The organism is Anabaenopsis sp. NIES-4685, assembly GCF_059725405.1.
Genome location: NZ_AP043602.1, coordinates 4,036,807 through 4,152,149, shown reverse-complemented (window position 1 = coordinate 4,152,149; position 115,343 = coordinate 4,036,807). Strand labels below are relative to the sequence as shown.

Annotated in this window: 89 protein-coding genes, 3 rRNA genes, 15 pseudogenes, 1 CRISPR repeat array and 1 riboswitch (2 of these 109 only partly in view); of the genes and pseudogenes, 66 read left to right on the top strand and 41 right to left on the bottom strand. The window is 42.3% G+C overall.

Annotated features, from left to right (window positions below; all coding sequences use genetic code 11):
• The 3 genes from AC6IZ0_RS17960 to AC6IZ0_RS17950 form a co-directional block, all read right to left on the bottom strand.
• Positions 1–1,073 carry the 5' portion of a hydantoinase B/oxoprolinase family protein gene (locus tag AC6IZ0_RS17960; protein ID WP_497724214.1) on the bottom strand. Its footprint begins 490 nt before the window's first position, so 1,073 of the gene's 1,563 nt are visible here — the first part of the coding sequence; it begins with the start codon at positions 1,071–1,073; its stop codon lies beyond the left edge, outside the window.
• A gap of 62 nt (positions 1,074–1,135) precedes the next feature.
• Positions 1,136–3,235, bottom strand: a complete 2,100-nt coding sequence (locus tag AC6IZ0_RS17955; protein ID WP_497724212.1) for a hydantoinase/oxoprolinase family protein — start codon at positions 3,233–3,235, stop codon at positions 1,136–1,138.
• 163 nt (positions 3,236–3,398) lie between these two features.
• Positions 3,399–4,397 carry an NAD(P)/FAD-dependent oxidoreductase gene (locus AC6IZ0_RS17950; RefSeq protein WP_497724210.1) on the bottom strand — a complete coding sequence of 333 codons (999 nt, stop codon included), beginning with the start codon at positions 4,395–4,397 and terminating at the stop codon, positions 3,399–3,401.
• 97 nt (positions 4,398–4,494) lie between these two features.
• Here AC6IZ0_RS17950 and AC6IZ0_RS17945 point away from each other — a divergent pair, with 97 nt between their 5' ends.
• The 6 genes from AC6IZ0_RS17945 (at position 4,495) to AC6IZ0_RS17920 (ending at position 8,248) form a co-directional block, all read left to right on the top strand.
• Positions 4,495–5,337, top strand: coding sequence for a YaaW family protein (locus AC6IZ0_RS17945; protein WP_497724208.1), 843 nt, complete (start codon positions 4,495–4,497; stop codon positions 5,335–5,337).
• The gene (locus tag AC6IZ0_RS17940) at positions 5,319–6,641 is read left to right on the top strand and encodes an O-antigen ligase family protein (protein ID WP_497724206.1); all 1,323 of its coding nucleotides are present in this window, start codon (positions 5,319–5,321) and stop codon (positions 6,639–6,641) included. Before AC6IZ0_RS17945 ends, AC6IZ0_RS17940 begins: the two co-directional genes overlap by 19 nt.
• Positions 6,642–6,847: 206 nt before the next feature.
• Positions 6,848–7,189 (top strand): nucleotidyltransferase family protein, encoded by a 342-nt coding sequence (locus AC6IZ0_RS17935; RefSeq protein WP_497724205.1) that lies wholly within the window; start codon positions 6,848–6,850, stop codon positions 7,187–7,189.
• Between the two features lie 41 nt (positions 7,190–7,230).
• Positions 7,231–7,581: a nucleotidyltransferase domain-containing protein gene (locus tag AC6IZ0_RS17930; RefSeq protein WP_497724204.1), complete on the top strand. Its 351-nt coding sequence runs from the start codon at positions 7,231–7,233 to the stop codon at positions 7,579–7,581.
• Positions 7,565–7,966, top strand: a complete 402-nt coding sequence (locus tag AC6IZ0_RS17925; RefSeq protein WP_497724203.1) for a HEPN domain-containing protein — start codon at positions 7,565–7,567, stop codon at positions 7,964–7,966. The genes AC6IZ0_RS17930 and AC6IZ0_RS17925 overlap by 17 nt, the downstream gene beginning before the upstream one ends.
• Positions 7,967–8,047: 81 nt before the next feature.
• A complete protein-coding gene (locus AC6IZ0_RS17920) occupies positions 8,048–8,248 on the top strand; it encodes a hypothetical protein (protein WP_280801993.1) in 201 nt (66 codons plus the stop codon).
• A gap of 96 nt (positions 8,249–8,344) precedes the next feature.
• Here AC6IZ0_RS17920 and AC6IZ0_RS17915 read toward each other — a convergent pair whose 3' ends face one another.
• The gene (locus tag AC6IZ0_RS17915) at positions 8,345–8,641 is read right to left on the bottom strand and encodes a hypothetical protein (protein ID WP_497724202.1); all 297 of its coding nucleotides are present in this window, start codon (positions 8,639–8,641) and stop codon (positions 8,345–8,347) included.
• Positions 8,642–8,678: 37 nt separating this feature from the next.
• Positions 8,679–10,763: a hypothetical protein gene (locus AC6IZ0_RS17910; RefSeq protein ID WP_497724201.1), complete on the bottom strand. Its 2,085-nt coding sequence runs from the start codon at positions 10,761–10,763 to the stop codon at positions 8,679–8,681.
• A 574-nt stretch (positions 10,764–11,337) separates the two neighbouring features.
• Between AC6IZ0_RS17910 and AC6IZ0_RS17905 the strand changes: the two genes are divergently transcribed.
• The 6 genes from AC6IZ0_RS17905 (at position 11,338) to arsJ (ending at position 17,533) form a co-directional block, all read left to right on the top strand.
• Positions 11,338–11,859 (top strand): Ycf51 family protein, encoded by a 522-nt coding sequence (locus tag AC6IZ0_RS17905; protein ID WP_271730571.1) that lies wholly within the window; start codon positions 11,338–11,340, stop codon positions 11,857–11,859.
• A 335-nt stretch (positions 11,860–12,194) separates the two neighbouring features.
• Positions 12,195–13,385: an iron-containing alcohol dehydrogenase family protein gene (locus AC6IZ0_RS17900; protein ID WP_497724200.1), complete on the top strand. Its 1,191-nt coding sequence runs from the start codon at positions 12,195–12,197 to the stop codon at positions 13,383–13,385.
• Positions 13,382–14,593, top strand: a complete 1,212-nt coding sequence (locus tag AC6IZ0_RS17895; RefSeq protein WP_497724199.1) for an aspartate aminotransferase — start codon at positions 13,382–13,384, stop codon at positions 14,591–14,593. Before AC6IZ0_RS17900 ends, AC6IZ0_RS17895 begins: the two co-directional genes overlap by 4 nt.
• Positions 14,594–14,605: 12 nt before the next feature.
• Positions 14,606–14,935, top strand: coding sequence for an ArsR/SmtB family transcription factor (locus AC6IZ0_RS17890; protein WP_497724198.1), 330 nt, complete (start codon positions 14,606–14,608; stop codon positions 14,933–14,935).
• A 104-nt stretch (positions 14,936–15,039) separates the two neighbouring features.
• A complete protein-coding gene (locus tag AC6IZ0_RS17885; protein WP_497724196.1) occupies positions 15,040–16,050 on the top strand; it encodes an ArsJ-associated glyceraldehyde-3-phosphate dehydrogenase in 1,011 nt (336 codons plus the stop codon).
• A 220-nt stretch (positions 16,051–16,270) separates the two neighbouring features.
• On the top strand, positions 16,271–17,533 hold the full coding sequence (gene arsJ, locus AC6IZ0_RS17880) for an organoarsenical effux MFS transporter ArsJ (RefSeq protein ID WP_497724194.1): 1,263 nt from the start codon (positions 16,271–16,273) through the stop codon (positions 17,531–17,533).
• Here the strand turns inward: arsJ and AC6IZ0_RS17875 are convergent.
• The gene (locus AC6IZ0_RS17875; protein WP_497724193.1) at positions 17,502–17,885 is read right to left on the bottom strand and encodes an ArsR/SmtB family transcription factor; all 384 of its coding nucleotides are present in this window, start codon (positions 17,883–17,885) and stop codon (positions 17,502–17,504) included. The genes arsJ and AC6IZ0_RS17875 overlap by 32 nt on opposite strands.
• Positions 17,886–18,101: 216 nt before the next feature.
• Here AC6IZ0_RS17875 and AC6IZ0_RS17870 point away from each other — a divergent pair, with 216 nt between their 5' ends.
• Together AC6IZ0_RS17870 and arsB are read left to right on the top strand one after the other, a co-directional pair.
• Positions 18,102–18,518, top strand: a complete 417-nt coding sequence (locus tag AC6IZ0_RS17870) for an ArsI/CadI family heavy metal resistance metalloenzyme (protein ID WP_271730578.1) — start codon at positions 18,102–18,104, stop codon at positions 18,516–18,518.
• Between the two features lie 41 nt (positions 18,519–18,559).
• Complete coding sequence (gene arsB, locus AC6IZ0_RS17865) at positions 18,560–19,717, top strand: ACR3 family arsenite efflux transporter (protein ID WP_497724192.1); 1,158 nt, start codon at positions 18,560–18,562, stop codon at positions 19,715–19,717.
• 21 nt (positions 19,718–19,738) lie between these two features.
• Here the strand turns inward: arsB and urtE are convergent, their stop codons facing one another.
• The 7 genes and pseudogenes from urtE to AC6IZ0_RS17830 form a co-directional block, all read right to left on the bottom strand.
• A complete protein-coding gene (urtE, locus tag AC6IZ0_RS17860; protein WP_497724190.1) occupies positions 19,739–20,437 on the bottom strand; it encodes an urea ABC transporter ATP-binding subunit UrtE in 699 nt (232 codons plus the stop codon).
• Between the two features lie 72 nt (positions 20,438–20,509).
• Complete coding sequence (urtD, locus tag AC6IZ0_RS17855) at positions 20,510–21,256, bottom strand: urea ABC transporter ATP-binding protein UrtD (protein ID WP_271763311.1); 747 nt, start codon at positions 21,254–21,256, stop codon at positions 20,510–20,512.
• Positions 21,231–22,352, bottom strand: coding sequence for an urea ABC transporter permease subunit UrtC (gene urtC / locus AC6IZ0_RS17850; protein ID WP_497724189.1), 1,122 nt, complete (start codon positions 22,350–22,352; stop codon positions 21,231–21,233). The genes urtD and urtC overlap by 26 nt, the downstream gene beginning before the upstream one ends.
• A gap of 19 nt (positions 22,353–22,371) precedes the next feature.
• Positions 22,372–23,525, bottom strand: a pseudogene (urtB, locus tag AC6IZ0_RS17845) (urea ABC transporter permease subunit UrtB).
• A 56-nt stretch (positions 23,526–23,581) separates the two neighbouring features.
• Positions 23,582–24,868 (bottom strand): urea ABC transporter substrate-binding protein, encoded by a 1,287-nt coding sequence (urtA, locus tag AC6IZ0_RS17840; protein ID WP_497724188.1) that lies wholly within the window; start codon positions 24,866–24,868, stop codon positions 23,582–23,584.
• Positions 24,869–25,079: 211 nt separating this feature from the next.
• The gene (psbA, locus tag AC6IZ0_RS17835; RefSeq protein ID WP_497724186.1) at positions 25,080–26,162 is read right to left on the bottom strand and encodes a photosystem II q(b) protein; all 1,083 of its coding nucleotides are present in this window, start codon (positions 26,160–26,162) and stop codon (positions 25,080–25,082) included.
• A gap of 581 nt (positions 26,163–26,743) precedes the next feature.
• A complete protein-coding gene (locus tag AC6IZ0_RS17830; protein ID WP_497724185.1) occupies positions 26,744–27,286 on the bottom strand; it encodes a DUF3862 domain-containing protein in 543 nt (180 codons plus the stop codon).
• Positions 27,287–27,421: 135 nt separating this feature from the next.
• A CRISPR array of direct repeats spans positions 27,422–27,913; the repeat unit is 36 nt; unit sequence GTTTCCATTAATTCCACTTCCCAGAGGGAAGCGGTT.
• A gap of 643 nt (positions 27,914–28,556) precedes the next feature.
• On the opposite strand from AC6IZ0_RS17830, the gene AC6IZ0_RS17825 reads away from it, so the two are divergent.
• The 5 genes and pseudogenes from AC6IZ0_RS17825 to AC6IZ0_RS17805 form a co-directional block, all read left to right on the top strand.
• Complete coding sequence (locus AC6IZ0_RS17825) at positions 28,557–29,309, top strand: tetratricopeptide repeat protein (RefSeq protein ID WP_497724184.1); 753 nt, start codon at positions 28,557–28,559, stop codon at positions 29,307–29,309.
• Positions 29,215–29,832 (top strand): annotated as a pseudogene (locus AC6IZ0_RS17820) (tetratricopeptide repeat protein); the annotation flags it as partial. The gene AC6IZ0_RS17825 and the pseudogene AC6IZ0_RS17820, both read left to right, overlap by 95 nt.
• Before the next feature lie 96 nt (positions 29,833–29,928).
• Positions 29,929–30,782, top strand: a pseudogene (locus tag AC6IZ0_RS17815) (WD40 repeat domain-containing protein); the annotation flags it as partial.
• Positions 30,780–31,478, top strand: coding sequence for a tetratricopeptide repeat protein (locus AC6IZ0_RS17810; RefSeq protein ID WP_497726096.1), 699 nt, complete (start codon positions 30,780–30,782; stop codon positions 31,476–31,478). The pseudogene AC6IZ0_RS17815 and the gene AC6IZ0_RS17810, both read left to right, overlap by 3 nt.
• 332 nt (positions 31,479–31,810) lie before the next feature.
• Positions 31,811–31,894: pseudogene (locus tag AC6IZ0_RS17805) on the top strand (hypothetical protein); the annotation flags it as partial.
• 347 nt (positions 31,895–32,241) lie between these two features.
• On the opposite strand, the pseudogene psbA (AC6IZ0_RS17800) reads toward AC6IZ0_RS17805, so the two are convergent.
• A pseudogene (gene psbA, locus AC6IZ0_RS17800) lies at positions 32,242–33,322 on the bottom strand (photosystem II q(b) protein).
• Between the two features lie 217 nt (positions 33,323–33,539).
• On the opposite strand from psbA (AC6IZ0_RS17800), the pseudogene AC6IZ0_RS17795 reads away from it, so the two are divergent.
• Positions 33,540–34,551: pseudogene (locus AC6IZ0_RS17795) on the top strand (1-acyl-sn-glycerol-3-phosphate acyltransferase).
• Here AC6IZ0_RS17795 and rppA read toward each other — a convergent pair.
• Positions 34,508–35,191 carry a two-component system response regulator RppA gene (rppA, locus tag AC6IZ0_RS17790; protein WP_497724183.1) on the bottom strand — a complete coding sequence of 228 codons (684 nt, stop codon included), beginning with the start codon at positions 35,189–35,191 and terminating at the stop codon, positions 34,508–34,510. The pseudogene AC6IZ0_RS17795 and the gene rppA sit on opposite strands and share 44 nt — an antisense overlap.
• Positions 35,192–35,248: 57 nt before the next feature.
• Between rppA and hisG the strand changes: the two are divergent.
• Positions 35,249–35,895 (top strand): annotated as a pseudogene (gene hisG, locus AC6IZ0_RS17785) (ATP phosphoribosyltransferase).
• A 44-nt stretch (positions 35,896–35,939) separates the two neighbouring features.
• Here the strand turns inward: hisG and AC6IZ0_RS17780 are convergent.
• The gene (locus AC6IZ0_RS17780) at positions 35,940–36,377 is read right to left on the bottom strand and encodes a Fur family transcriptional regulator (protein WP_497726095.1); all 438 of its coding nucleotides are present in this window, start codon (positions 36,375–36,377) and stop codon (positions 35,940–35,942) included.
• 165 nt (positions 36,378–36,542) lie between these two features.
• Here AC6IZ0_RS17780 and AC6IZ0_RS17775 point away from each other — a divergent pair, with 165 nt between their 5' ends.
• From AC6IZ0_RS17775 to AC6IZ0_RS17745, 7 genes and pseudogenes are all read left to right on the top strand, one after another.
• Positions 36,543–37,073 (top strand): peroxiredoxin, encoded by a 531-nt coding sequence (locus tag AC6IZ0_RS17775; RefSeq protein ID WP_497724182.1) that lies wholly within the window; start codon positions 36,543–36,545, stop codon positions 37,071–37,073.
• An 86-nt stretch (positions 37,074–37,159) separates the two neighbouring features.
• Positions 37,160–38,515 carry a glutathione-disulfide reductase gene (gor, locus tag AC6IZ0_RS17770; protein WP_497724181.1) on the top strand — a complete coding sequence of 452 codons (1,356 nt, stop codon included), beginning with the start codon at positions 37,160–37,162 and terminating at the stop codon, positions 38,513–38,515.
• Between the two features lie 240 nt (positions 38,516–38,755).
• The gene (locus tag AC6IZ0_RS17765) at positions 38,756–38,902 is read left to right on the top strand and encodes a hypothetical protein (protein ID WP_497724179.1); all 147 of its coding nucleotides are present in this window, start codon (positions 38,756–38,758) and stop codon (positions 38,900–38,902) included.
• Positions 38,903–39,384: 482 nt separating this feature from the next.
• A complete protein-coding gene (locus AC6IZ0_RS17760; RefSeq protein ID WP_497724177.1) occupies positions 39,385–40,620 on the top strand; it encodes an RNA-guided endonuclease InsQ/TnpB family protein in 1,236 nt (411 codons plus the stop codon).
• A 2-nt stretch (positions 40,621–40,622) separates the two neighbouring features.
• Positions 40,623–40,883, top strand: coding sequence for a toxin-antitoxin system HicB family antitoxin (locus AC6IZ0_RS17755; RefSeq protein ID WP_497724176.1), 261 nt, complete (start codon positions 40,623–40,625; stop codon positions 40,881–40,883).
• An 11-nt stretch (positions 40,884–40,894) separates the two neighbouring features.
• Positions 40,895–41,005, top strand: a pseudogene (locus AC6IZ0_RS17750) (oxidoreductase dimerization domain-containing protein); the annotation flags it as partial.
• 116 nt (positions 41,006–41,121) lie between these two features.
• The gene (locus AC6IZ0_RS17745; protein WP_497724174.1) at positions 41,122–41,637 is read left to right on the top strand and encodes a ferric reductase-like transmembrane domain-containing protein; all 516 of its coding nucleotides are present in this window, start codon (positions 41,122–41,124) and stop codon (positions 41,635–41,637) included.
• Positions 41,638–41,684: 47 nt separating this feature from the next.
• Here the strand turns inward: AC6IZ0_RS17745 and AC6IZ0_RS17740 are convergent, their stop codons facing one another.
• Together AC6IZ0_RS17740 and AC6IZ0_RS17735 are read right to left on the bottom strand one after the other, a co-directional pair.
• The gene (locus AC6IZ0_RS17740) at positions 41,685–43,004 is read right to left on the bottom strand and encodes a tellurite resistance TerB C-terminal domain-containing protein (RefSeq protein ID WP_497724172.1); all 1,320 of its coding nucleotides are present in this window, start codon (positions 43,002–43,004) and stop codon (positions 41,685–41,687) included.
• A gap of 173 nt (positions 43,005–43,177) precedes the next feature.
• Positions 43,178–44,520: pseudogene (locus AC6IZ0_RS17735) on the bottom strand (ATP-binding protein).
• A gap of 630 nt (positions 44,521–45,150) precedes the next feature.
• Here AC6IZ0_RS17735 and AC6IZ0_RS17730 point away from each other — a divergent pair.
• From AC6IZ0_RS17730 to AC6IZ0_RS17720, 3 genes are read left to right on the top strand one after another with little or no spacing between them, the layout of a single operon-like run.
• Entirely contained in the window at positions 45,151–46,389 is a 1,239-nt protein-coding gene (locus AC6IZ0_RS17730; RefSeq protein WP_280801576.1) for a phosphotransferase, read from the top strand.
• A 53-nt stretch (positions 46,390–46,442) separates the two neighbouring features.
• The gene (locus AC6IZ0_RS17725) at positions 46,443–47,531 is read left to right on the top strand and encodes a T3SS effector HopA1 family protein (RefSeq protein ID WP_271733918.1); all 1,089 of its coding nucleotides are present in this window, start codon (positions 46,443–46,445) and stop codon (positions 47,529–47,531) included.
• The gene (locus tag AC6IZ0_RS17720) at positions 47,531–47,989 is read left to right on the top strand and encodes an acyl-CoA thioesterase (RefSeq protein ID WP_497724170.1); all 459 of its coding nucleotides are present in this window, start codon (positions 47,531–47,533) and stop codon (positions 47,987–47,989) included. The genes AC6IZ0_RS17725 and AC6IZ0_RS17720 overlap by 1 nt, the downstream gene beginning before the upstream one ends.
• 259 nt (positions 47,990–48,248) lie before the next feature.
• Here AC6IZ0_RS17720 and AC6IZ0_RS17715 read toward each other — a convergent pair whose 3' ends face one another.
• From AC6IZ0_RS17715 to AC6IZ0_RS17705, 3 genes and pseudogenes are all read right to left on the bottom strand, one after another.
• Positions 48,249–48,503, bottom strand: coding sequence for a hypothetical protein (locus AC6IZ0_RS17715; RefSeq protein WP_497724168.1), 255 nt, complete (start codon positions 48,501–48,503; stop codon positions 48,249–48,251).
• Between the two features lie 3 nt (positions 48,504–48,506).
• Entirely contained in the window at positions 48,507–49,886 is a 1,380-nt protein-coding gene (locus AC6IZ0_RS17710) for a 2-succinylbenzoate--CoA ligase (protein WP_497724166.1), read from the bottom strand.
• 33 nt (positions 49,887–49,919) lie between these two features.
• Positions 49,920–51,471: pseudogene (locus AC6IZ0_RS17705) on the bottom strand (ATP-binding protein).
• Between the two features lie 367 nt (positions 51,472–51,838).
• Here AC6IZ0_RS17705 and AC6IZ0_RS17700 point away from each other — a divergent pair.
• The 7 genes from AC6IZ0_RS17700 to AC6IZ0_RS17670 all read left to right on the top strand — a co-directional run bounded on the left by AC6IZ0_RS17700 (position 51,839) and on the right by AC6IZ0_RS17670 (position 59,334).
• Positions 51,839–51,988, top strand: a complete 150-nt coding sequence (locus tag AC6IZ0_RS17700) for a 4-Cys prefix domain-containing protein (protein WP_497724164.1) — start codon at positions 51,839–51,841, stop codon at positions 51,986–51,988.
• Entirely contained in the window at positions 51,936–53,525 is a 1,590-nt protein-coding gene (locus tag AC6IZ0_RS17695) for a protein kinase domain-containing protein (RefSeq protein WP_497726094.1), read from the top strand. The genes AC6IZ0_RS17700 and AC6IZ0_RS17695 overlap by 53 nt, the downstream gene beginning before the upstream one ends.
• Before the next feature lie 323 nt (positions 53,526–53,848).
• Positions 53,849–54,097 (top strand): hypothetical protein, encoded by a 249-nt coding sequence (locus AC6IZ0_RS17690; RefSeq protein WP_497724162.1) that lies wholly within the window; start codon positions 53,849–53,851, stop codon positions 54,095–54,097.
• A 15-nt stretch (positions 54,098–54,112) separates the two neighbouring features.
• On the top strand, positions 54,113–54,832 hold the full coding sequence (locus tag AC6IZ0_RS17685) for a COP23 domain-containing protein (RefSeq protein ID WP_497724160.1): 720 nt from the start codon (positions 54,113–54,115) through the stop codon (positions 54,830–54,832).
• A 23-nt stretch (positions 54,833–54,855) separates the two neighbouring features.
• Positions 54,856–55,671, top strand: a complete 816-nt coding sequence (locus tag AC6IZ0_RS17680) for a S1 family peptidase (RefSeq protein WP_497724158.1) — start codon at positions 54,856–54,858, stop codon at positions 55,669–55,671.
• A gap of 11 nt (positions 55,672–55,682) precedes the next feature.
• Positions 55,683–58,781 (top strand): WD40 domain-containing protein, encoded by a 3,099-nt coding sequence (locus AC6IZ0_RS17675; protein ID WP_497724156.1) that lies wholly within the window; start codon positions 55,683–55,685, stop codon positions 58,779–58,781.
• A gap of 355 nt (positions 58,782–59,136) precedes the next feature.
• Entirely contained in the window at positions 59,137–59,334 is a 198-nt protein-coding gene (locus AC6IZ0_RS17670) for a hypothetical protein (RefSeq protein ID WP_497724154.1), read from the top strand.
• Between the two features lie 67 nt (positions 59,335–59,401).
• On the opposite strand, the gene AC6IZ0_RS17665 is transcribed toward AC6IZ0_RS17670, so the two are convergent.
• Both AC6IZ0_RS17665 and AC6IZ0_RS17660 read right to left on the bottom strand, forming a co-directional pair.
• Positions 59,402–60,958, bottom strand: a complete 1,557-nt coding sequence (locus tag AC6IZ0_RS17665) for an ATP-binding protein (protein ID WP_497724153.1) — start codon at positions 60,956–60,958, stop codon at positions 59,402–59,404.
• 50 nt (positions 60,959–61,008) lie between these two features.
• Entirely contained in the window at positions 61,009–62,559 is a 1,551-nt protein-coding gene (locus AC6IZ0_RS17660) for an ATP-binding protein (RefSeq protein ID WP_497724151.1), read from the bottom strand.
• 449 nt (positions 62,560–63,008) lie between these two features.
• Between AC6IZ0_RS17660 and AC6IZ0_RS17655 the strand changes: the two genes are divergently transcribed.
• From AC6IZ0_RS17655 to AC6IZ0_RS17625, 7 genes are all read left to right on the top strand, one after another.
• Entirely contained in the window at positions 63,009–63,395 is a 387-nt protein-coding gene (locus AC6IZ0_RS17655; protein WP_497726121.1) for a hypothetical protein, read from the top strand.
• A complete protein-coding gene (locus AC6IZ0_RS17650; RefSeq protein WP_497724150.1) occupies positions 63,278–63,727 on the top strand; it encodes a COP23 domain-containing protein in 450 nt (149 codons plus the stop codon). Before AC6IZ0_RS17655 ends, AC6IZ0_RS17650 begins: the two co-directional genes overlap by 118 nt.
• 23 nt (positions 63,728–63,750) lie before the next feature.
• Positions 63,751–64,566, top strand: a complete 816-nt coding sequence (locus AC6IZ0_RS17645; RefSeq protein ID WP_497724148.1) for a S1 family peptidase — start codon at positions 63,751–63,753, stop codon at positions 64,564–64,566.
• Positions 64,567–64,581: 15 nt separating this feature from the next.
• Positions 64,582–66,387, top strand: a complete 1,806-nt coding sequence (locus AC6IZ0_RS17640; RefSeq protein ID WP_497724146.1) for a trypsin-like peptidase domain-containing protein — start codon at positions 64,582–64,584, stop codon at positions 66,385–66,387.
• A 5-nt stretch (positions 66,388–66,392) separates the two neighbouring features.
• Positions 66,393–67,679 (top strand): WD40 domain-containing protein, encoded by a 1,287-nt coding sequence (locus tag AC6IZ0_RS17635; protein WP_497724145.1) that lies wholly within the window; start codon positions 66,393–66,395, stop codon positions 67,677–67,679.
• Between the two features lie 204 nt (positions 67,680–67,883).
• A complete protein-coding gene (locus AC6IZ0_RS17630) occupies positions 67,884–68,330 on the top strand; it encodes a GIY-YIG nuclease family protein (RefSeq protein ID WP_497724143.1) in 447 nt (148 codons plus the stop codon).
• Between the two features lie 3 nt (positions 68,331–68,333).
• Positions 68,334–68,537: a hypothetical protein gene (locus AC6IZ0_RS17625; protein ID WP_497724142.1), complete on the top strand. Its 204-nt coding sequence runs from the start codon at positions 68,334–68,336 to the stop codon at positions 68,535–68,537.
• 81 nt (positions 68,538–68,618) lie between these two features.
• Here AC6IZ0_RS17625 and AC6IZ0_RS17620 read toward each other — a convergent pair whose 3' ends face one another.
• The 3 genes from AC6IZ0_RS17620 to menA all read right to left on the bottom strand — a co-directional run bounded on the left by AC6IZ0_RS17620 (position 68,619) and on the right by menA (position 72,075).
• Positions 68,619–70,169, bottom strand: coding sequence for a P-loop NTPase family protein (locus AC6IZ0_RS17620; RefSeq protein ID WP_497724140.1), 1,551 nt, complete (start codon positions 70,167–70,169; stop codon positions 68,619–68,621).
• Between the two features lie 93 nt (positions 70,170–70,262).
• Positions 70,263–71,168 (bottom strand): o-succinylbenzoate synthase, encoded by a 906-nt coding sequence (locus AC6IZ0_RS17615; protein ID WP_497726093.1) that lies wholly within the window; start codon positions 71,166–71,168, stop codon positions 70,263–70,265.
• Between the two features lies 1 nt (position 71,169).
• Positions 71,170–72,075, bottom strand: a complete 906-nt coding sequence (menA, locus tag AC6IZ0_RS17610) for a 2-carboxy-1,4-naphthoquinone phytyltransferase (RefSeq protein WP_497724138.1) — start codon at positions 72,073–72,075, stop codon at positions 71,170–71,172.
• A gap of 121 nt (positions 72,076–72,196) precedes the next feature.
• Here menA and AC6IZ0_RS17605 point away from each other — a divergent pair, with 121 nt between their 5' ends.
• Both AC6IZ0_RS17605 and AC6IZ0_RS17600 read left to right on the top strand, forming a co-directional pair.
• Complete coding sequence (locus AC6IZ0_RS17605) at positions 72,197–72,355, top strand: hypothetical protein (RefSeq protein WP_271734057.1); 159 nt, start codon at positions 72,197–72,199, stop codon at positions 72,353–72,355.
• A 37-nt stretch (positions 72,356–72,392) separates the two neighbouring features.
• A complete protein-coding gene (locus AC6IZ0_RS17600) occupies positions 72,393–73,808 on the top strand; it encodes an isochorismate synthase (RefSeq protein ID WP_497724135.1) in 1,416 nt (471 codons plus the stop codon).
• Positions 73,809–73,834: 26 nt separating this feature from the next.
• Here the strand turns inward: AC6IZ0_RS17600 and AC6IZ0_RS17595 are convergent, their stop codons facing one another.
• The 4 genes from AC6IZ0_RS17595 to cbiE form a co-directional block, all read right to left on the bottom strand.
• Positions 73,835–74,011 (bottom strand): hypothetical protein, encoded by a 177-nt coding sequence (locus AC6IZ0_RS17595; protein WP_271763056.1) that lies wholly within the window; start codon positions 74,009–74,011, stop codon positions 73,835–73,837.
• An 80-nt stretch (positions 74,012–74,091) separates the two neighbouring features.
• Positions 74,092–77,001 (bottom strand): beta-phosphoglucomutase, encoded by a 2,910-nt coding sequence (gene pgmB / locus AC6IZ0_RS17590; protein ID WP_497724133.1) that lies wholly within the window; start codon positions 76,999–77,001, stop codon positions 74,092–74,094.
• A gap of 43 nt (positions 77,002–77,044) precedes the next feature.
• Entirely contained in the window at positions 77,045–79,474 is a 2,430-nt protein-coding gene (locus tag AC6IZ0_RS17585) for a sucrose synthase (RefSeq protein WP_497724130.1), read from the bottom strand.
• 268 nt (positions 79,475–79,742) lie between these two features.
• Positions 79,743–80,954, bottom strand: coding sequence for a precorrin-6y C5,15-methyltransferase (decarboxylating) subunit CbiE (gene cbiE / locus AC6IZ0_RS17580; protein ID WP_497726092.1), 1,212 nt, complete (start codon positions 80,952–80,954; stop codon positions 79,743–79,745).
• Between the two features lie 175 nt (positions 80,955–81,129).
• Here cbiE and AC6IZ0_RS17575 point away from each other — a divergent pair, with 175 nt between their 5' ends.
• The 8 genes from AC6IZ0_RS17575 to cobJ all read left to right on the top strand — a co-directional run bounded on the left by AC6IZ0_RS17575 (position 81,130) and on the right by cobJ (position 87,626).
• Positions 81,130–81,345 carry a hypothetical protein gene (locus AC6IZ0_RS17575; protein WP_271734051.1) on the top strand — a complete coding sequence of 72 codons (216 nt, stop codon included), beginning with the start codon at positions 81,130–81,132 and terminating at the stop codon, positions 81,343–81,345.
• A 133-nt stretch (positions 81,346–81,478) separates the two neighbouring features.
• A riboswitch (adenosylcobalamin-variant (AdoCbl-variant) riboswitch) is annotated at positions 81,479–81,597 on the top strand.
• Positions 81,598–81,645: 48 nt separating this feature from the next.
• Positions 81,646–83,136, top strand: coding sequence for a precorrin-3B synthase (cobG, locus tag AC6IZ0_RS17570; protein WP_497724126.1), 1,491 nt, complete (start codon positions 81,646–81,648; stop codon positions 83,134–83,136).
• Positions 83,137–83,188: 52 nt separating this feature from the next.
• Entirely contained in the window at positions 83,189–83,797 is a 609-nt protein-coding gene (locus AC6IZ0_RS17565; protein WP_497724123.1) for a precorrin-8X methylmutase, read from the top strand.
• A 19-nt stretch (positions 83,798–83,816) separates the two neighbouring features.
• Positions 83,817–84,521: a precorrin-2 C(20)-methyltransferase gene (locus tag AC6IZ0_RS17560; RefSeq protein ID WP_497724120.1), complete on the top strand. Its 705-nt coding sequence runs from the start codon at positions 83,817–83,819 to the stop codon at positions 84,519–84,521.
• A 21-nt stretch (positions 84,522–84,542) separates the two neighbouring features.
• Complete coding sequence (locus tag AC6IZ0_RS17555; RefSeq protein ID WP_497724117.1) at positions 84,543–84,746, top strand: hypothetical protein; 204 nt, start codon at positions 84,543–84,545, stop codon at positions 84,744–84,746.
• Between the two features lie 169 nt (positions 84,747–84,915).
• Positions 84,916–85,503 carry a Panacea domain-containing protein gene (locus tag AC6IZ0_RS17550; RefSeq protein ID WP_280791673.1) on the top strand — a complete coding sequence of 196 codons (588 nt, stop codon included), beginning with the start codon at positions 84,916–84,918 and terminating at the stop codon, positions 85,501–85,503.
• On the top strand, positions 85,496–85,852 hold the full coding sequence (locus tag AC6IZ0_RS17545; RefSeq protein ID WP_497724114.1) for a hypothetical protein: 357 nt from the start codon (positions 85,496–85,498) through the stop codon (positions 85,850–85,852). The genes AC6IZ0_RS17550 and AC6IZ0_RS17545 overlap by 8 nt, the downstream gene beginning before the upstream one ends.
• A 58-nt stretch (positions 85,853–85,910) precedes the next feature.
• Positions 85,911–87,626: a precorrin-3B C(17)-methyltransferase gene (gene cobJ, locus AC6IZ0_RS17540; RefSeq protein ID WP_497724111.1), complete on the top strand. Its 1,716-nt coding sequence runs from the start codon at positions 85,911–85,913 to the stop codon at positions 87,624–87,626.
• 118 nt (positions 87,627–87,744) lie between these two features.
• On the opposite strand, the gene AC6IZ0_RS17535 is transcribed toward cobJ, so the two are convergent.
• Positions 87,745–89,112 carry a helix-turn-helix domain-containing protein gene (locus AC6IZ0_RS17535; protein ID WP_497724109.1) on the bottom strand — a complete coding sequence of 456 codons (1,368 nt, stop codon included), beginning with the start codon at positions 89,110–89,112 and terminating at the stop codon, positions 87,745–87,747.
• A gap of 262 nt (positions 89,113–89,374) precedes the next feature.
• Between AC6IZ0_RS17535 and AC6IZ0_RS17530 the strand changes: the two genes are divergently transcribed.
• From AC6IZ0_RS17530 to AC6IZ0_RS17520, 3 genes are all read left to right on the top strand, one after another.
• The gene (locus tag AC6IZ0_RS17530) at positions 89,375–90,022 is read left to right on the top strand and encodes a GTPase family protein (RefSeq protein WP_497724106.1); all 648 of its coding nucleotides are present in this window, start codon (positions 89,375–89,377) and stop codon (positions 90,020–90,022) included.
• 13 nt (positions 90,023–90,035) lie between these two features.
• A complete protein-coding gene (locus AC6IZ0_RS17525) occupies positions 90,036–90,818 on the top strand; it encodes a GTPase family protein (RefSeq protein ID WP_497724103.1) in 783 nt (260 codons plus the stop codon).
• A gap of 127 nt (positions 90,819–90,945) precedes the next feature.
• Positions 90,946–91,098, top strand: a complete 153-nt coding sequence (locus AC6IZ0_RS17520; protein ID WP_497724100.1) for a hypothetical protein — start codon at positions 90,946–90,948, stop codon at positions 91,096–91,098.
• Positions 91,099–91,645: 547 nt separating this feature from the next.
• On the opposite strand, the gene rrf is transcribed toward AC6IZ0_RS17520, so the two are convergent.
• From rrf to AC6IZ0_RS17505, 3 genes are all read right to left on the bottom strand, one after another.
• Positions 91,646–91,763, bottom strand: a 5S ribosomal RNA gene (rrf, locus tag AC6IZ0_RS17515).
• A 57-nt stretch (positions 91,764–91,820) separates the two neighbouring features.
• Positions 91,821–94,645 (bottom strand): 23S ribosomal RNA (locus tag AC6IZ0_RS17510).
• Positions 94,646–94,913: 268 nt separating this feature from the next.
• A 16S ribosomal RNA gene (locus AC6IZ0_RS17505) occupies positions 94,914–96,403 on the bottom strand.
• The 16S, 23S and 5S rRNA genes sit together here, the layout of an rRNA operon.
• Positions 96,404–96,837: 434 nt before the next feature.
• Here AC6IZ0_RS17505 and AC6IZ0_RS17500 point away from each other — a divergent pair.
• Positions 96,838–98,013 carry an NAD(P)/FAD-dependent oxidoreductase gene (locus tag AC6IZ0_RS17500; protein WP_497724098.1) on the top strand — a complete coding sequence of 392 codons (1,176 nt, stop codon included), beginning with the start codon at positions 96,838–96,840 and terminating at the stop codon, positions 98,011–98,013.
• Between the two features lie 22 nt (positions 98,014–98,035).
• On the opposite strand, the gene AC6IZ0_RS17495 is transcribed toward AC6IZ0_RS17500, so the two are convergent.
• From AC6IZ0_RS17495 to AC6IZ0_RS17480, 4 genes and pseudogenes are all read right to left on the bottom strand, one after another.
• Complete coding sequence (locus AC6IZ0_RS17495) at positions 98,036–99,352, bottom strand: cytochrome P450 (RefSeq protein WP_497724096.1); 1,317 nt, start codon at positions 99,350–99,352, stop codon at positions 98,036–98,038.
• A gap of 97 nt (positions 99,353–99,449) precedes the next feature.
• Positions 99,450–101,140: pseudogene (gene ilvD, locus AC6IZ0_RS17490) on the bottom strand (dihydroxy-acid dehydratase).
• A 91-nt stretch (positions 101,141–101,231) separates the two neighbouring features.
• Positions 101,232–101,852, bottom strand: coding sequence for a TenA family protein (locus AC6IZ0_RS17485; RefSeq protein ID WP_497724094.1), 621 nt, complete (start codon positions 101,850–101,852; stop codon positions 101,232–101,234).
• A 26-nt stretch (positions 101,853–101,878) separates the two neighbouring features.
• Positions 101,879–103,501 carry a cation:proton antiporter gene (locus AC6IZ0_RS17480; protein WP_497726091.1) on the bottom strand — a complete coding sequence of 541 codons (1,623 nt, stop codon included), beginning with the start codon at positions 103,499–103,501 and terminating at the stop codon, positions 101,879–101,881.
• A gap of 449 nt (positions 103,502–103,950) precedes the next feature.
• Between AC6IZ0_RS17480 and AC6IZ0_RS17475 the strand changes: the two are divergent.
• From AC6IZ0_RS17475 to AC6IZ0_RS17460, 4 genes and pseudogenes are all read left to right on the top strand, one after another.
• A pseudogene (locus AC6IZ0_RS17475) lies at positions 103,951–104,818 on the top strand (zinc metalloprotease HtpX).
• A 228-nt stretch (positions 104,819–105,046) separates the two neighbouring features.
• Positions 105,047–106,546, top strand: coding sequence for a polysaccharide biosynthesis/export family protein (locus AC6IZ0_RS17470; protein ID WP_271735035.1), 1,500 nt, complete (start codon positions 105,047–105,049; stop codon positions 106,544–106,546).
• Positions 106,547–106,648: 102 nt separating this feature from the next.
• Entirely contained in the window at positions 106,649–108,292 is a 1,644-nt protein-coding gene (locus tag AC6IZ0_RS17465) for an alpha/beta hydrolase (RefSeq protein WP_497724092.1), read from the top strand.
• Between the two features lie 143 nt (positions 108,293–108,435).
• Positions 108,436–109,272 (top strand): SPFH domain-containing protein, encoded by an 837-nt coding sequence (locus tag AC6IZ0_RS17460; protein WP_497724089.1) that lies wholly within the window; start codon positions 108,436–108,438, stop codon positions 109,270–109,272.
• A gap of 51 nt (positions 109,273–109,323) precedes the next feature.
• Here the strand turns inward: AC6IZ0_RS17460 and folP are convergent.
• Positions 109,324–110,321: pseudogene (gene folP, locus AC6IZ0_RS17455) on the bottom strand (dihydropteroate synthase).
• A complete protein-coding gene (gene tpiA / locus AC6IZ0_RS17450) occupies positions 110,254–110,979 on the bottom strand; it encodes a triose-phosphate isomerase (RefSeq protein ID WP_497726090.1) in 726 nt (241 codons plus the stop codon). The pseudogene folP and the gene tpiA overlap by 68 nt, the downstream one beginning before the upstream one ends.
• Before the next feature lie 197 nt (positions 110,980–111,176).
• Here tpiA and AC6IZ0_RS17445 point away from each other — a divergent pair.
• Together AC6IZ0_RS17445 and AC6IZ0_RS17440 are read left to right on the top strand one after the other, a co-directional pair.
• Positions 111,177–112,639 (top strand): annotated as a pseudogene (locus AC6IZ0_RS17445) (GTP-binding protein).
• 58 nt (positions 112,640–112,697) lie between these two features.
• Positions 112,698–113,147 carry an SRPBCC family protein gene (locus tag AC6IZ0_RS17440; RefSeq protein ID WP_497724087.1) on the top strand — a complete coding sequence of 150 codons (450 nt, stop codon included), beginning with the start codon at positions 112,698–112,700 and terminating at the stop codon, positions 113,145–113,147.
• Here the strand turns inward: AC6IZ0_RS17440 and AC6IZ0_RS17435 are convergent.
• Complete coding sequence (locus tag AC6IZ0_RS17435) at positions 113,144–113,965, bottom strand: SirB1 family protein (protein ID WP_271735021.1); 822 nt, start codon at positions 113,963–113,965, stop codon at positions 113,144–113,146. The two genes, AC6IZ0_RS17440 and AC6IZ0_RS17435, sit on opposite strands and share 4 nt — an antisense overlap.
• 217 nt (positions 113,966–114,182) lie before the next feature.
• Between AC6IZ0_RS17435 and AC6IZ0_RS17430 the strand changes: the two are divergent.
• Positions 114,183–115,343: pseudogene (locus AC6IZ0_RS17430) on the top strand (TldD/PmbA family protein) (it continues 313 nt past the right edge of the window).

Genomic DNA, 115,343 nt, shown 5'->3' with positions numbered 1-115,343 from the left:
AACGCACCATATAAAGCATCAACGATGTTTTGTGATGTCTCTACATTGCCTGCTACAATTGCGGCTGGGTAGCTGGGGTTGAGCATACAGCCTTCAGGAATGAGAATTTCTAAAGGTTTCAGACACCCGGCATTCAGGGGGATACTATCATTAACTAGAGTGCGGAAGACGTATAAAACCGCTGCTTGAGTTACAGCCTTGGGGGCATTAAAATTACTGCTTAGTTGCCCAGATGTGCCGGTAAAATCAATTGTTGCACTGCGATTTTTTTTGTTTATTCTCACTTTAACTTCGATTTTGGCACCGCTATCTATTTCATAAATGAATGATCCATCTTTGATGGCTTCAATTGCTCTTCTTACTGATTCCTCGGCATTATTTTGAACAAATTTCATGTATGCTTGGACAGTTTCCAGTCCATATTGAGCAACCATTCTCTGTAATTCTTTGACTCCCCTTTCATTGGCTGCAATTTGTGCTTTAAAATCAGCTATATTTTGTTGGGGATTACGAGCGGGATAAAGATGATTAGAGAGTAAATTTCTTACTTGGGTTTCTTGAAAAATTCCTTGTTCAACTAAAAGAAAATTATCAAATAAAATCCCTTCTTCTTCTACTTTTGTACTGTGGGAAGGCATGGAACCAGGAGTAATACCGCCAATATCGGCTTGGTGTCCGCGAGAAGCAACGTAGAACAGTGCAGTGGTCAGGGTAGAGGGCAAAGTGTCATCTAAAAATACGGGGGTAATAGCTGTGACATCTGGGAGGTGTGTTCCACCGTTATAGGGGTTGTTGGATAGATAGACATTACCTGGTTTGATGGTGTCGCCTTTGTCATTGATTAAACTGCGGACGCTTTCACTCATTGACCCTAAATGTACGGGAATATGAGGAGCATTAGCCACTAATAATCCTGAAGAATCGAAAATAGCACAGGAGAAATCTAATCTTTCTTTAATGTTCACTGATGCCGCAGTATTTTGCAGCACAATCCCCATTTGTTCGGCGATGAATTGATACAGATTTTTGAATATTTCTAAACGGACTGGATCTGGTTGATTTGTGGCGTACATTTTTAATTTATATTCTTTGATGTTAAAGGTAAATTTACAGATAAATTTGAATTTTTAATTAATTAAGATACACGTTGTAAAATTAAATGATTACACTCATTTAATTTTGCTTGCCAGTTAGGTTCAACCACAATTGTACTAATCTTTTCCACAATAATAGCCGGACTATTTATCAAATCTCCCACTTGTAAATCCTCACGGCGGTAGACTGGGGTATCATGCCATTTTTCCCCAGTGAATATCTTAACTATTTCCACCGGTTTAGGGGGTGATTCTATAGGACGAGTACGACTAATTACAGGTTCTTCGGGAGTATCCATTTTCTGAATTACTTCTACGAAAATAGATTCTACAATCAAGGGCTTGTCGGGTTGAATGAAACCATAGCGAGATTTATGTTCATCTATAAATGCTGTGTGCATGACCATGACATCTGAATTGAAATCAATGCTTAAAGTAGAATTAGTCCCCTCATATTTCACATCCAGTTTTTGAATTACTGCTGCTTCAACGCTACTTTCATTTTGACTGAGTTCACTTCTTGCTTGGGTTTCTAATGACTCCATCAACTGCATTAACTGAGGTATTAAGTCTTGATTTAAAGGCTGTTCTACTCCTGCTACTCTGGTGGATCTCACATCAGCTAGTCCCATACCATAGGCGGAAAGAACACCAGCATAAGGATGCAGAAATATCTGTTTCATCCCTAAAGTATCCGCAATTAAACAGGCGACTTGTCCACCAGCACCACCAAAACAGCAAAGTACATATTGGGTGACATCATAACCTCGTTGTAGACTGATTTTTTTAATAGCATTAGCCATATTTTCCACAGCGATCGCCATAAATCCGGCTGCTACTTGTTCGGGTGTAAGGTAATTTCCTGTAACAGTGGTAATCTCTTGTGCTAATTGCTGGAATTTCTGGATGACAATATCTTTATCTAAAGGTAAATTGCCATCAGCACCAAAGACGGAGGGGAAATATTGAGGATGTATCTTACCTAACATGACATTTGCATCTGTCACCGTTAAAGGTCCACTCTGACGATAACAAACCGGGCCGGGATTTGAGCCAGCGGATTTTGGTCCGACACGATAGCTAGAACCATCGAAGATGAGAATGGAACCACCACCAGCTGCAATAGTGTGAATTGATAATACGGGAACTCGCATTCGCACTCCCGCAATTTCAGAATCTAATTGGCGTTCATACTCCCCTTTAAAATGGGCGACATCTGTACTGGTTCCCCCCATATCAAAGGTAATTACTAGATTAAAACCTGCTCTTTTACTAGTTTGAACTGCACCGACAATACCGCCTGCAGGTCCACTTAAAATACTGTCTTTTCCCTGAAATTGTGCTGCTGCTACTAAGCCGCCGTCAGACTTCATAAACATTAATCTAACATTTGGTAATTGGCTGGCTACTTGGTTGACATAGCGGCGCAAAATTGGGGTTAAGTAGGCATCTACGACAGTTGTATCTCCTCGACTGACTAGTTTGATTAATGGGCTAACTTGGTGAGATACAGAAATTTGTGTAAAGCCAATTTCCTCGGCAATGGCTGCTACTTGTTGCTCATGCTGGGGATAGCGATCGCTGTGCATAAATACAATCGCACAACTGCGAATACCTGTATTATAAACTGCTTGTAAATCCTGTTGTAATTGTGTAATATTAACAGGTGTTAATTCGTTGCCATGAGCATCATAGCGTTCTTCTACCTCAATCACTTGTTCATAAAGCATAGTTGGTAAGATGATGTGACGGGCAAAAATATCAGGGCGGTTTTGGTAGCCAATACGCAGGGCATCTTTAAACCCTTTGGTAATCAGTAGGACTACTCGATCTCCTTGCCTTTCTAACAGTGCATTGGTGGCGACAGTTGTCCCCATTTTGACTACTTCTATGACTGTATGGGGAATGGGTTCATGAGTTGAAAGACCCATAATATCCCGAATACCTTGGATAACTGCATCTTGATATTGTGTGGGATTCTCTGAAAGTAATTTGTAGACAATAACCCATTCTTGAGGTGTCAGAGGAACTATCAAAAAACGTTCTGTATGCCCTGAGAGCCGATCTATAATTGTCTGGCTATTAGTGACAGCAATAATATCTGTGAATGTACCACCGCGGTCAGCAAATACTTTTAACATTTATCAATTTACCCTATGGTATATAATCAGAAGATTTATAATAAAGCCTTTTTCAGGCTCATGAAGTAAACACCAATTCCCTATTCCCTGTTCCCTGTTCCCTGTTCCCTGTTCCCTCAAACTAAAAAAATTTGTACCTCACGAGCATGGGAAATGCCATAATCTATGTGAGAATTGATATATCTGGTAACTGGCGCAAGTAATGATTAATTTCTACAGATGCAGCAATTCCAGAAATCATGGCATCTTCAGTAAGATTACCACCACACCAATCACCACAACATACTAAAGGTAGGGGACTTTGGGCAGATAATACAGGATGTGGCCAGGGACGACTGGGAAAAGCGTAACGCCAGCGATGTACTTGCATCCAGTCTGGTGTTGCTAGTCCAGGAAGCCCCAAACTGTGGGCGGCGGTTTGCAACATCTCCTGTGCAACGGGTTGTAAATCTGGGGTTTCTAAATGTAGTTGGGCAAAATTAGCGCTACTTTGCAAGACAAATACAGGTTGTTGAGGATGGGGGCGTTTGCTGCTGTCTAAACCCATCCATCCCAAAACCGGCTCATCTGTAAATTTCCGCTCCTTCCAAGGTGGTAGTGGGGATGTAGGGGGATATCCTGCGATCGCACTAATACAAGGATAAAATTCTACAGAGGTCAAACTATCCAAAAATGCTTTACCCAAAATATGTTCGCCCAATGGGGACAAAAGTGCCAAAGCCTGGGGAGCGGGGATAGCGAGAACTATGGCTGTGGCTGTTAATTCGGCGCTAGATTCAAGAGTCAGACACCAAGTATTTGCGGAATGAGGGTGAATGGCTGTGACCCGCTGATTCAGTTGGATTTCTAAACCTTGGGCGAGAAACTTACCAATGGTACTCATTCCCGCGGGTGCAATATAACGGGGTTGAGGCTGATCTTGCCATAGCTCTAGGATATGGCGATCGCATAAAGATTGTACCAAATTTGCGAATAATTCACCATGAGGCTGTAAATAACAAGCCCCATGGTCTGCCCAAGTTCCATGTAATCGACGGGTAGCGAGTCGTCCCCCGAAACCACGGGACTTTTCGAGGACTACCACCGAGTATCCAGCCTCAGTTAAACGTTGAGCGCATATTAAACCTGCCATTCCGGCACCAATTATGGCAATATCAGTCATAAATTCTTGACTCTGTAGGACTGGGGATGAGCAATGACCAACAATTGCTAATAGTAGAATAAACTACATAAAGGCTGCACAAAGAGAGGAAGAGAAATTGGATGAACTGAGGGCGGCGCTGGAGTTAGCGACACAAGAGGAATTGCAGGATTTAACGGCAATTTTGTTTAGTCGTAAATTTAATCCCCTAGATTATGTTCATACACCTGAACCGATTGAGGTACAAAGCCAAAGCCGCGAAGCTTGGCTAGACACATTAGAGAATCGGTTTCGGTTTTTAGCCGCGGATGGGATCACAGTATTACGGGGGCGTACAAGTCAGGTAACTTACCGTCAAGCATTAATTCAGGTCTGTAAATATTTGAAAATTCCCTATTCTAGAGAATTGACGACCGTTGATTTAGAGGCGGAGTTATTTTTACATCTATTAGGACAGGTGTGGAAAAAACTGCCGGAAAATGAGAAACAAAAATTAAATCAGCAGGTGCAACGTCAACTGTGCCAGTCACAAATCCAACAACCCCTACCACTTTTATTACATGGCGACCAATTGGGATTACTGGTTAAAGGTGGTAGCGCCTTGGCTGTTACTTCTATTCTGCAGCCATTGGTATTGCAACAGATAGCGCGCCAATTTGCCATCCACTTTGCTAAATATCAAGTAGCTAAACAGACTGCGATCGCCGGTTCTCAAGCAGCAACTAGCCAATTTAAAGGCTATGTAGCTCTACAAATGGCGCGGCGGGGTATGACTATGAATGCGGCTCGTTATGGTGCAGTGCGTAGTGTTTTTAGCTTCATTGGCCCAGTGATGTGGACTTGGTTTTTTGCAGATTTAGGATGGAGAGCGATCTCTACTAACTATGGTCGGATCATCCCCACCATATTTGCTCTGGCACAAATTCGTCTCACTCGTGCTGAATGTTGGGAACCAGCTTGAAGTTAGCTTTTTATCATCCCCACCCTAGTTTACAAACCCCTTGGAATCTGACTCAAATTGGACTGCTGATTTTTCCCTTGAGTCCGTTTTTAGGGGGTGTGAGTATACTGTTGGCAGCATTAATTACTTGTCATAAACAATACCATAGAATTATGCACCGTCCCCTAAACTGGGGATTTGCTGTGTTAAGTCTATTACTGATAATTAGTTCCGCCGTTGCCGATGAGAAAACACAGGCTTTTCTAGGCTTGTTTAATTTATTACCATTCTTTGTAGTTTTTGCCGGACTGAGTAGCCTAATTAAAACCACAGCCCAACTGCGGCAAATAGGGGCGATTTTCGTCATTGGTTCCGTACCAGTGGTGATTATGGGCTTTGGGCAGATGTTTTGGGGTTGGAGTTTGCAGTTACAAGTTTTGTGGATTTTATTAGATTTAGGTCTGTCTGCGGGAGGAGTTCCACCGGGGCGTATGTCCTCTATATTCATGCACGCCAATCTTTTGGCTGCTTATTTAGCGATCGCTTTTACTTTGGGATTGGGGTTGTGGCTGGAACGATGGAGTTTACGCGATAGAAATAATACTTACTTTATTTTTTTAACTGTGTCAGTAATTACTAGTTTTATAGCTCTGATTTTCACTGAATCACGTAATGGCTGGGTGATGGGAATCATTGCCTGTTTAGCCTATGCACTTTACCAAGGTTGGCATATTATTGTTGGTACTGTCACCGGGATAATTAGCAGTGTCCTGTTAGCAGCTTTCGCCCCCTCACCAATTGCAGAAACCTTTCGCCGCTTTGTTCCGACTTACTTTTGGGCGCGGTTAAATGATCAAATGTATCCAGATAGACCAGTGGCTTTAATGCGAACTACTCAATGGGAGTTTGCTTGGTCTTTAACTCAGCAAAAGCCTTGGACAGGTTGGGGTTTACGCAGTTTTAGCGACCTCTACAAAGCACAGATGCAAATTGATTTAGGTCATCCTCACAATTTATTTTTGATGCTATCTGCTGAAACTGGTTTACCGATCGCACTGTTATTTTTTGGCTGTCTGGCTTGGATATGGTTTGCAGGTGTGCAATTGTTGCAGAAACCCAACTATTTAGACAAAAAAGATAAATTGATATTTTTCAGTTATATTGTTGTAATTTTACAATGGTTGATATTCAACACCGTAGATGTAACTTTATTTGATTTTAGGCTAAATACAATTTCGTGGTTATTTTTCTCTGCACTTTGGGGAGTTGTATATAGTAGTTCTCGTTTGCATAGGTACGGTGAAGAATTCATTGACCACAGATGAAGATATATCTATACAAGGAATCGGGAAAGTTGCTTTTATAGCCAGATTTTTACAAATTCGATGATATGCTTGATAAAAGCTATGTTGGTAGATGGAAGTTCTGGTGCGTGGGATGGGGGGTCAGTTGTGCGATCGCGCCCAAGAAATAGTCCAAGAATTACGTAAAAGCCAGTAAATAAACTTGACTCACATTGTTTACAAAGATTATGAGCAAAGCAGAAACAGAAACAGTTAAACAATTAGCGATCGCCCTACCAATGAATGCCATTCAATCCTTTTGTCAACGCTGGCAGATCGCTCAATTATCAGTATTTGGCTCAATTTTACGCGATGATTTCAATGCGCAGAGCGATGTAGATTTTTTGTATGCCCTCAAACCTAATACTCGCTGGAGATTATCAGATTTAATTGATGCTGAAGAAGAATTAGAAAAAATGCTCAGTCGAAAAGTTGATTTAGTGGGAAAAACGACTATTGAACAGAGTCATAATTGGCTCCGAAAACAGAATATTCTTTCATCTGCAAAAGTTATTTATGAAGATGAATAGAAGATTTAGAATCCCTATTTATCTAACCCAGGGAGTTAATTATGGTTGAATTGAATCAGGTGAGCGATCGCCAGCAATTACTTTTAGCTGAACTTAACCGCTATGTAGATTTGTTAAGGGATTTTTACAATCCTCAATCAGTTATATTATTTGGTTCAATGGTAAGTGGGACAACCCATGAATGGTCTGACCTTGATTTAGTCATAGTTAAAGAAACGACGCAACGTTTTTTGGATCGCACTAAAGAAGTAATTCAGTTGCTGCAACCACGAGTAGGGATTGATATACTGGTCTATACTCCTGTTGAGTTTGAGAATTTATGCAAAGAACGGGCTTTTTTTCGAGAGGAAATTTTAGGGAAAGGCAAGATTTTGTATGAGCAGGGAGTATGAAACGTGGTTAATTTTTGCTCGTGAGGATTTGCAAATGGCAGAATTAGCGATCGCTAATAACATATACAATCAAGTGTGCTTCCATGCCCAGCAATGCAGCGAAAAAGCGATTAAAGCTCTACTTACGGCTCAAGGAAAAACTCCACCCCGCAGTCATCGGCTTAGTGATTTAGTGAATTTACTTAATCCTAATCCTCTTGTGGCGATCGCTTTAGATATCCAACTTCTTGATCGTTTTTACCTTCCTACCCGCTACCCCGATGCTTTACCCAGTTCAGAAGCTTTCGCAGATCCTAATGATGCCCAAGAAGCCTTAGCTGTATCAACACAAGTATTCAATCAAGTTACTCAAGAATTGGTGAAATTTAAAGAAGATGAGAACTGATGAAAAAATGCAATTGTTTAGAGTCAGTTTGTGGAACCACACCCAAAAAATCACAGAACATCTATGTAACGGAAATCAGACATGACTAATTATTTGTGGCAACCATCAGATGAGCAAAGACGCACAATTTTATTTATGGAAGTAGCAGGGATTATACACGATTTAGGTAAACTATCAAATGGCTTTATCAAGGAGTCTGCACAAGACAAGCCTAGGGAATTGTCTTATAATTATCAATCGATTGCCGAAGACAGTTATATAAAGCCTTTTTCAGTCTCATGAAGTACACACCAATTCCCTGTTCCCTGTTCCCTCAAACTAAAAAAATTTGTACCTCACGAGCATGGGAAATGCTATATTTGGATATTCAAGAAATTATCAAAGCTCATCTACCGCTTTTTCAAAGTTATTTTCAATCTCAGGTTTAGGACTTTCAAAAAGCTTATCTGATTTTTCAGACCTGTTTTTAATCTCAGTTTTATAACTAGAAGAATCTGATTCTTTAAAAAACGACATGACAATTGAAATGCACAATACTACTGGTATTGCTATTATTACTAATGATATTGCTATTCCTGCTATGATGATAGCAATGCATAATACTACTAGTATTGCTATTATTACTAATGGTATTGCTATTACTGCTATTATCAAATTTCCTAGTAACTCTAACACAAATCCCTCCTAAATGTTAATAGATTTATGCTGATTTTTATACAGATAAATCAGCAATTATGGCTTCTGTTTCCTCTCGCATACTGGCCAACAGATCATTAAATGATGCTTCTTCATTTAATTCAAATACGCTTTCTCGAAGAATTATATATTCCCATTGTTGTGGCTGAGAATCTTCTTCATAGCTTTCAGAGTCAAGTGTGACATTGCTTATTTTATTAGTAAATACAGGGGAAGTTTTTAACTTGATAACTTTGTCATTTGCTTGAGAATAAGACAAAAACACATAACTATCTAACTTTGCCCTAAGATAACTTTGTTCAGAATATGTCATTGTTAAACTAGGCTCAAAATTAATCTTATAACGCTTTTTAACAACTTTAGGTGGCTGGAAAGCAGAATCTTTTTTACACGACTCAACCGCCGCCTGAACTTTTAGAATTGCGCTTGGTTCTGCAATAAAATGATCTCCTTTTGTTTCCAACAAGAACATTCTATCTCCAGTATTGACTACAAAATCAGGTTGATACTTATATTTAATTCCTTTTTCATTCTGCCATATAATGAATAATTCATCCTTACGGTCTAACTTAGTAAATGCCAAGACTCCAGGAGAGGAGTTTAGTAGTTTGGGAATAACGTAGCGCTGGAAATCACCATCTGAATCATTTTCAGATTCTTGTGCCATTTCTTCTAAAACGTCTTGTATATCGGGAGTAATTTCAGACTTAATGAAATTATCAATAACTGCATCAGTATTGCTATTATGTAAATATTTCTGGTTTACTTGTTTAATTTCACTTACGAACGTTGATGATTCTAAGTAATTATTGTTTTGTTTTGACTTCTCTTCATATATTGCACAGGCAATCTGTCCTATACTATAAATCATTAAAGCTTTGGCACTAACTGAGATAGCTATAGTAGCAAATTTATTGAAACTTAACCAAGCTACACCGTAGTCAATGACTTGTTCTCCGACAAAAGCAGCACCAAAAGCGATTATAAGGTCAGTTTTTATATCTTGGTCTTGAACGTCAAAACCATAAAGATAGGCAATTTCATATACCATTTTTACTGAAATATCAGTTATTTCCTCAAAACGGCAGCCGCTTATATTTTGAATTATGCCTTTTAAGCCTGAAAACAAATCTAATAATTGATTTCCTAATTCTAATCCTCCCGCCTCTAGTGTTTTGCTAATGATAATAATCTGGGCTTTTTCATGATTTGATTTATCGCTATATTTTTCCTGTAAGAGTTGCACATACTTATTTGATTTATGGAAGTTGATGTCACATAAACTGTTAACAATCCAATCAGATAAATTTTGTGTATTTATATTTTCAAAATCTGAATTATTTTCAATTCCTCCTGCTATGTTTAGCAAAATTTTTCTTCTCGCTAGAGTAATTTCAGATTTAATTAAATGATCAATAGCTGCGTCCGAATTGTTATTATGTAAATATTGCTCGTGTAATTTGTTGATTGTACTGACTAATGTCGATGATTTTAAGTAATCATTGTTTTGTTTCAACTTTTCTTCATATATTGCACAAGCAATCTGTCCTACACTATAAATTACCAGAGCTTTGGTAGGAATTATGATGGAGATAGTAGTAAATTTATCAGACTGCAACCAATTGATGCCATCTTCAATTGCTGGTTTTCCGAAAAAAGCAGCACCAAAAGCAATTATAAGCTCATTTTTTATATCTTCCTGTTCCAGACTAAAATCATAAAGATAGGCAATTTGATATACCATTTTTATCGATATATCAGCGATATTCTCAAAAGGAGAGTCGTTTATGTTTTGAATTACATTCTTTTTTAAGAATATATACAAATCGAATGGTGTTTTAAATGCTGCTTTTAATATTGAAAATAAATCATTAGACTCATTTTCTAAATATAATCCTCCTGCTTGTAGTATCCTGCCGATTATAATAATCTGAGCGTTTTCATGATTGGATTGGTAAACATATTTTTTCTGTAAGCGTTGTACATACTCTTCTGCTCTATCGAAATTAATTTCATCAATTTTTTTATCAATTAAGCTAGATAGGTCTTTGGTATTTACTTTTTCGATATGGGTGTTATCCGAATTAGATGGCTTGCTCATAATTAGTTTATGCTCTGATTATGGTAGAATGAAAAATACGATATTTAAGTATGTAAATTAATCAATAAATCACTAAAATTTGTATAAAAAATTTAATTTAACTCCTTGTTTCACATTCATGAGATAATATGAATTCATAAGTAAAAATTATCCAAAAAGTTGAACTAAATAACTTAAATTAAACGAAATGGCAACACTTAGTTTTCTTTTACAAATTTAGTGGTAAATGTAAAGGTGAAAATTTTTGGTAACTCAATTTCTTCTTCCTTAAATTTACTGATTCTTTTCTTCTTATTTGGCTACTGTAAAAAAATGTATTATGATAAGGGTCAGCTAGCAATAGTAAAAATGCTTATTATTTTATGGGTAAATATGTAACCAATCATACATTTTTTGCCCAAGTTCCAGTAAAATCAACAGTAATTATCATAGCTATTCAATTTCCACAAACCATTACTAAGGGAAAATGCATAGTAGACATGATATGGTGCTAAGTCATAATTACTGAGTGCAACTAATGGGTAAAATGGGTGTGTCCGTCATCAAGTAAAATACGCCTAAGTAGCTGATCTGTATGCTGACAACTTCTGACTTTCTTCAGTACGGCCAATGGTCGGGTATTGCCACCATAGCATTCGCCGCCCTGACATTGCTGGCTTTTATTGTCAAGTGGGGTATCCGCTTTCGACTGGTGGGTACAACCGGCTTTATGTTGGTGCTGACTGCGGGTTTATTTTCTCTGTCTTTGGTGCCTTTGAGTCGCACTGTGATTCCAGGGGCGGTAAAATATACTTTAGTTTATGATAATGCTTCTACAGAAACGGTGATTGCTACATCACCTCAAATTTCAGCCGAACAATTAGAAGCAACTTTGTTGCAAGCGGCTAGTAATCTGTATTCCTATGGTCGTCTGGGGACAAGGGGAGATAATCAACTGACTATTCGCGCTCGTACTGTGATTCATCCTGAACCAGGGGTTTCTGTACCTCTTTACTTAGGTCAGATCAAGCGGACATTAGCTAGTCGCGAAGATGGGAATATGGAGCTACAAATTTACTGGGAAAAATTCGCTCAATTACCCGATGCTGCTTCTTAGTGCTGAATTAGTTCCGACTTTTTCTTGGGTCACGGGGTAGAAAATGGTTGATTCTGGTGAAGTTTCATCTTTACTCGGCGCTCTCCCCGTTGATTTTTTGTTCTCCCGGGAAAAATTCTTTGTCAACAAAATAACATATTTTTTTTGTATTATACTATACAGTATTGATGCTTTTTAGATTAGGATATATAATTGTTAATTCTGGGTCTTCAAAAATTTGGTAGTTCAGAGTTGGAGCCGCATGGGCGTGATTAGAGCCAATGGAAACGAAAATTTCTGGACATAAGTCTAAAATTTGATTAAGAATTATCAACGTTTTGGCACACTAGATTTATATGCCCAGTCAATCTTTTACAAAAAACTTGTCTACTCAAACTTCTAACTCATTATTGACATTGACAGTTGCTCCCGGAAAGGTAATGCGTGGTTGTGGGGTTTTACAATCAACACCAGCAGAAATTTCCCGCCTGGGAACTCGTCCCTTATTAGTGGCGGGTAATTCTACTGTGACTATGGCTCAAAAGAGTCTACAACCAATTTTAGCCCAGGAAAATTTAGTCACAGCCGTAAAGAGTTATGGTGTAGATTGCTGTGAAGCTAGTTTACAAGCTTTAAGGACAGCAGCCCAGGAACACCAAGCTGATGTGATTATTGGTTTTGGGGGCGGTAAAGCTTTGGATACAGCTAAGTTAGTCGCCCATCAGTTGCGGTTACCAGTAGTGACAATTCCTACATCTGCGGCTACCTGCGCCGCTTGGACTGCTCTTTCTAATGTCTATTCGGAAACCGGGGCTTTCCTCTATGATGTGGCTCTGTCTGGCTGTCCTGATTTATTAATACTTGACTATGATTTAATTCAAACAGCACCACAACATACATTAGTGGCAGGAATTGGGGATGCGATCGCTAAATGGTATGAAGCATCAGTCAGCAGTGGTAATTCTCAACAAACTTTAATTATTGCCGCAGTGCAACAAGCGCGAGTTTTACGAGATATACTATTGCAAAAGTCAGCTACCGCCCTCAAAGAACCAGGTGGTGAGGTTTGGCAAGAAGTCGTAGATGCTACAGTTTTACTGGCTGGGGTAATTGGGGGGCTAGGAGGGGCGCAGTGTCGCACGGTGGCGGCTCATGCGGTACATAATGGGTTAACTCACATCCCTGGACACGGTAGTATACATGGTGAAAAAGTTGCCTACGGTATTTTGGTGCAGCTGCGTTTAGAAGAAATGTTACAAAGTAATCAACTAGCAGCATCGGCACGGCAACAGTTGTTAAAGTTCTATGCAGACATTGGACTGCCGCGAAATTTGGATGATTTAGGTTTAGGCAAAATTACATTAAAAGAATTACAAACAGCTGGGGAAATTGCCTTAGCGCCCCAGTCTGACATCCATCGACTACCGTTTAAAGTTGTGACAGAAGAGTTGATGGCTGCAATGGTTTCTACCACCGCACCAACGGATAGTAGAGAGGTGATTAATCGTGTCTCCACCAGGGGAATGAATGAAGAGGTTTTACAATGAGCTTGAATTGGATTACCCCCGCAGAACGCATACAACAGCTACCGCCTTACGTATTTGCTCGTTTAGACGAATTGAAGGCTAAAGCGCGCGAACAAGGACTTGATTTAATTGATTTGGGTATGGGAAACCCAGATGGTGCCACACCACAGCCAGTGGTGGAAGCAGCAATGGCGGCGTTACAAAATCCCGCCAACCACGGTTATCCGCCTTTTGAAGGTACTGCTAGTTTCCGCAGTGCTATCACTAATTGGTACAATCGCCGCTATAATGTGGTTCTAGATCCGGATAGTGAGGCTTTACCTTTACTGGGTTCTAAGGAAGGATTAGCCCATCTAGCGATCGCTTATATTAATCCTGGTGATTTAATTCTGGTTCCTTCTCCAGCCTATCCCGCCCATTTTCGCGGTCCACTAATTGCTGGGGGGAAAATTCATAGTTTAATTCTCAAACCAGAGAATAACTGGTTAATTGATTTAGCTGCTATTCCCGATACAGTTGCACAACAAGCGAAAATCCTCTATTTTAACTATCCTAGTAATCCCACCGCAGCCACCGCTCCCCGGGAATTTTTTGAGGACATCGTGGCTTTTGCGCGGAAATATGAAATTCTGCTGGTGCATGACTTATGCTACGCTGAGTTAGCTTTTGATGGTTATCAACCCACTAGTTTGTTAGAAATTCCCGGCGCAAAAGAAATTGGGGTTGAGTTCCACACTTTATCCAAAACCTACAATATGGCTGGTTGGCGTGTGGGTTTTGTGGTGGGGAATCGTCATGTAATTCAAGGTTTGCGCACCCTCAAAACTAACTTGGATTATGGTATTTTCGCCGCTTTGCAAACCGCAGCCCAAACAGCTTTGGAACTACCAGATGTGTACTTACATCAAGTACAACAACGCTACCGCACCCGCCGAGATTTTCTCATCACCGGTTTAGGAAAATTGGGCTGGGATATCCCCAAAACCAAAGCTACTATGTATCTATGGGTAAAGTGTCCCGTGGGTATGGGTTCTACGGATTTTGCCTTGGATGTGTTGCAACAAACTGGCGTTGTTGTTACTCCTGGTAATGCCTTTGGGACCGCAGGTGAAGGCTATGTTAGGATCAGCTTGATTGCAGAGTGCGATCGCTTGGGTGAAGCTTTGCACAGATTTAAACAAGCTGGTATCCGTTATCAACCCGAAACCGTAGTCTCTGGTTCACAATAGAGAAAATCACTGATGTCTACCCCCTGTGCTACCAATTCTCATTTAATTGTTGCCGGTTTTCATGCTCTTTCTGACCCCATCAGGATTAATGCGGTAGAATTGCTGCGAAAGCGGGAACAGTGTGTATGCGACTTGTGTGATACCTTGGGGGTAAGTCAGTCAAAACTATCTTTTCACCTGAAAACCCTCAAAGAAGCAGGCTTAGTCAACGCCCGTCAAGAAGGACGCTGGATTTATTACAGTTTGAATTTGAGCCAGTTCGCTGTTTTAGAATCATATTTAGGAGAATATAGCCGGTTAGGAGAAATATCTCCTGCTCAGTCTTGCGATAATTTTTCCTGATATATCAAGTTTTATTGATGAATTTTTGTATACAGTAACCTCTCAGTCATTGACATATCAATTTTTTTTGAAATGATATAAAAGTAAAGCTTTCTTCATTAAATATGAGAGTGCGTGTAGGAATCAACGGATTTGGTAGAATTGGCAGGTTGGCTCTACGGGTTGGATGGGGTTGGCCAGAATTAGATTTTGTGCATATCAACGAAATTAAAGGCGGTGCGGTAACAGCAGCACACTTATTAAAGTTTGATTCTGTCCATGGACGTTGGCCACTAGAAGTAGAAGCGGGTTGTGACAGTGTTTTAATTAACAACCAAACTATCAGCTTCAGTGATTATGCTGAACCAGGCGCAGTTCCCTGGGATGACTTGGGTGTTGATTTGGTCTTGGAATGCTCCGGTAAATTTCGCACTCCTCAAACCCTCGACCCTTATTTTAAAAGGGGAGTACAAAAAGTAATTGTCGCTGCTCCGGTAAAGGAAGAAGCCTTAAATATAGTCATGGGGGTAAATGATTATCTCTATGAGCCTCAAAAGCATCATCTTCTCACTGCTGCTTCTTGTACTACTAACTGTTTAGCTCCAGTAGTCAAGGTAATTCATGAAGGTTTAGGTATTAAACATGGAGTAATTACTACCATCCATGACAATACTAATACTCAAACCATAGTTGATGCTCCCCATAAAGATTTACGCCGGGCGCGGGCCACGAGTTTATCTCTAATTCCGACTACAACCGGTTCAGCAACAGCCATTGGGTTAATTTATCCCGAACTGAACGGTAAGCTCAACGGTGTGGCGGTGCGAGTCCCATTACTAAATGCTTCTTTAACAGATTGTGTGTTTGAAGTTGCAAGACCTACCACGGTAGATGAAATTAATAGCTTATTGAAAGCAGCGTCAGAACGAGAACCCCTTCAAGGTATTTTAGGCTACGAAGAGCGTCCTTTAGTATCCATTGATTACAAAGATGATCCTCGTTCTTCTATTATTGATGCTCTTTCTACAATGGTGGTGGATGAAACTCAAGTCAAAATCCTGGCTTGGTATGACAATGAATGGGGTTACGCCAATCGGATGGTTGAACTGGCGCGTAAGGTTGCATTGAGTTATTAGTCATTGGGAAATATAGGATTTTGCAGGTTCATGAAGTACACACCTATTCCCTATTCCCTATTCCCTGTTCCCTGTTCCCTGTTCCCTCAAACTAAAAAAATTTGTACCTCACGAGCATGGGAAATGCTATATAGGATTTTGCAGGTAAGTAGCTACTAGTAGTTTACCTGAGTCAAAGGAAATCTGCTGTAACAATCTTTTCCATACTCCGCAATTGTATATGACATCTTCTACAGCTTCTGGCGCTAATCTCAAGAATTATATTCTTGTTACCCTAGCCTATTGGGGTTTCACTATCACTGATGGTGCTTTGCGAATGCTGGTACTACTCTATTTTGATAGTATTGGCTATACTCCCTTACAAATCGCCTTTTTATTTCTATTCTATGAAATCTTTGGGGTTATTACCAACTTTCTGGGGGGTTGGATTGGTTCCCAATTGGGTTTAAAGGTAACTCTTTATACGGGTATTGGCTTACAGGTTTTTTCTTTAGTCATGCTATCATGGCTGAGTCCCAATTGGGCGCAGTGGATGGCGGTGGGTTATGTGATGGTAGCCCAGGCCTTTTCCGGGATTGCCAAAGATTTAACTAAAATGAGTTCTAAGAGTGCTATTCGCTTGGTGGTACCCCAGGAGGCTCAGTCATCTTTATTTAAGTGGGTGGCGGTATTAACAGGTTCCAAGAATGCACTTAAAGGGGTAGGCTTTTTTGTTGGTAGTGTGCTGTTGTCTTCTTTTGGCTTTACCTCTTCCCTGTTAATTATGGCTGGGGGACTGTTCTTAATTATGTTCACAGGGTTGATGTTGCCTAGGGGTATGGGTAAAATCAAGGCCAAAGTTAAGTTTAGCCAACTGTTTTCTAAGAGCAAAGAAATTAATATTCTCTCAGCTGCGAGATTTTTTCTGTTTGGTTCCCGCGATGTGTGGTTTGTTGTGGGGTTACCAGTGTTTTTACGGGGAAATTTAGGCTGGTCGTTCTATCAAGTGGGTGGATTCTTGGCTTGTTGGGTGATTGGTTATGGTGTGATTCAGTTTTTAGCGCCCACCCTTATCCAGCGCTTTGGTTCTGGTCAACCACCGAAATCTCAGACTATCCAGTTTTGGACATTTACCCTCACAGCAGTTCCGGCGGCGATCGCCTTGGCTTTACAATTGGGCGTACCTGGTAACATAGCAATTATTGGGGGACTGCTTGTATTTGGTGTAGTTTTTGCTTTTAACTCAGCAGTCCACTCCTACCTAGTGTTAGCGTTCACCGATGACGATAAAGTCGCCCTCAACGTTGGCTTCTACTATATGGCTAACTCCGGGGGTCGATTAGCTGGTACAGTGTTATCAGGGTTGGTATTTCAATATTTTAACTTAGTAGGTTGTCTGTGGACATCCATGTTATTAGTCTTAGCAGCCGGACTGGTGACGATGAAGTTACCTGACCCACAACCGAGTCAAGCTATAGCTTGGAAATCCGAAGGCGGAGATTAGGTTCATCAACGCTCGGTAGTGCTAAGACTTTTTGCAACAATTCAATACGTTCAGGCACAAATTGATAGTAAATCCATGTGCCGCGTCGTTCTTTCTTGAGTAAACCAGCTTCATATAAAACCTTGAGATGATGACTCACAGTTGGTTGTGATAGTCCCAAAGGTTCTATTAACTCACAAACACAGGCCTCGGCTTGTGGTCGGTTAGCAATGAAACTGAGAAGTTGTAGTCTCGCTGGTTCTCCCAATACTCGGAAAATAGCTGCTATCTCTGCTACTTCATCAGCCTTAAGGAAGCTGGATAGCACTGGTTTACAACAGTTTTTCAGGTCTATGGGCGAGTTCATATTCATATATTGACACTTATCGATATGCTATGGCAAGATATTGATAAACATCTATATAACAGATGTTTAAGTAGGTGAACAAAAAAAAACCGAAGTATGTAACGAAGAGTAAAGTGTCCCAAAACCTCTTCTCTGTTCCGGTGTTCCCTGTTCCGGTGTTCCCTTGTCATAACGACAAATTTTAATGCCTACTTACTTATCAATCCTGTAACGAGATAAATTATGGCAGTATTGAAAACTCATGTGGCTTTGAACGTGACTAATCTGGTAAAGTCAGTAGAATTTTATCAGGCAATGTTTGGTGTGGAACCCGTCAAATATAAAGCTGACTACGCTAAATTTGATATTTCCCATCCGGCTTTAAACCTAACTCTCAACCTAGCCAATCATATCCAGTCTGGTGGTGCATTGTCTCATTTAGGGGTACAAGTTGAAAGTACACAAGCAGTGCATTCTGCCATCCAAAGGTTTACAGAGGCAGGACTGGCATTGTTTACTGAAGAAGATATAGACTGTTGTTATGCTGTACAAGATAAAGTTTGGGTAACAGACCCAGATGGCAACCGTTGGGAAATTTTTGTAGTCAAAGTTGCTGATACAACACCAAGTGAGAACTGGAAACACTCCTGTTGTGGTTAAATAACCTCCTCTTCCATAATTCCTCATTTTAGGTGATATCAATGAATACCAACACAAACACAACCCCGCTAAAAGCTGGGAGTAACCTCAGTTTTTTTGAGAAATACTTGACTGTTTGGGTATTTTTGTGCATCTTAGCCGGAATTGCACTAGGGAGGTTATTTCCTGGGGTGGCGATCGCACTGGATGCAATGAGTATTTATCAAGTTTCCCTACCCATTGCAGTGTGTCTATTCTTCATGATGTACCCCATCATGGTAAAAATTGACTTTACCCAAGCTGTGAATGCAGTCCGCGCCCCTAAACCTGTAATTCTCACCTTAATAGTCAACTGGTTAATTAAACCATTCACAATGGTGGTATTTGCGCAGTTTTTCTTGGGTTGGTTATTTCGTCCATTAATAACAGGTACAGAATTACTGCGTGGGAGGGAAGCAGAAATAGTTAATTCCTATATCGCCGGGACAATTTTATTAGGAATCGCTCCCTGTACCGCCATGGTGTTGATGTGGGGATATCTATCATACGGCAACCAGGGACATACCTTAGTCATGGTGGCGGTAAATTCACTATTAATGCTATTTTTGTATGCACCCTTGGGCAGGTGGTTACTAGCAGCCAATGATTTAATAGTACCTTGGCAAACCATAGTTTTATCAGTAATCATTTATGTTGGTTTACCTTTAGTGGTAGGAATGTACAGCCGTTATTGGATTTTTAAACACAAAGGTAGACAGTGGTTTGAAAGGCGGTTTTTAAAGTATCTCACTCCAGTTGCTATTACTGCTTTGTTAATTACTTTAGTCTTGCTATTTGCCTTTAAGGGTGAAGTGATTGTTGAGAATCCCTTGCACATTTTGTTAATTGCTGTACCCCTATTTATTCAAACTAATTTCATTTTCTTGATTAGTTATGTGGCAGCATTAAAACTGAATATATCTTATGAAGATGCCGCACCAGCTGCATTAATTGGAGCTAGTAATCACTTTGAAGTTGCTATTGCTACAGCTGTGATGTTGTTTGGCTTAAATTCCGGTGCTGCATTGGCCACTGTGGTAGGTGTGTTAATCGAAGTCCCAGTGATGTTGATGTTGGTTAAAATTTGTCAGCGCACAGCGGTTTGGTTCCCCAGGGAGCCAGAAAAAGCTACATTACCAGATCCACGCTGTATTAGTAGTGAGGATTTGACTTTACGGTAAAATACCCAATCAAAATTAAACTTAAACAGCCAAAAACTTTTGGATCACATCCTGACTCAGTTCTGTGGTGGAACCAGAGGCCACAATCCCACCTTTTTGCATGGCGTAATAGTAATCAGCCTGACGGACAAAGTGTAAGTGTTGTTCTACTAATAACACAGAAATCCCTTTGGTTTCTACGATGCGACGTACTGCAGCTTCAATTTCCAGGATGATTGAGGGTTGTATACCTTCGGTGGGTTCATCTAAGACCAGTAACTGTGGTTCTCCCATTAAAGCACGGGCGATCGCTAACTGTTGTTGTTGTCCACCGCTTAAGTCACCACCCATGCGGGATAACATAGTTTTTAACACCGGAAATAAGCTAAAAACTTCTTCGGAAATTTCTGCTTTTTTACGGTTTTTTGGTCTAGCTTCTAACCCTAGAAGCAAATTTTCTCTGACTGTCAACCGGGGAATAATCTCTCGTCCTTGAGGAACATAACCAATTCCCAGTTTTGCCCTTTGGTCTGGAGATTTGGAGTTGATTAATTCTGCATTTAAGTTAATTGTGCCACTGCGGGGTGAGAGTAACCCCATAATTGTTTTAAGTAGAGTGGTTTTACCTACGCCATTACGTCCAATTAAGCAGATCATTTGCCCTGGTGGTACGCTTAAATCTACGTTGCGTAAAATATGGCTTTCACCGTAGTAAACGTTAAGTTGAGAAATTTTTAGCATCAGTTTTTTGATTCTCAATGGCAGTTATGATTTATCTAAGCTCCAGACCCTAGGGGTTAAAAAACAGCAGTTTTATTCTGGCTGTTCTCCTAGATATACTTCGATTACACGGGGGTCATTTTGGACTTGTGCAAAACTCCCCTGACATAGTACGGAACCTTCATGTAATACTGTTACCGTCTTGGCAATTTGGCGGACAAATTCCATATCGTGTTCAATGACTAGAATTGAATGGCTTTGGGCGAGTGTTAATAGTAGTTGTCCGATGTTGTAGGTTTCTTCATCTGTTAACCCTGCAACTGGTTCATCAACTAGTAATAAGTCGGGGGACTGTGCTACTAACATCCCAATTTCTAAACGTTGCTTTTCTCCGTGGGAGAGTAACCCGGCGGGAATGTCTGCTTTAGGGGTTAAACCAACTGTTTCTAATAAGCCTTTAATACTATTATTTTCCGTAGGATGAGAGGGATGAAATAGGGTGGAAAATACATTTTTGTGGCGGTTAATAGTAATTTCTAGGTTGTCACGGGGGGTTAAGTTTAAGTAAATTCGCGGTGTTTGGAATTTCCGCCCAATTCCTAAGCGGGCGATTTCATGTTCAGGTAAAGAACGCAGATTTTTACCTTTGAATAAAACTCTCCCAATGGTTGGTTGTACTTTCCCGGTAATTACATCCAGAAAGGTGGTTTTTCCTGCACCGTTGGGACCAATTACTACCCGCAACTCTCCCGCATCCATACTAAAGTTGAGTTGATTGATAGCTTTAAAACCGTCAAAACTGACGGTGACGTTTTCAGTTTCCAAGATTTTCGCGTTCATGTTGCACTTCTGGGTCTGCTTCTAAGGTAGGATATGTGGGGATGGGGCCAGGGCGGTGGAAAAAAGGAATCTGTTGCTTTTTTAACCATCCCATGAGACCGTCAGGTAAGACTGTGACGACTATTAAAAATAGTGCGCCTTGAAAAAATAGCCAAATTTCGGCAAATTGTTCACTTAAAAAAGTGCGCGCATAATTGACTAATAAAGTACCGACTATCGCCCCGGTTAAGGTAGCGCGTCCCCCCACCGCCACCCAAATCACCATTTCAATAGAAAACCCAATATCCATGGTTCGGGGTGATACTGACCCACTTTGAAGTGTATAAAATGCTCCTGCTATACCAGCGATCGCACCGGAGACCGCAAACACTAAAACTTTAAATTCTGTGGGGTTATAGCCAGAAAATCGCACCCGACTTTCATCATCTCGAATAGCGATTAATAATCGCCCAAAGCGTCCACTTGTCAACCAGCGACAAATCCCATAAGTGAAGGCCAGAACAAGTACCGTGAGGGTATAGAAAATGAATTGGGTTTGGGAGTCACTGACATTCACCCCAAACAAGGTTCTAAAACCTGTGAGTCCGTTAGTACCGTTAAACAGTTGTTGTTGACCATTAAAGAAGTTGAAAAATATAATCACTGCGGCTTGGGTTAATATGGAAAAATAAACCCCCTTGAGGCGATTCCGAAATACTAAGTATCCTAATAATCCCGCTAGTAGGCTGGGAATCAACACCACCGCCACTGTGGCCAGGGGAAAAGAGTAGAAAGGATACCAAAACCAAGGAAGTTCTTTCACGCCATACAACCCCATAAAATCAGGTAATTCATCGGGGGGAACTTGCAGTTTTAGGTACATAGCGATCGCATATCCCCCCAAACCAAAGAAAATCCCATGTCCCAAACTCAGCAACCCGGTATAACCCCAGATTAAATCCAGACCCAAAGCCACAATGGCCAGGGACAAAAACCGCCCCAGTAGATTCAACCGAAACCCCGAAAGCATTGCTGGTATAATTAAAATCAGGATCAGTGCGATCGCCACCACCACCCCAATCTCAATTAAAATTAACCGTCCGCCCTTCCGACTCATGCTCTGCGTCCCTTCTGGTTTAAACATCAACAGTACGACCCTTCTGAGGAAAAATACCCCCAGGTTTCCACTGTAAAAACGTGATAATCAGTGCAAACACTAACACCTTGGCCATGCTTGTAGTCGCAAAGAAATTCAACACATCAGCTAAAGGTTGAATAGGAGATAACACCAAAGCTAGAGTCCCAGAACCAATTAAAAAATTAGCCGTACCAATTCCCAAAGCCGCCATAATAGTTCCTGCTAAATTCCCCACACCACCGACCACTACCACCATAAAGGTATCAATAATATAATTTTGTCCGGTGTTTGTCCTACAGAACCCAGTAAACTAATAGCACAACCAGCCACACCAGCCAAACCCGACCCCAAAGCGAAAGTGATAGCATCAACTTTTTGAGTAGGGATACCCAAGCAAGCACTCATACTGCGATTTTGGGTGACAGCACGAATCCTTAATCCCCAGTTAGAACGCTGTAAAAATAGATAAATTCCCGCTACACAGATTATTGTCAAAGCCATAATAAACAAGCGAGCAAATGGTAATTGGAGACCACCTACAGACATTCCCCCTTGCAACCAACCAGGAGCCGTCACATCTACATTTTGAGCGCCAAACCAAGGTTGACTAAATACCTGTTGCTCACTCAATAAATTTCCCATTGTTATTGTTATTCCCAGAGATAGTAACAACAACAATCCTACAAACCATTTACTAACTTTCCCCCCACTACTCCGAGTATTTAAAACCCGTAAACCTCCAAAAAACAACAGACAAAATAGGAATATACCAATTACTAATAACCAATTCACACTGCGAACCAACTGTTGGAAAATTAAACTCACCCCCCAAGTAGCGAGGAGAGTTTCTAAAGGTCTTCCATACAGATAACGAATCACGCCCCGTTCTAAGACTAACCCCACAAGAGCAGTGAATAGAAAAGCAATAATCAAAGCCAAAAATATATAAAAATCAAACCACACTCCGCCCAACTGTTTGCAGCCATTTTGTACCACAAAAGTGGCATAAGCTCCCAACATCATCAATTCACCATGGGCCATATTAATCACGCCCATCAAACCAAATATAATGGCTAGTCCCAAAGCAGCAATTAATAATACTGCCCCAATACTAATACCATTAAATAAAGCTTCTAAGACACCTATTAACACTTATTTATCCTCAAGAAATATCAATAGTCAATACTTATTGACTATTGACTATTAACTTAAACTTGCTTGTACTTACCACCTTTAGCTGGGTCTGACCAATCACAGCCAAATCCTTGAGTTTCTGGAACAAATTGATTCCAGGGAATTGGTTCCACTGGTGCAGGGGTAGCATAGACAATATCAAATAAACCATCTTGTCTCACTTGACCAATGCGGACAATTTTAGACAAGTGATGATTGGCGTTCATAGTCACCGTACCTTCTGGCGCATCTAGACTTTGACCATAGGCCGCAGCGCGCACCTTATCTAAGTCAGTTGTCCCAGCTTTTTCTACCGCTTGTTTCCATAAATAAACGGCGACGTATGCTGCTTCCATGGGGTCGTTAATTACCCGGTCTGCACCATACTCTTTTTTAAAAGCTTCTACAAACTTTTTATTTGCAGGTGTGTCTACTGTTTGAAAGTAATTCCAAGCTGCATAGTGACCTTGGAGATATTCAACACCAATAGCTTTAACTTCCTCTTCTGCAATACTTACAGACATAGAGGGATATTTATCTGCTGTTAATCCAGCCCCTTTTAATTGTTTGAAAAATGCCACATTACTATCACCATTGAGGGTGTTGTAAATTACACCACCATTGGGTAAAGCTTGCCTAATTTTAGAGATAATAGGTGTAACTTCTACGTTACCTAGTGGTAAATAATCCTCACCAACAGTTTTTCCACCTAAAGCCTCCAATTGAGCCTTAATGATGGTGTTTGCAGTCCGGGGAAAAACGTAGTCAGAACCAACTAAAAAGAATTCTTTGCCTTTATTTTTCAACATCCAGTCAACAGATGGTTCAATTTGTTGATTGGGAATCGCACCAGTATAGAAAATGTTTTTAGAACATTCTTGACCCTCATACTGTACCGGGTACCAGAGCATATGGTCTTTACTCTCAAACACCGGTTTAACATTCTTGCGACTAGCAGAGGTCCAACAACCAAAAATGACAACAGTTTGATCTTGATCAATTAGTTTGGTAGCCTTTTCTCTAAAGGTATCCCAGTTAGAAGCGCCATCTTCAGTAATCGCCTCAATTTGTTTACCTAAGACACCACCAGCAGCATTAATTTCTTTAATTGCTAATCTTTCAGCATCAACAACGCTTCTTTCACTAATCGCCATTGTCCCGCTGAGGGAGTGTAAAATACCTACTTTGATGGTGTCACCGCTATCAGTAGCAGTGGGTGATTCATTGGGTGATTCATTCCCGCAAGCCTTGAGCAAAAGGCTAGTACCGATAGTTGCAGAACTATAAAGTAAAAACTTCCTTCGGTTAAATTGTTGAGTCATATTCGGATGAATTTATTACACTGCTTATCTACAGTATTTGATGTTAGTTTGATAGTTTACTATTAAAAAGTTAGCTAATATACAAAGTTTTATAAATTTAGATTGCAGGTGATTTAGGAAATTCAGCCCAAAATCAAAAGCGCCCTTCCGTTGGGAAGAGCGCTTTGATCAATCAGAGAGAGTATTATTTAATTCTCTTAAGCTTAACTTCTTAACCGTTGATTGCAGGAGCAGTCAAAGCAACAGGAGCAACTTCACCAGCAGCCAAGTCTAAGGGGAAGTTGTGAGCGTTACGCTCGTGCATTACTTCCATACCCAGGTTAGCGCGGTTGATGACATCAGCCCAGGTAGCGATGACGCGACCTTGAGAATCAATTACTGATTGGTTGAAGTTGAATCCGTTCAAGTTGAACGCCATGGTGCTTACACCCAGAGCGGTGAACCAGATACCGATTACAGGCCAAGCAGCTAAGAAGAAGTGTAGTGAACGGCTGTTGTTGAAGGAAGCGTATTGGAAGATTAAGCGACCGAAGTAACCGTGAGCAGCTACGATGTTGTAGGTTTCTTCTTCTTGACCGAACTTGTAACCGTAGTTTTGAGATTCGGTTTCGGTTGTTTCACGTACTAAGGAGGAAGTTACCAAGGAACCGTGCATTGCAGAGAACAAGGAACCACCGAATACACCAGCTACACCCAACATATGGAAGGGGTGCATCAGGATGTTGTGTTCTGCTTGGAACACGATCATGAAGTTGAAGGTTCCAGAGATACCTAAAGGCATACCATCAGAGAATGAACCTTGACCGATGGGGTAGATGAGGAATACTGCGGTAGCTGCTGCTACGGGTGCTGAGAAGGCTACACAGATCCAAGGACGCATTCCCAAGCGGTAGGATAGTTCCCACTCACGTCCTAAGTAGCAAGCTACGCCAATCAGGAAGTGGAAAATTACCAACTGGTAAGGGACACCGTTGTACAACCACTCATCTAAGGATGCTGCTTCCCAAATGGGGTAGAAGTGCAAGCCGATGGCGTTGGAGGAAGGAACAACAGCACCAGAGATGATGTTGTTTCCGTAGATTAAGGAGCCAGCTACTGGTTCGCGGATCCCATCGATGTCTACAGGAGGAGCAGCGATGAAGGCGATAATAAAGCAGGTGGTAGCAGCTAGGAGGGTGGGGATCATGAGGACTCCGAACCAACCGATGTAAATCCGGTTTTCGGTGCTGGTGATCCACTCGCAGAAGCGATCCCATACGTTGGCGCTTTGGCGCTGTTGTAAGGTTGTGGTCATTTGTTTATGATTGCGGTTATGTATGTATGAATGAGACAGGTTTGTTTTCTGTCTATGACAATACTTTACAATTGTTTACAAATGTTTGGCAAGGGGTATTTTTTTAATAAAAATTATGCTTGATGTAAGTTTTACTTATCATTAGCTCAATTCTGGAGGAGTTTCTCAAAGAGGCGATCGCTTGGTGGGGAGCTAAAAGCCAAGTTAGTTGGGAGAGCCTGGCGCATTAAGCGTAATGACCTAGATAGGTATATTGACAAACTTTTTTGAACCTCGCCAAATAGCGACAAGTGGAACCTCGCCAATAGCATGGAGTCAGTAAAACAGTGGCGGGGTTTGGCGATATTCCTCAGTATTTGGGTAGCAGAAATATATAGAAACCGCCTGTAAAAGCTATTACAGACGGTTTCATTGTTTCCATTCGATTAATGTTCCCAGCGAGTGGGAACAATACTTGGATTAAACAGCAATACAGTTAGGTCTTGGAAGAGTGAAACCAAAAAACTCAGTTTCACCTTCCATAAGGAGCACGAAGGTTCTTCTGTTATTTGGAGAATTACCCGCAAGCAATAGGTGCGTAATTATTTTAGACCAAACTGTGCCTTCTGAATTAACTTTCCATTCTGGAACATTGCATTCATATTTGCACCAAAACCCGTATCTCCATCCCACTTATACATAACAGTTCTGTATCCAGCAATATCAGTGCTACTCATCTCTTCCCCTTGCTTGCCGAGAATAGCAACAACTTCTTCGTAAGACATTCCTGTTTGGATTTTACTGTAGTTTTCCATATTTACACCAGATGTATCTTTTGGTGCTGTGTGTGATGGTTCTGGATTACTGCTTGAAGTGATTGATGTATTGCTACTGGAGGTGCTTGCTGTATTCATATTGCTAATAACTGGAGCAAGAGAAATAGGAGCACCTACAATTCCAATCAAACTCCATACCAGAAATCTATTCGGTTGCTTGTCGTCCTTTTTCTTCATTACATTATTAAGTATCAACAGAACTATCGGTGAAGTAATCCATCCAAGTGGAGCACCAAGAGTTCCACCTAAAACTGCAAGAAAATAACCTGCGGGTTTTTCCGAAAGTGGTTTATTGATTTGCTGGTTCATTGTTTTGTTTATACTACTGGCAGTATAGTGCATACATTAAATCCGTCAAGCACACAGGGTTTCCATTCGATTAATGTTCCCAGCGAGTGGGAACCAGCCATATATAGAAACCGCCTGTAATGACTTTTACAGACAGTTTCCATTAATTCCACTTCCCAGAGGGAAGCGGTCTTTTGTTCCGGGTCTTTGGAATAGCCTATTTTTACCAGTTTCCATTAATTCCACTTCCCAGAGGGAAGCGGTTAAGATTAAGATGCGCCGGGGCGCATTTCCTTAGATAGTAGGTTTCCATTAATTCCACTTCCCAGAGGGAAGCGGTTATCGCAAAATCTCAGGGGTTAACATCCATTAAGCTCAATGGCGTTTCCATTAATTCCACTTCCCAGAGGGAAGCGGTTTTTAGCTATAGCCTTCTTAAGAATAATTCTGGCTAGTGTTTCCATTAATTCCACTTCCCAGAGGGAAGCGGTTACCTTTGCTATTTTTAGTTTACCACTACTTGCGGTTAATAGTTTCCATTAATTCCACTTCCCAGAGGGAAGCGGTTGAGTGGGGCCGCCGCCGCCCCTCCCCTTTTCACCTAAACCTGCTGTTTCCATTAATTCCACTTCCCAGAGGGAAGCGGTTCCCTCCATTTTAAACACAGTCCCAGTAAGAAGTCTAGAGGCACTTTCCGAGGTTCAGAAAATTTAACGGCTGAAATGGACTTTAGCATACTAACAGAACTCCTGAAAGCTTTACCCAGCAAACGACCGAGGTTCAATACATGAGAATCACTATTTCAGCTATTTTAATTGAACTTCCGTAATAGTTAACTAGTGCATTACAACAGTATTTAGGCGAAGCGCTGCTGTAAGCCATATACCCCCATCCCTTTGTAAGGTGAGGGGTCAATACTACTCTAAAATTTTTATATTCGCAAAAATCTATCTTTAGGTAGATGACAAGATTACCTAAACAGTATTACCGAGATTGACTAAAATAAATGTGTCATTTAATTATGTCCAGAGCGTGGTATTATAAATTTCATCTATTTAAATTGTGTAAACGAAAACGAATATGATACGATTGTCCGTGGATGCCCGAATAACTCTTTCTCCCGAAGTATTGACACAATTTTTCGTCTTATTTACACCCCCCTGAATGCTTACGTAAAAATTGATTAAATTGATTTTTTTAAAGTATAAATCGCATGGAAAAACTAAATCTAAGCAAAGTACAGCAATTATTAAAATTTACATTGTGCATCTTGCTGTCATTAATTATCAGTATGACAGAAATTAGTATGCCTGGGTTGTCTTTAAATACTATCAGATCAGCCGAGGCTGCTTTACCAGCATTACTGGTGAATCAAGTAAATTATCAGAAAATAATTGGCATTGCTAATAATTCTAATAGCCCTATCACTTCTGGTCAGCTTGTAGCCTCAAGCAATTCTGTATTACCTGATAATTCTGTTGTTAAAGCTTCTTTATTGTCTGACAACTCTATTTTTAGAGCTTCTTTAAAATCACTGATTGATTTATCAAAAAAATTAAAATCACTGGATTTATCAAAATCACTGGATTTATCAAAAAATTTTGAAAATAATCCAAATTTAATACATACTTTAGTACCCACTATTAAACTTACTCCTTACCTATCTTTAATAGGTGATATTAATTTTTTTGTGGATAAAGTAGAAATTAATTTGATTAAGAACGACTATAGTGCATCTAATCCTATATATAGTTCCTTGATTTTCTACGAAGAGGGTGTGAAAGCTATAGAGCGTAATGATTATGATGAAGCAATTAAAAATTTTAATCTGGCATTAAGTAAAACTGGAAATTTTGCAGAAGCGTATGTAGCATTAGGTAAGATTTATTCTAAGTTAGGTGATATTCAAACAATAATGGAAGATCAAGCAGTAGAAGAAAGTAAGTTTTATGGTAATGCACGAAGATCACGAAGATATCATGAACAAGCAGAAGAATTTCAGAGAAGAGCGATGGAATATTATAACAAAGGCAATGGAAGTTGATCCCAAACTTAAAAATATTAATGAGGATAGAAAGAGATACATTGACCCATTGCTTGGACGAGCTGCTGTTTATGTTAAGCTGGAACAATATCCAAAAGCTCTCGATGATTTCAATACTGCAATTGAACGCAATCCTAACCTTATTAATGGTTATATAGGTCGTGCTACTATCTATATTCAACAAGGAGAACTTGAGAAAGCAATTGCAGATTTAACAGAGTCAATTACATACCTTGATCCTAAAGACCCAGTTGCAAATTTTAAACTTGGTTCTGTTAAGGGAGAATTAAAAAATTATGAGGATGCAATTCAAAATTTTACTAAAGTGATTGATACTAAGAATCAAGATGCTGCTGATTATTATGCAGATGCTTATTATAAACGAGGTATAGCTAATTTAAATTTAAAAAAATATCAAAAAGCAGTTAATGATTTTAACGAAGCGATTAATCATGACTCTGAGTATGTTGCAGCTTATTACAACCGAGGAGTTGCTATGGCTGCTTTAGGTGACTACGAAAAAGCTACTAAAGATTGTCAGAAAGCACTAAGTATTAACCCTAATTTTACTGAAATTAGTAATCCATCATGTATTGCTCGTCATAACCTTAGTCATGAAGGTGGAATTGCTGCCGTTAATTCAGTGGCTATTAGTCCTGATGGAAAAACCCTCGCCAGTGGCAGTGATGACCAAACAATTAAATTGTGGAATATAGAAACAGGAAAGGAAATTAAAACTCTTAATGATTCAGATTTTGTTTTTACTGTTAGCTTTAGTCCTGATGGAAAAACCCTCGCCAGTGGCAGTTTGGGCAAAACAATTAAATTATGGAATGTAGCAACAGGAAAGGAAATTAAAACTCTTACTGGGCATTCAGATTGGGTTCGTACTGTTAGCTTTAGTCCTGATGGAAAAACCCTCGCCAGTGGCAGTAATGACCAAACAATTAAATTGTGGAATGTAGCAACAGGAAAGGAAATTAAAACTCTTACTGGGCATTCAAATAGGGTTCATACTGTTAGCTTTAGTCCTGATGGAAAAACTCTCGCTAGTGGCGGTGGCATTTTGGACGAAACAATTAAATTATGGAATATAGAAACAGGAAAGGAAATTAAAACTCTTGCTGGGCATCAGATGGCGTTCGTACTGTTAGTTTTAGTCCTGATGGAAAAACCCTCGTCAGTGGCAGTAATGACAAAACAATTAAATTGTGGAATGTAGCAACAGGAAAGGAAATTAAAACTCTTAATGGCCATTCTCGTCCAATTCCCGCCCTTTCTTTCAGTCCAGATGGCACAATATTTGCTACTGGAAGTGATGACAAAACTATTAAATTATGGGAACTGCAAACTGGAAGAGAAATGATTACGCTTTATGGGCATTTATCTTTTGTACAATCACTTGCTTTCAGTCCAGATAGCAAAACTCTTGTAAGTGGTGGTTACGATAAAACAGTAAAAGTATGGTCATTGTCGGAGTTAATAAAATCAAGACTTACGCAGCAGAAATGGGATTTAGCACTGGCTGATTTCAACCAAGCTATTAAACTTAATCCTAATGATGCTGAGGCTTACATCAATCGCGGTGATGTTTTCTATGACCAGGGGGAATGGGATTTAGCATTGGCTGATTATAACAAAGCCATTGAACTTAATCCTAATGATGCTCAAGCTTACATCAATCGCGGTTTTGTTTACGAGTACCAGGAAGCTGATGCTTACATCAATCACGGTTTTGGTTACGAGTACCAGGAAAAACAGGATTTAGCACTGGCTGATTTCAACCAAGCTATTAAACTTAATCCTAATGATGCTGATGCTTACATCAATCGCGGTGATGTTTACCATAGGCAGAAAAAACAGGATTTAGCTCTGGCTGATTATAACAAAGCTATTAGACTTAATCCTAATTTAGCTGAAGCTTACTACAGTCGCGGTTTTGTTTACTATGACCAGCAGAAATGGGATTTAGCCCTGACTGATTACACCCAAGCTATTAGACTTAATCCTAATTATGCTGATGCTTACAACAATCGCAATTTTGTTTACTTTCAGCTAGGAGACATCAACAAAGCCAGGGAAGACTTACAAAGAGCAGCGCAATTGTACCGCAATCAAGGTGATACTGCTATGTATCAAGAACTAATTGAGATGTTAAACTCACTGTAGCTACAAAGATACCTGAAAGTGAGGACTGAATAGATTTTAGTATCCGACCTACTAGAAGAAAGTCAAATCAAGCTTGAACCCCGCCTAATTACCTTTACACCTGACAAGTATCAGGTAACACCTCATTATATAATGTACCCAAGAATAAATTAACTACCAGTGGTAACCTACCTATGAAATATTTTGGTAAGGGAAAAGTATTATTATTTAGTACCCTACTAGGATTAATGGGAACTCAAATTTATACTTATATGCGCTATGGTTTGTTTCCCACTAATCCTATAAGTGTCATTACCAGTTCACCTTCATTTTCATTAAAAAAAGTCCTCAAACATTCAGATTCCGTTTATTCAGTAGCATTCAGCCCGGATGGTAAAATCTTAGCCTCTGGGAGTGAGGATCACACCATACAACTGTGAGATGTCGCCAGAGGGCGCTCAATCGCTACCCTCAAAGAGCGATAACACCATCAAACTGTGGCAAAGGCATTAATCCACACCTATTAATGTTTCATTAGGCTACCCAATTTTTGATATATGCCCAGTCCACCCTTGCCAGATTTAGTTTGTGGGTTTACGTCAGTTTGAATCTTTCTTTCAGGGCTGGAAACTCCCTCTGGCTTAGGATGTGTTTACACTGTAGCTTTAGACGTGTCAAAAGTGCTGATTTCCACCTTGGCAAAAAACTAAAAGCGCCCATCCGGTAGGAAGAGCGCCTTAGTCGAGCAGAGAAAGTATTAATTAAATTTCTGAACCTGAATCTCTTAGCCGTTGATTGCAGGAGCAGTCAAAGCAACAGGAGCAACTTCACCAGCAGCCAAGTCTAAGGGGAAGTTGTGAGCGTTACGCTCGTGCATTACTTCCATACCCAGGTTAGCGCGGTTGATGACATCAGCCCAGGTAGCGATGACGCGACCTTGAGAGTCAATTACTGATTGGTTGAAGTTGAAACCGTTCAAGTTGAACGCCATGGTGCTGACACCCAAAGAGGTGAACCAGATACCGATTACAGGCCAAGCAGCTAGGAAGAAGTGTAGTGAACGGCTGTTGTCGAAGGAAGCGTATTGGAAGATTAAGCGACCGAAGTAACCGTGAGCAGCTACGATGTTGTAGGTTTCTTCTTCTTGACCGAACTTGTAACCGTAGTTTTGAGATTCGGTTTCGGTTGTTTCACGTACCAATGAGGAGGTTACCAAGGAACCGTGCATTGCAGAGAACAAGGAACCACCGAATACACCAGCTACACCCAACATATGGAAGGGGTGCATCAAGATGTTGTGTTCTGCTTGGAACACAATCATGAAGTTGAAGGTTCCTGAGATACCTAAAGGCATACCATCAGAGAATGAACCTTGACCGATGGGGTAGATCAAGAATACTGCGGTAGCTGCTGCTACGGGTGCTGAGAAGGCTACACAGATCCAAGGACGCATACCCAAGCGGTAGGATAGTTCCCACTCACGTCCTAAGTAGCAAGCTACGCCAATCAGGAAGTGGAAAATTACCAACTGGTAGGACACCGTTGTACAACCACTCATCTAAGGAAGCTGCTTCCCAGATGGGGTAGAAGTGCAAGCCGATGGCGTTGGAGGAAGGAACAACAGCACCAGAGATGATGTTGTTTCCGTAGATTAAGGAGCCAGCTACTGGTTCGCGGATCCCATCGATGTCTACTGGAGGAGCAGCGATGAAGGCGATGATGAAGCAGGTGGTAGCAGCTAGGAGGGTGGGGATCATGAGTACGCCGAACCAACCGATATAAATCCGGTTTTCGGTGCTGGTGATCCATTCGCAGAAGCGATCCCATACGTTGGCGCTTTGGCGCTGCTGTAAGGTTGTGGTCATTTGTTTATGATTGCGGTTATGTATGTATGAATGAGACAGGTTTGTTTTCTGTCTATGACACTACTTTACAATTGTTTACAAATGTTTGGCAAGGGGTATTTTTTTAATAAAAATTATGCTTTATGTAAGTTTTACTTATCATTAGCTTGATTCTGGGGGAGGGTCTAAAAGAAAAAGGTATACTGAATCAGACTGTCATCGCATCTACTCAGTAGTTATGATGAACCAAAGCTATAAATATCAATTTACCTGGTTTGACTGGTTTTGTTTATGGTATCCTCCCGGTTGGCTGATCTTATTTAATCGCCACTGGCAACATTATCATACAGATCCCGATGGTTGGCGGGGGTTGGAATATCTACTGTTCTTAATTCCTGGGGGATTTTATCTAGCTTTTTTGATGCGGTGGTTGCGTTTGGGTTGTCGTTCACCCAGAAATGATCTGGCGGAATTTAACCCCAACTATCAACAGGCATTTCGGGAAGAGGTGTTGGCTCCGATTGTAAAATATTATTTTCGGGCAAAATTGCAGCGAATCGAGAACTTACCCAGCACAGGTCCGATAATTGTGGCGATGAATCATGCGGGGATGTGTTTTCCCTGGGACTTTATCTGTTTGGGTTATTTATTAGGGGAAGCGCGGGGTTGGAGAGTACAACCTTTAGCGGGGGTATCATTATTTGAACATCCTTGGGTGGTGTGGTGGTTACCGCCGCAATGGTCAAGGGTTTTGGGTGCTGTGCGAGCTAACAGGAATGACTTTGAAACGGCGATCGCCCAGGGGAAAACCTTATTATACGCTCCCGAAGGATTACGCGAGACCTCTCAAAGGTTGGAGTCAACGCTATCAACTGCAAAAATTCAATATCAGTTTTATGGAACTGAGCGATCGCTATCAAGTGCCAATTTTGCCAGTTTTGTGTATTGGTAATGAATCATTGCATCCCTGGACAGTCAACATCAAGAAACTGCAAAAAATATTTAAACTACCCTTCCTACCGATATCACCATTAGTAATTGTTCTAATTATATTTCCCTCCATGGGAGTCTGGGCAATGAGAACCCACCTTAATTACTTTATCCAACCTCTAGAAAAAATCAAACCAGCCCAAAAACGTCAAGCTACCTATGAGGAAGCACAACAACTGCGAGAAAAACTACAAATGCAAATAAAAAACTTGAGGTTCACCTTCCGAAACGGTAGCCTTTCCCGTAAACAGTATGAATAAGTGGTTGTTCTTTACCTAGTTCAATTTTCCGCCGCAGTAGGCGAATCAAAGCAGCGATCACATTACTATTTGGCTGTTCTTGATCTTGCTGCCAGAGATTTTGTAAAATTTGGGTATGGGTGAGTAGGTTACCTGTATTTTCCATAAAGTATTTTAGCAATTGAGTTTCCTTTTGAGATAACTCAATCACCCGTCCTTGACGATAAGCCACTTGATTTTGATAATCTAGTTGTAAATCACCCACAATCAAGGGTCCCAGGGTGGTTTCATGGGTGGGGGAACCAGCACGACGTAACAAGGCCCTGACCCGCGCTAATAATTCTCGCAGTTCAAAGGGTTTGACTAAATAATCATCAGCACCTGCATCTAAACCTTGTACACGGTCATCTAGAGTATCCTTGGCTGTGAGAAATAGTACCGGTGTAATTTTACCTTGGCGGCGCAACTCCTGACAAATCTCTAAACCTGTTTTCCCTGGTAGCATCCAATCTAAAATCAGTAAATCATAAGTAGCTGCTGTGGCAAATTGGCTACCTAGGACACCATCATAAGCTACATCGACACTGTAACCCTCCCGGGTTAACAGGCGACTTAAGGGGTCAGTCAGTTCAATTTCATCGTCAACTAATAAAATTCTCATGCTGCTTATGGTAAGCAATCAAGATATTCTCAAGATAAATTAACTGCCAAAAAGAAAATGTTAACTGTAGCATTGCCCAAAGGGGAACTACTCAAAAATAGCATCCGCCTACTCAAGTCTGTAGGATTGGATTTTAGCGCTTTTTTAGATTCTGGAATGCGTCAACTGCAAATTCCCGACGCTAGTGGGCGAGCCACAGGGCTACTGGTGCGGGGACAAGATGTACCTGTATATGTAGAATATGGTCAGGCACAGTTGGGGATTATTGGTTATGATGTGCTGCGGGAGAAAAAACCCCAAGTTGCACATTTAGTTGATTTACAGTTCGGTCATTGTCGAATGTCGGTGGCTGTCAAAGCATCTAGTGCCTATAAATCACCTTTAGATTTACCTCCCCATGGTCGAGTTGCTTCTAAGTATGTTAATTGCGCTCGTGAATATTTCCATAGTCTAGACCTACCTATAGAAATTGTACCCCTGTATGGTTCAGTGGAACTAGGCCCATTACAGGAATGTCAGAGGCGATTGTCGATTTAGTTTCTACTGGGCGGACTCTACGGGAAAATGGTTTAGTAGAAATTACTACCTTGTATGAAAGTACGGCGCGGTTGATTGCTCATCCTCTGAGTTATCGTCTAAATACAGGTAACTTGCATCAATTAGTGGAACAACTGCGCCAAGAAGTAGCTGCAACTGTAGTTTAATATCAGTAATCTCCAGGATGATTCAATCATTCTGGAGTAATTATTTATTCTGTAGGGCAGAGATTTCCTCTGCGTCCATCGCACCAACCCCTAACAATCACCTCATAGCTTTCACAGTGTATACCCGGCGTTAAGTTATTAATATCTATACATTGAAATTTTTCCCAAGGAATATCTTCAATTGCACCACACCGACTACAGTAAAAGTGATGATGGGGTTCTACATTGGCATCATAGCGACAAACCCCCTCTTCTAGTAATACCTCCCGGACAAGACCCACCTCTCGCAGAGCTTGTAGAGAACTGTAAATAGTCGCCTGGGATGACACGGGAAACTCTTTGTTGATATCCGCCAGGATGGTCTCAACTGTAGGGTGATCACACCGAGATAACAAATTTGCATAAACTGCAAACCTCTGAGGAGTCACCCTCAAACCTTTAGATTTCAAGGTTTGAATAATTGTGTGTGCCTCTTGCTGCATATTTACTGCTACATTTTGCATTTTAACGATGTCCCTATTATAGTCACCGCCAGTAATAAATTAGTATTATGTGTTTACCAATTGAATATTTAAGTATTTATAACTATTGAAATTTTCCTAAATAAGAATTATTCTGAGATAATTCTAAGTGATGATAATATTACTATGGCTGTGATCGAAAAAGTTCCCAATGTTGTCTTTAAAACCCGGGTGCGTGACGAGTCGATTGGTGAACCAAACCCATTCCGTTGGCAAGACCGCACCACACAAGATATTTTTGGTGGTAAGCGTGTAGTAGTATTTTCACTACCTGGAGCTTTTACCCCCACTTGCTCTACTTCTCACCTTCCCCGTTATGAAGAACTGTATGACCAATTCAAAGCCCTGGGTATTGATGAAGTCATTTGTGTATCTGTGAATGATGCCTTTGTTATGTTCCAATGGGGTAAACAACAGGGGGCTGATAAGGTATTTTTATTACCCGATGGCAATGGGGAATTTACCCGGAAAATGGGGATGTTAGTTGATAAGTCTAACCTGGGCTTTGGTCTGCGGTCTTGGCGCTACTCAATGGTAGTGAATGACTGCAAAATTGAAAAGATTTTCATTGAGCCTGGTTACGAGGATAACTGTCCTACAGACCCATTTGAAGTTTCCGATGCAGATACCATGCTCAATTACCTCAAAGGAGCTTAAAACTCCTACTGGTGTGTAATATTTTAAGGGACTGGGAATTGGGCATTGCCCTTTCCCCAGATTGAAATCTAAAATTTGAGGGACACATGAGTTACGATTTCGACTTATTTGTGATTGGTGCTGGGTCTGGTGGTATTGCCACCGCTAGACGTGCGGCGGAATATGGAGCTAAGGTAGGGGTGGCTGAGTTTGACCGACTAGGCGGAACCTGCGTAAATCGTGGCTGTGTCCCTAAAAAGTTAATGGTCTATGCATCCCATTTTCCTGAGTTGTTTGCAGAAGCTCAAGGATATGGGTGGAGTGCGGTGGAAAGTTCCCTGGACTGGGAAAAGATGATCACGGCGGTTAACAATGAAGTAACTCGCCTCAATGGTATTTATCAAAAGATGCTGGATAATTCCCAAGTAGAAGTCTGGGAAGGATACGGTACATTTATTGATGCTCATACAATTCAGGTGGGGGAGCGTCAAGTTACTGCTGATAAAGTTCTAATTGCAGTAGGTGGTTATCCTATTAAGCCCGATATTCCCGGAATTGAACACGCTATTACTTCCGATGATATTTTTCATTTGCAGGAAAAACCTCAACGCATAGTGATTTTAGGGGGGGGATACATCGGTTCAGAATTTGCTTGTATTCTCAATGGTATGGGTAGCGAAGTTACCCAGATAATTCGTCATGACAAGATTTTGCGTGGTTTTGATGAGGATTTACGCAATGAAATTCAGGAAGGAATGGGTAAGCATGGTATTCAAATTCTCCCCAATTCCCAATTGACCGCTATAGAAAAAACCCCAGAGGGTATTAACGTCAAAATCCGTCGGGGTGATGAGGAGGAGGAAACGGTAGTTGTGGATGTGGTGAGTTTAGCAGCTACTGGTCGTAAACCCAACACGCAAAAGTTAGGTTTAGAAAATACTCAGGTTCAGCTCGATAGTAAAGGCGCGATTATTGTAGATCAATACAGTCAAACTACTGAAGAAAATATCTATGCGGTAGGAGATTGTACAGATAATATTAATTTAACTCCTGTGGCGATTAATGAGGGGCGAGCCTTTGCAGATACGGTATTCGGTAATAAGTGCCGTAGGATGAGTTACGAAAATGTACCTACAGCAATTTTTACTACTCCAGAGGCGGCAACGGTTGGCTTAACTGAGGCGGAAGCTAGGGCAAAATATGGTAATGCGATTAAAGTTTACCGCAGTCGCTTTAGACCAATGTATTATACATTGGCCGGTAAGGATGAAAAAACCATGATGAAATTAGTGGTTGATCAAAGTAATAACAAGGTTTTAGGGGCGCATATGGTGGGTAATAGCGCTGCTGAAATTATACAAGGAGTGGCGATCGCCCTGAAGATGGGTGCTACTAAAGCCGATTTTGATGCCACAGTCGGTATTCATCCCACCTCGGCTGAGGAATTTGTCACTATGCGATAGGTTATTAGTTGGGTCAAACGCCCCACCCACAAGGGGATGGGGTTGTACGCCCGATCAATAAATCTTGACCCTTGACATAGTACTACTATTAATACTAATATAAAGAAGTTAATACCAACTTGCCGTTTAAAGCTGTCATTACGTTAACGATTAAAAAAGACGTATGGCACAAATAGAGAAACTCCTTGCTCAGTTGAGAAACAATCCTCAGAATGTCAACTTTGCCGATTTAGTCAAGGTTTGCAATCATTATTTTGGGTCTATAAAACACCCTGGTCTGGAACTCCGCGCATTAACATTCAAGAAAAAAATGGCAAAGCAAAGGTTTATCAGGTAAAGCAGGTTTTGGGCGCGATTGAAAAAATTGAGGAAATGAAAGATGGTTAACCACGACCACTACACCTATAGAGTTACTTGGTCAACGGAGGATCAAGAATTTGTAGGACTGTGTGCTGAATTTCCAGGTCTACAATAATTTAATGAATTTATAGTCATTTATGTACATTTGTAGTATAATATTATTATGAATGTACGATCATTAAATGAATGAAACTATCTGATTATGCAAAAAAGGTAGGGATAAGTTATAGAACTGCGTAGGGATAAGTTATAGAACTGCGTGGCGTTGGTACAAATCCGGCGTAATCACAGGTTATCAATAACCTACAGGAACCATAATTATTAATCTACCTGAAACTAACCAAAACCCTAACAAAGTTGTAGCTATCTACTGCCGTGTTTCTGATAATGGTTCAAAAGACAACTTAGAAAGACAAGCTGAAAGGTTAACCCAATATGCTTTAGTGCAAGGATGTATGGGTTAAGAAGAGCAAAGAGAAAGACAGAACGTATCACTCAGGAGTTACAAAATGAATCTGATTGAGCGTCATGTTATTAAACCAAGTCACCCAGCATACAAAGAAATAGATGAACTTTGCTTTAAATCGAAGAACCTATACAATGCTGTTAACTTCATAGTTAGACAGGAATACATTCATAACAACAAGCATATTAATTATGCGGGAGCCTATCACCTAATCAAAAAATCTGTTGATTATAAAGCTTTGCCAGCAAAGGTAAGTTGTCAAATCATTAAATTAGTTGATAGATGCTGGCTTTCATATTTTGCAGCTATTAGTTCTTTTACGACCAACCCTGATAAGTTCAAAGGTCGGCCTAGACTACCTGGATATAAACATAAAACAAAAGGTCGTTGTGTGGTCATTTACCCGGCACAGGGTATTAGCAAAAAAGGGTTAAAAAAAGGGTTATTACAACCTTCAGGTACAAATATATCTATTTCAACTGCTATTCAAAATAAAGTTAAAGAACTTAGATTAGTACCTAAAAGTGGATTCTATGTAGTAGAGGCTGTTTATGAAAAGAATGAAGTAGTCACAGTTAGGAATCAATATATTGCAGCTATCGATTTGGGGTTTAATAACCTGGCCACCATAGCTTCAAACAAAAAAGGCTTTCAGCCGTTGATTATTAATGGTCGCCCATTAAAGTCAACCAATCAATTCTTTAATAAACAAAAAGCCCAACTCCAATCGAAGCTTCAAACTCAAGACCCCAATAGATACACCTCCAACAAAATATCCAATCTTCTCACCAAAAGAGATAGTAAAGTTGATACCTATCTACACCAAGCTAGTAGAACCATTATTAATTACCTTCGACAAAATCAGATTGATACTTTGGTGATTGGTAACAACAAACAGTGGAAGCAAGATATTAATATTGGTAAGCGTAACAATCAAAATTTTGTTCAGATACCGCACTATAAATTTATCGAGCAGTTGGTTTATAAAGCTAACTTAGCTGGCGTTAAAGTTATTATCAACGAAGAAAGTTATACCTCTAAGGCTAGTTTTCTTGACCTTGATAATATCCCGGAGTACCAAAAAGGGGCAGAACGTGTATTTAGTGGTAGAAGAGTAGCTCGTGGGTTGTATAAAGCTTCCAATGGAAGGTTAATAAACGCTGATTTAAATGGGGCGTACAACATATTAAGAAAAGCAGTCCTGAACGCTTTTGCAGACGGGATAGAGGGGTTAGGAGTAACTCCAATCAGGTTTACCCCTGGTAAAGTGACTTTGTAGATTTGTCTATAATTTCACAAACTCTATCTTATCTCCACGAAAATCGTTCTACTCCACTTGAAGGTATTACAAACTTGGTAAAAGATGTAGTAGCTGATATGGCGGCGAATAATGAGAGGATTCCCGAACCCATTGCAGAAAGAAACTACAGTGGTAAATTTCAGGTTCGTATTCCTCCGGAGCTTCACCGTAGATTAGTTATAGAAGCAGCTGAGGAAAATGTCAGCTTGAATCGCTATATCAGCCTTAAACTGGCATCCTAAATTATACAAGAATTATACAAGGAGTGGCGATCGCCCTGAAGATGGGTGCTACTAAAGCTGATTTTGATACCACAGTCGGTATTCATCCCACCTCTGCTGAGGAATTTGTCACCATGGGATAGGTTATTAGTTGAATAAATTGGAACAATGCCCTAATCTAGGGCATTTTTTGCACTTGACATCATGAACAGATGGTATATTATTGTTCCATACAAGATTTACTTAAAAGAGTTTAACTATGTCTGTTCAGTCTGTAACCCTGGCTAACTTTTTTGGCTTATTGGCACTGATAGCTTACATATTGACTTTAACGCCAAGTATATTCAAAACTGTTTTCCCCAAAACGCGCCAAAATCAAACCTTACGTTGGTTAGGAAAAAAACGGCGAATTATTGGTATTGCATCCTATGTTTTAGCTTGCAGCCATGGTTTACTGATAGTGTTTAAACACAATATTGATTTCTTAAATCCTCTTACTTATATTCATTACTTTCAAGGAATATTCTCATTTTTTATTCTAACTTTACTAGCAATTACTTCTAATGATTGGAGTGTCAAACTTTTAAAAAAGAAATGGCATAATATGCACAGATTAACTTACCTGCTCATCTTTATCCTACCCTGGCATATTTTAGATAAAATGTCATACTCTTGGAGTTATTTAACTCCATTATCAGTATTGATTGGCTTTATTATTATGTGTTTATTCATTCAAAGAGTAATTATAGACTGGAAAAGACATCTACAGCCATAGTCGAGAATAATAAGGGGCGATGAATCATATAGCAGTAGTTAATTAGATTAATCTTGTTTAACTCTGAGGTTTTCATCCATAGTCAGGATTTTTCTGGCGTTAACTATATGCTCTTCAGACACTTGAGGATGTTCCCCATTAGTTGTAATTATTAGTTCTCCAATAGCATCCTGGGCGTGTTCATTGAGAGAATCAATTAATAAACTGGGGGTGGTACTGTTGGATTGGGCGATTTCCTCAATAGTTACCAGGGGATGCTCTTGTTCTACTATAGCTTTTAACGCCTGAATTTCATGGTTGGGGAGGATTTCTAAAAGTTTCTGCCATTGTTCAGGTAAAATCTCAGATGTATTGATTGTCCCTACAGAATCAATTAACTCCGTAAAAGGAAACACATCATTGCCATCTTCATGGCAATTTTCAGGTGATAGTTCTGGATTTAATGTTTCTGGTTGTTGAAGTAATTCCCATACTTGGCTTTGTAATGAGTCTCTTTCTGCTTGCAATAAGGATATTTCTGATGTGAGTTGCTGTAATTCTGATTGCTTTTCGGTGATTTTATTTTCTAGGTAATTGAGGTTTTCGGCTAAATTTTCCGTTTCAGTTTTGGTAGATAATAATAATTGTTTTTGGTCATTAATCTGTGTTTCTAGTGCTTGAATTTCCGTTCGCAGTTCATACATCTTTTCCTCTAGTTGGGGTTTGAGCCTATCTAACAGAGTGACATTAGTCTCAAGTTCTTGTTTTTCTTCCTGGAGTTGATAGATTTGATTTTGCAACTGCATAATTTCACCGCGAAAGGTATTACAATTCAACTCCATACGACGTTTTTCGGTTGTGAGTTGAGAGCAAGTATGATGCAGTTCTGTTTTATTTTGTTCCAGAGCTTCTATTTCAGCATTGAGGTTAATGGTATCGGTTTCTAACTGCTGTTTTTGGGCTGCAAATATACCTAAATCTCTATGAATTTTATCTCTTTGAATACGAGACTCTGATATTTGATTTTCCAAGCTTTGTGAATCTGCGTACAAGAAGTTACGCATCTCTTCTATTTGATTAACTTCTTGAACAATCCGCCGTTTTAGTCCCTCCATTTCTTTAATGCGCTTGCGATTGGAAGTTAAAATCATCATTTCATAATTCCCACGGCGCTTATCTGTAAATAATATGGCTGCATAGGTAGAAATTATAGTAATTATACCGGTGATTAAGGCTTGGTTGAAATTCCACTGGGGGACAAGACTAATACCAAAGCTGATACTAAAGGCGACGATACCTAGAATATATCGATTGCTGATGGTTGCTGATGGCATATTGGTTTTTCTCAGGGTATTTGAGTTGTTAGGATAGGTATGTTTTAATGTCATTATTACTTAGCAAGATAATTGTGAAATATCTAACTATAATTCTTTGTGGATTTTAGGGAGTAGCACAATGAGATATCACCATGTAATTGATTTCATATCTAGTATGGATAGGGTAAGATTAAAAGTAAATAAAGATGATGATAGGGGCTTGTCATCGATTTTAAGTGATGATTTCAGGGGATGTGATCTGTATGGGGATGAGATACTGTTAAATCTGCTTTTAAGAAATCAATAAACTGCCTTGCTGTACGTCCAGAACGACCATTGTGGCGGGTTGCCCACTGTAATGCTTGATATTCTAAATCTTCGGGAGTAATATCAATTTGGGCTTGTGCTGCTAAATGTTGGACAATTTTTAAATAAGTATCCTGATCCGCTGGTGCAAAAGTGAGAGTGATACCAAAGCGATCGCTAAAGGAAAGCTTTTGCTGCATTGTATCCCAGGAGTGGATTTCGTCATGATCTTTGGGTGTGGGTCTGTCTGTAAAAAACTCGCGAATTAAGTGGCGACGGTTGGAAGTAGCATAAACCACCGCATTTTGGGGACGTGCAGTCAAATTACCTTCCAAAACTACCTTAAGTGCTTTAAAAGCATCATCATCTTCTTCAAAGGAAAGGTCATCAACAAAGATAATAAATTTTTGTGGTACTCCCCGCAACTGCTCGACAATTTTGGGCAAATTGTGCAAATCAGATTTTGCGACTTCCAGCAAACGTAGATGGCGATCGCCATACTCATTTAACAAAGCTTTGACCACAGAAGATTTACCCGACCCCCGACTACCGTAAAGTAGTATATGCTGTGCCACCTCTCCTGATAATAAAAACTCTGTATTTTTGATTAAAGTTTCTTGTTGAGACTCGTAACCCACTAAAGTTTTCAGGTTGATCGGGTCAGGGTACTTGATACCTACAAACTTACCTTCTTGCCAGCGCAACGCATGATATTCTACAAATAAGCCTGTGCCACACTGGCGATAATGATCTGCCAAATCCTCCACAGCATCACCCCAATTATCTAACTTTTGTAGTAATACTTTGAACTTTGTCTCTATACCAATGTTTTGCTCTGTGTACCAGACAATAGGTGAAATGGGTAACTGAGCTACAGTTTGCACCCACTCGCTCAAAGAAGCACTACTACATTCATAAAGATTCTGCAACACCTGTAAATCATGCTCCACTGCTGCTAGTAACGACCGGGGTAAATCTTCAACGTCTTGCTGTTGAACAGTTTACTAAAAGGATTCTCACTACGGAGAATTTGACTAATTAGGTAGTCTTCCCAATTTTGATGTTTAGCACTTAAGGCATAAAAATAACTGCCATAAGCTTTGAGACAACTCCGTGCATCGGCATCAGTGTAACGTATAGCTTGCAACAGGTCAAGAAATGCCATCCCCACTTCGCTTTCCAATACAGATTGGTAGAGTAAAAGTGATGCTGCTTGACATTGGAGAAATTGAACCTGGCTATGGCTATAGGATGAATTACGTGGCATCGCTGGATTATCCATCAATTAACAGGGTAGTTTAAATAAGGCACTATGGTCAATTGTCTGCTAACCCTGGTAGTAAAGTCAAAATCTACATGGCCGTTAACATAGACTCCGTGAATGTGAATGTGTGATCTTTGTCTCCCCTGAAACCGGTTGCTCCGGGATAAATTCTTAATCTTTGACTTGCTGAAAATATCCGGTTTTTTGGCGTTGGTGATGATCTATAAAAATAGGGCTGTATATAATTATGGGGTTGAGGATGCTGGTACTTCTAGTCTAAGTATTGAGAATCATAATTACTCTTAGTCAATAATTAGCCCCACGAGAAATGATGTATTTTGTAATTAATAATACATTTTTGCAGAATTGTATCAGTAGAACCAAAGAGCATCAGCCAGTAATCAATGCTTAAATTTGCTCATATCCATCTGTGGATAGTTGTTTTATTGCTGCTATTGGGCTGTGAAAACTCAAGGCTATACAGTATTTAGCAGCCTAATTTAAATTAAAAAATCAAGTTATCTTGCCATTATGGCAGGTTTTAATTTGATAGATAAGATATGAATAGATTGGTTCAATTTTTGCTGTGTATCGAAACTGCCAAATTCATCTCAAGCAACGGTACTTTTACCAAGTAGGACATCATACATGTTATTACCACTGTCTTCTCAGAAAGTTATCGAATACCTGAAAGAAAGAGGTATGTATTCCTCAGAAGATGGCGCATTGAATAAATATGACTTGCTCAAAAGTAGTCAACATAACTTAAATTTACTCTTGACTTTAGGAGATAATCAAAAACTGCTGGTTAAACAAAAATGTCATCTTGAAAACTATGGAAATTCCCATGATTTTTTTAATGAATGGCTATTTCAGCAATTATTACAGCAGTTTCCAGTTATAGGTAATATAACTGAGATCGCACCACTAATAGTAAATTTTGATCAAGAACATTCTATCCTGGTTCGTAATTACTTAACTGAATATTCGGAACTAGGAGAATTTTATGGTCACAATGCTATTTTTCCGCCAGAAATTGCTACCGCCATTGGTAGTACATTAGCGGGACTACATCGCGCTACCTTCCAACAGCGAGAATATCGTCAGTTTATGTCAGCTGGGCCTCAAGGACAGTTTCGCTATAGCTTTTACAATCCAGCCCAAGGGGTGGATTCTATTACCCCAGAAATATTTGGTACAGTTCCCACTGAGGCGTTAAAGTTTTACCTTCTCTACCAAGGTTATGAGACTTTAGAATCAGCGATCGCCGATTTGGCTTATGAATGGGAACCTTGCTGCTTGACTCATAATGACCTCACCTTAAATAATATTTTAATTCATTCTCGTTGGCATCAGTTAGATAATTGCCTGATTAAACTGATTGATTGGGAAGCTTGTGGTTGGGGTGACCCCGCCTTTGATATAGGTACCCTTATCGCCAGCTATTTAACAATTTGGCTTTCTAGCTTAGTAGTAGATCCCACCCTTGAGTTAGAAGAATCCCTGCATTTAGCGATTACACCCTTAGAGTTGCTACAACCTTCATTACTGGGGTTAATTCGGGCTTATGTCAAAACTTTTCCCATGATTTTGCAGTACCAAAGTAACTTTATTGTCCGAGTTATTCAGTTTACAGGACTGGCGCTAATTCATCAAATTCAAGCAAATATTAAATCTCTTAAACATTTTGGCAATAGTGACATTTATATGCTTGATGTTGCTAAGAATCTCCTTACCATACCACAAGAATCTATATTGAGTATTTTCGGCGTTTCTCAGGGGGAAATTCTCAACCCTTTGACAGAATTTCATCAACTCCCCCAAAGAGAAAAACAACAGCAATTAGTTCCTCTTTATTACCAAAAAACTCGCCTGCGGGGTTGTTAATCACAGCCAACGGTCACCACCATGTTTGTTTAAGTAATTCTTAATATCAAGTAATGCTATACTGTCCCACCTATACATTGCAAACTTACCTGCTGGATATTGCTAAAAATATCGAGATAAATTCTAAGTTTTGTATTTCCCACCCCCACTATCAATCTTTTTCTTTACCTGCTAAACTAGCAGAGAGATTTCAACAAAATTCTCCGGCTTTACAGCATAAATATCTGACTCTACTACTGAGAAATTTCCTTTACGGTATCTACTACAATGGTTCCCTAAAAACCACCTTGGCCTTAGATACTGAAACTAGTAATTGCTGGGGACACCAAAATTTAGAAACTCATTCTCTCTTAGATGTTGATTGGGGATTTTACGAACAACTACAGACGAGCAATCACGGTAAAGGTTATTTTGACCCCAGTTGGCGGGTATTGAGTCGAGAACCTGATGGTACTATGGCAGTCACTAAAGGCGGTTTGACGGTATATATTGAGCCAGACTGCCATCTTAAACCTAGTAAAAAGTCTCCCAAGGTGGGGGAATTAGTGGCGATTTGGATGCCTAAAAACCGACTGCAAAAAGGCTGCTACTTAGCAGTTAGCAATGTAGGACAGGAAAAGCAAAGTAACCTAGATGGGAATTTAGGTACCGGGAGAATCTACTTTAATTTTACCTCATCTGGTGCGATCGCCTCCATGGATGGACTAACCCAACAACTCAACGCAGCCAATATTGCTTTTACCTTTCAGGTTCTCTATCATCCCGCTGCCTACGGACGCTATGACTCAGGTATACTCTACTTTGAAGCTCAGGACTATCCAGCATTGCACAAAATCCTTGAGAATGTTTATAGGGGGTGTGAATCTCATTTCCAAGCTGAAATACCCTTATTTACTAAGTTTTTAGCCCCTGGATTGGGTTTAGCTGAAGAGCCTACCCAAAAATTTGCCACTCAAGAAAATTTTGGTATCAACCGTTGCCAAATTGTCGCCAATGCCTTGTTGGAGGCTTGGGAACAAGGTCAAAATACAATGGAGGAGCGTATGAGAATGATTGAGCAACATTTTGCTCAACATTCCATTGATTTGCAGCATCCCTACCTCAACCCCAGTTCTGAGGATATCTACTACCCTTTAAAATAATGTCTTTTACCTATCATCGCACTATTCGCCTTGCAGATACAGATGGCGCTGGAGTAGTTTATTTTGCCCATGCTTTATCTATATGTCATGAAACCTACGAAGCATCTTTAGAAGTATCGGGTATTAATCTCAAAGATTTTTTTACTCATCCATCTATAGCTATTCCTATTGTTCATGCTAATGTGGATTTTTTTCGCCCAATGTTCTGTGGAGACCAGTTAGAAGTAAGTTTATTTCCCCATCAAATAACTGCGAATAAGTTTGAAGTTAGTTATGAAATTATACTGGCAGATGTTCTAGTTGTTAAGGCTGTGACTCGACACGTTTGTATTGATGCAGTGAGCAGAGATAAGCGGGATTTATCACCTGAGATGATTCAGTGGTTGGAAACTAACCGCCAAGAGACAAAAGCGCTAGAAAGAAGAAAGTTAAGAGGATGTTTGGAAAGTCATGATTAGTGTATCAACTATTGTTTGACCCCACCCTAACCCTCCCCTTACCAGGCTATTCATTACCCACATTTTTCTTAACAATCTTGAAACATTTATGTGGCAACGGTTTCAACGCTTGAAAATTTCCCTACTCTTGACAAAATGTACCTTATTCTTATTGATAAAAACCTTATTTTATTGATAATCATCAACGGAGGATTAAGGTTTGGGGGTTTGCGAGCGATCGCTCTCACGAATGTTAAGAAGATCCGGGTAATGGATAGCCTTACCAGGGGAGGGGACTGGATTTTATTGTTTTATTGTTTTGGTGTGTTCGGTGTGTTCCCCATTCCTCATTCCCTGTTCCCTGTTCCCTGTTCCCCAATCCTTCCCATTCCCTGTTCCCTGTTACCCATTCCTCATTCCCTGTTACCCATTCCTCATTCCCTGTTACCCATTCCTCATTCCCTGTTACCCATTCCTCATTCCCTGTTCCCTGTTCCCTCAGATAAAAATTACCTGTTGAAAACTTATCAAACATCCTCTAAGAGAGATTTTGTAAATGTTCTGTGGCTATTTTCTGGAGTTCTTGGCGGTTGATTTTACCTTGAGCATTGCGGGGTAAACTGTCTAGAGAAATCCAGTGTTTAGGAACTTTGAATTTACTCAGTCTTTGATTTAGTGCTGTTTGTATTTCTAAACTGGAAATCTGGGGACTTTGGGGAACATAAATCGCCGTTACTACTTGTCCCCAGTATTTATCTGGTAAACCGATGACACAAACGTCTTTGACCATTTCTGTAGTCCTAATTGCGGCTTCAATTTCCCCTGGGTAAATATTTTCTCCCCCTGTGATAATTTTGTCGCTGTTACGCCCCACTATATTTAAATAGCCTTGTGCATCTAAATATCCTAAGTCGTCTACTGAGAAATAATTGAGATTATCCCAGGTTTCGGGGTAGTACCCCAGAGCTAATGATTGCGCCTGGATGGTAATATTTCCAATTTGATTACCAGTTAAAATTTTACCTTGTTGATTGCGAATCTTTACTTGGGCATGGGGGAGAATTTGACCACAGTTGATTATACCATTGAGAAAATCATCTGGTTTGAGGGTGGCAATTTGAGAAGCTGTTTCTGTCATCCCATAAGTAGGTGCTAACCGAATACAATTAAATCTGGCTTTTGTTAACAATTCCTCCCATGCTGGCGCACCTCCTAACAGTACCGTCCTGAATTGGGAGAGCCATTGTGTTAACTGGGAACTCTCTAGTAAGCGTTGTAATTGTGTGGGTACTAAAGATATAAAATAATTTTCAGGGTTAATCTGATATTCTGGTGTAGATGTTAAAGTTTTCAATGGTGCGATCGCTAATTTACCTCCCGTAGTCAAGGAACGCATAACCTGCATTAAACCACTGACATGATAGAGAGGTAACATACAAAAAGAATTAACTTCAGTTACCTGAAAATATTCTGTAAATCCTTTAACAGATGCTATCAGAGTTTCCCAAGTGTGCATAGCAAATTTAATTTTTCCCGATGAGCCACCGGTGGGAATCATGATGTATGGAAAATCCCTATAACCGCCATGGGGAAACATTTTTACCTTCGGTTGTCCTACTCCCAAAATAATATCTGGCTGCACTAAATCTAGCACTTGCTCCCATTCTTGTTGTCCCCAGTCGGGGTTACACAGAAAAACCGGACAACTCGCAGCACAAGCAGCCAGAAAACCCGCTATAAATTTCACTGGTTCACGTTCTGCTACAATAATTTTGGCAGTATTGCCATTAACTGTTAACTGCTGTAGTTCTAAATATAACTCTAAAGCTATGTGTTGCAGTTGCTGATTATTTTTACCAATGAGCAAATCTGTCTTACATATTTGATGTAGATAAAATCTGGGTGGTTTGATAGACATTTACAGCACGGTTGACGGTTGACAAATCCAAACCTACCCCCGAATGACTGTGATATTTCTCCCTTGGGGACTTAGGGCTATTTCCGTGGTAGTGCGATCGCTGATAGGGGGTAAATCGGGGCGACGGTCAAATATTACTAACCATCCTGTATCTAGATTGAGTCCTGATAAATATTTATCTAATTGTATCAATCCTTGCTGCAATGGGTCGGGTTTACCCTGTTTCCATACCTTTAATTCCATCCCTAAGACCACATCCCCATAACGCAGACATATATCCATCCTCCCGGAGCCGATGGCGTATTCCCGCTCTAAGCTACCGCCACCATTAACCACACGGTGTAAAAATGCCATTAATACTAAGTGGGGGGCTATTTCTGGGTACGGGGTGCTTTTAAATAATGGTTCTCCGTGTTGTCGCCAAAAGTCTAAGAATGAATTTAACAATGCTACTGCATCCAGTTTGCCAGTGGGTGTTAACCAGGTGGGTTGAACAGATGTTAAAGAAGCAATTGTGACATTTGCTAAAGTTTTCGGAAATACCTCTTTATAGATAGGATTAGCAATTTCAATTCCACCACCTCTATCCCGTTTACATAAACCTAAATCTAGCACATAGCGTAAATCATCATCAGGAACATTGCCTAACTCTTCCCCGGCTAACATGGGTTGAATAATCGCCTTAACTCTATCTTCCCGCAGTCGCTCTGCTAAACTATCTAAGTGGGTGTCTTGTCTTTGAATTAGTATATCTTTAGCTTGATTAATTAAATCTACCGTGATGGGGATCTTCACATCTTCTGCTAAATACTCTGTAACTTCCTTAGCTAAAGCATTGACTAACCAAGGTTGACCCTGGGTTAAATCGTAGGCGTGGTTAATGGCTTCGGGGGTAAATATTTGTCCTGTGGCTTGGGTGTGTTGCTCATACAGACTTTTCACATCTTCTAAAGTGAAATTATTTAAAGTCAGAGACCGCACCTTGATATTAAAGGGGCTAGAGGTATTTAACCTGTCACTACCACCGGAAGCTACCTTGTAATCACGTACATCTCGCATCCCAATTAAGGCTACACATTGGGGGAAGCTCTGGGGGCGACGGGGAAAACCATCCCTTAACTGTCTTAAGACAGTAATTAAAGTTTGATTTTGCAGGGAGTCAATTTCATCAATAAACACTACTAAGGGGCGCTTAGAAGTTTGCGCCCAGGATTTGAGAAAAGAGCCAATACGTTGAGGTGGATTACCATTAGTTAAGAAAGGTGGTTGTAATTCTGTTGGTAGCCAACAGTCAATAGCATCTTGCCAAGCATCTAAAATCCTTCTTTCTGCCAGTTCTGGCTGATCGGGAAAAGCAGAGCCTACTTCTGCTGATACCATGACGGCGGTATATTTACCACTGGCTGTTAATTCCTGTGCTAGGGTGAGCATGGCAGTGGTTTTACCGGTTTGTCTGGGTGCATGCATGACAAAGTAATTCTCTTGATCAATCAGGCGTTTTAATTGGGGTAACCGTTCACTAGTGGGTAGGGTATAGTGGATATTGGGCTTACAAGGGGCCAGCGGTGTTAAACCATTTAGTCATAATAGTTAATATATACTCTGATTTAATTATAACTTCTCTGATTGTTGACGGTTGACTGTTGACTGTTGACCGACAAAACACCAGTGCGATCGCTAGGTAGTACCCAAAGCGATCGCTTTTATTCGTTACTCATATCCCCAACTTCTGACCATAATCTTGTCAGGTAGCCATAAATCTTCATAGAAGTCGGGGATATTGGCCGGGGGGGTAATAGTCATATCCCCGACTTCTGACCATAATCTTGTGAGGGTCACCCGTCACCCGTCACCCGTCAACCGTCAACAGTGCGATCGCCCCTAGGGTTCATTAACGAACTGTAATGTGATTATATTTTTAGTAACTATGAATATTACCCAACCTAACCACCATGCCTCACCAAGCATATTATTGTACCAGGCCAGGCTGCCCCCAACCTGAAAACCACTTAGAAGAGAATGACCCCACCTGTCAAGCCTGCGGATGCCCTGATTCTATCAAGTCCAAACGGGCGGTATCAACCCATAAAGCCTCTGGGTAAAGGAGGGTTTGGGGAAACTTTTCAAGCTGTTAACTTAGGACGCTTGAATCAAGATTACTGTGTGATTAAAAGATTGTATATCAATCCTAAAAATTTAGGTGCAGACAACACACCCGAACAAAAAGCAGCGCTAAAACAAGCTATTGAAAAAGCCTTTGAACGGGAGGCGCGGGTTTTAGAATATTTAGGGGATCAAACTGGACAAATTCCCTCTTTATACGATTATTTCAGCTTCACCGCTCCCCCTTTTGGGGAAGATACTGACTTTGAATATCAATATATAGTGCAACAATACATTGAGGGTGAAGATTTATCCCAGGAGTTGAAGCGCCGGGGGCGATTCTCAGAATCAAAGATTATTGATGTGTTAAAGCAAATCCTCCCAGTGCTGGAACTGATTCACAGCGTTAACTATGATGGTAAACTAAGTATCCATCGAGATATTAAACCCAGTAATATTATCCGGGAACAAGGGACTAACAAGCTAGTTCTCATTGATTTTGGTGCCGTTAAGCAGATTAAATCGGGAGAAAGTGACCCCCAAAAGTCTGTAGTGTTTGGCACTCCCGGATACGCACCCCCAGAACAAGGGAGAATTGTTTACCCTTCCACTGATTTATATGCCCTAGCAGCGTCATGTATTCAATTATTAACTAAGGACAACCTGGAAAATATCCGTAATTACGCTAATAATCAATGGCAATGGAGAAACAAATACCCTGGGATTGTCTCTAATACTGTCAGTAATGAACTGGCTGACATACTAGATAAAATGCTACATCCACAACCAGAGGAGCGGTATCAGTCAGCGGCGGAAGTAATTGAGGCGGTGGAGAAAGTTACCTCAAAAAATCAGAAGACAAATCAAGATGCGGATGTAATTAAGGCTGTGGAGAAAGTGACCACAGAAAATCAGGAGACAAATTCAGGTAATGATGATCAAACCGAAATTACTAATACCGGGGAGCAACAGCTATTAAAACTACTGATAGGCGGTGCGATCGCTGTGATGATGGCGGTGTTTATATATATTATTGTTGACCGTATTTGGCCTCGTCTTGAACTGAGTATGTTGAAAGACCCGGCCACTGGAATTGAGTTAAACTATCCTCAAAGTTGGAGTGTAAAGCCGAACAAAAATGTTATTACCCCAGAAACAAAATTTCGCTTAACTCCCCCCAACCCCTCCAGTAGTCCTTACTCTCCCTCTGTATTCATTAGCCAAAAAGACTTACCTTCAGGGGAAACCCTGACAGGGTATACCAACTCTTATTTACAAGAACTCAAAGACAAGGGGCATACTATCGACACATCTCAAGAGATTACCATTAATCAACTTCCAGGGTATCAAGTGGTTTATACCAACAAACAAGACCCTAACACACCAGTGCGTTTTCTGGAAAATTGGATGATCTACGGGGGAAAACTGTATATTCTCACCTATAGTGCTGAGGAACCATTTTATAGTCAATTCGCCCCCATCGTAAAGAAGGATATGTTACCTTCCTGGAAAATTAAACCAGCTACAAGCCCCTAGTCCTATCATGATTAGTGTATCGAATATTATTTGACCCCACCCTCTTCCTTACAAGGGTAGGTTTTTTACATTGTCGTCAGGGTAAGACAAGGTGGACAAGGAAGGACAGTGGACAAGGGAGGAAAACCGTACAAATAATGTACAATTGGTAACAAAAACTGACGCTCAACAGACCATTTTTTGTAGAAAATCTTCCTTGTCTACTTTCCCTCCTTGTCTTCGGTGGTCCCTGCGTTCACAGATCATATTAAAAACCTACCCCTGTGAGGAGACGGGGGTTAGAAACCCCCGTCTCAAAGCTAAAGTCCACTGCAAGTGGACTAGTGGGTTACCTAGAATACCCTACCGTCAACCGTCAACGGTTCGACTCCGCTCACCGACCACCGTCAACCGTCAACGGTTCGACTCCGCTCACCGACCACCGTCAACCGTCAACGGTTCGACTCCGCTCACCGACCACCGTCAACCGTCAACGGTTCGACTCCGCTCACCGACCACCGTCAACCGTCAACGGTTCGACTCCGCTCACCGACCACCGTCAACTAGTCCGTAAGCCCAAGGTTAAAATTTAGCAGTTAATTATTTACATGGGTGGGGAATGGTGCTACAGTAGCATCAACTGGCTATTATTGCTACCAATAGCCCAAATATTCAAGAATATTAACCAAAATTTGCCTTTACAACTTCATAGCCCTGTGATGAAAAAATACCTGAAAGTACCTTTAACAGCCCTAGCTGTAGCCTTGAGTGTATCTAGCGTCTCGGTGATTAATAGCCAACCCACAGCAGCCCAAGCCCAGGACTTTTTCTGTGGGGCTAACTGGACTACAAATGCAAATGTTGCCTACCCTGCTACCATGGTACGTCACCCTAAAGGGAATATCCCCATTATTACCTGGACTGGGAAGAGGATTAATGATACCTGGACACCCCGGAAACGATGCGAAACGGTTTCTCAACGGTTTGAAGAATTGAATCGTCAAGGAAAACTCCAAGCCCTGGAAGTGGGAAGGGTGAATAATCAACCCGTCATCTGCGGTTTAGGTCTTGGTGAACGAGGCTGCAATAGTAATAATACTTTGCTGACAGTCACCAATGGCACAGATCCGTATAGGGTGCTAGATGGGCTATTAAATACCCGTATTAATGCCTCCGGTCAAGAACTTTATCTCAAAGGCGGTGACCCCGGTAGAGTGGTAGTCAACAAGGATAGTGATGGGGTAGCCAGAGTTGACCTTGAAGCGATTTATGAGGCTCACTTGTCTGTTTTCGACTCTCACCAGCCGCAGTCAGAACGCATTTGGTAACCTAAAACTCTTAAGAGGCGCACATGAGTGGGTGGAAAAAATTCCTCACAATTCTGGTTACAGTGAGCGCCGCCATCACTCCTGGGGTGTCTGGGGTGGTGGATGCTTCACCGTCTCTCACCCTAGGGGTGAGTAATAACTATTGCCCTGGGGAAGGAGCAGTAGAGGCAGAAGCTCGGTCAATTACAGTTAAAATTATCCATCGCCCCGACAGAAATGGTAACTATCTGCCCCTCGGTTCCGGGGTGTTGGTGAGTAAAGCTAGTGACACCTATGACGTCATCACCAATCACCATGTTTTACAGGGAGGTACAGGCCCCTACTGGGTGGAAACCCCCGATGGTCTATACCACACCGTCACCGCTGTGGGGGATAAAACCCATTTCCGAGGTAAAGATTTAGCCCTGTTACAGTTTAACTCTCACAGGGGAACTTACAACCCAGCCACCAGGGCAAAAGTTGACCCCCATCCAGGTTTTGTCATGGCGGCTGGTTTCCCCCTATCTCCAGAGACCCCTGGACAAACCAGACGTAAACACCCGGCTGATGGCAACTTAGCCACTGAACCCGGTAAAATCACCAAGGTATTAACCAAACCTTTAGAGGGAGGATACCGCATTGGTTACACCAGCGATGTGCTTAAGGGTATGAGTGGTGGACCGGTGTTGAATTGTAGCGGCGAACTAGTGGGTATTAACGGCCTCCATGCCCAACCCATTTGGGGTAATCCCTATGTATTTGCCGATGGCTCCTCTGTCAACCCCAGGGATGTAGCCGCTATTAGTCAATATAGCTGGGGTATCCCCGTCAGTGATTTTTCCTTTGCCCGGTTACCTTAAGGTGATAGCCCATGAGATTTACCCCAGAACTAGCAGTAATTTTAGGCGCTACCACAGCGGTAGTAGTGCATTTACAACCAGTCTTAGCTGTTAACCCAGTGGAAATACCAAGGCTGGCAACAATACAAATTTATAACATTGCCCGACAAATCACCGTCAAAATCGGTGGCTTGGATGGTAAAGGTTCTGGGGTAATGATTAATCGCCAAGGTAACGTTTATACCGTCCTGACTGCCTTTCATGTTGTGGAAAAGCCAGGGGACTATCGGGTAATTACTGGGGATGGGGAGAGCTACGAGATTGACCAGATGGAGCGCCTACCAGGGTTAGATTTAGCCATTGTTACTTTTACCAGCACTAAAGAGTATAGAGTGGCAGCGGTAGCGGATTCCCGGACAGTGAATAATGGTTCCCCCCTATATTATGCCGGGTTTCCCGAAAATACCAATCCCAGACAGTATACATTTACAACGGATCAACTGACATCCCGCAGTCAGGGAGAAAAGGAAGGATACGACTTAATTATGTCCGGTAAACCCCAACCGGGAGTCAGTGGGGGACCAATTTTTGACCAGCGGGGGTTTGTCATTGGCATCTATGGTAAGGGAGAACTGGGCTACGTAACCAGAGATGGGGTGCAGGGTATCCCCATAGAGAAAATCCCTGACCTCTCCCGACGGGCGCGGGTGGTTACCTGGTCAAGTTCGAGCCTAGTTAACACCCTCCCCGGACATTCAGATTCGGTCTGGTCAGTAGCCTTCAGCCCTGATGGTAAAACCTTAGCCTCTGGGAGTCTGGATAGTACCATCAAACTGTGGGATGTCGCCACGGGGAGGGAAATCGCCACCCTCACGGGACATTCAGAGTGGGTTTATTCAGTAGCCTTCAGCCCTGATGGTAAAACCTTAGCCTCTGGGAGCGGGGGTATTTTCGGAATTGATTACACCATCAAACTGTGGGATGTCGCCACGGGGCGGTCAATCGCCACCCTCACTGGACATCCATATGATGTTAGTTCAGTAGCCTTTAGCCCGGATGGTAAAACTTTAGCTTCTGGGAGTTTTGATAAAACTATCAAACTGTGGGATGTCGCCACAGGGGCGTCAATCGCCACCCTCACGGGACATTCAAGCTCGGTTCATTCAGTAGCCTTCAGCCCGGATGGTAAAACCTTAGCTTCTGGGAGTTCGGATAGAACCATCAAACTGTGGGATGTCGCCACGGGGCGGTCAATCGCCACCCTCACGGGACATTCAAATGTTGTTACTTCAGTAGCCTTCAGCCCGGATGGTAAAACCTTAGCTTCTGGGAGTTGGGATAGTACCATCAAACTGTGGGATGTCGCCACCCGGCGGTCAATCGCCACCCTCACCGGAAATTCATATGACGTTAGGTCAGTAGCCTTCAGCCCGGATGGTAAAACCTTAGCTTCTGGGAGTTCGGATAGAACCATCAAACTGTGGGATGTCGCCACGGGGAGGGAAATCGCCACCCTCACCGGAAATTCAAGTTCGGTTTGGTCAGTAGCATTCAGCCCGGATGGTAAAACCTTAGCTTCTGGGAGTGATGATAACACCATCAAACTGTGGCAAGAAAGTATAGTCACCGCAGAAACTGTTACCCCGGTGAATGTGCTAGTTAATGACAGGTCCGAAAAAATCACCGTGCGCCTGGAAACAGCGCTGGGTTCGGGAGTAATTATTAATCGCCGGGGTGATACCTATACGGTCCTCACGTCCCATCATCTCATAGCCCCACACCAGACAGTTAAACTCACCACCCCCGACGGTCAAAAACACCAGTCCGTACCTAGGGGTCGTTTAGGGGACTTGGATTTAGGTCTATTGGAATTTACCAGTAAGAATAATTATGACACCGCCCTGGTGGCAGATGCCACGGCAGTCCCCACAGGAGCAACGGTATACACCGCAGGATATCCCGAACCCCGTCAGAGTAATCCTCAGGAACGGCCTTATTTTTTACATCCAGGTAAAAAGAGACCAGACCAAGAAGGCGAGTATAACCTGCAACTAGAAGGTCAAGCCCGACCGGGGTTAACCGGTGGTCCGATCCTCAATGAGTGGGGATTTGTGATTGGTATTTATGGTCAAGCGGACTTTAATGATATGTACCAGCAGGGTATTTCTCTGGAAAGGATACCCAATTTACAAACCATCGCCACTGTAGTTACCTGGCCTAATCCTACCTTAGTTAACACCCTCACTGGACATTCAAGAAGGGTTGATTCAGTAGCCTTCAGCCCCGATGGTAAAACCTTAGCTTCTGGGAGTGGGGATAACACCATCAAACTGTGGGATGTCACCACGGGGAGGGAAATCGCCACCCTCACCGGACATTCAGATGATGTTGATTTAGTAGCGTTCAGCCCGGATGGTCAAACCTTAGCCTCTGGGAGTGGGGATAACACCATCAAACTGTGGGATGTCGCCACGGGGAGGGAAATCGCCACCCTCACGGGACATTCATCTAGGGTTAACTCAGTAGCATTCAGCCCGGATGGTAAAACCTTAGCTTCTGGGAGTGGGACTATTTTCGTCGATTCCGATGACAGCATCAAACTGTGGGATGTCGCCACGGGGAGGGAAATCGCCACCCTCACCGGACATTCAAATCGGGTTTTTTCAGTAGCCTTCAGCCCGGATGGTAAAACCTTAGCTTCTGGGAGTGCGGATAACACCATCAAACTGTGGGATGTCGCCACGGGGAGGTCAATCGCCACCCTCACCAGACATTCAGATTTGGTTCATTCAGTAGCCTTCAGCCCCGATGGTAAAACCTTAGCCTCTGGGAGTGGGAGTTTTCGCGGAATTGATAACACCATCAAACTGTGGGATGTCGCCACGGGGAGGGAAATCGCTACCCTCACGGGACATTCAGGTGGGGTTGGTTCAGTAGCCTTGAGCCCGGATGGTAAAACCTTAGCTTCTCGGAGTGGGGATGGTATCAAACTGTGGGATGTCGCCACGGGGAGGGAAATCGCCACCCTCACGGGACATTCAAGTAGGGTTACTTCAGTAGCCTTCAGCCCGGATGGTAAAACCTTAGCCTCTGGGAGTGAGGATGGTATCAAGATTTGGCGGGGGCGTTAATGGTTGACGGTTGACGGGTCAGGGGTTAAGAGCTACGACCACCGGGAGCCGGGGGTTAGAAACCCCCGTCTAATAGCTAAAGTCGGATAAATCCGACTGAGTGTTAGAGATAACATTATAAATAGGGTTAATAATCATTGCCTAGAGTATTATATGTAAGTTAGCAGTCCACTTTTAGTGGACTTTGGCTATGAGACGCTTAATTTATTCCTCGGTTGCACTGAGCAGCAACGCTTCTCAGATCCCCGACTTCTGGACAAATTCTATGAGATTATGCCAATTATCTAAGAAGTCGGGGATCTTACTCACCCGCGATCTGCTTGCATCGCTATCTTTTCTGGGTGGTTGACTGTTGATGGTAACACCTCTTCCCAGTCAACAGTCAACGGTCAACGGTCAACGGTCAACAAATCCAAACCTACCCCCGAATTACTGTAATATTTCTGCCTTGAGGACTCAGGGCTATTTCGGTGGTAGTGCGATCGCTGATGGGGGGCTTACAAGGGTAGGTTTTTTACATTGTCGTGAGGGTAAGACAAGGTGGACAAGGTGACAAGGTGACAAGGGAGGAAAACAGTATAAAGTCTGTTGACGGTTGACTGTTGACTGGGATAGATGGGTTATCCGCGAATGACTGTGATATTTCTGCCTTGAGGACTCTGGGCTATTTCGGTGGTGGTTCTGTCACTAATGGGGGGTAAGTTGGGGCGACGGTCAAATATTACTAACCATCCTGTATCTAAGTTTAATCCTGATAAGTATTTATCTAACTGTACCAATCCTTTGGGTAAGGGGTCGGGTTTTCCCTGTTTCCATACTTTTAATTCCATCCCTAAGACTACATCCCCATAACGCAGACATATATCCATTCTCCCGGAGCCTATGGCGTATTCTCGCTCTAAGCTCCCACCACCATTAACAACGCGGTGTAAAAATGCCATTAATACTAAGTGAGGCGCAATTTCTGGGTAGGGAGTGCTTTTAAATAATGGTTCTCCATGTTGTCGCCAAAAGTCTAAAAAGGTTTCTAACAATATTTGCGGGTTTAACTCCCCTGTGGGTGTTAACCAACTGGGTTGAATCATCGGTAAACTATCTTGAGTACCCTGGGATAACACCTTGGGGATTACCTCTTGATAAATGGGGTTAGCTACCTTTAAACCACCCTCTTTACTACGAATCACTAAACCTAAATCTAACAGATAACGGCGATCGTCTTCTGGGGTGTTAGGTAATTCTTCCCCAGATAAAATAGGTTCTATGATTGCTTTAACTCTATCTTCTCGCAGTCGCTCTGCTAAACTATCTAGATGGGTGTCTTGCCTTTGAATTAAGATATCTTTGGCTTGATTGATTAAATCTACAGTGATGGGAATATTCACATCTTCTGCTAAATACTCTGTAACTTCCTTAGCTAAAGCATTGACTAACCAAGGTTGACCCTGGGTTAAATCATAGGCGTGGTTAATGGCTTGGGGGGTGAAAATTTGACCTGTGGCTGCGGTGTGTTGTGCGTATAGATTATTTACATCTTCTAAAGTGAAATTACTTAAAGTCAGAGAGCGCACCTTGATATTAAAAGGGCTAGAGGTATTTAACCTATCAGTACCACCAGAGGCTACCTTATAATCACGTACATCCCGCATCCCAATCAAGGCTACACATTGGGGGAAACCTTGGGGGCGACTAGGATAACCGGAGCGTAATTGTCGCAGTACAGAAATTAAAGTTTCATCACTTAAAGCATCAATTTCATCTAAAAATACTACCAGGGGAAGGGGAGAACTAGCCGCCCACATACTGAGAACTGTTTGTAAATCTAACTGGGTGATTCCCGTTTCTTCCTTAATCTGATTGATATGTGGTAAGGGTAACTTCAAAAACCGGATTTGATTTTGCCAGTGATTTAAAATACTATTTTGCGCCGCCAGGGGATCATGGGGAAATACTGCGCCCACTTCTAAGGATAGTAAGAAGGCGGTATATTTACCACTGGCTGTTAATTCCTGTGCTAGGGTGAGCATGGCAGTGGTTTTACCAGTTTGTCTGGGTGCATGGATGACAAAGTAATTTTGTTGGTCAATCAGGCGTTTTAACTCTGGTAACCGTTCACTGGTGGGTAGGGTATAGTGGATATCTGGCTTACAAGGGCCTGCGGTGTTAAACCATTTAGTCATAATAGTTTAGGTTGACGGTTGACGGTTGACGGTTGACTGGGATAGATGGGTTATCCGCGAATGACTGTGATATTTCTGCCTTGGGGACTTTGGGTGATTTCGGTGGTAGTGCGATCGCTGATGGGGGGTAAGTTGGGGCGACGGTCAAATATGATTAACCATCCTGTATCTAAATTTAATCCTGATAAGTATTTATCTAACTGTACCAATCCTTTGGGTAAGGGGTCGGCTTTTCCCTGTTTCCATACTTTTAATTCCATCCCTAAGACTACATCCCCATAACGCAGACATATATCCATTCTCCCGGAACCTATGGCGTATTCTCGCTCTAAGCTCCCACCACCATTAACAACGCGGTGTAAAAATGCCATTAATACTAAGTGGGGGGCTATTTCTGGGTAAGGGGTACTTTTAAATAATGGTTCCCCATGTTGTCGCCAAAAGTCTAGAAACGATTCTAACAATGCTATTGCATCGAGTTTACCAGTAGGTGTTAACCAGGTGGGTTGAACAGATGTTAAAGAAGCAATTGTGACATTGGCTAAAGTTTTAGGAAAAACTTCTCTGTAAATAGGATTAGCAATTTCCAGACCACCACCTCTATCCCGTTTACATAAACCTAAATCTAGAACATAGCGTAAATCATCATCAGGAACATTGCCTAACTCGTCACCGGCTAACATGGGTTGAATAATGGCTTTTACCCTATCTTCTCGCAGTCGCTCTGCTAAACTATCTAAGTGGGTGTCTTGCCTTTGAATTAGTATATCCTTAGCTTGATTGATTAAGTCTACTGTGATGGGAATATTCACATCTTCTGCTAAATACTCTGTAACTTCCTTAGCTAAAGCGTTGACTAACCAAGGTTGACCTTGAGTTAAATCATAGGCGTGGTTAATGGCTTCGGGGGTGAAGTTTTGCCCGGTGGCTTGGGTGTGTTGTGCGTATAGATTTCTTACATCTTCTAAGGTGAAATTACTTAAAGTCAGAGACCGCACCTTGATATTAAAGGGGCTGGAGGTATTTAATCTATCAGTACCACCAGAGGCTACCTTATAATCACGTACATCCCGCATCCCAATTAAGGCTACACATTGGGGGAAGCCTTGGGGACGGCGGGGGAAACCGTCCCTTAACTGTCTTAATACAGTAATTAAAGTTTGATTTTGCAGGGAGTCAATTTCATCAATAAACACCACCAGTGGGCGCACAGAAGCCTCCGCCCAGGCAGTTAAAGCAGTATTTATCCTTTGTCCTGGTAGTGCATTCGGCCACACCGGTGGTTCTAGCTCCTTGGGTAGCCAAAATCTTGCCGCCTCTCGCCAAGCACCTAAAATTGCCTGTTCTGCTACTTCTGGTTGATTGGGAAAGGGCGAGCCTACTTCTGCTGATACCATGACGGCGGTGTACTTACCACTGGCTGTTAATTCCTGTGCTAGGGTGAGCATGGCAGTGGTTTTACCGGTTTGTCTGGGTGCATGGATGACAAAGTAATTCTCTTGCTCAATCAGGCGTTTTAATTGGGGTAACCGTTCGGTGGTGGGTAGGGTATAGTGGATATTCGGTTTACAAGGGCCTGCGGTGTTAAACCATTTAGTCATAAAAGTTTAAGTATAGGTTGATTTGATTATAACTTCTATGATTGTTGACGGTTGACTGTTGACGGTTGACTGGGATAGATGGGTTATCCGCGAATGACTGTGATATTTCTGCCTTGGGGACTTAGGGCTATTTCGGTGGTGGTGCGATCGCTGATGGGGGGGGTAAGATAAGCTCACAGGGGTAGGTTTTTAATATTAACTGTGAAGGCAGACCACCGAAGACAAGGAGGGAAAGTAGACAAGGAAGATTTTCTACAAAAAATGGTCTGTTGATCGTCAGTTTTTGTTACCAATTGTACATTATTTGTACGGTTTTCCTCCCTTGTCCAATGTCCTTCCTTGTCCCCCAAGTCTTGCCCTGATGACAATGTAAAATACCTACCCTTGTAAGCTGCCCCCTGCCCCTAGTCCGTAAGCCCAAGGTTAAAATTTAGCAGTTAATTATTTACATGGGTGGGGAATGGTGCTACAGTAGCATCAACTGGCTATTATTGCTACCAATAGCCCAAATATTCAAGAATATTAACCAAAATTTGCCTTCACAACTTCATAGCCCTGTTATGAAAAAATACCTGAAAGTACCTTTAACAGCCCTAGCTGTAGCCTTGAGTGTATCTAGCGTCTCGGTGATTAATAGCCAACCCACAGCGGCCCAAGCCCAGGGCTTTTTCTGTGGGCCAACTGGGCTACAAATGCAGATGTTGCCTACCCTGCTACCATGGTACGTCACCCTAAAGGGAATATCCCCATTATTACCTGGACTGGGAAGAGGATTAATGATACCTGGACACCCCGGAAACGATGCGAAACGGTTTCTCAACGGTTTGAAGAATTGAATCGTCAAGGAAAACTCCAAGCCCTGGAAGTGGGAAGGGTGAATAATCAACCCGTCATCTGCGGTTTAGGTCTTGGTGAACGAGGCTGCAATAGTAATAATACTTTGCTGACAGTCACCAATGGCACAGATCCCAATAGGGTGCTAGATGGGCTATTAAATACCCGTATTAATGCCTCCGGTCAAGAACTTTATCTCAAAGGCGGTGACCCCGGTAGAGTGGTAGTCAACAAGGATAGTGATGGGGTAGCCAGAGTTGACCTTGAAGCGATTTATGAGGCTCACTTGTCTGTTTTCGACTCTCACCAGCCGCAGTCAGAACGCATTTGGTAACCTAAAACTCTTAAGAGGCGCACATGAGTGGGTGGAAAAAATTCCTCACAATTCTGGTTACAGTGAGCGCCGCCATCACTCCTGGGGTGTCTGGGGTGGTGGATGCTTCACCGCCTCTCACCCCTGGGGTGAGTAATAACTATTGCCCTGGGGAAGGAGCAGTAGAGGCAGAAGCTCGGTCAATTACAGTTAAAATTATCCATCGCCCCGACAGAAATGGTAACTATCTGCCCATCGGTTCCGGGGTGTTGGTGAGTAAAGCTGGTGACACCTATGGCGTCATCACCAATCACCATGTTTTACAGGGAGGTACAGGCCCCTACTGGGTGGAAACCCCCGATGGTCTATACCACACCGTCACCGCTGTGGGGGATAAAACCCATTTCCGAGGTAAAGATTTAGCCCTGTTACAGTTTAACTCCCACAGGGGATCTTACAACCCAGCCACCAGGGCAAAAGTTGACCCCCATCCAGGTTTTGTCATGGCGGCTGGTTTCCCCCTATCTCCAGAGACCCCTGGACAAACCAGACGTAAACACCCGGCTGATGGCAACTTAGCCATTAAACCCGGTGAAATCACCGAGGTATTACCCAAACCTTTAGAGGGAGGATACCGCATTGGTTACACCAGCGATGTGCTTAAGGGTATGAGTGGTGGGCCGGTATTAAACTGTAGGGGCGAACTAGTGGGTATTAACGGCCTCCATGCCCAACCCATTTGGGGTAATCCCTATGTATTTGCCGATGGCTCCTCTGTCAACCCCAGGGAAGTGGAGGCGATTAGTCAATATAGCTGGGGTATCCCCGTCAGTGATTTTTCCTTTGCCCGGTTACCTTAAGGTGATAGATTACCCATGAGATTTACCCCAGAACTAGCAGTAATTTTAGGCGCTACCACAGCGGTAGTAGTGCATTTACAACCAGTGTTAGCTGTTAACCCAGTGGAAATACCAAGGCTGGCAACAATACAAATTTATAACATTGCCCGACAAATCACCGTCAAAATCGGTGGCTTGGATGGTAAAGGTTCTGGGGTAATGATTAATCGGCAAGGTAATGTTTATACCGTCCTGACTGCCTTTCATGTTGTGGAAAAGCCAGGGGACTATCGGGTAATTACTGGGGATGGGGAGAGCTACGAGATTGACCAAATGGAGCGCCTACGAGGATTAGATTTAGCCATCATTACTTTTACCAGCACTAAAGAGTATAGGGTGGCAGCGGTAGCAGATTCCCGGACAGTGAATAATGGTTCCCCCCTATATTATGCCGGGTTTCCCGAAAATACCAATCCCAGACAGTATACATTTACAACGGATCAACTGACATCCCGCAGTCAGGGAGAAAAGGAAGGATACGACTTAATTATGTCCGGTAAACCCCAACCGGGAGTCAGTGGGGGACCAATTTTTGACCAGCGGGGGTTTGTCATTGGCATCTATGGTAAGGGAGAACTGGGCTACGTAACCAGAGATGGGGTGCAGGGTATCCCCATAGAGAAAATCCCTGACCTCTCCCGACGGGCGCGGGTGGTTACCTGGTCAAGTTCGAGCCTAGTTAACACCCTCCCCGGACATTCAGATTCGGTCTGGTCAGTAGCCTTCAGCCCTGATGGTAAAACCTTAGCCTCTGGGAGTTTGGATAGTACCATCAAACTGTGGGATGTCGCCACGGGGAGGGCAATCGCCACCCTCACGGGACATTCAGAGTGGGTTACTTCAGTAGCCTTCAGCCCGGATGGTAAAACCTTAGCCTCTGGGAGCGGGGGTATTTTCGGAATTGATTACACCATCAAACTGTGGGATGTCGCCACGGGGCGGTCAATCGCCACCCTCACTGGACATCCATATGATGTTAGTTCAGTAGCCTTTAGCCCGGATGGTAAAACTTTAGCTTCTGGGAGTTTTGATAAAACTATCAAACTGTGGGATGTCGCCACAGGGGCGTCAATCGCCACCCTCACGGGACATTCAAATGTTGTTAGTTCAGTAGCCTTCAGCCCTGATGGTAAAACTTTAGCTTCTGGGAGTTTTGATAAAACTATCAAACTGTGGGATGTCGCCACAGGGGCGTCAATCGCCACCCTCACGGGACATTCAAATGTTGTTACTTCAGTAGCCTTCAGCCCGGATGGTAAAACCTTAGCCACTGGGAGTTGGGATAACACCATCAAACTGTGGGATGTCGCCACCCGGCGGTCAATCGCCACCCTCACCGGAAATTCATATGACGTTAGGTCAGTAGCCTTCAGCCCGGATGGTCAAACCTTAGCTTCTGGGAGTGATGATAGAACCATCAAACTGTGGGATGTAGCCACCCGGCGGTCAATCGCCACCCTCACCGGAAATTCATATGACGTTACTTCAGTAGCCTTCAGCCCGGATGGTAAAACCTTAGCCTCTGGGAGTAGGGACATCAAACTGTGGCAAGAAAGTATAGTCACCGCAGAAACTGTTACCCCGGTGAATGTGCTGGTTAATGACAGCGCCCAAAAAATCACCGTGCGCCTGGAAACAGCACCGGGTTCGGGAGTAATTATTAATCGCCGGGGTGACACCTATACGGTCCTCACGTCCCATCATCTCATAGCCCCACACCAGACTGTCACACTCACCACCCCCGACGGTCAACAACACCAGTCCGTACCTGGGTCCCTTTAGGGGAATTGGATTTAGGTCTATTGGAATTTACCAGTAAGAATAATTATGACACCGCCCTGGTGGCAGATGCCACGGCAGTCCCCACAGGAGCAACGGTATACACCGCAGGATATCCCGAACCCCGTCAGAGTAATCCTCAGGAACGGCCTTATTTTTTACATCCAGGTAAAAAGAGACCAGACCAAGAAGGCGAGTATAACCTGCAACTAGAAGGTCAAGCCCGACCGGGGTTAACCGGTGGTCCGATCCTCAATGAGTGGGGATTTGTGATTGGTATTTATGGTCAAGCGGACTTTAATGATATGTACCAGCAGGGTATTTCTCTGGAAAGGATACCCAATTTACAAACCATCGCCACTGTAGTTACCTGGCCTAATCCTACCTTAGTTAACACCCTCACGGGACATTCATCTACGGTTGATTCAGTAGCCTTTAGCCCCGATGGTAAAACCTTAGCTTCTGGGAGTTGGGATAACACCATCAAACTGTGGGATGTCACCACGGGGAGGGAAATCGCCACCCTCACCGGACATTCAGAGTGGGTTCGTTCAGTAGCATTCAGCCCGGATGGTCAAACCTTAGCCTCTGGGAGTGGGGATAACACCATCAAACTGTGGGATGTCACCACGGGGAGGGAAATCGCCACCCTCACCGGACATTCATCTTGGGTTCGTTCAGTAGCATTCAGCCCGGATGGTAAAACCTTAGCTTCTGGGAGTGGGACTATTTTCGTCGATTCCGATGACAGCATCAAACTGTGGGATGTCGCCACGGGGAGGGAAATCGCCACCCTCACGGGACATTCAAATCGGGTTAGTTCAGTAGCCTTCAGCCCGGATGGTAAAACCTTAGCTTCTGGGAGTGCGGATAACACCATCAAACTGTGGGATGTCGCCACCGGGAGGTCAATCGCCACCCTCACGGGACATTCAGATTTGGTTCATTCAGTAGCCTTCAGCCCGGATGGTCAAACTTTAGCCTCTGGGAGTGGGAGTTTTCGCGGAATTGATAACACCATCAAACTGTGGGATGTCGCCACCGGGAGGTCAATCGCCACCCTCACGGGACATTCAGGTGGGGTTGGTTCAGTAGCCTTTAGCCCCGATGGTAAAACCTTAGCCTCCGAGAGTGGGGATAAAACCATCAAATTGTGGGATGTCGCCACGGGGAGGTCAATCGCCACCCTCACGGGACATTCAGATTCGGTTAGTTCAGTAGCCTTCAGCCCGGATGGTAAAACCTTAGTCTCTGGGAGTAGGGATGACACCATCAAGATTTGGCGGGGGCGTTAATGGTTGACGGTTGACGGTTGACGGTTGACGGGTCAGGGTTTAAGAGCTACGACAATCGGGAGCCGGGGGTTTCTAACCCCCGTCTAATAGCTTAAGTCGGATAAATCCGACTGGGTGTTAGAGATAACATTATAAATATGGTTAACAATCATTGCCTAGAGTATTATATGTAAGTTAGCAGTCCACTTTTAGTGGACTTTGGCTATGAGACGCTTAATTTATTCCCCGGATGCACTGAGCAGATCGCGATCGGAAACTTACAATCTACCTTCTGTGTCAACGGACAAATCTGTGATCAAAAACCAAGCAAAGAGCATCTTGGATGCAATTGCGTTTACTCCCTTTGAGGAATGTCAACCCTTGAGTCGTGATTTTATCAACATTCCTGATAGTCCTGGGATTTACGCAATCAGACATAGATATCAGGGATTGCTTTACATTGGTAAAACCAAAAGCTTACGAGGTCGTTTTAAAGGTGGACACAAAGCTTTTTTGTGGGATTGGCTTGATCAGTATAAAAGTGAAGATGTACGAATTGCGGTGCAAATAATACCTTACTTGAAAAACCCTGCGCTACTATTAGAACTAGAGGCAATCATTTTGAGAGCAACCGAGCCTCCCTATAATGTTAAAATTCCTATGGAGTCCTAACCCATGCTGAAACTTTCGGAGCCAATTTCGTCTGCTGATGGGGAAATTATTTTAAAGCACTTACCAGATTGGATTCAGGATGCCTTAATTGCCCGCGCTGCTGAAATTGATTATCCCGTTGAGGCTATCATTGAGATGGCGATCGCTAGTTTTTTAGACACAGAAGCATTAAGTTTTGCCGACTGTAAGCCAGGGCGAGGTCAATAAATCACAGAATGTTGGTGAGGGTTGACTGTTGACTGTTGACTGGTGACTGTTGACGGTTGACGGTTGACTGGGATAGATGGGTTATCCGCGAATTACTGTGATATTTCTGCCTTGGGGACTCTGGGCTATTTCGGTGGTGGTGCGATCGCTGATGGGGGGTAAGTTGGGGCGACGGTCAAATATTACTAACCATCCTGTATCTAAATTTAATCCTGATAAATATTTATCTAACTGTACCAATCCTTGGGGTAATGGGTCGGGTTTACCCTGTTTCCATACCTTTAATTCCATCCCTAAGACTACATCCCCATAACGCAGACATATATCCATCCTCCCGGAGCCTATGGCGTATTCCCGCTCTAAGCTACCACCACCATTAACCACACGGTGTAAAAATGCCATTAATACTAAGTGGGGGGCTATTTCTGGGTAAGGGGTACTTTTAAATAACGGTTCCCCATGTTGTCGCCAAAAGTCTAAGAATGAATTTAACAATGCTACTGCATCCAGTTTGCCAGTGGGTGTTAACCAGGTGGGTTGAACAGATGTTAAAGAAGCAATTGTGACATTAGCTAAAGTTTTTGGGAATACCTCTTTATAGATAGGATTAGCAATTTCAATGCCACCACCTCTATCCCGTTTACATAAACCTAAATCTAGCACATAGCGTAAATCATCATCAGGAACATTACCTAAGTCTTCCCCGGCTAACATGGGTTGAATAATTCCTTTTACCCTATCTTCTCGCAGTCGCTCGGCTAAACTATCTAGATGGGTGTCTTGCCTTTGAATTAGTATATCTTTGGCTTGATTGATTAAATCTACTGTGATGGGGATATTCACATCTTCTGCTAAATACTCTGTAACTTGACGGGCGATCGCATTGACTAACCAAGGTTGACCCTGGGTTAAATAGTAGGCGTGGTTAATAGCTTGGGGGGTAAAGATTTGCCCCGTGGCTTGGGTATGTTGTGCGTATAGATTACTTACATCTTCTAATGTGAAATTACTTAAAGTTATAGATTCCACCTTGATATTAAAGGGGCTAGAGGTATTTAACCTATCACTACCACCAGAAGCTACCTTATAATCACGTACATCCCGCATCCCAATTAAGGCTACACATTGGGGGAAGCTCTGGGGACGGCGGGGGAAACCATCCCTTAACTGTCTTAAGACAGTAATTAAAGTTTGATTTTGCAGGGAGTCAATTTCATCAATAAACACCACCAAGGGGCGCACAGAAGTTTCCGCCCAGACAGTTAAAGCGGCATTTATCCGTTGTCCTGGTAGTGCATTTGGCCACACCGGTGGTTCTAGCTCCTTGGGTAGCCAAAATCGGGCCGCCTCTCGCCAAGCACCTAAAATTGCCTGTTCTGCTATTTCTGGCTGATCGGGAAAAGCAGAGCCTACTTCTGCTGATACCATGACAGCAGTATATTTACCACTGGCCGTTAATTCCTGTGCGAGGGTGAGCATGGCAGTGGTTTTACCAGTTTGTCTGGGTGCATGGATGACAAAGTAATTGCGCTGTTCAATCAGGCGTTTTAACTCTGGTAACCGTTGACTGGTGGGTAGGGTATAATGTATATCCGGTTGACAAGGGCCTGCGGTGTTAAACCATTTAGTCATAAAAGTTCATGTATACTCTGATTTAATTATAACTTCTATGATTGTTGACGGTTGACAGTCAACAGTCAACCGTCAACCGCGATGGTCAGGAGTTTAGTTGATAAAATGATTGACACCAAAACCAACCGCCCGATTTTTGGCGGATAATTCTGCTGCTAGTTGTAAAGCAGCTTGTCTACCAATTGCGGTTTCAAACACTGAGGAGAACACCGCATCAATATGATGCTGTTGGCAAAATTGGCGCAGACGGGAAGGGTAACCCGCTATCCCTGGTTTAATCACAAAAATCCCTGACCAACCCTGTTGAAAGCAGTATTGCAGTTGTGGGAATGTGGCCACAGACTCATCTAAGGCGATCGCAGTCTGAAAACTAGCGCTTAAGTCCAACATCGCCGCCAATTCTGGGATTGGTAATGGTTGTTCCAGAAATTCAACATGAGAAACATGGTCACAAATCCCCAACCATAGTTTAGCCTCCTCATAACTCAGTCCACCATTAGCATCTAATCGCAATTTAGCTGTAGGGGGTAAACTCCGGGTTAATAAATCAAAGATTTCCCACTCCCTAGAAAACTCACCCACGCCAATTTTCCATTTAAATGTACGGTATCCTTGATCCCACAGGGTTTTCCACTTACTTAACGCCCCCTCCCCTGCTGGTAACAATCCACTATAACGGAGAGATTGAGGGGATCTGAGTAAATTACCCATTGCTTCCCAAGCTGACTCAAAAGCAAACTGACAAGCGGGTAAAGTATCGGGAATCGAGAAAATCATCTCCCGTGTAATTATCCCTGGTAATTGGCGACAAAAATCTATAGCTTCCTCTAGAGTCTCCGAACCAAACCAACTAATAGGCGCAATTTCGCCCCAACCACAGTTACCCCCAGCATCACGCAAATGAATAATCATACCCTCACGGATACGCCAAACCCCATGATTAGTCACCAATGGTTGTAAAAACCGCCTCCTATAACAACGAAAATCAAAGTTAAAAATCTTAACCCCCCCTCAAGATAAACCCCAAACCCAACAGTAAACAACAGCAAAAATGTAAATTAACTGCAATAAACTTACAATTACTCACCTTTTCCGGGAGATGATGATTTTTTTGCACATGGTGACATAACTGTAAAGCCAAAGGTAAACTCACCCAACTAAGCATAGTCCAGAGTGGGAACACCCCCCAGACAACAAATAACAAAATCAGGGGATAAATACTACCGGTAAACCAATAGAGGACTTTTGCAGCTTTGGCGGTTCCCAAACGCACCACAGGCGATCGCTTACCTGCTGCTATGTCATCCTTAACTTGGTGAAAGTGCGAGCAAAATAAAATTAAACTGGTAGCAATGCCCACAATCACAGAAGCTGCTAAACTAGTCATAGACCAAGTTTGAGTTTGGCTATAGTATGCTGCTGTTATCGCCAAAGGTCCAAAGGCAAAAAAACAAATAATTTCCCCTAAACCTTGGTATCCTAAGCGAAAAGGTGGCCCTTGGTATGTGTAGCCCAAAGCACAGCAGACCAAGATTAAACCTATCACCGTCGGGTCTTGCTGCCAAGTAGCAATGGCGATGATTCCCAGTAAACCAGCCAATAAACACAAGTTACCTAACCAAAATATTAATAACTTTTTGCCAGTTAAGTTAACTAAAGAATGATGTTTATTTTTATCAATTCCCGTTTCCGCATCAAAAACATCATTACTAATGTTTTCCCAAGCTAAAATTAAAATTGCTGCCCCTATAAAAGTAGAAAATACTACTAAATTAAATCCTTTAGTTTCCGCAAAAGCTACTGCTGTTCCTACCCAAATGGGCATAATAGCAACAGTATACATTGGCGGTTTAATTGCCGCTATCCATAATTTAATTTGAGGATTTACAACCTGCTTTGTAGTCATCAGTCCTTATTAATGAGATTATAGTTATCTTACTCATATCTAAAATTTTACGGGTTCTGGAGACACCAGCGCCCCTCCAGGTAGTGCAAAACCATGCTGTGCTTTACTAAATACTAGTTAAGTGCCAAACTTATGGTATTTACTGTGGTTGGTTCACCCAAAACTCACAGATAACTGTTTAGCTTATGGGAACACCATCAATACAGCAAACCATACTCTGGTGAATTGGCAACTGAATATGCTACCTGTAGAAATACCACCACGTTTAATTACACTTTAGGAAGTTAACTTAAAAAAACTTTACTATTGCTAGACCCATGACAGTTTCACCATGTCGCAGCAACTTCTTTGTTACACACAAAGACCTATACCATTTTCTGGGCAAAGTTCAGGAAAATTGCCTCAAAAATAATTGTGGGCAAATTGTGAGTATTTCCCTGAATATTGACTGGGTAGATCCATTGGTTGTGTTGAATAAATTTACGCAGAAAGAGGATATAAATTTTTATATTGAGAACCAGGCTAAGGGAGAAGCGATCGCCGCCATTGATCCGGTGTTAAAACTAGAAATTGATGGCAAACAGCGTTTTCAGCAAGCTGAATATTTTATTAAATCCCGTCTCCAAGATATCAAAAATTTTGGTATAACTGAGCAGAGTTTTAGTGGTCCCCACTTTTTTTGTTATTTCAGGTTTTTTGAGTATAATCCCCAAATAGACTACCCATTTCCATCGGCGACAATTTTTTTACCACGTTGGCAAATAGCAGTTAAAAATCAACAGTGTATATTAGTTAACAATATAATTATCAATTCCAACAGGAATGTAGAAAATATCCTTGAGGATTTGCACGATAAAATCAAGCAAATTCAGTCATTAGAATCTACTGTGAATAAATGGGATCAAATACCAAATAAATTTAGCAACCAATCTGTAACTAATCCTCAAGACTTTAAAACAGCAGTAAGATCCGCAGTAGAAAAAATTCGCACCAGTGACTTAAGTAAAATTGTCCTAGCCAACGCCTTAGATGTGAAATCCAGCAACAGTTTTAATTTATTCAAATCCTTACATAATTTGCGGGAAATACATCCTAATTGTTATATTTTCTCTACCAGTAATGGCAAAGGACAAAGCTTTATTGGTGCGAGTCCAGAACGACTAATTAGTATTAATAATCAAGAATTAGTATCCGATGCTTTAGCCGGTTCTGCACCCAGAGGTACAACAGATGCAGAAGATGCAGCTAACGCCAACCGCTTACTAAATAGTATCAAAGAAAGACACGAACATTCTTTAGTGATTGATTTTATTACTCAACACCTATCACAGCTAGGTTTGTCACCCAGGGTATTAGCACCGCGACTGAGACAATTATCTAACATCCAGCATTTATGGACGCCCATTATAGCCAGAGTTCCCCCTCACGTTCACCCCTTAAGGATAGTATCCCAACTTCATCCTACCCCAGCGGTTGCCGGTGCCGGCAGAGATTTTGCCTGTGCAGAAATTCGTCGCTATGAAAACTTTGAGCGGGGTTTATATGCTGCACCTCTAGGTTGGATAGATGGTAGGGGGAATTGTGAATTTATAGTTGGGATTCGTTCAGCATTAATAGATGGCGATCGCGCCAGGCTGTATGCTGGTGCTGGTATAGTTGCTGGTTCGGATCCTGAGAAAGAATTTGCAGAAGTGCAGCTGAAACTTCAAGCCCTACTCAAAGCATTAGTATAGACATATAGCTGTTCTGGCCTTGGTTGTTAATCCTTGTGTTTATCAGCAGGGTCACCTTCAAAAGGTTGAACCCCCGTCGCTGGATAGTCATCATCTCTAGGACTAAAAATTCTGCTCACAGCTTCCGAAATATAGTTCATTGATTGCTGAGGAATATTTTTAATTGATTGAAGTATTTCCCTGACTCTTGCTGAACTAGACATAACATGATCTCCTAAAACACCGAATCAAGTAAACATTTATCTGTGTTCATCTGTAATTACCCAGATATTGATACCCACACTCACACAACAGCTTTGCTTAATTGGGCTTGCAACCCCGCCCAGGTCACACCCGCTAAACTAGGTAAAACAACATGAGCCGCACCAACTCGTTCACACGGACCTAGACCCACAGCCCACATACCAGCAGCTAGAGCTGCTTCTATACCCGCTGCTGCATCTTCAATGACTAGACATTGCTTTGGTGGGACTCCTAATTGCTCCGCTGCATATAAGAATAAGTCCGGTGCAGGTTTAGGTTGTTGTACACTATAACCATCAGCGATCGCATCGACTTGATCAGCAATTCCCAAACGCTGCACAACCATCTGGGCATTTTTGCTAGCTGAACCAATAGCGATTTTAATACCCTGTTGTCGCAACTCATCCAACAAAGCGATCGCACCTGGTAACAAATCTCTGGGTGTAATATTAGCAATCATCTCCACATAGTAGCGGTTTTTGCGCGCCAACATTGCCTGAATTTGTGACTCTGAATATTTTTTATTCTTAATGATTAACATTAAAGAAGCCCGACGGGATATACCCCGCAAAGCTTCATTAGCTCCTCGATTAAACTCTATACCCTCTTCATCTGCTAGTTTCCGCCAAGCTAAATAGTGGTATTCAGCCGTATCAGTTAAGACACCATCTAGGTCAAAAATTACCCCTTGGATGGGGGAAGAAGAGGGCGCAAATAAAATCAATCCTTTGTGACTTTCCCCCTGAGTAATTTGGGGACGTAAATTGAATTCGTGCCATTCACCCCGCCAATGCAGTTTAAACCTCAGACCAGTCCACCCCTGGGGTAAATGAGGGTTAGCCGCAGGGCGACTGTCCCTCAGTTTAATTCCACCAAAACCAAAAACCACAGCTTGCCAAATTCCGCCAGCATTAGCCCCATGAATACCATCAGCAGTGTTACCGCGGGTGTCCTCAAGATCGATCATTGCTGCTTGCATAAACCGCTCATAAGCTTCTGCCCGTTTTCCTAAATCTGAGGCTAAGATGGCATGAATTGCCGGACCTAGAGATGAACCATAGGTAATATCCGTGCGGGGTGCGTAGTAGTCCCAATTTGCTTGTAATGATTTTTGATTGTAGGGGAAATCTCCCAATTCCCGCATCATATATAACAGCATTAATACATCTGGTTGCTTGAGTACCTGCAACTTATTAGTTTTTTCGATACCCAAAATGGCCTGCATGGACTGGGTGCGTGGTTCATAGTCGTTCAGGTTAATATCTTCCAACTGGAAAAATCCCTGGAACTGCTCTATTAGTCCTGTTGAAGAGTCGTAAGGAATCCAGAGTTTAGCGGCGATCTGCTGCCATTGGCTTTTCGTTTCAGGGTTAAGTTGTAGTTGTTGGTCTAATTCCTTGGCTCTTTCCGGGAAGCTTTGATGCAGCCAGTCATTAACTATGACAGCTTTTTCTAAATGCCATTGCACTATCCGGTTAGTAAAGGTGTTATTGTGAACAAACTCGTGATACTCATCTGCTCCTATTACCCCGAGAATTTCATAGCGGTCTTGCTCAGAATTGAACTCAACCCGACTAGCCCAAAAAATGGCGGTATCTAAAATAATCTCTGCACCGCACCTTTGCATCCATTCATGATCACCAGTTGCCTGCCAATAATACCAGACAGCATAAGAAATATCTGAACTAATGTGAATTTCGTGGTCACGACACCAAATTCTGATATCATTACCGTAGAAATCACTAGGAAGCGACCAACGTGGTGTTACCTCATCCCCCGTAACAGCACTTTCCCAAGCATACATCGCCCCTTTATAACCATAATGGGATGCTTTACGTCTGGCACCATTTAAAGTGTGATAGCGGTAACTCAGTAAATTACGCCCTAGGGCTGGTTGGGTAAAGATAAAAAAGGGCAGAATAAAAATTTCTGTGTCCCAAAAGATATGACCACGGTAGCCAAATCCCGAAAGGGTTTTAGCGGGAATACTAACTTTTTCATCATGTCTGGGGGCGGCAATTAACAGCTGAAACAAATTGTAACGGATGGCAAAGGCGGCTTTACTATCCCCCTCTATGGCAACATCACTGTAGTGCCAAACCTCATCCCATGCTTGGGCGTTGGCTTGCCGCAGGGTGATATAGTCTGGTAAGTGCGCGAGTTTTTCTTGAGCTGCTGAGACTGGTTGCGAAATTTCCCGCGAGGTAAAAACTGTAACTACCTTCTCTACTGTCACTGTCTGCTGTGGTGTAGCCAGAAAGGTTGCAGTTACCGTGGGGTAGCCAGGAGCAGTATGCACTTGTAAAGCGGATTCAGTTCCTGATAATACCACCCTTGCAGCCATACCAATATCAATCCGGGAGCCGCGAGTTCTGCTGTGTAACCAGATTCCTGCTGCGGTTTTACCCTGGTCGATTGCTTCCCAGTGGTTGAAACCTTGATTTTCTGGGTAGCCGTTAATACTAGCATGAAGTTCGACTACCCCATCAAAATTTACAGGCGTTATCTGGCAGCGTTGCCCTAATACGTGCTGATCAGCTAAACTAGCAAATCGTTCAAACTCAATGTCTATGGTTTGCCCAGTGGGACTACACCAGCGTACAGAACGGCTGAGAATCCCTTGACGTAGGTCTAGTTGTCGATCGTACTGTAATATTTCTCCCTCATGGAAACGGAAGCGATCGCCATTAACATTCAGTATCAATGGTAACCAATCTGGACAATTTGCGAGTTCAGTATAAACTACAGGAACATGATCATAGACACCGTTGATAAAAGTAGCTGGTAATGCACGAATATAGCCTTCCTCAAAACTCCCCCGTGTTCCCAGGTATCCGTTACCGATGGTGAAGATGGTTTCTCTCGAATGTAACTGCTCAGGGTCAAATGCAGTTTCAATTAATATCCAATCTGTATATATGAAGTGGTTATAATCACTTTTTTTATTCATCTTCAATCCCTGTGCTAAATTCCCAATTAGGAAGCAAAACTTTTTAATTTTTAACGATGACAGAATTCTGCATATGTTGTTGTAAAATTATTTCCGCTCTGGGTTTAAAAATCAGGTGGAATAATGTTTCTATATATCTATGTTTGGCTGCATTATTTTCAGGAGCGGCAAAGTTCCAAAAGCTAAATATTTTAGCCAGCAAGAGCATTTGACTATTGTTGATTTTCCAATTATATTTATCTAGAATACGTTTGCTCATGCTTTGGGAAACTTCTCTCCAGAGTTGGGGTTGAGTATCACATTTTTCTATGAAGCTCAAAATTTGGTTTGCTGTTTCTTTTTCGTCTGTAGGGTTAATATGAAATCCATTTTGCTGCTCTTCAATAACTTCTACAGCACCACCAAATTTAGTCACAAAAGTGGGTAAACCGGAAACCATGGCTTCCAGAATGCTGCGACCAAAGGATTCAAACCGGGCAAAGTGAACATAAATTCCCTGAGCATCCGCAATGACTCGGTAGGCTTCTCCTAGCTCACGACTGGGAAGACGCATCCCTATACAGCGTATATGGCCGTGTAGCTCATATTGATTAATTATGTCATGGAGTTTTTGAATTTCCTCTGCTTCTCTGGGGTTGGTTGCTTCGGTGGGATACAGTTTACTAGTAATAAAAATCAGGTTACAATGCTCTTGTAAGGCTGGATTTTTGCCAAAACATTCCGCTAAACCTGTAAGATTTTTCACTGAGGTGATGGGGACAACATTGAGGATGGGTCGCTTATGAGGGTGGTCTAAATGACCGAGAATTTGGGGATGTTTACGAGTAAATAGTAAATCATGTACTTTGTTGGTAAATTCAACATCCCGCCTATGTTTGTGGCTATAAGGGAAAAAGACATTTTCACTGACACCGGGGGGTACCATGTTGAATTTAGGGCTAAATAAATCAATGCCATCAACTACATGATATAGCTGGGGCATGGTAAAACACTTGTATGACTCATATTGCCCTATTGTATCTGGCGTGCCGAAAATTTCTTGATAGGATGAAGTGATGATAAAGTCCGCAGCATTCATACTGATTAAGTCAGCGGTAAATTGTGCGGAAAAGTGATAATGTTCTTCTAAGTCCTGCCAATATAGATTACTAAATAAATGTTTGGGTTTTTCTAAAGTGTGGGCAATATTGCACTGAGTGACTTTCAGGCGTTGGGAAAGAAGGGAGGCTACTAAATTACCATCACTGTAGTTACCAACAATCAGATCCGGACAACCTCGAAATTGAGCTAATAGCTGTTTTTCTGCATCCACAGCAAATTGTTCTAAATAAGGCCAAATGTCATATTTAGAAATCCAATTATTAGTAATCTCAGGATTGAATTCACCAAAGGGAACTCGCAAGATCCAAGCGTTTGCAGTGTCATGAATTTTCTCTAGCCGCAAATTACATTCTGTACCTTCACAGTTATGAATAAGTCTAGTAAGAATAATTACATGGGGGTGAATTCCCAATAAGTCTAGACCTGCTAGTTTGATTTCTGTTTGTAGTTGATTTTCCAAGCTGCGGGCTTGTTCTAGGACATAAATCACTTGACCGAGTGTTTCATCTCTACCTAAAACATCCTGTTGAGCAACCCAACCATGTATGGAAATGAGAACCACGCGAAAAATAGCAGGAATGCGGGTGACAAATGCTTCTAAGATAGCGGGTTGGGGACTGCGTATAAGTTGTTCTAACAGTTCTAGGGTTTCGGATATGCGCCCAGATGTATTACCCCACCCCGGTTCAAAACCTAGTTCTTGTAGGTGAGGGCGAAAATTGGCGTAGGGTTCTTCAGGGGGTAATTGCTCCAAAAATTTTAGGGCTTGTTTAATTTGCTGCGTGAGGTGGATACCCCCGGAAATGCGATCGCTAATTAGCAGGGGTTTTTGATCATAAGTTAGTTGATATAATGCTTGAAATAACACCTCTAACCAATAATTGCTGTCAGTCAACAGTTGATCGCATAAGTAACGATTGAGAAAGGCTAATCCTTGACCAATGTTTCTGGGGTCAGTAATTCTGGTGGATTTGGGGTAAAAAGGTTGAAAGTCAATTTCTAGAATGTGGGGTTGGTAGCGGTTAACCAGGCGATCGCTGACATCTAACCATGCTTGGGGTGTCACTGGCTCAAATCTAGAGCAGTCAGCTTGCAGTCGCCAAACTTCCTGGCTAGCAATCCTGGGGCGAAGAACAAACCAAGTACCTTCCGATTCTAAAATCATCTCATGGGTATTGTGAATTAATCTGCCAACAGAAGAAGAGTAGTAAAAATAAGCTGGCTTTTGCTTCCTTTGACAGTAATCCGCAAAAATATGTAAAATCTCGTTTCTTAGGAAGTAACGTTTATTGGTAGCACTTAATTGCAAAATAAACTGACATAGAGTGATTTTTTCATCTGTGTCTAAACAAGTCACCAAACATTCATACATGAGCAACTCCAGCACAGTATCAGGTCACGACCTCAAATGTGATGCTAGAGGTACATTTCCCATATTTATATTCATAGAATAGATAGTATGAAAGCTGTTCACTTCTGGCTTCAGGATGAAACCCTAGCAATTCACTCTATACCTTCAGGTTTTAAATATGGTTACTTCCCCTGAAATCTACGTCCCATATGATTCCAATGAAGTCTTAGACAGTGGTGATAAAAAACCCTTTGCGCCCCTTTGCGCTTACCTTTGCGCCCCTTTGCGTTTAAAACTTCATTCCCACCCACTGAGTCACAGGGGACATAGCTCGCCAACCTAAAAACTTACCAATAGGTTCAGCTCTTTGAATAGAAACACGAGTGAAATTACCACCAACTTGATTATACCATTTAAATAAGGTTTGCTCCCCTTCTATGGTGACAACATTAGCTACCAACCGCCCACCGGGACGTAATGCTGTCCAACAGGTATCAAAAAGGTCTTCCGCCGTGACTCCACCGCCGATAAATATAGCATCCGGTGTAGGTAAATCTTTTAGGCTTGATGGTGCTTGACCGGGAATAATTTTGAGGTGGGGGGTTCCTAAAGCGGCGGCGTTGTCTGCAATGTACTTTAGTCTACCAGGATTCTGTTCAATGGCGATCGCCTGACATCGGGAATTAGTACGCATCCATTCAATGGAAATTGAACCGCAACCCGCGCCGACATCCCATAATAGTTCTCCGGGAGTGGGGGCTAATTTTGCCAAGGTAACCGCCCTGACTTCTCGCTTAGTTAATTGTCCATCGTGATGATAGGCATGATCTGGTAATCCTGGTAATCTGGGTAAGGGTATTACCCCAGGATCGGCAATACAATTAACTGCGATCGCATTGAGAGGGGCAATTTCTGTTTCACTCCAAGATGCGGCTGTACCTTGTACAATTCTTTCCTGAATACCACCCAGATGTTCTAGAACAGTAATTTTACTACCACCATAACCGCGATTTGTCAAGATTTCGGCAACAATTGCCGGTGTGTCTTTTCCGGCGCTCAAAATTAACAGTTGCGCCTGGGGATAAATGTAAGACTGGAGAAGAGACGCTGGACGACCGCACAAACTCAAGGTTTCTGTTTCGGTTAAAGACCATCCTAGTTTGGCACAAACGAGGCTGAAGGTAGAAGGCGCAGGGATGATGGTGATTTCTTCTAGGGGGAATTGTCGGGTAAGGGTGACACCGATACCGTAACATAAGGGGTCACCGCTGGCTAATACACAGATTAATTGACCCCGACGGCGGATAATTTCTTCTATTGAGGTGGTAATGGGTGATGTCCAGGTTATCTTCTCTCCTCGGTACACTCCCGGTAACATGGCCAAATGGCGATCGCCCCCTATAATCACCTCAGCTTGGTCAATCAGGGAACGTGCGATCGCACTTAAACCCTGTAACCCATCTTCACCAATACCAACAATCGATAGCCATTTACCTGTCATAGAAGCTGATAATAATTTCACTAGATGTGGTAGTTTTTCCGCTCCAAAATTGCGGAATTTTCCAACTTTTATGAGTGTGTTATAATCAATGTGCATTACAAGTTTTACACAAGTAATATATGGTAATATATATTTACTTGACTTGGTTAAATTTCATAATTAGGTTGATTATTAGTTGAAAATTAAAGCGTTGGATGTCAAAGCAGGCGATCGCATTATTGCCTACTGTAAGAATAAGATGCAGGTTTGCAAGGTGAAGCGCATCTTGGATCCTGGTTCCACTAATATCACACTATTGGTGTTTACATCTGAGCATTATCGTGGATGCTTAGTTTCCTGTGTAGTGCGGTTCCAGCCTGACACCTTAGTTGATTTAGTTAATTTTGCGTAATTACCCTAAGTCATTATCATAGGGTTAATGGAGGTTGTAAATACACTATCCAGATATACTCAGTACGATATTTAAGTGAATATTAAAAAAAATGCAGCATCCGGTGGGCTGAATACCTGATCATGTTAGATTAGTAAGGAAATAGGTTGGGAAACTCCGGTGTAATTCCGGGACTGTGCCGCAGCTGTAATGGTAAGACCAAAGCAGAATGTTCAGTTTTTTTACTTGCCAAGTCAGAATGCCAACCGTAACAGTGTCATCAAGACACATTATCTACTACCTGCGTCGCACAGGGAAGGAGTGAATATTTTGCTGTCCGGTTTTGCCTTATGTCCTGGATTATTTTATGATACACCAGCCCAAGATGGGATATTATCTCGCATCAGAATACCAGGTGGGATTCTGGATAGTAAACAATGTCATGCGATCGCAGATGTAGCGGAGAATTATGGGGGTGGTTATGTGGATGTGACTAATCGCGCTAACCTCCAAATCCGGGAACTGCGTTCGGGAATAAATACCAGCGTTCTCCAGAATTTACAAAATATAGGTATTGGTGCTGCTAATTTCGCTGTTGACCACATTCGTAATATTATGACCAGTCCTACGGCTGGTATTGATACCCAAGAATTAATTGATACCCGTCCCTTTGTGCAAGAGTGGGATAATTATATCGCCGCACACCCCAACCTATCAGGACTATCGGCAAAATTTAGTGTTGCTTTTGATGGTGGTGGTAAAGTTTCCGTATGCGATCGCCTCAACGATATCATGTTCGCTGCTGTTTTAATTGATGGTAAAGTTTATTTTCGTCTGTGTTTGAGCGTCGGCGATCGGGGAAAACCACCCCTTGATATGGGAATTGTATTATTGCCAGAGCAATGTTTACCAGTTTTAGCAGCTTTGGCTGAGGTTTACCGAAATCATACCCATCCTCACAGTGGACGCAAGCTGCGTTTGCGAGAGTTATTAAATAAATTGGGTTGTGAAAGTTATCTTAAAGAAGTTGAAAAACTCTTAGCTTTTAAACTCACTCTCCATCAGCGCTTTGACAGAACCAATTCTTCATCCCGTCTCGTGACCGAAAAAACATTAAACTTTAAGTATCCACATATCGGCGTTCATCCCCAGGGTCAGCAGGGCTTATTTTATATTGGTGTGGTTTTACCTCTGGGTCGGTTAGAAAGTCAGCAAATGCGGAGTTTAGCTGATTTAGCAACAGAATTTGGTAGTGGGAATCTCAGGTTAACTCCTTGGCAAAATCTGCTGTTGACTGACATTCCTCGGCGATCGCTTCCCAATGTTAAGCATGAAATAGCTACTTTAAATTTAGATTTCTCAGGGAGTAATATCAATAGTGCATTAGTGGTTTGTTCTGGTAATCAAGGTTGTGCAGCTTCAGCTACGGATACGAAAGGTGACGCTTTGATCTTAGCAAATTATCTCAAAACTCATGTTAGCCTCAATTACCCCGTTCATATTCACTTTAGCGGCTGCGAAAAATCTTGCGCCCACCATCGTAATAGTGATATTACTATGCTTGGTGTCAGCCTAGAATCAAAAAATGGTACTTTGGGAGCTTATCAGATTTATGTTGGTACAGGTGAGAGCAACCAAAAATTTGGTCGTCAACTTTATGAATATGTGAGTATGGACGAGATACCTGTATTGTTAGAACAGATGTTACAAGTGTATAAAATGCAATGCCGAAACAGCAATGAATCCTTTGGAGAATTTGTTAATCGATATGAGATTGAGCAATTACAGTTGTTGTTCTCCCCAGTGAGGTAGGTTTATTTCTGCTCCCATTCACTATTCACCATTAACTATTCCCGATTTTCCCATGTCTGACTACATCCGAGATGCTAAAGAAATTTACAGTAAGTCCTTTGAGATCATCAGATCGGAAGCCAAGCTGGATATGCTGCCGCCTGATGTAGCAAAAGTTGCTGTACGCCTGATCCATGCTTGTGGAATGACTGATATTGTTAATGACTTGGGATATTCAGCCGATGCGGTAAAGCGTGGACGCGCAGCACTAGCAGCAGGTGCGCCAATTCTGTGTGATTGTCGAATGGTTGCTGAGGGTATTACCAGACAGAGACTACCAGCAAACAACCAAGTTATTTGTACCCTTTATGATGTGGAAGTTCCAGCTCTGGCTAAACGGTTGGGTAATACCAGATCAGCTGCAGCGGTGGAATTGTGGCGCTTGCACTTAGATGGCGCAGTGGTAGCAATTGGTAATGCACCTACAGCACTATTTCACCTTCTGGAAATGCTCGAAGAAGGATTTTTCAAGCCAGCGATTATTTTAGGTTTTCCCGTGGGATTTGTGGGCGCTGCTGAGTCAAAAGCAGCACTAGCAGTAAATAGGCACAATGTACCATTTTTAACTTTATATGGTAGGCGTGGTGGCAGTGCGATCGCAGCTGCAGCAGTTATGGCCTAGGAACAGAGGAAGAATAATTATGCCAACCAAAGGCCGCCTCTATGGAATCGGTGTAGGGCCAGGTGATCCAGAACTACTGACATTGAAAGCACTGCGACTATTACAGTCCGCTCCCGTGGTGGCTTATCAGTCCGCAGTAGATAAAGACAGTATAGCCCGGGGTATCGTCTCTCAATATCTGTCTGGTCATCAAATCGAAGTCCTGTTTCACCTACCCCGCGCCTTAGAACCAGAAACGGCAAGTGCCATTTACGACCAAGAAGTGGCACCCATTGCCGAACATCTAGCCGCAGGACGTGATGTGGTGGTTTTGTGTGAAGGAGACCCGTTTTTTTACGGTTCTTTTATGTATGTTTTCACACGTCTATCTGAGAATTACCAAACGGAAGTTGTCCCAGGAGTTTCCTCACTCATGGCTTGTCCTGTGGCTTTGGGTGTACCTTTTACCTATTACAACGATATCATGACCGTTCTCCCCGCCCCCATGCCAGCCGAACAATTAATCACCCACCTACTAGCAACCGATGCAGCGGCGATTATGAAACTAGGTCGCCATTTTACCAAAGTGCGAGATGTTTTACATCAATTAGGGTTAGCATCACGGGCATTATACATTGAGCGGGCAACAATGGCACAACAAACAATTATACCCCTGGATGAAGTTGATCCAGATCAAGTCCCCTACTTCTCAATGATTATCATACCGACTAAAAGTCGGCTATAGATTTACCAACCAGTTCTGCTCATGGCGCGAATTTATAAACTCAGTAAAGTACCATCTTCTTCTGAATACATAACCGGTTTAAATAGAATTAGCGATCGCATAAATGATACGCAAATTCGGTTACTTAAGGAGCAGTACTATAGTCCTAATCGCACAGTTACAGCTACACAACTAGCAAATTTAGTTGGTATCAAAGGTTGTGTTGCAGTTGTTAACTATCTATAGTCATCCTATTTGACTTGAGAAATTATCAGTGAGGAAAGGGAACACCGGATCAGGGAACAGGGAACAGAAATTGTTCATGAATCATTTAGGATTGCTATATATTGAAGTTATAATGTGTATAGGCTTGAAAATTTGCTATAATGATTAACTTAATTTGCGGGTCTGAGCTATGATCACTTGTCTAGATGCAGCTCGCTACTTTATTGCGAGGGCTTATGAGGACGGTATAGAAGCCCAAATGACTAACATGAAGGTTCAAAAGCTTCTCTACTATTCACAAAGTTTGTATTTAGCATTATATAATCAGCCATTGTTTGATGAGGAAATTCAAGCATGGCGATATGGTCCAGTATGTCCTGTTGCTTACAGATTTTACAACGAATTTGAGGCGCAACAGTTACCCATACCCAGCCAAGAATCGTTATTACAAATACCTGAACAAGAGAAAAACCTGCTAGAAGAAATTTGGGGATATTTTGGTAGCTACCATGCTTATTACCTCAGTGATATGACGCACTTAGAGTTTCCGTGGAAAAAAGCACGTAAGGGTTTACCTCCAAACGCCAGTTCTACTGAGCCGATTTTGCTAGAGGATTTGAAAGCTTTGGGTTATCAGAAACTTGATTTAATAGAACGAGACCATCCTGCTTATCAACCTGTAATGTGCCAAGTTTTAGAAGACGCTTGTAATTCAGAATCCTCAAATCCCATTAGTAAAGGAGAGGTGCGTGACTGGCTCAACTCCCTTCTTGATTGAAAAATATGATAATTTCCAGCGTTCCTTTAAAAAATTAGCAAAATTTCATGGTTCTACCTTTGTGGAGCTAGTCGCCGAAGCTCTGGAAAATTTAATAGATGACCCATATCCCTATAACTCCCGTCAAGAACCTTTACCTGGCAAAATTAAACTAACAGCAGGATGGACTTTTCATAAATTGGAAATGCGAGTTTCTCAGGGAGCATCTGGACAAATCAGGTTAATGTATTTAGTTAATGAAAGTACTTGTAGCATTAGCCTAGTTTGGATTTATAGTCATGAGCAGTTTGCCAAACGCCCGACTGACAGAGATTTGAAAAGTGTTATTCAAGAAATATTAGACTGTTAGCGCCCAATTATCTGTTTCCATCTGTGGTTTAATATAAAACATCTAATTAAATTAAATAATGATCAAGATTGCACCTGCCATTGTGGTACTTAGTCAAAACAGCGTCCCACTAGCCCGCCAAATCATCAGCATACTACAGGGTGGGACATTATACGGTTTGGCAGGTCGCACATCTAAGGTTGATATTACTTTCACGAATTTTGGTGAAACATTACGGGAATTATTCGCACAGGGAACACCCTTAATTGGGATTTGTGCAGCTGGTATTCTCATTAGAACCATAGCGCCCATGCTTTCTGATAAAAAACAGGAACCCCCAGTATTAGCAGTAGCTGAAGATGGGAGTGCGGTGGTTCCCCTGCTAGGTGGACTCAATGGGGTGAATGATTTAGCGCGACGCATTGCGGAAGTCCTGGATGTGAAACCAGCAATTACCACCACAGGTGATCTTCGTTTCCGCACCGCTTTATTATCTCCCCCACCTGGATATCATTTAGCTAACCCAGATGACGCTAAGAAATTTATCTCAGATTTATTAGCCGGGGCGCAAGTTAAGCTAGAAGGTACAGCGCCTTGGTTGAGTAATAGTCAATTACCCATAGACCCAGATGGTAATTTAACCATCCAGGTTACAGAACGCTTAGTCACCCCCGCACCCGACCGCCTTGTTTATCACCCAGCAACTATAGCCGTTACCATCAGTGATATTGTTGATCTAGGTTTAATACAACAGCTGTTAGCAGATGCAGCCCTAGCCCCGGCATCAGTAGGGGGTATTTTTGCAGATATTACCTTGGCTGCCAATCCAGCCATAGCAGCCATTGCTAACGCCTTTAAAGTACCTATTCGCTTTTTTACCTCAAATCAGTTAGAAAAATTCATCTCACAAGGTTATAGCCCAGCCCAAGCCATAGCTCTTATGGTAACCGGCTCCTCTGGATTATCCTCCCCATATCCTCACCTCAGAATTGCCATTGCTCCAGCCCCTATTGATACCAGCACCATCGGTCAAGCCAGAGGGCGGTTAGCGATTATTGGTACTGGTCCGGGTGGTTCTCAGTGGATGTCTCCAGAGGTGAGAGAAATACTTAAATCTGCCACTGACTTAGTGGGTTATAAAACATATATCAACTTAATTGGCTCTCTGGCTGAGGGTAAACAACTCCATGAGTCAGACAACCGGGAAGAAATCGACCGGGCGACAATGGCGCTGGATTTGGCAGCAACAGGGCGATATGTCGCTGTAGTTTCCTCTGGTGACCCTGGTATCTATGCAATGGCTGCGGCGGTATTTGAGGTGTGCGATAAAAACCCCAAACCAGAATGGGAAAGTATAGATATTCATGTTGCACCGGGTATTTCCGCCATGCAAGCCGCAGCGGCTGCTATTGGCGCACCATTGGGACATGACTTCTGCGCCATTTCACTATCTGATATTTTAAAACCCTGGTCAATTATTGAACAACGAATCGCTGCGGCTGCTCAAGCTGATTTTGTCATAGCCTTTTATAACCCTGTTTCTCAAGATCGCACTTGGCAACTAACAGCAGCCAGAGAAATTTTACAGCAATATAGAACACCAGATACACCAGTAGTATTAGCTAGAAATCTCGGCAGACCAGGGGAAAGTGTCAAAGTTATTCAACTACAAGAGTTAACACCAGATGCAGCGGATATGCGGACTGTGGTTTTAATTGGTTCCAGCCAAACTCGGACAATTCACCGCCGGGATGGGACTATTTCAGTTTATACACCAAGGCGATACAGTGAATAAAAGTTATGGGTATCAGCACCGATAACAATTCTCACTGTTCATCGCTTAAGTCTGTTGGGTATGATTTAGACATGGATCAAGTAACTCTGTCGCCTTTTTATCTACTGACAGAATATCGTTACTTGAGCTTTTCTTGACTTGACAAATATCCTCTAAAAACAGGATACAATTGAAACAATATTTTCTCATTTTTGATTTTCGTAACTAAATACCTTTGTTGCAAAGACTGTAAAGCATTATTAAAATCAATAACAGATAAACTTAAATGCAGTTTTAAATCTTCTCTAGAAACAGGAATACCAAAGTTAATCAAACTCAACACTATGTCTTTTTCTTGTGTTGATAAACGGTTATATATTGCCTGAAATCGAGATTGCATTTGATTAGTGATCAGCAAAGTATCATCAGATAAAAATTCACAAACATCACCATCATAATTATTATGGATTAAGCCAATCACACTTTTTAAATCATTGAAATTACCAGCATATAAATTAATTAATTTAAACCATGATTCCTGATATTGTAAATCTGTATTTCCTAAAATATCAACATCATACAATCCAGATAGTTGTAAACACTTAATCGGAGAAAATTCCTGTTCTAAACATTTCATTTCTGGACATTGTTCTTGACTAATAACAATTACATGACTTTGATGTTTAAATTCAGTAATCATGGTCAAAAAATTCTGATAATCTTGATATTCAGATTTGTATTGTCCAGCAAATTTACCAGGAATAAATATATTTTGAAAATCATCAAGAACAATTAAACATTTATGATTACAAAGAATAGAAAATAATTGTTTTAATTGTTTATCTAAAGTTTCTTCAGGTTGTTGTTGACAAACATTCAAAATATCACTGACCAGTAAATCTAAAGACTGAGGATATTTTAAACTTCTCCAAATAACAACGGGAAAATTATTGAGGTTTAAATCTACGAATCTTTTAACTAAAGTCGTTTTACCAACACCATATAATCCTAATACAGAAATTAACCGAGTATTTTGGTTAAATATCCAATCAGATAGTTTTGATAATTCTTTTTCTCGCCGATAAAAATTGATAATTTCAGGAGCAAAAGTTAAATCATAAGCAGATAATTTATATTTACTATTTATATTACCTGTTTTTTCTGGTTGACTTGGATTATTTAAAAGTTGAGAACTAAAATTAAAACAATGACTATTACCAATACAAATATTTGGATTCTGGGATGATTGAATATATATCCTTTTTATTGTAGAACAAAAATTAGATTTTTTTATATCTTGATTTAAGATATCAGATAAAAGTTGCCATAATTTAGATCCTATATCTGCTATATGATTAGTAGTTAAATTATATTTGCGAGCAATATCATCATAAGATTTTTTATTCCATGTACCTTCAACAACAGCTATTTGTATGTCATCTAGATGTTTTCCCGTCTTCTCAAAAACCATCTGATCAACAAATTTTACAACTTCATCTACAGTCATAAAATGTATACATAGTAAGGGTTTCAGTAATTATAGCAACAACCGAACCTAATTTTACCTATATTTTCCTAACTTATACATAAGAATTTATAGAAAATCTCCCAATCAAATCCTATTCTTTCCAATAGACAGATGGTTATAAATTGTTTTATAGATGGTAATTAAGTGGTTAAATAAACTTAGTATTATTAGTCTTTAGTATTCTTCAAAGAATCCGATTATACTTCTAGCCACTTAGTAGAGTAACTAAAAATTAATCAAAATGTCTGAATTGAGCAATGAACCAAAAACCATCAAAATAGCTAAATTTGGTCAAACAGGTACAGGAAAAACAAGCTTGTCTAATGCTTTATTTGGAGTAAATTGGCGTACAGATTATGCTGTTGCTTGTACTCAAACCATCAGTAAATACCAGGGTAAGATGTTACCAAAAATTAGTCAATGCAAAGATTTTACGTGGCAACTTTGCGACACTCCCGGTATTGGTGAAAGTGAATGTGCAGATGAGCAGCATTTTGAGGACATTTATCAAACCTTCCATCAAGCAGATGTAATTATATGGGTGGTTCAAGCTGATACCCGTGCATTTGCAGAAGATCAAAAAGCAATCCTCAAACTAACCGATAATAAACAAAAGATTCCCAAGGCTCATTATGTCATAGTTTTGAATCAGATTGATCGAGTACATCCTGAAAATTGGGACAGCGAAAAAAATCAACCATCACCGGAACAATTAGCTTTAATCCCAGAGAAAATAGACATTGTTTATCAAAGATTTTCTTCTTATCTACCCATTCAAATAGAACATATAATCCCCTGTTCTGTTGTTAATAATTATGGTTTGGATAACCTTGTTAATACCATCAACAAATTTAATTATCTAGTCAATACAAATAACAACTTGAATTAAAGGAGTTAGAAAAATGGAACTTCCACCAATAATACAAAAAATTGTAGATAAGTTAGGTATACGTAAACTTTTAGCTGGTGAAGAATTTCAACTTTTTGAGAGTTCAGTACAAGAAGAACTAGCCAAACCTCCCAAAGTAGCCATTATCGGTAAAACGGGTGTTGGTAAAAGTACCACCATTAACGCCTTGTTTGGGTTACAAGAAAAAGTCAGTCACACCACACATGGAACAACAGAAGCAAGTAAAAAAATAATTGAATTACCCCAAGGAAGAAAATTAGAAGTTATTGATATGCCAGGACTGGGGGAAGATATAGAACTAGATAAAAAATACACTGAAATTTACCAGCGAACTTTACCAGAAGCAGACGTTGTTCTCTATGTGATTCAGGCAGATTTAAAAGCATTGACAGAAGATCAAAGAATACTCAGAGATATTGTACAAAATGTGATGGGTAATTTAAAAGGTCGTCTAGTAGTGGGATTAAATCAAGTAGATAAACTCGGACCCGGTGAATGGAATACCAAATTAAATCGTCCATCCCTTGAACAGAAAGATAATATCGATCGTCGTTGTCAAGATATCCAGAAACAGCTAAGTTCTGCCCTATCTATTGAAGTTGAACAGGTTGAATATTACTCAGCAGAAAAACGATACAGACTCTATAATCTTCTAACAGCAATTATTAAAGCATCCGGTAATGTCGGCTGGAAATTTACTATCAATCCTGCTGATCCCATTGAACTAGCAGATCCATCTGTACAAGATTCATTCAGACAGAAATTAGAAGGTTAAGCAATTATGGGATTTGTCTCAATTTTTGTTTAACTTCAAGTTCAAGCTAGGTTTATATGTTGAAAATGGTGACTTTTTTGCTTGGTCACATTATGTTCACTTCACTTACACAGGCGGATGTTAACAAATGGCTCCTAATGATTTTACCTCAGAAGAAGATGATTTAACCCCAGAAGAAGATGATTTAACCCCAGAAGAAGAAGAAATAATTCTTGAAGCCTTGGAAGAACTTCCTAAAGCTGAAAAGGCAGCAGTGCTTGCCGTGAAGACGCATTCTTAGAATGGATTAAGGAGAATATACCATGGGTTTTGCGAAAAATTATTGAAGCCGGTATTAATGAAATAATACACCGTTTGTTCTCGTTGATGTTCGGTTGCTGAAGGGGTGACAACTTAGGCTCAAACCCTGATCGAATAAGGATTATGAAAGAGTTAGCCTTGAAAAGATTAAAACAAATTGGAAACCTATTCCAACATAAAAATCAGACTTGTGGGGTTTAGTTATTGAGAATAGAATCAATAAAGCTAGAAAATGATGTTTACTTTTTCAAGGCGCAAACCTTCAAAACCCTTGCTGCATATTTAATTCAAAGGTTTTTGTCACCCCGTCAGGTTGGGTTTATAATCCTTCGCCCAAAATTTACCATATTTTGGGCTATTTTTATCACCTCTTTCTTAAAATTCAACACTTCTGAATAAATGGGTAACTGATTGTCAATCAATAGTCACCCATTTTAATAATATAAAATTTTTAATAATATAAAATCGCCAAAACAAAAACCCCCTCTCAATAAACCAAGAGTGGAGGCTTTTGTATCGAATATTAAACCTGGCATCGAGCTATTTTTGCGGAGGGCTACCCCTCAACTATCGTGGCCGCTGCAGCGTTTCACCTCTGAGTTCGGGAAGGGATCAGTGTGGTTCCACCGCGCCATAGACACCAGGAAAAAATAGTGGGTCAGATACCCTGAAGACTGCAAGTAACGCGAAAACCAGAGTGATGAGGTCAAGCCCTCGGTCTGTTAGTACTCCTTTGCTACATACATTACTGTACTTCCACATAGAGCCTATAAACGGGTGTTCTGCCCGTGACCTTACCTACTTAAGTAGTGAGAGCACTCATCTTGAGGTGGGCTTCCCACTTAGATGCTTTCAGCGGTTATCCGCTCCGCACTTAGCTACCCAGCGTCTACTCCTGGTGGAATAACTGGTACACCAGCGGTGCGTCCTTCCCGGTCCTCTCGTACTAAGGAAGGCTCCTCTCAATGCTCTTACGCCTGCACCGGATATCGACCGAACTGTCTCACGACGTTCTGAACCCAGCTCACGTACCGCTTTAATGGGCGAACAGCCCAACCCTTGGGACGTACTTCCGCCCCAGGTTGCGATGAGCCGACATCGAGGTGCCAAACCTCCCCGTCGATGTGGACTCTTGGGGGAGATCAGCCTGTTATCCCTAGAGTAACTTTTATCCGTTGAGCGACGGCCATTCCATGCTGTGCCGTCGGATCACTAAGGCCGACTTTCGTCCCTGCTTGAGTTGTAACTCTTGCAGTCAAGCTCTCTTTATGCCTTTACACTCGCCGCACGGTTTCCAAGCGTGCTGAGAGAACCTTTGCGCGCCTCCGTTACCTTTTAGGAGGCGACCGCCCCAGTCAAACTGCCCACCTGAAACTGTTCCTACACCCGCTGAGGGTGTGAGGTTAGAATTCTAGCTTCGCCAGAGTGGTATCTCACCGTTAGCTCCATATCCCCCACAAGGGATACTTCTTCGCTTCCCACCTATCCTGCGCAAGCCAAGCCCGAACACAATTCCAGGCTACAGTAAAGCTTCATAGGGTCTTTCTGTCCAGGTGCAGGCAGTCCGTATCTTCACAGACATTCCTATTTCGCCGAGTCTCTCTCTGAGACACCATCCAGATCGTTACGCCTTTCGTGCGGGTCGGAACTTACCCGACAAGGAATTTCGCTACCTTAGGACCGTTATAGTTACGGCCGCCGTTCACCGGGGCTTCGGTCGTCAGCTTCAGGGCGAACCCCTGACCAACTTCCTTAACCTTCCGGCACTGGGCAGGCGTCAGCCCCCATACGTCCTCTTTCGAGTTAGCGGAGACCTGTGTTTTTGGTAAACAGTCGCCTGGATCTCTTCACTGCGACCCACTTTCGTGGGCACCCCTTCTTCCGAAGTTACGGGGCCATTTTGCCGAGTTCCTTAGAGAGAGTTATCTCGCGCCCCTTGGTATTCTCAACCTCCCTACCTGTGTCGGTTTCGGGTACGGGTATGATGCTTTCATCACATGACTAGCTTTTCTTGACACTATCCTTCACCATGCGGAGTTCGTAAACCCCTCCCAAACCAATTAGGGTATGGTTATCTTTCATGCGTCCCTCGCCATGCTCCCACATCTTAGTCAGGGATTATTCACCCTGTGTCCATCGACTACGCCTTTCGACCTCGCCTTAGGTCCCGACTAACCCTCCGTGGACGAACCTGCCGGAGGAACCCTTAGGGTTTCGGGGCATTGGATTCTCACCAATGTTTTCGCTACTCAAGCCGACATTCTCACTTCCGTCTCGTCCACAGCTGCTTACCGCTACTGCTTCTTCCTACTACGGAACGCTCCCCTACCGATTAATTTCTTAATCCCACAGCTTCGGTACATCACTTAGCCCCGTTCATTTTCGGCGCAAGATCGCTTGACTAGTGAGCTATTACGCACTCTTTCAAGGGTGGCTGCTTCTAGGCAAACCTCCTAGTTGTCTATGCAATCTCACCTCCTTTCTCACTTAGTGATGATTTGGGGGACCTTAGCTGGTGGTCTGGGCTGTTTCCCTCTTGACAATGAAGCTTATCCCCCACTGTCTCACTGGCAATGTGTGCCCTGGGTATTCTGAGTTTGTCTCGATTTGGTACCGGTCTCCCAGCCCGCACCGAAACAGTGCTTTACCCCCCAGGTATATTCATTACCGCTGCGCCTAAACACATTTCGGGGAGAACCAGCTAGCTCCTGGTTCGATTGGCATTTCACCCCTAACCACAACTCATCCGCTGATTTTTCAACATCAGTCGGTTCGGACCTCCACTTGGTGTTACCCAAGCTTCATCCTGGCCATGGTTAGATCACCAGGGTTCGGGTCTATAAACACTGATTTTTCGCCCTCTTCAGACTCGGTTTCCCTTGGGCTCCAGCATTCTCGCCTTAACCTACCAGTGCCTATAAGTCGCCGGCTCATTCTTCAACAGGCACGCGGTCATCCGTTTAATCGGACTCCCACTGCTTGTAGGCTAACGGTTTCATGTTCTATTTCACTCCCCTTCCGGGGTTCTTTTCACCTTTCCCTCGCGGTACTGGTTCACTATCGGTCACACAGTAGTATTTAGCCTTACGAGATGGTCCTCGCTGATTCACATGGGATTCCTCGTGCCCCATGCTACTCGGGATTCAGCTACTATCCTTTAGTTTTCGACTACAGGACTTTCACCTTCTTTGGTGCAGTATTTAGCTGCTTCGTCTAACCTCTAGATTCGATATCGCTGTCCCACTACCCCAAAGGATTAATCCTTTGGTTTAGGCTTTTCCCCTTTCGCTCACCACTACTGAGGGAATCTCTTTTGATTTCTTTTCCTCCAGCTACTAAGATGTTTCAGTTCGCTGGGTTAGCTCTTTCCTGCCTATATATTCAGCAGGTAGTCTTTAGGGTTGCCCCATTCGGAAATCTCCGGCTCTTAGTTTGCTTCCAACTCCCCGGAGCATATCGTCGGTAACCACGTCCTTCTTCGCCTCTGTGTGCCTAGGTATCCACCGTTAGCCCTTATTAGCTTGACCACTTTACATTGGTTTTTTCCACCGCAAACACTTTCATTTGATTGTCTGTGTCTGCCTGCTTTTTTCGCGTTACTATGCAGTTTTCAAGGTTCTGGCTGAGTTTTACCCAGCAGTCTGGCTTTACGCCATGTTGCTGATTTTTTCTCTGTTATTAAACTGAACCAAAAATACTTTGAAAGTTTTTACCAACCTCGACCGACCTAGGAATGACCATCTCAGCATCTATTTACTTGATGTTTTCGATATCTGAGTGGATTAGGTCTCCCTAAAAGGAGGTGATCCAGCCACACCTTCCGGTACGGCTACCTTGTTACGACTTCACCCCAGTCACCAGTCCTACCTTCGGACATCCCCCTCTCCTAAAAGTTGGGGTAACGACTTCGGGCGTGACCAGCTTCCATGGTGTGACGGGCGGTGTGTACAAGGCCCGGGAACGAATTCACTGCAGTATGCTGACCTGCAATTACTAGCGATTCCTACTTCACGCAGGCGAGTTGCAGCCTGCGATCTGAACTGAGCTACGGTTTACGAGATTTGCTTCACATCGCTGTGTCGCCGCCCTTTGTCCGTAGCATTGTAGTACGTGTGTAGCCCAAGACGTAAGGGGCATGCTGACTTGACGTCATCCCCACCTTCCTCCGGTTTGTCACCGGCAGTCTCTCTAGAGTGCCCATCTTCATGCTGGCAACTAAAAACGAGGGTTGCGCTCGTTGCGGGACTTAACCCAACATCTCACGACACGAGCTGACGACAGCCATGCACCACCTGTGTTCGCGCTCCCGAAGGCACTCCCACCTTTCGGCAGGATTCGCGACATGTCAAGTCTTGGTAAGGTTCTTCGCGTTGCATCGAATTAAACCACATACTCCACCGCTTGTGCGGGCCCCCGTCAATTCCTTTGAGTTTCACACTTGCGTGCGTACTCCCCAGGCGGGATACTTAACGCGTTAGCTCCGGCACGGCTCGGGTCGATACAAGCCACGCCTAGTATCCATCGTTTACGGCTAGGACTACTGGGGTATCTAATCCCATTCGCTCCCCTAGCTTTCGTCCCTCAGTGTCAGTTATGGTCTAGTAGAGCGCTTTCGCCACTGGTGTTCTTCCTGATATCTACGCATTTCACCGCTACACCAGGAATTCCCTCTACCCCGACCGCACTCTAGCTGTGTAGTTTCCACCGCTCTGATGAGGTTAAGCCTCATTCTTTAACAGCAGACTTACATGGCCACCTGCGGACCCTTTACGCCCAATCATTCCGGATAACGCTTGCATCCTCCGTATTACCGCGGCTGCTGGCACGGAGTTAGCCGATGCTTATTCCTCAGGTACCGTCATTTTTTTCTTCCCTGAGAAAAGAGGTTTACAACCCAAGAGCCTTCCTCCCTCACGCGGTATTGCTCCGTCAGGCTTTCGCCCATTGCGGAAAATTCCCCACTGCTGCCTCCCGTAGGAGTCTGGGCCGTGTCTCAGTCCCAGTGTGGCTGATCATCCTCTCAGACCAGCTACTGATCGTCGCCTAGGTGCGCCTTTACCACACCTACTAGCTAATCAGACGCGAGCTCATCTTCAGGCAGCTAGCCTTTCACCTCTCGGCATATCCGGTATTAGCCACCGTTTCCAGTGGTTGTCCCCGACCTGAAGCTAGATTCTCACGCGTTACTCACCCGTCCGCCACTATCTCCGAAAAGACCGTTCGACTTGCATGTGTTAAGCATACCGCCAGCGTTCATCCTGAGCCAGGATCAAACTCTCCGTTTTGTTTTCCTTAGAGTTTGGTCTCCGAATAACTTCTTATTACGGATTCCTGTTATAATTTTTGATTAACCTTGGGTTTCTCTACCCAAACTAAATCTTCTTGACGAGGATTGGTTATTCTTTTACTTTCAAAGTATTTTGTTTTCTCGGTTCAGGTGTCTTCGGCTCTCGCCTTGGCACTTATTTAATATATCTATTCTATCTGGTTTCGTCAAGGGGTTTGACAAACTTTTTTTTTAGCTCACATCCTCCGGCTTCTTTCCCTTGCTCCGAGGGCTTTTTGCCCCTTCTGTGTGAATCTCAAATCTCAACACCTGGTTTTTTCTTGGCTCTTCCCCTGGGGCTTTACCTGAGTTATTCCTATTTTCAGTCCTCAATGCCAGATATTCTATATATCTATATATATATGACTGACAATCAAAATCAGGTTTAAATCCATGAATAACTATGACTGGATTGTGGTCGGGGGGGGAATTACGGGGGCGGCGATCGCCTACGAACTGCGTAAAATAGGCTGGAGCGTGCTTTTGTTAGAGCAACACCAAACAGCCCAGAATGCCACTCGCTATAGTTATGGTGGGTTGGCTTATTGGTCTGGGACTACACCCCTAACGCGCCAACTATGTCAAGAATCTATCGCCGTCTACCAGAATTTGAACCAGGAATTAGAAGCTCAAACCGAGTTGCGGGAAATAGATTTATTACTAACCATCGCCGCCGATCAAGACCCAAAAGCAACCGCTGCATCCTATAGTCATGTTGGTATTCCCCCTCAGTTACTCGATATCAAACAGGCTTGCGAGTTGGAACCAGTACTTAACCCACACTCCATCGCTGGTGCTCTAACTGTGAAACATGGTCACATTAACCCCCACAAAACAACCCAAGCTTATATCCAAGCCTTCCTCCGTGCTGGGGGTGAAATGGAAATTGCCCAGGTGATTGATTTCCAGACCGTCTCATCTGCTGACACCGGAATTAAGTTGACAGGTGTCCGCACAACTATTGAAACTTACCACTGTGACAACGTGGTAATTTGTGCCGGGGGCTTCAGCAGACAACTGCTAAAATTAGCAGGTATCCCCATCAAGCTGTATTTTACCCATGCAGAAGTAATTCAAACACCACCTGTTGACTTGAAATTAAACACCTTAGTAATGCCCGCAAATTTACAAAGGTTTGACTTAGAAGCGGAATCTAGTAAAATAGAAGCGTTGTGGCAGGACACAACCAAAGAACCAGTGCCGCCAATTTTAGATGTAGGTGCAATTCAATTTCAAGATGGTAGTTTGCGCCTGGGTCAAATTAGCCGATCCCTCACAGACCCTTTTGCCCAAATAAATGCACAGGAAAGCGAAAACTGGCTAAGAACCAGTATTCAGCAAGTACTACCTCCATTAGCCAACTTACCAGGAACTTGGCATCATTGCTTAGTGGCTTTTAGTGGCGATCGCCTACCCTTAGTTGGTGCTATTCCAGGATTTGAGGGTATTCATGTTTTTTCTGGTTTTAGTAACCCATTGGTAATTATACCGCCTTTAGCGCGGCGCTTTGCCTATTTTGTCGCTGGTAAAAAAGATCAAATTATTACTCAGTTGTCCCCTGGGCGTTAGGAATGCTGGTTTTTTGGCTATTCTACAAACGACAGAACCGAACCCGTAATCCATCTTGGGGACGATTGGTAGGAATTCTCACCACATCCAAACTTTGATTAGGTAATATTTCCCAATCATAGCTACGCAGAAGATGAGAAGCAACTATTTTCATTTCCATTTTGGCAAAGGCGATGCCAATACAAACCCGTGGACCACCACCGAAACCAATTAAACTATAAGGATATTGTTTGTGTTCTTGGCGTTGGGGACTAAAGCTGTCCGGGTCAAACCGTTCTGGGTTAGGGTAAATTGCTTCGAGGTGATGAGTTGCAAATATAGAATATAAAGCTTGCCAACCTGCAGGAACATGAAATCCATTAAACTCATAATCCTTGACAACACGACGAAAGCCACCACCAACTGGCGGATGAACTCTTTCAACCTCCGATAAAATCTGATCTAAATATGGCATTTTCCCAAGGTTTTCTAAATTCAAAGCACCTTTACTTAAAAGTTGGAATTGTTCTTCTCTGGCGCGTTGTAATATTTCTGGATGACGAGCTAATTCTACACATAACCAAGTTAGCATTGAGGTGGTAGTTTCATGTCCGGCAAACAGTAGCAGTACTGCTTGGGCAATAAGTTCTGTTTCACTTAAACTATTACCATCCTCATCTTTTGAGTGAACTAACAAACTAATAGCGTCTTTGCCAGGATGTTGCTGACGTGCTTTAACAACTTGCGCCAAATGCTCTAGAATTTGATCGCGGGCTGCTACAGCTTTTCCCAATTTAGTAAATGGTAAAATGAGTGGATTAATGGCAAATAAACCATTGGTTAGTTGTGTAAATAAATGACTGAATCGACTATTTTGGGAAACAGAATCAGTACCTAATAATAGCTGGCTAGCAATATCAAAGGTGAGGTTTTTAAATTCTGTAAACCAGGTAAATTCGCCTTGATTTTCCCATTTTTTCAAATAATTATATGTTATACTCTCCATAGTACTCAGATAATTAGTGAGGGCTACACCATGTAGCGCTGGCATCATGAGGCGACGATTTCTTTGGTGTTCTTCTCCATCTTGGAGAAAAAGTGATTCACCTAACAAGGTCTTGAAATTATCAGGCCAGCCTTCACGCCAGGAAAAATATTCCCTGTGACTCGATAAGAGAAACTCAATTGCTTCTGGCCCTACCATCACCACAGTCGGTTTACCCAAAAGATGAGTTTTAAATATAGACCCATGTTTGCGGTAGCGCTGGGTGACAAAATTGGCGGGGTCAAGAATGAAGGAAAATGTCTCGCCTATGACCGGTAAACCAAAACTTCCGGGAGGATTTACAGTGTCTTTCATTATGTAGTTTAGTCAACAAATATGGGCAGAATGCACAGAACAGTTATTAGATGAGAAAACAATTCTGATTGTTTTCTCATCTGACTGTAACTAATTACTAATCATGAAACAAATCTAAATCAGTGACTGCGCCTACACTGCTAGAAGATACCAACTTGGCATATTTAGCCAGTACACCTTTAGTATAACGGGGGGGTAAGGGTTGCCAGTTAGCACGTCGCCGGGCTAGTTCTTCATCTGGTACGTTTAACTGCAATAGGCGTTGGGAAGCATCAATAGTGATACTATCACCTTCTGCCACAAGAGCGATCGCACCACCAACCGCAGCCTCTGGCGCTACATGGCCAACTACCATCCCGTAAGTACCACCAGAAAAACGCCCATCAGTAATTAAACCCACAGAATCACCCAATCCAGCACCAATAATCGCGGAAGTGGGAGCCAACATTTCTCGCATACCAGGGCCACCCTTGGACCTTCGTAACGAATCACCAGAACATCACCCGCCTGAATCTTTCCGGCGAGGATGGCATCTAAACAGGATTCCTCTGACTCAAATACCCGTGCTGGACCAGTAATGATGGGCTTTTTAACCCCGGTAATTTTAGCTACAGACCCTTCTGTGGCCAGATTACCTTTGAGGATGGCTAAATGTCCTTGAGCATACATAGGATTATCCCAAGGACGGATCACATCCTGGTCACTGCGTGGTTCTGCTGGAATATCTGCCAATAATTCGGCGACGGTTTTACCTGTGATAGTTAAGCAGTCACCGTGGAGTAAGTCATGCACTAGTAACATTTTCATGACTTGAGGAATTCCACCAGCTTTGTGTAGGTCTGTGGCCACATATCTACCACTAGGTTTTAAATCACAGATAACAGGGACACGTCCACGGATAGTTTCAAAGTCATCTAGAGTTAGTTCTACACCAACCGCGCGGGCGATCGCTAAAAAGTGCAAAACCGCATTTGTGGAACCACCCACCGCCATAATTACTGAAATGGCGTTTTCTATAGATTTACGGGTGATAATTTGCCGGGGTAATATTTGCTTACGTATAGCCTCCACGAGAGCAAAAGCTGATCTTTCGGTACTGTCAGCTTTTTCGGCGTCTTCGGCTGCCATTGTGGAAGAATAAGGTAAGCTCATACCCATAGCTTCAAAGGCCGAGGACATAGTATTAGCTGTAAACATCCCACCGCAGGAACCAGCACCGGGACAGGCCTGACGTTCTACTGCTAACAGTTCATCATCATCAATTTTACCGGCGCTGTATTCCCCTACTGCTTCAAAGGAACTGACAACGGTTAAATCTTTACCATTGTAGTGACCAGGTTTAATTGTGCCACCGTAAACAAAAATAGCAGGAATATTCATGCGGGCCATGGCTAGCATAGCCCCAGGCATATTTTTATCACAACCACCAATAGCTAAGACACCATCCATACTTTGACCAGTACAGGCGGTTTCAATGGAGTCAGCGATAACTTCCCGGGATACCAGAGAATATTTCATCCCCTCAGTTCCCATAGAGATCCCATCGCTAATTGTAATTGTACCGAAGATTTGGGGCATAGCGCCGGCGTTTTTTACGCCAATTTCTGCCCTTTGCGCCAGTTTATTAATTCCCATATTACAGGGAGTGATGGTACTGTAGCCATTAGCGATCCCCACAATGGCTTTATTAAAATCTTCATCTTGAAAACCAACCGCACGTAGCATAGCGCGATTAGGCGATCGCTGCACTCCTTGGGTGACAACTTGGCTTCTTAAATTATCTGACATATTTTTCCTTCCGTGCCATTATCGCTCGTATTGCGATTGTATTACCTAATTTTCCCATGTATACATAGCATATTTGATAAATGTTTAGCAGTTATTTTGCCCAAACGGCTTCAAAAAAGTCTAACTCGCAAAACATGGCGTAACGGTAAGTCGGATAGAGTGAGGTATTACCAGCAGCATATTTTTCTACCAAACTTTCTAATTGTTGTGTCAGTGCTTCAAATTCAGCATTACTATAAGTTGAAATCCAGTCAGCATATTGATGATGAGGAATACCATGAGATCCTAACTGTTGTCCCAAAAAACTATAAAGACGCATACAAGGTGACATAGCTGCAGCTATCACACCTATATCAGTACTCCAGGCTGTAGCTAGTAAAAAATCAGTATAGCGACGAGTAGCATTTCCAGGTTTTATCGTACTTAAATCTACTCCCCAGTTAGTAGCATAGCTCTTATGTAGCTTGAGTTCTGCCAAAACTCCATCAGCTAAAGCGTGAAATGTGCTAAAGTCTTCCCATTCCTTGGCTCTGACTGCGGCTATACTGTAGGCACGGGCAAAAGCTTTTAAGAAAAAAGCATCTTGTCCAACATAATCAGCAAATTTGGCTTTTTCCAGAGTACCATTGGCGATACCTTCGATAAAAGGATGATTTAGACAAGCTTGTGCTAAATCTTGATTTGCTTCCCATAATTGAGCAGATACATTCATTGGTGATTGATACGTTGTCTATATTACTAAGTTTTCATATTTTCTACCAAAATTACAGGTATGTGACTGGTTTCTAATACTGTTTGTGATACTGAGCCAATAATAACTTTTTCCCATGGTTGATGTCCTCGTTTTCCCATGATAATTGCAGTAGTATTATACTCTTGGGCAATGCGAATAATTTCCTCTGGAACTGTTCCCGTCACAGTTATAAACTTATGTCTGATATCCAATAATAATTCTTTAGTTTTTAACTCTAGTTCTATGATTTCTTGTTGATTGGGGAGATTAACTATATGCAGAACAATGACTTCACCGTTAGTCCTTCGTGCTAAATCTGCTACTTTGGTTAAAACTGCTGTAGCTAAACTTGATGTATCAACTGCTGCCAGTAGTAAGGTTGGTGTGGCAATTGTCACTTTTGTGGGATCAACTTCTCCCCTTTGTAATAATTTAGGTGCCAAGGTCATGGTTGCCCAAGCGCCTAAAGGTGCTGTCACTAAAATTGATAAGGCTGCGATCGCTAAAATTATCTCACCTCCTGAAACCCCTTGAGTTAGGGGAATTGCCCCAATGGCTGCTTGTACTGTGGCTTTGGGTGAGTTTGCAGGTAATAAAAACAGTCGTTCCCGCCAATTCCAATTACTACCCAGTGTGGAAAGATACCAGCCTAACGACCGACCGAGAAGTAAACCAATCATTAAAATTAATATCCCAGGGAGAAGAATTTTTTCTAATACTTGGAGTTGAATAGTTGCACCCAATAAAACAAACAGAAAAATTTCCGCTACTATCCATAAGCTGTCAAAACCACCGCGTAAGTTTCTAGCCAAGGGTGCATCCAGTTCTATTAAAAAGAAACCCATACTCATGGCTGCTAAATAACCAGAAAAGTAAGGTAATACCTCAGCAGCAATTACTAGAAATAAGGCAATACTGGCAGTAATTACAGTATCTTGAACCGCGTTTTGAGTCCAATTCTGCTTGACTAACACCACAACTAATAACCGCGCTGCTAAATAACCGAATAGTATTCCCAGTAATATTTGCATGATCATTTGCAGTGGAAGCAGTTGCAGGGGAGTGAGGGTAAAGCCCCCAGGAAGAACCTCGATTACGCCCCCCTCGCCCAAGAAACTCAGCAATAGACTAAAAACTAGCAATAATAGCACATCAGATAAAGCACTACCAGTTAAAATCGCATCGGGTATGCCTTTAGTAACGCCCCGTCCTAAACTTTTTAGCCTCAGCATTCCCGGAACGATGACAGCTGGAGATTCTGCACCAATGATACAACCCAAGAGTAAACCAGTGAGAAAGTCGAAGTTAAAGATTACCATAGCAGCAAGAGCAATGGCGATCGCCTCAGTTGTAGCTGGTAGAAAACCTAACCGCAGCGCCACTGTTCCCTGTTGAGCTAATTTGTCGCGGTCTAACCCCAGTCCTGCTTTCATCAAGATAATCATCACTGCTAAAGTTCTGAAAACAGGAGCAGCATTCAGCATCTCTGGACTAATAACATTTAGCACTTGGCGGCTGAGAATTATCCCCACTAACATCATCCCAATTAAAGGGGGCGCACCCAAACGCCGGGCCAGTTGACCGACAAAAAAGCCCATGATCAAAATCCACAATACATTGGCTAAAATTGCCATGACTTCTTAAGGTGCAAGTAGACATTAAGTTAAAATCAAGCCATCGCTTCCGGCAAAAAGTCGGAATAGTAGGAGGTCTAGGCCTTATAAAACGCAGTTTAAGCTAGACCTATCGCCATAATTACTTAAGTTTATCATTTATATTTATTAGCTATTTTATATTTTAAAACCAATGCACAGAATCACGTGATTTTTAACCACATAGAACCCAAACAATATGTATTCTTAACAAGATGGTGGTGAATATTATTCTGCACTTATGCACTTGTTAAATTAAGTAAGGATAAGCAAAGGATATCTTACCCCTGTGTTCGGTAAAACCTTACTTACTTGAGGGGTTTTCAGCATCAAAATCTCATTTGAGCTAGATACAATTAAAGTGCGACCTAAGTCATGCTGTGGTCCAAAAGAAACTCATGTACCATGAGCGGGAGAGCAGAATTATGAACAATCAATTAAAAACCGTTGCTTTGCTGGCTGTTCTGAGTGGTTTATTGATTGCCATTAGCTACTGGATAATTGGCGGTACTGGCGGCTTAATGATCGGAATTGGGTTAGCAGCAGCAACAAACCTGTTTTCCTGGTATCAATCAGACCAGATTGCTCTGCGAGTCTACCGCGCCCAGCCCGTAACTGAGGCTCAAGCACCGGGACTTTATGGTATGGTACGGAAATTGAGCGATCGCGCCAACATTCCCATGTCCGGGAATTTACGTTGTTCCTAGCCCAACTCCCAACGCTTTCGCCACCGGAAGAGATCCAGAACACGCCGCCGTGGCTGTGACCGAAGGTATTTTGAATATGTTACCAGATGACGAACTTGAAGGTGTGATTGCTCACGAATTGACTCATATTGTTAACCGTGATACCCTCACACAAGCTGTTGCAGCCACAATTGCCGGGGCTATATCGTTTCTGGCACAAATGTTGAGTTATAGTTTATGGTTTGGTGGTGGTTCACGAGACAATAACAGGGGTGGAAATCCTTTAGGTATTTTGTTAACGGTATTACTTGCCCCCATAGCGGCTACAATCATACAGCTAGCAATTTCGCGTACACGAGAGTTTTCCGCCGATGCAGGTGCAGCCAGATTGACTCGTAATCCCCGCGCTTTAGCTCGGGCGCTACAAAGGTTAGAATCTATAGCCAGACAGTTACCTTTAAATGCTAACCCCTCTTTTGAGCCGTTATTAATTATTAATCCAATTTCCGGTCAGTTTCTGGGTAACTTATTCTCTAGTCACCCTGCTACAGAAGCACGAGTTGAAGAATTGCTCAGATTAGAGCAGCAACTACTCAAAACACCTTAAACTCAAGATATTCTAGACTATTTGGAGAGTTGCCTCTCCAAATAATTTATGTTAACTTAACCGAAAATTTAACGATAAAAAATAATCTGCCTCCGGAAAAGTACACTCTTCTAGGAAAATGAGAATGTTAAGGCAATTAAATTGAGGAAATTCAATAATTAACTATAGTCAAGATAGAAATATTTAGACAGTACTATGGCAATTATAGTCTCAGAGTCTCAGGTGAATATGATGAACAAAGGTTTGCTGAAATTCCTCACCCAGCCATTGTTAGGTGTGGCTTTATTAACCACTGTCAATGTTGCTGCGCCGAGTGCGAGCCTAGCTCAGGGACAAATAGTATCACAAACAACACAACCAATCTTTCCTTCGGTACAATCGGGAACAGCGGATAAAGAACGAATAATTCCCACAGCACAGCAAGTATCACCATCTATCCCAATAGACACCAATTATACTCTAGGCGGCGGCGATCTAATTCGCGTCAACGTATTTGAAGTACCAGAATATACTGGCGAATATCAAGTACCACCCGGAGGGTCAATCAACCTACCTTTAATTGGCAGTGTACCTGTTCTCGGTCTAACAACCGAACAGGCTGCTGATGAAATAGCACGGAGGTATTCTCGCTTTCTCAAGCGTCCCCTCATTTCAGTTAATCTGTTATCACCTCGTCCAATCAACATTTTGGTCGCCGGAGAAGTGACAAGGCCAGGAGCTTATACCCTGAATTTACAAGGAGGCGCTGGCAATAATCCCGGTGTACAATACCCCACTGTCTTAGCTGCACTGACCACAGCTCAGGGTGTAACCTTGGCAGCAGATGTTACTCAAGTGCAATTAATACGTAAAAGAGGACGTTCTTCTGAGCAAGTTGTCAACCTGAATTTACAGCAACTAATCCAGACAGGTCGGATAGATCAGGACATTACTCTCAGGGATGGCGATACTATTGTCGTGCCAACTGCAACCAATTTTAACATCGCAGAAGCACGTAATCTGTTTGCAGCGAACTTTGCCGCCAGCCCTACTACACCAAGGACTGTAGCCATCATTGGTGCTGTCAATCGTCCCGGTTCATATGTAGTTGGATCAGGTGGCGAAGGAGCCGGTGCAGTACCTACTGTGATGAGAGCCCTGCAATTGGCCGGGGGAATTACATCAGAAGCTGATGTTCGTAATCTTAAGCTGCGCCGACCGACAAGGACAGGCTCAGAACAAAATATAGATATCGACCTCTGGAAATTATTGCGGAGTGGTGATGTTAATCAGGACATTATTGTCCAGGACGGAGATACAATTTTTATTCCTACTGCCACTGAGATAAACGCTGCAGAAGCTACTCAATTGGCTACCAGTACTTTATCTCCCGCAACAATTCAAGTTGGTGTGGTCGGGGAAGTGAAAAGACCCGGAGCAGTAGAGATTCAGCCTAATAGCTCCTTGAATCAGGCCTTGTTGGCTGCAGGTGGATTTAATGATGCTAGAGCTAGAACCAATACGGTGGATTTAGTTCGCCTTAACCCTAATGGTTCTGTAACTAAGCGGGAAGTCAAGGTTGATTTGTCTGCGGGAATTAATGAGGAGAGTAATCCCATACTCCGCAATAATGATGTTGTCATAGTCAACCGTTCCGGTTTGGCTCGAACTGGTGACAGTGTTGGTGCGGTAATCAATCCTTTAGGTGGTTTGTTGGGAATCTTCAGGGCTATATTCGGTTTCTTTTAAGCCAATTGGGTGGTGTTCCCCAGGGTTTTATTTCCTGGGGCGCAACTTTAAAGCGATATTGGTAGTCAACTAGTTGAACTACTTTTTGAATGGGATTATCTTATGTCCTCGTGGTTCAGGAAACATCCACCTCCAATATCCTTGCTTAATGGGTTACTATGCAGTTTCACTCTCGCTCTGGGTTGGGGTGTGAGTATTCCCTTGGCCACAGCAGCAGAAACCGTTACTATCCGCTTAGGTGTCTTTCAACAGTCACTAGCGATCGCTGACTTAGAGAAATTTGCTAAATCTGGGAAACTACCAGAACACTTACAGCTATATAGCTTTGTGTTAACGCCAGAAGTAGGTAAATTACTGGAGAGAAGGTTGGAATTAGATCCAGCTTTTGCAGATAAATTTGTGGAGGAGCTATTGCGATCGCCACAAGGTAGACAGTTAATTACTTCTTTGAGAACAGCAATACCAGATAGCACCATAGAAACAATTCAATCGGCCCTCTATCTGTCTGTACGTCAAGTCAACGGTTTGAGTGTAATTGGTTTTTTGCGCGCCTATCCCCAAAAAAATATTACTGTTGATGCAACTTCAGCACTGCAAATTGCATTAGAACTAAACGCTAACAAATTACAAAGTCAAGTCCTCGGGCTTTTCTTAGAACGACAATTATTAGTAAAAAATCATCCGCTTTTTCAACCAACCTTTGACCCTGCTAGTAAAGGAAAAAATGCAGTTGAGCAGCAAACCCTGATCCTACAAGACAGAGAACGAAATCGCAGCATTCCTGTAGACATTTATTCGAGTCAAAGTTACACCGCAGCGCCACTGGTTGTCATTTCCCACGGATTTGGAGCCAACCGTCAATTCTTGAGCTATTTAGCACATCATCTAGCTTCTCATGGAATTACCGTTGCTGCAATTGAGCATCCTGGTAGTAACTCTGTAGCCATCAGTCGGGCTGAAAATTACATGAATTTGGCTCAACTACTACCAGCTACTGAATTTATTGAGCGCCCCAAAGATGTCAGCTTTTTGCTCAACGAATTAGAAAAACTTAATACTCAATCGGGACAACTTCAAGGAAAACTGAATACAAACCAAGTAACTGTCATTGGTCACTCTTTAGGGGGGTACACTGCTTTAGCCTTAGTTGGTGGAGAAGTCAACCTCAAAGAATTACAACAGTTCTGCAGAACTTCTCTTTCCTTTGGCGAATCACCGGGTGATTGGTTACAGTGTGCAGCAGCTAGTTTAAAAGAGAATAAACTAGATTTACAAGATCGGCGAGTTCAAAGCGCGATCGCACTCAATCCCCTGGTTGGTAAACTCTTCGGTACAAACGGTCTGACTAAAATTGCCAAACCTGTATTAATCTTAGCGGGAACTGAAGATGTACTTACTCCAGCCTTAACCCATCAAATCATACCCTTTAACCAACTCCAGGGTTCTAAGTACCTGTTAACAGCCATTGGTGGTACTCACTTGAGTATTCATGACCCCGCATATCCCATGAGTGGGGCCACTGCGATCGTGAGAGAAAAGCGAGGGGAAGAAACCCACTCATTACGTCAGTTAATTCGCGGTGTCACCTTAGCATTTATCAAACAACACACACCACAAGCCCAAATTTACCAACCATTTCTCACACCAGCTTACGCCCAATCTCTTTCCACAGTAGCACTCCCCCTCCGTTTGAATTCTGATTTACCAGAAAATATCAAACCTTGGCTAAGTTCCCTCACCAAATAATCACCCTCACCCTATTAATGTCAATTAAATCACATAATTCCTGTTAATAAAATTACATACCCAACATGAAAACTCAAATCTCAGGCTAAGGTAGTACCATATGATTTACACTAAATTTACCCAAAGGCTGAATAGGAGAACATATGGAGCCAATTATTGCCATAGTCTTAGCGCTCATAGCCTATGCTTTAGGATCTGCAAAATTGATTAATCAAGGTAACGAAGCCCTAGTAGAACGCTTGGGGCGATATCACCGCAAGCTTGGGTCTGGACTCAATTTTATTGTTCCTTTGGTAGATCAGATTGTGATGGAGGATACCATACGGGAGCAGTTTATAGACATCAAACCTCAAAATGTGATCACCAGAGATAACATTTACCTAGAAGTTGATGCTGTCCTGTTTTGGCGCATTAGAGATATAGTGAAAAGTTTCTACGAAATCGATGATCTGCAAGGGTCTCTCAGACAACTGGCGACAACTACACTCCGGGAGATCATCGCCCAAAACACTGTGGAAGAAACCAATGTCTCCCGTGCAGAAATGGACACAGCCATTTTAAATCAGTTAAATCAAACAACACAAAATTGGGGAGTCGAGATTCTGCGCTTGGATCTTCAAAGCATTACACCGCCTGAAAGTGTGCGAAAGTCAATGGAAGAAGAGCGAGCAGCAGAAATTAAAAAACGGGCCCTGGCTTTTGAAGCCGAAGGGGAACGGGACGCTGCTATTAAGAGAGCCCAGGGAACTCAAACCTCAATGCAGATAATTTCTGAAGCTTTACGTTCTCATCCTGAAAACCGGGAAATTCTTAGATATCTTGTTGCTCAAGATTATGTCGTGGCTAGCCAAAAACTTGGTGAGAGTAATAATGCTAAAATTGTCTTCATAGACCCCAGTAAAACTAATGAAGTCTATAACCAGTTGATTGCCGATTCCATAGCTCAAGAAGGTAGTAGCAATAACTCACCAACAAAGTAACAGCTAGGTGATGACAGCAGTTTGCATAAGGAGAAACCACAATTACCATTTTTATCGCCATAGTAAATCAGCTACCAGTGACACATCTCGCATTTCCTGAACATCGTGAACTCGCAAGATATCAGCACCATGAGAAATAGCTGCACAACAAGCTGCTGCTGTTCCCCAGACCCGTGCTTTGGGGTCTGGTTGGTTTAAGATGTGTCCAATAAAACTTTTCCGGGATGCTCCTACTAAAATAGGGCAATTTAGAGCTTTGAATGCACTCAATCGGCGCAAAATTTCTAAGTTCTGCTCATGATTTTTAGCAAAACCAATCCCGGGATCAATGATGATTTTTTCGAGGTCAACCCCTGCTCTAGTTGCTGCTAGAATTTGTTTTGCTAAGAAACTAGAAATTTCTCCCATCAAATCCTCATAATCAGTCATTTGTTGCATTGTCTGGGGCGTTCCCGGATGTGCATCAAGACAATCGGCACATCTAAACTAGCAACTGTAGGTAGCATCTCTAAATCAAATGTACCACCGGAAATATCATTAATTATATCCGCTCCAGCTTCTATAGATGCCCTGGCTACATCTGCTCTAGTTGTATCTACAGAGATAGGCACACTAATTTCTGGTCGGATAGCCTCCAAGATGGGTAGTACCCGATCCAGTTCCTCTACAAGACTGACTTGCTCCGCTCCCGGTCGAGTTGACTGACCACCCACATCGATGATGTCAGCGCCAGCAGCTACCATGGCTCGTGCTTGTGCTAAAGCCCCAACCCTATGATTAAACAGACCACCATCGCTAAAGCTATCAGGGGTAACATTTAAAACACCCATCAAATAAGTTCGCTGTCCCCACACAAAACAGCGATCGCGAATTATTAACTGGCTGGACATATAGACATTTTCAGTTAAAAAACAAACATTAAGAATAAAATCAATACACGCATTCCCCGGACCCGCCAGGGAAAAAGCGTTATAGATAAAATTACTTGTAATTGACAATGCGAGCAAAACTTGCGGGTTCCAAACTGGCTCCCCCCACAAGAGCGCCATCAATTTCCGGTTGAGCCATAATCTCATCAATATTATTCGGCTTCACTGAACCACCGTATTGAATCGAAACATGAGGATTACTCAACTGACTACGAATTAAACCAATGACCCGATTAGCTTCAGTGGATTCACAAGTATCACCAGTACCAATTGCCCAAATAGGCTCGTAAGCAATCACCAAATTATCCTGATCGACATCTATCAGGTCTTTATCTAGCTGGGCGGTAATTATTGATTCAGTTTCCCCAGCATCTCGTTGTTCTTTAGTTTCGCCTACACATAAAATCGGTGTCAGACCGTGCTTTTGAGCCGCTTTGAGGCGTAAATTGACCGTTGCATCTGTTTCTCCAAAGTATTGTCGTCTTTCGCTATGACCGACAATTACAAAACGTACACCAAGTTCCGTCAACATAGGTCCAGAAATTTCGCCCGTATAGGCTCCATTTTCTTCCCAGTGAACATTTTGCGCCCCCAACTGGATGAGGCTACCATGCAAACTCTTGGATAACACATTGAGGCTGGTGAAGGGAGGACACAATACCACTTCCCGCCCTTGGGGTATTTCCTCCAAGTGAGGTAGAAATCCCTGTAAAAAATCTTGGGTTTCTGCCTGGGTTTTGAACATTTTCCAGTTACCGGCTATAACTATTTTCCGCACAGGTGATTTAGTCAAGATTCTAACGCTAATAGATGCATTTTTCAGTTTAGGACGTTTTGTTAGTCATTGGTCATTGCTCATTAGTAATTGGGAAAAACTTCCCCTGCGCACCCCTACTGATTCACCCAATCTCCTGCTAAAAATAACTAGGATAAGAATATCGGGATAAAATCCCAAATCGCCAATTTAAAATTGATATGACTTCTACATTGCCTTTGCCTGAACCTCATCACAGCGACTCGCCTAACTGGGAGGCAGAACTTGATAGTGCCATTTTCAGTTTTGAGGATATTCAAAGGTCACTCAACTATAAACAAGCACAAACAGCACTGCGAAACTTAGTTACCAATCTTGACCTGACCCCCCAGGAAAAACGCGGTTTGGAAGTTGAACTGGCTGATTTGGAAACTATGCTGGGTAAGTTGGACAGTGTGGTAGTACAAATTGCTGCTTTTGGCATGGTGGGACGCGGTAAGTCCTCCCTACTCAATGCCTTAGTGGGACAAACCGTGTTTGAAACTGGAGACCTCTCCATGGAGTCACCCGTAATTCCCAAAGAGTTGACTGGACTATTAGTGAAGAAAAAATCGGGGACAATGAACCTACCTTACGGGTAACTTTATCTGGGGAAGGTCAATGTCAGGTGGAACTAATTGATACTCCTGGGTTAGATGAAGTAGATGGTGATACTCGTGCTGCATTAGCTGAACAGGTAGCAAAGCAAGCAGATTTAATTTTGTTTGTGATTGCCGGGGACATGACAAAAATAGAACATCAAGCCCTTTCTCAGTTGCGGGAAGCCGGTAAACCTATAATTCTGGTATTTAACAAGGTAGACCAATATCCCGAATCCGACCGCATGGCAATTTATCGCAAAATCCGAGATGAACGGGTCAGGGAGTTACTCACTCCCCTGGAAATTGTCATGACAGCAGCATCACCACTGGTGAGGACCGCGATTATTCGCCCTGATGGTAGTAGGGGGGTGCAGTTACGTACCAGTACAGCCCGGGTTGAAGAACTGAAACTAAAAATTCTGGAGATTTTACAGCGTGAGGGTAAGGCTTTGGTGGCTCTCAATACTATGCTTTATGCGGATAATGTCAATGAGCAGTTGGTAGAGCGAAAACTGATGATTAGGGAGCAAAATGCTAATCAGTTGATTTGGAAGGCTGTGATGACTAAGGCAATAGCGATCGCTCTCAATCCGGTTACTGTTGTGGATATACTTAGTAGTATAGTAATTGATATTTCTTTGATTTTGGGTTTGTCTAAACTCTATGGCATCCCTATGAGCGAAAGTGGTGCTGTACAATTGCTCCAAAAAATTGCCCTGAGTATGGGCGGTATCGGTTTGAGTGAGTTACTCGCAAATTTAGGCTTAAGTGGCTTAAAAACTCTGCTGGGTATTTCTGCATCAGCTACCGCTGGCGCCACCTTTGCGCCTTACATTTCAGTAGCACTTACCCAAGCTGGGGTGGCCGGGGTTTCTTCCTATGGTATTGGACAAGTTACTAAGGTTTATTTAGCCAATGGCGCTACTTGGGGGGATGAAGCACCCAAAGCAGTTATTAGTCGGATTTTGGCCAACTTAGACCAGCAATCTATCCTCAACCGCATTAAGGAGGAATTACAACAAAAGGTGAAACTAAAACCTTAAATCATCTATGTCTAGTTTTGCGATATTCTAAGTACAGCTACAGGATGAGAAATGTAGAATGTCCCGAGCTTTTGAACAATCTATTCAAATTAATGCCACAGCTTCAGTGGTGGAACGCTGCATTACTGATTTAACACTCATGCACCGTTGGCTCAATCCTGCTCTGTGTTGTGAACCTGTGGGGGCAGTTTGGAGTACTGATGTGGGTAGTGAAAGTCGCTTTATTATTCAAGTTCCCCTACTTAAGCCCAGCTTATACAGCGTTGTTGTGGAACGAGAACCAGGTTTAGTGGTTTGGGAATTTCAGGGATTCTTTCAAGGACGCGATCGCTGGGAATGTCAACCCCTACCACAAGGAACACTTCTTGTCAACCGCTTTGAGTTCAATATTCCTAATCCTTTGGTCAGTTGGGGGTTCAATAACTTTGCCGCATCTTGGACTCAAAAAGATATGCAAGCCCAACTAAGTCGCCTCAAACAAGTAGCAGAGTCATTAGTGATTAGCTAATCCTTGTCCAACTCAGCCAGTAAGCTGCGAATTACCACCGCATCCTGAGCATGAGGAACCTTATCCAAATAAGTTTGCAAATCATCAGCAGCTTGGGCATATTCACCAAGTTGATAATAGAGCAAACCGCGATCGCGCACTTCTAAAATCATCCCAGGAAACAAGAACAAAATTCGTTCTATAGCCGCCAAGCTTTTTGCTAAATTTTGTTGTTTGAGGTAAATATATTTCAAATTAGTGAGCATCCGCATCAAAAATTGCCGATTACTTACCGGTTCTAAAAACTCAGGCTGTAAACTCACAGGTTGCTGAAACACTTGAGATAATCGTTTTTCACAATCTTCTACAAACATCACCTCACCCCCATTAAACGCATCCACAAAAATTTCCATATCTGGAATATTCGGGCGAATCAGAAAATGTCCTGGCATTCCCACACCTACCATAGGAAAATCAATCCTACGAGCAATTTCTAGATAAACCAACGCCAAAGTAATGGGGATCCCCAAACGACGGTCAATGACATCATTGAAAAAGCTGTTGCGGGGGTCATAGTACTCCTTTTGATTACCAGCAAATCCTAAATCAACGTAGAGATACTGATTAATAGTTTGGATAATTCGCAGAGGATATTGTGAAGCGGGTAAGCGTTCTTGAACTTCGCCAGCCATTATATCCAGGGTATTGAGGTATTCCGCAATATCCAGGTGAGGATATTCTTCCTGAGCTATATACAAAGCTGCCTTGGCTAAGTCAATAGCCTCCTCATGCTCCTGAATTTCCTGGTAAAAATATAATCTAGCTGACGAGAAATTCATAAGTAAATCCTGAGTATAATTAAATATTTACCCCTGAGTAACTCCAGTTTACACTCAGAGCAATAACCGCCCACAGAAAATCCGAATTTTGTCTAGGTGTTCACAGCAGTTTAACAACCCCGCAGCATCATCTCCCCAATCCCAGAATTTTGCTAGAGTTAAGGCACCAGAGGTTTTTCAGTCAAATCTCTGATAACGCCAGCAGACGAGGCTATCTATGCTTACAAGTACACTACTTCTGTCCAACCAAATTCCCACACTACAATACTCCTCAAGTCCAGAGCGATTCGATGACACCTGGGAAGCCCCTCTGGCGACCCTCCTAGGATTAGGACGCGCCGCCGGTGCTGACCTGATCGAATTCTTTTTAGAACGTCGTAACTACATTAGTTGTCTAGCAGAAGACGACGCTATTACCAGCATTTCACCCAGTTTAGTCACTGGTGCAGGGGTGAGGGTATTTCGCGGTGCAGCCGACTGCTACGTTAGCACCAATGACCTATCCTTTGGGGGTTTAAAAGCAGCCTTAGAAAAAGGTCTTTCCATTCTGGGACTACAACTACCTATTCATAATGCTTTTATCCCAGAAATTAACCTAGAGTTACTCAGAGACTACGCCACCAAAAGAGGCAAAGATGGTTGGTTACCCCTGTGTAGTTCCATCCGAGAAATGGGAGAAGTGCTTTTAGATGGTACTGCTCAACTGCAGCGAAAAGCTAGTCACGTACAATCTCGCCGGGCTTCCTATTTCCGAGATTGGACAAGAAGTCTTAGTTGCTGCTAGTGATGGCACATTTGCTCGTGACATTCGCCTCACGCAATCGGTGGGGTTTAACCTATTGTGCGCTGACGGTGCTAATCGCGCCTCCATTGGGGAACGCGCTGGTAACACCAGTGATGCTAATTTCTTGAGAACTTGGGATTATCAACAAGCAGCCGAACAAATAGCAGAATCTGCCGGGAAAATGCTCTATGCAGACTATGTAGATTCAGGTACTTACCCCATTATCATGGCGAATCACTTCGGTGGGGTAATTTTCCACGAAGCCTGTGGACATCTGCTAGAAACTACCCAAATTGAACGCAAAACAACCCCATTCGCCGACAAAAAAGGTGAAAAAATTGCCCACGAAAGTCTCACAGCTTGGGACGAGGGACGGGCAGAAAATGCCTTTGGTACCATTGACATGGATGATGAAGGTATGCCAGCTCAAAGAACCCTATTAATTGAAAAAGGTGTCCTGAAAAACTTCTTAGCAGACAGAACAGGCTCCTCTCGCACTGGACACCCTAGAACCGGAAGCGGTCGCCGCCAAGGTTATACTTTTGCTGCTGCTAGTCGGATGCGTAATACTTATATTGCTCCTGGGGACTACAC

Coding starts and splice junctions, on each gene's coding strand:
- AC6IZ0_RS17955 (WP_497724212.1), bottom strand. CDS start 3,235: ATGTTAAAAGTATTTGCTGACCGCGGTGGTACATTCACAGATATTATT.
- AC6IZ0_RS17950 (WP_497724210.1), bottom strand. CDS start 4,397: ATGACTGATATTGCCATAATTGGTGCCGGAATGGCAGGTTTAATATGC.
- AC6IZ0_RS17940 (WP_497724206.1), top strand. CDS start 5,319: ATGTTGGGAACCAGCTTGAAGTTAGCTTTTTATCATCCCCACCCTAGT.
- AC6IZ0_RS17935 (WP_497724205.1), top strand. CDS start 6,848: ATGAGCAAAGCAGAAACAGAAACAGTTAAACAATTAGCGATCGCCCTA.
- AC6IZ0_RS17930 (WP_497724204.1), top strand. CDS start 7,231: ATGGTTGAATTGAATCAGGTGAGCGATCGCCAGCAATTACTTTTAGCT.
- AC6IZ0_RS17925 (WP_497724203.1), top strand. CDS start 7,565: ATGAGCAGGGAGTATGAAACGTGGTTAATTTTTGCTCGTGAGGATTTG.
- AC6IZ0_RS17920 (WP_280801993.1), top strand. CDS start 8,048: ATGACTAATTATTTGTGGCAACCATCAGATGAGCAAAGACGCACAATT.
- AC6IZ0_RS17910 (WP_497724201.1), bottom strand. CDS start 10,763: ATGAGCAAGCCATCTAATTCGGATAACACCCATATCGAAAAAGTAAAT.
- AC6IZ0_RS17905 (WP_271730571.1), top strand. CDS start 11,338: ATGCTGACAACTTCTGACTTTCTTCAGTACGGCCAATGGTCGGGTATT.
- AC6IZ0_RS17900 (WP_497724200.1), top strand. CDS start 12,195: ATGCCCAGTCAATCTTTTACAAAAAACTTGTCTACTCAAACTTCTAAC.
- AC6IZ0_RS17895 (WP_497724199.1), top strand. CDS start 13,382: ATGAGCTTGAATTGGATTACCCCCGCAGAACGCATACAACAGCTACCG.
- AC6IZ0_RS17890 (WP_497724198.1), top strand. CDS start 14,606: ATGTCTACCCCCTGTGCTACCAATTCTCATTTAATTGTTGCCGGTTTT.
- AC6IZ0_RS17885 (WP_497724196.1), top strand. CDS start 15,040: ATGAGAGTGCGTGTAGGAATCAACGGATTTGGTAGAATTGGCAGGTTG.
- arsJ (WP_497724194.1), top strand. CDS start 16,271: ATGACATCTTCTACAGCTTCTGGCGCTAATCTCAAGAATTATATTCTT.
- AC6IZ0_RS17875 (WP_497724193.1), bottom strand. CDS start 17,885: ATGAATATGAACTCGCCCATAGACCTGAAAAACTGTTGTAAACCAGTG.
- AC6IZ0_RS17870 (WP_271730578.1), top strand. CDS start 18,102: ATGGCAGTATTGAAAACTCATGTGGCTTTGAACGTGACTAATCTGGTA.
- arsB (WP_497724192.1), top strand. CDS start 18,560: ATGAATACCAACACAAACACAACCCCGCTAAAAGCTGGGAGTAACCTC.
- urtE (WP_497724190.1), bottom strand. CDS start 20,437: ATGCTAAAAATTTCTCAACTTAACGTTTACTACGGTGAAAGCCATATT.
- urtD (WP_271763311.1), bottom strand. CDS start 21,256: ATGAACGCGAAAATCTTGGAAACTGAAAACGTCACCGTCAGTTTTGAC.
- urtC (WP_497724189.1), bottom strand. CDS start 22,352: ATGAGTCGGAAGGGCGGACGGTTAATTTTAATTGAGATTGGGGTGGTG.
- urtA (WP_497724188.1), bottom strand. CDS start 24,868: ATGACTCAACAATTTAACCGAAGGAAGTTTTTACTTTATAGTTCTGCA.
- psbA (WP_497724186.1), bottom strand. CDS start 26,162: ATGACCACAACCTTACAACAGCGCCAAAGCGCCAACGTATGGGATCGC.
- AC6IZ0_RS17830 (WP_497724185.1), bottom strand. CDS start 27,286: ATGAACCAGCAAATCAATAAACCACTTTCGGAAAAACCCGCAGGTTAT.
- AC6IZ0_RS17825 (WP_497724184.1), top strand. CDS start 28,557: ATGACAGAAATTAGTATGCCTGGGTTGTCTTTAAATACTATCAGATCA.
- rppA (WP_497724183.1), bottom strand. CDS start 35,191: ATGAGAATTTTATTAGTTGACGATGAAATTGAACTGACTGACCCCTTA.
- AC6IZ0_RS17780 (WP_497726095.1), bottom strand. CDS start 36,377: ATGCAGCAAGAGGCACACACAATTATTCAAACCTTGAAATCTAAAGGT.
- AC6IZ0_RS17775 (WP_497724182.1), top strand. CDS start 36,543: ATGGCTGTGATCGAAAAAGTTCCCAATGTTGTCTTTAAAACCCGGGTG.
- gor (WP_497724181.1), top strand. CDS start 37,160: ATGAGTTACGATTTCGACTTATTTGTGATTGGTGCTGGGTCTGGTGGT.
- AC6IZ0_RS17760 (WP_497724177.1), top strand. CDS start 39,385: ATGAATCTGATTGAGCGTCATGTTATTAAACCAAGTCACCCAGCATAC.
- AC6IZ0_RS17745 (WP_497724174.1), top strand. CDS start 41,122: ATGTCTGTTCAGTCTGTAACCCTGGCTAACTTTTTTGGCTTATTGGCA.
- AC6IZ0_RS17740 (WP_497724172.1), bottom strand. CDS start 43,004: ATGACATTAAAACATACCTATCCTAACAACTCAAATACCCTGAGAAAA.
- AC6IZ0_RS17730 (WP_280801576.1), top strand. CDS start 45,151: ATGTTATTACCACTGTCTTCTCAGAAAGTTATCGAATACCTGAAAGAA.
- AC6IZ0_RS17725 (WP_271733918.1), top strand. CDS start 46,443: ATGCTATACTGTCCCACCTATACATTGCAAACTTACCTGCTGGATATT.
- AC6IZ0_RS17720 (WP_497724170.1), top strand. CDS start 47,531: ATGTCTTTTACCTATCATCGCACTATTCGCCTTGCAGATACAGATGGC.
- AC6IZ0_RS17715 (WP_497724168.1), bottom strand. CDS start 48,503: ATGTTTGATAAGTTTTCAACAGGTAATTTTTATCTGAGGGAACAGGGA.
- AC6IZ0_RS17710 (WP_497724166.1), bottom strand. CDS start 49,886: ATGTCTATCAAACCACCCAGATTTTATCTACATCAAATATGTAAGACA.
- AC6IZ0_RS17700 (WP_497724164.1), top strand. CDS start 51,839: ATGCCTCACCAAGCATATTATTGTACCAGGCCAGGCTGCCCCCAACCT.
- AC6IZ0_RS17685 (WP_497724160.1), top strand. CDS start 54,113: ATGGGTGGGGAATGGTGCTACAGTAGCATCAACTGGCTATTATTGCTA.
- AC6IZ0_RS17680 (WP_497724158.1), top strand. CDS start 54,856: ATGAGTGGGTGGAAAAAATTCCTCACAATTCTGGTTACAGTGAGCGCC.
- AC6IZ0_RS17675 (WP_497724156.1), top strand. CDS start 55,683: ATGAGATTTACCCCAGAACTAGCAGTAATTTTAGGCGCTACCACAGCG.
- AC6IZ0_RS17670 (WP_497724154.1), top strand. CDS start 59,137: ATGGTAACACCTCTTCCCAGTCAACAGTCAACGGTCAACGGTCAACGG.
- AC6IZ0_RS17665 (WP_497724153.1), bottom strand. CDS start 60,958: ATGACTAAATGGTTTAACACCGCAGGCCCTTGTAAGCCAGATATCCAC.
- AC6IZ0_RS17660 (WP_497724151.1), bottom strand. CDS start 62,559: ATGACTAAATGGTTTAACACCGCAGGCCCTTGTAAACCGAATATCCAC.
- AC6IZ0_RS17655 (WP_497726121.1), top strand. CDS start 63,009: ATGGGTGGGGAATGGTGCTACAGTAGCATCAACTGGCTATTATTGCTA.
- AC6IZ0_RS17650 (WP_497724150.1), top strand. CDS start 63,278: ATGGTACGTCACCCTAAAGGGAATATCCCCATTATTACCTGGACTGGG.
- AC6IZ0_RS17645 (WP_497724148.1), top strand. CDS start 63,751: ATGAGTGGGTGGAAAAAATTCCTCACAATTCTGGTTACAGTGAGCGCC.
- AC6IZ0_RS17640 (WP_497724146.1), top strand. CDS start 64,582: ATGAGATTTACCCCAGAACTAGCAGTAATTTTAGGCGCTACCACAGCG.
- AC6IZ0_RS17630 (WP_497724143.1), top strand. CDS start 67,884: ATGAGACGCTTAATTTATTCCCCGGATGCACTGAGCAGATCGCGATCG.
- AC6IZ0_RS17625 (WP_497724142.1), top strand. CDS start 68,334: ATGCTGAAACTTTCGGAGCCAATTTCGTCTGCTGATGGGGAAATTATT.
- AC6IZ0_RS17620 (WP_497724140.1), bottom strand. CDS start 70,169: ATGACTAAATGGTTTAACACCGCAGGCCCTTGTCAACCGGATATACAT.
- menA (WP_497724138.1), bottom strand. CDS start 72,075: ATGACTACAAAGCAGGTTGTAAATCCTCAAATTAAATTATGGATAGCG.
- AC6IZ0_RS17600 (WP_497724135.1), top strand. CDS start 72,393: ATGACAGTTTCACCATGTCGCAGCAACTTCTTTGTTACACACAAAGAC.
- AC6IZ0_RS17595 (WP_271763056.1), bottom strand. CDS start 74,011: ATGTCTAGTTCAGCAAGAGTCAGGGAAATACTTCAATCAATTAAAAAT.
- pgmB (WP_497724133.1), bottom strand. CDS start 77,001: ATGAATAAAAAAAGTGATTATAACCACTTCATATATACAGATTGGATA.
- AC6IZ0_RS17585 (WP_497724130.1), bottom strand. CDS start 79,474: ATGTATGAATGTTTGGTGACTTGTTTAGACACAGATGAAAAAATCACT.
- cbiE (WP_497726092.1), bottom strand. CDS start 80,954: ATGACAGGTAAATGGCTATCGATTGTTGGTATTGGTGAAGATGGGTTA.
- AC6IZ0_RS17565 (WP_497724123.1), top strand. CDS start 83,189: ATGTCTGACTACATCCGAGATGCTAAAGAAATTTACAGTAAGTCCTTT.
- AC6IZ0_RS17560 (WP_497724120.1), top strand. CDS start 83,817: ATGCCAACCAAAGGCCGCCTCTATGGAATCGGTGTAGGGCCAGGTGAT.
- AC6IZ0_RS17555 (WP_497724117.1), top strand. CDS start 84,543: ATGGCGCGAATTTATAAACTCAGTAAAGTACCATCTTCTTCTGAATAC.
- AC6IZ0_RS17550 (WP_280791673.1), top strand. CDS start 84,916: ATGATCACTTGTCTAGATGCAGCTCGCTACTTTATTGCGAGGGCTTAT.
- cobJ (WP_497724111.1), top strand. CDS start 85,911: ATGATCAAGATTGCACCTGCCATTGTGGTACTTAGTCAAAACAGCGTC.
- AC6IZ0_RS17535 (WP_497724109.1), bottom strand. CDS start 89,112: ATGACTGTAGATGAAGTTGTAAAATTTGTTGATCAGATGGTTTTTGAG.
- AC6IZ0_RS17530 (WP_497724106.1), top strand. CDS start 89,375: ATGTCTGAATTGAGCAATGAACCAAAAACCATCAAAATAGCTAAATTT.
- AC6IZ0_RS17525 (WP_497724103.1), top strand. CDS start 90,036: ATGGAACTTCCACCAATAATACAAAAAATTGTAGATAAGTTAGGTATA.
- AC6IZ0_RS17520 (WP_497724100.1), top strand. CDS start 90,946: ATGGCTCCTAATGATTTTACCTCAGAAGAAGATGATTTAACCCCAGAA.
- AC6IZ0_RS17500 (WP_497724098.1), top strand. CDS start 96,838: ATGAATAACTATGACTGGATTGTGGTCGGGGGGGGAATTACGGGGGCG.
- AC6IZ0_RS17495 (WP_497724096.1), bottom strand. CDS start 99,352: ATGAAAGACACTGTAAATCCTCCCGGAAGTTTTGGTTTACCGGTCATA.
- AC6IZ0_RS17485 (WP_497724094.1), bottom strand. CDS start 101,852: ATGAATGTATCTGCTCAATTATGGGAAGCAAATCAAGATTTAGCACAA.
- AC6IZ0_RS17470 (WP_271735035.1), top strand. CDS start 105,047: ATGATGAACAAAGGTTTGCTGAAATTCCTCACCCAGCCATTGTTAGGT.
- AC6IZ0_RS17465 (WP_497724092.1), top strand. CDS start 106,649: ATGTCCTCGTGGTTCAGGAAACATCCACCTCCAATATCCTTGCTTAAT.
- AC6IZ0_RS17460 (WP_497724089.1), top strand. CDS start 108,436: ATGGAGCCAATTATTGCCATAGTCTTAGCGCTCATAGCCTATGCTTTA.
- AC6IZ0_RS17440 (WP_497724087.1), top strand. CDS start 112,698: ATGTCCCGAGCTTTTGAACAATCTATTCAAATTAATGCCACAGCTTCA.
- AC6IZ0_RS17435 (WP_271735021.1), bottom strand. CDS start 113,965: ATGAATTTCTCGTCAGCTAGATTATATTTTTACCAGGAAATTCAGGAG.